117 protein-coding genes, 4 tRNA genes and 1 other RNA gene (2 of these 122 cut by a window edge) are annotated in these 115343 nt (G+C 28.2%); 59 read left to right on the top strand and 63 right to left on the bottom strand.

The window, feature by feature from the left end:
- From recA to F754_RS0101180, 5 genes are all read right to left on the bottom strand, one after another.
- Positions 1-830 carry the 5' portion of a recombinase RecA gene (gene recA / locus F754_RS0101200; protein WP_023648092.1) on the bottom strand. The gene continues 319 nt to the left of window position 1, outside the view, so only the first 830 of its 1149 coding nucleotides appear in the window; the start codon lies at positions 828-830; the stop codon falls past the left edge of the window.
- 107 nt (positions 831-937) lie between these two features.
- Entirely contained in the window at positions 938-2230 is a 1293-nt protein-coding gene (locus F754_RS0101195; protein WP_023648091.1) for a TolC family outer membrane protein, read from the bottom strand.
- The gene (locus tag F754_RS0101190) at positions 2227-3156 is read right to left on the bottom strand and encodes a uridine kinase (RefSeq protein WP_023648090.1); all 930 of its coding nucleotides are present in this window, start codon (positions 3154-3156) and stop codon (positions 2227-2229) included. Before F754_RS0101190 ends, F754_RS0101195 begins: the two co-directional genes overlap by 4 nt.
- A gap of 5 nt (positions 3157-3161) precedes the next feature.
- Complete coding sequence (locus tag F754_RS0101185; protein WP_023648089.1) at positions 3162-3530, bottom strand: GFA family protein; 369 nt, start codon at positions 3528-3530, stop codon at positions 3162-3164.
- 3 nt (positions 3531-3533) lie between these two features.
- Entirely contained in the window at positions 3534-3884 is a 351-nt protein-coding gene (locus tag F754_RS0101180) for a cupin domain-containing protein (protein ID WP_023648088.1), read from the bottom strand.
- 183 nt (positions 3885-4067) lie between these two features.
- Between F754_RS0101180 and umuD the strand changes: the two genes are divergently transcribed.
- The 5 genes from umuD to F754_RS0101155 all read left to right on the top strand — a co-directional run bounded on the left by umuD (position 4068) and on the right by F754_RS0101155 (position 7863).
- Complete coding sequence (umuD, locus tag F754_RS0101175) at positions 4068-4463, top strand: translesion error-prone DNA polymerase V autoproteolytic subunit (RefSeq protein ID WP_023648087.1); 396 nt, start codon at positions 4068-4070, stop codon at positions 4461-4463.
- Entirely contained in the window at positions 4441-5721 is a 1281-nt protein-coding gene (locus tag F754_RS0101170; RefSeq protein WP_023648086.1) for a Y-family DNA polymerase, read from the top strand. Before umuD ends, F754_RS0101170 begins: the two co-directional genes overlap by 23 nt.
- Positions 5722-5816: 95 nt before the next feature.
- Positions 5817-6662 (top strand): inverse autotransporter beta-barrel domain-containing protein, encoded by an 846-nt coding sequence (locus tag F754_RS07530; RefSeq protein WP_023648085.1) that lies wholly within the window; start codon positions 5817-5819, stop codon positions 6660-6662.
- A 1-nt stretch (position 6663) separates the two neighbouring features.
- Positions 6664-7557: a hypothetical protein gene (locus F754_RS0101160; RefSeq protein WP_023648084.1), complete on the top strand. Its 894-nt coding sequence runs from the start codon at positions 6664-6666 to the stop codon at positions 7555-7557.
- A 108-nt stretch (positions 7558-7665) separates the two neighbouring features.
- Positions 7666-7863, top strand: coding sequence for a hypothetical protein (locus tag F754_RS0101155; protein ID WP_155242589.1), 198 nt, complete (start codon positions 7666-7668; stop codon positions 7861-7863).
- Positions 7864-7927: 64 nt separating this feature from the next.
- Here the strand turns inward: F754_RS0101155 and F754_RS0101150 are convergent, their stop codons facing one another.
- Both F754_RS0101150 and F754_RS0101145 read right to left on the bottom strand, forming a co-directional pair.
- Positions 7928-8800, bottom strand: coding sequence for a glycosyltransferase (locus F754_RS0101150; RefSeq protein WP_023648082.1), 873 nt, complete (start codon positions 8798-8800; stop codon positions 7928-7930).
- Between the two features lie 2 nt (positions 8801-8802).
- Complete coding sequence (locus F754_RS0101145; protein ID WP_023648081.1) at positions 8803-10125, bottom strand: glycosyltransferase family 39 protein; 1323 nt, start codon at positions 10123-10125, stop codon at positions 8803-8805.
- 78 nt (positions 10126-10203) lie between these two features.
- Between F754_RS0101145 and F754_RS0101140 the strand changes: the two genes are divergently transcribed.
- Complete coding sequence (locus tag F754_RS0101140) at positions 10204-10725, top strand: TraR/DksA C4-type zinc finger protein (RefSeq protein ID WP_023648080.1); 522 nt, start codon at positions 10204-10206, stop codon at positions 10723-10725.
- Positions 10726-10729: 4 nt separating this feature from the next.
- On the opposite strand, the gene F754_RS0101135 is transcribed toward F754_RS0101140, so the two are convergent.
- Positions 10730-11515: an MOSC domain-containing protein gene (locus F754_RS0101135; protein ID WP_023648079.1), complete on the bottom strand. Its 786-nt coding sequence runs from the start codon at positions 11513-11515 to the stop codon at positions 10730-10732.
- Positions 11516-11568: 53 nt separating this feature from the next.
- Here F754_RS0101135 and F754_RS0101130 point away from each other — a divergent pair, with 53 nt between their 5' ends.
- Complete coding sequence (locus F754_RS0101130) at positions 11569-12582, top strand: Gfo/Idh/MocA family oxidoreductase (protein ID WP_023648078.1); 1014 nt, start codon at positions 11569-11571, stop codon at positions 12580-12582.
- Positions 12575-13648: a Gfo/Idh/MocA family oxidoreductase gene (locus tag F754_RS0101125; RefSeq protein WP_023648077.1), complete on the top strand. Its 1074-nt coding sequence runs from the start codon at positions 12575-12577 to the stop codon at positions 13646-13648. The genes F754_RS0101130 and F754_RS0101125 overlap by 8 nt, the downstream gene beginning before the upstream one ends.
- Here the strand turns inward: F754_RS0101125 and F754_RS0101120 are convergent.
- From F754_RS0101120 to F754_RS0101100, 5 genes are all read right to left on the bottom strand, one after another.
- Positions 13645-14274, bottom strand: a complete 630-nt coding sequence (locus F754_RS0101120) for a glutathione S-transferase family protein (protein ID WP_023648076.1) — start codon at positions 14272-14274, stop codon at positions 13645-13647. The two genes, F754_RS0101125 and F754_RS0101120, sit on opposite strands and share 4 nt — an antisense overlap.
- Positions 14271-15287 carry an NAD(P)/FAD-dependent oxidoreductase gene (locus F754_RS0101115; RefSeq protein ID WP_023648075.1) on the bottom strand — a complete coding sequence of 339 codons (1017 nt, stop codon included), beginning with the start codon at positions 15285-15287 and terminating at the stop codon, positions 14271-14273. The genes F754_RS0101120 and F754_RS0101115 overlap by 4 nt, the downstream gene beginning before the upstream one ends.
- On the bottom strand, positions 15288-15608 hold the full coding sequence (locus F754_RS0101110) for a 2Fe-2S iron-sulfur cluster binding domain-containing protein (protein WP_023648074.1): 321 nt from the start codon (positions 15606-15608) through the stop codon (positions 15288-15290).
- Positions 15609-15669: 61 nt separating this feature from the next.
- Complete coding sequence (locus tag F754_RS0101105; protein WP_023648073.1) at positions 15670-16671, bottom strand: fatty acid desaturase; 1002 nt, start codon at positions 16669-16671, stop codon at positions 15670-15672.
- A 78-nt stretch (positions 16672-16749) separates the two neighbouring features.
- A complete protein-coding gene (locus F754_RS0101100) occupies positions 16750-17517 on the bottom strand; it encodes a bacteriorhodopsin (RefSeq protein ID WP_023648072.1) in 768 nt (255 codons plus the stop codon).
- 215 nt (positions 17518-17732) lie between these two features.
- On the opposite strand from F754_RS0101100, the gene F754_RS0101095 reads away from it, so the two are divergent.
- Together F754_RS0101095 and F754_RS0101090 are read left to right on the top strand one after the other, a co-directional pair.
- Positions 17733-19634 carry a propionyl-CoA synthetase gene (locus F754_RS0101095; protein WP_023648071.1) on the top strand — a complete coding sequence of 634 codons (1902 nt, stop codon included), beginning with the start codon at positions 17733-17735 and terminating at the stop codon, positions 19632-19634.
- A complete protein-coding gene (locus F754_RS0101090) occupies positions 19627-19959 on the top strand; it encodes a multidrug efflux SMR transporter (protein WP_023648070.1) in 333 nt (110 codons plus the stop codon). The genes F754_RS0101095 and F754_RS0101090 overlap by 8 nt, the downstream gene beginning before the upstream one ends.
- On the opposite strand, the gene F754_RS0101085 is transcribed toward F754_RS0101090, so the two are convergent.
- A complete protein-coding gene (locus F754_RS0101085) occupies positions 19952-21259 on the bottom strand; it encodes a dihydroorotase (protein WP_023648069.1) in 1308 nt (435 codons plus the stop codon). The two genes, F754_RS0101090 and F754_RS0101085, sit on opposite strands and share 8 nt — an antisense overlap.
- Positions 21260-21302: 43 nt before the next feature.
- Between F754_RS0101085 and F754_RS0101080 the strand changes: the two genes are divergently transcribed.
- Positions 21303-22193: a folate-binding protein YgfZ gene (locus F754_RS0101080; protein ID WP_023648068.1), complete on the top strand. Its 891-nt coding sequence runs from the start codon at positions 21303-21305 to the stop codon at positions 22191-22193.
- Positions 22194-22385: 192 nt separating this feature from the next.
- Here F754_RS0101080 and F754_RS0101070 read toward each other — a convergent pair.
- Positions 22386-22471 (bottom strand) — tRNA-Leu (locus tag F754_RS0101070).
- Positions 22472-22526: 55 nt separating this feature from the next.
- Here F754_RS0101070 and nadA point away from each other — a divergent pair.
- Positions 22527-23516, top strand: coding sequence for a quinolinate synthase NadA (gene nadA / locus F754_RS0101065; RefSeq protein WP_023648066.1), 990 nt, complete (start codon positions 22527-22529; stop codon positions 23514-23516).
- Positions 23517-23520: 4 nt separating this feature from the next.
- Positions 23521-24354, top strand: a complete 834-nt coding sequence (gene nadC / locus F754_RS0101060; RefSeq protein WP_023648065.1) for a carboxylating nicotinate-nucleotide diphosphorylase — start codon at positions 23521-23523, stop codon at positions 24352-24354.
- Here nadC and F754_RS0101055 read toward each other — a convergent pair.
- Complete coding sequence (locus F754_RS0101055; protein WP_023648064.1) at positions 24351-24722, bottom strand: nucleoside triphosphate pyrophosphohydrolase family protein; 372 nt, start codon at positions 24720-24722, stop codon at positions 24351-24353. The two genes, nadC and F754_RS0101055, sit on opposite strands and share 4 nt — an antisense overlap.
- A 66-nt stretch (positions 24723-24788) precedes the next feature.
- On the opposite strand from F754_RS0101055, the gene fumC reads away from it, so the two are divergent.
- Complete coding sequence (fumC, locus tag F754_RS0101050) at positions 24789-26177, top strand: class II fumarate hydratase (protein ID WP_023648063.1); 1389 nt, start codon at positions 24789-24791, stop codon at positions 26175-26177.
- On the opposite strand, the gene F754_RS0101045 is transcribed toward fumC, so the two are convergent.
- A complete protein-coding gene (locus tag F754_RS0101045; protein ID WP_023648062.1) occupies positions 26165-27658 on the bottom strand; it encodes a hypothetical protein in 1494 nt (497 codons plus the stop codon). The genes fumC and F754_RS0101045 overlap by 13 nt on opposite strands.
- A gap of 32 nt (positions 27659-27690) precedes the next feature.
- Here F754_RS0101045 and F754_RS0101040 point away from each other — a divergent pair, with 32 nt between their 5' ends.
- Both F754_RS0101040 and F754_RS0101035 read left to right on the top strand, forming a co-directional pair.
- Positions 27691-29727, top strand: a complete 2037-nt coding sequence (locus F754_RS0101040; RefSeq protein WP_023648061.1) for a UvrD-helicase domain-containing protein — start codon at positions 27691-27693, stop codon at positions 29725-29727.
- Complete coding sequence (locus tag F754_RS0101035) at positions 29724-31418, top strand: M24 family metallopeptidase (RefSeq protein WP_023648060.1); 1695 nt, start codon at positions 29724-29726, stop codon at positions 31416-31418. The genes F754_RS0101040 and F754_RS0101035 overlap by 4 nt, the downstream gene beginning before the upstream one ends.
- Here the strand turns inward: F754_RS0101035 and ligA are convergent.
- From ligA to F754_RS0100940, 20 genes are all read right to left on the bottom strand, one after another.
- Positions 31401-33431, bottom strand: coding sequence for an NAD-dependent DNA ligase LigA (gene ligA, locus F754_RS0101030; protein ID WP_023648059.1), 2031 nt, complete (start codon positions 33429-33431; stop codon positions 31401-31403). The genes F754_RS0101035 and ligA overlap by 18 nt on opposite strands.
- A gap of 1 nt (position 33432) precedes the next feature.
- A complete protein-coding gene (locus F754_RS0101025) occupies positions 33433-34278 on the bottom strand; it encodes an outer membrane protein assembly factor BamD (protein ID WP_023648058.1) in 846 nt (281 codons plus the stop codon).
- 49 nt (positions 34279-34327) lie between these two features.
- Complete coding sequence (gene lpxC / locus F754_RS0101020) at positions 34328-35248, bottom strand: UDP-3-O-acyl-N-acetylglucosamine deacetylase (RefSeq protein WP_023648057.1); 921 nt, start codon at positions 35246-35248, stop codon at positions 34328-34330.
- 64 nt (positions 35249-35312) lie between these two features.
- Positions 35313-36011: a hypothetical protein gene (locus tag F754_RS0101015; RefSeq protein WP_023648056.1), complete on the bottom strand. Its 699-nt coding sequence runs from the start codon at positions 36009-36011 to the stop codon at positions 35313-35315.
- Positions 35995-36624 (bottom strand): cell division protein FtsQ/DivIB, encoded by a 630-nt coding sequence (locus tag F754_RS0101010; RefSeq protein WP_196228281.1) that lies wholly within the window; start codon positions 36622-36624, stop codon positions 35995-35997. The genes F754_RS0101015 and F754_RS0101010 overlap by 17 nt, the downstream gene beginning before the upstream one ends.
- 31 nt (positions 36625-36655) lie before the next feature.
- Complete coding sequence (locus F754_RS0101005) at positions 36656-37570, bottom strand: D-alanine--D-alanine ligase (RefSeq protein ID WP_023648054.1); 915 nt, start codon at positions 37568-37570, stop codon at positions 36656-36658.
- A gap of 1 nt (position 37571) precedes the next feature.
- A complete protein-coding gene (gene murB / locus F754_RS0101000; protein WP_023648053.1) occupies positions 37572-38477 on the bottom strand; it encodes a UDP-N-acetylmuramate dehydrogenase in 906 nt (301 codons plus the stop codon).
- Complete coding sequence (locus F754_RS0100995; RefSeq protein WP_023648052.1) at positions 38477-39871, bottom strand: UDP-N-acetylmuramate--L-alanine ligase; 1395 nt, start codon at positions 39869-39871, stop codon at positions 38477-38479. Before F754_RS0100995 ends, murB begins: the two co-directional genes overlap by 1 nt.
- Positions 39861-40928, bottom strand: coding sequence for a UDP-N-acetylglucosamine--N-acetylmuramyl-(pentapeptide) pyrophosphoryl-undecaprenol N-acetylglucosamine transferase (locus F754_RS0100990; RefSeq protein ID WP_023648051.1), 1068 nt, complete (start codon positions 40926-40928; stop codon positions 39861-39863). Before F754_RS0100990 ends, F754_RS0100995 begins: the two co-directional genes overlap by 11 nt.
- Positions 40929-42056: an FtsW/RodA/SpoVE family cell cycle protein gene (locus F754_RS0100985; protein WP_023648050.1), complete on the bottom strand. Its 1128-nt coding sequence runs from the start codon at positions 42054-42056 to the stop codon at positions 40929-40931. It lies immediately after the preceding gene.
- The gene (gene murD, locus F754_RS0100980; RefSeq protein ID WP_023648049.1) at positions 42031-43347 is read right to left on the bottom strand and encodes a UDP-N-acetylmuramoyl-L-alanine--D-glutamate ligase; all 1317 of its coding nucleotides are present in this window, start codon (positions 43345-43347) and stop codon (positions 42031-42033) included. Before murD ends, F754_RS0100985 begins: the two co-directional genes overlap by 26 nt.
- Positions 43347-44432, bottom strand: coding sequence for a phospho-N-acetylmuramoyl-pentapeptide-transferase (locus F754_RS0100975; protein WP_023648048.1), 1086 nt, complete (start codon positions 44430-44432; stop codon positions 43347-43349). Before F754_RS0100975 ends, murD begins: the two co-directional genes overlap by 1 nt.
- Positions 44432-47275, bottom strand: a complete 2844-nt coding sequence (locus F754_RS0100970) for a UDP-N-acetylmuramoyl-L-alanyl-D-glutamate--2,6-diaminopimelate ligase (protein WP_023648047.1) — start codon at positions 47273-47275, stop codon at positions 44432-44434. Before F754_RS0100970 ends, F754_RS0100975 begins: the two co-directional genes overlap by 1 nt.
- Positions 47276-47277: 2 nt before the next feature.
- On the bottom strand, positions 47278-48966 hold the full coding sequence (locus F754_RS0100965; RefSeq protein WP_023648046.1) for a penicillin-binding protein 2: 1689 nt from the start codon (positions 48964-48966) through the stop codon (positions 47278-47280).
- Entirely contained in the window at positions 48966-49271 is a 306-nt protein-coding gene (locus tag F754_RS0100960; protein WP_023648045.1) for a hypothetical protein, read from the bottom strand. Before F754_RS0100960 ends, F754_RS0100965 begins: the two co-directional genes overlap by 1 nt.
- A complete protein-coding gene (gene rsmH / locus F754_RS0100955; protein WP_023648044.1) occupies positions 49268-50278 on the bottom strand; it encodes a 16S rRNA (cytosine(1402)-N(4))-methyltransferase RsmH in 1011 nt (336 codons plus the stop codon). Before rsmH ends, F754_RS0100960 begins: the two co-directional genes overlap by 4 nt.
- Before the next feature lie 18 nt (positions 50279-50296).
- Positions 50297-51781: a cell division protein FtsZ gene (ftsZ, locus tag F754_RS0100950; protein WP_023648043.1), complete on the bottom strand. Its 1485-nt coding sequence runs from the start codon at positions 51779-51781 to the stop codon at positions 50297-50299.
- 3 nt (positions 51782-51784) lie between these two features.
- Positions 51785-52252, bottom strand: a complete 468-nt coding sequence (gene mraZ / locus F754_RS0100945) for a division/cell wall cluster transcriptional repressor MraZ (protein WP_023648042.1) — start codon at positions 52250-52252, stop codon at positions 51785-51787.
- A 261-nt stretch (positions 52253-52513) separates the two neighbouring features.
- An RNA gene (gene rnpB / locus F754_RS07700) (RNase P RNA component class A) lies at positions 52514-52868 on the bottom strand.
- A 48-nt stretch (positions 52869-52916) separates the two neighbouring features.
- On the bottom strand, positions 52917-53660 hold the full coding sequence (locus F754_RS0100940; protein WP_023648041.1) for an N-acetylmuramoyl-L-alanine amidase: 744 nt from the start codon (positions 53658-53660) through the stop codon (positions 52917-52919).
- A gap of 67 nt (positions 53661-53727) precedes the next feature.
- On the opposite strand from F754_RS0100940, the gene F754_RS0100935 reads away from it, so the two are divergent.
- The 3 genes from F754_RS0100935 to F754_RS0100925 are packed head-to-tail and all read left to right on the top strand — an operon-like array spanning position 53728 to position 55643.
- Positions 53728-54507 carry a VacJ family lipoprotein gene (locus F754_RS0100935; protein ID WP_023648040.1) on the top strand — a complete coding sequence of 260 codons (780 nt, stop codon included), beginning with the start codon at positions 53728-53730 and terminating at the stop codon, positions 54505-54507.
- Positions 54508-54525: 18 nt separating this feature from the next.
- On the top strand, positions 54526-55119 hold the full coding sequence (locus F754_RS0100930; RefSeq protein WP_023648039.1) for an ABC transporter substrate-binding protein: 594 nt from the start codon (positions 54526-54528) through the stop codon (positions 55117-55119).
- Positions 55120-55151: 32 nt separating this feature from the next.
- Positions 55152-55643: a hypothetical protein gene (locus tag F754_RS0100925; RefSeq protein ID WP_023648038.1), complete on the top strand. Its 492-nt coding sequence runs from the start codon at positions 55152-55154 to the stop codon at positions 55641-55643.
- A gap of 7 nt (positions 55644-55650) precedes the next feature.
- On the opposite strand, the gene F754_RS0100920 is transcribed toward F754_RS0100925, so the two are convergent.
- The 5 genes from F754_RS0100920 to F754_RS0100900 form a co-directional block, all read right to left on the bottom strand.
- A tRNA-Ile gene (locus tag F754_RS0100920) sits at positions 55651-55727 on the bottom strand.
- A 58-nt stretch (positions 55728-55785) separates the two neighbouring features.
- Positions 55786-55860 (bottom strand) — tRNA-Val (locus F754_RS0100915).
- A 7-nt stretch (positions 55861-55867) separates the two neighbouring features.
- Positions 55868-57694 (bottom strand): RNA polymerase sigma factor RpoD, encoded by a 1827-nt coding sequence (rpoD, locus tag F754_RS0100910; protein WP_023648037.1) that lies wholly within the window; start codon positions 57692-57694, stop codon positions 55868-55870.
- A gap of 67 nt (positions 57695-57761) precedes the next feature.
- Positions 57762-59537 (bottom strand): DNA primase, encoded by a 1776-nt coding sequence (dnaG, locus tag F754_RS0100905; protein WP_023648036.1) that lies wholly within the window; start codon positions 59535-59537, stop codon positions 57762-57764.
- Positions 59537-59998, bottom strand: a complete 462-nt coding sequence (locus tag F754_RS0100900; RefSeq protein WP_023648035.1) for a GatB/YqeY domain-containing protein — start codon at positions 59996-59998, stop codon at positions 59537-59539. The genes dnaG and F754_RS0100900 overlap by 1 nt, the downstream gene beginning before the upstream one ends.
- Positions 59999-60126: 128 nt before the next feature.
- On the opposite strand from F754_RS0100900, the gene carA reads away from it, so the two are divergent.
- Both carA and carB read left to right on the top strand, forming a co-directional pair.
- Positions 60127-61320 (top strand): glutamine-hydrolyzing carbamoyl-phosphate synthase small subunit, encoded by a 1194-nt coding sequence (gene carA, locus F754_RS0100895; RefSeq protein WP_023648034.1) that lies wholly within the window; start codon positions 60127-60129, stop codon positions 61318-61320.
- Positions 61298-64522: a carbamoyl-phosphate synthase large subunit gene (carB, locus tag F754_RS0100890; RefSeq protein ID WP_023648033.1), complete on the top strand. Its 3225-nt coding sequence runs from the start codon at positions 61298-61300 to the stop codon at positions 64520-64522. Before carA ends, carB begins: the two co-directional genes overlap by 23 nt.
- Here carB and F754_RS0100885 read toward each other — a convergent pair.
- Together F754_RS0100885 and F754_RS0100880 are read right to left on the bottom strand one after the other, a co-directional pair.
- On the bottom strand, positions 64519-65184 hold the full coding sequence (locus F754_RS0100885) for a hypothetical protein (RefSeq protein WP_023648032.1): 666 nt from the start codon (positions 65182-65184) through the stop codon (positions 64519-64521). The genes carB and F754_RS0100885 overlap by 4 nt on opposite strands.
- Positions 65184-66128: a mitochondrial fission ELM1 family protein gene (locus F754_RS0100880; protein ID WP_023648031.1), complete on the bottom strand. Its 945-nt coding sequence runs from the start codon at positions 66126-66128 to the stop codon at positions 65184-65186. The genes F754_RS0100885 and F754_RS0100880 overlap by 1 nt, the downstream gene beginning before the upstream one ends.
- Before the next feature lie 21 nt (positions 66129-66149).
- Here F754_RS0100880 and trxB point away from each other — a divergent pair, with 21 nt between their 5' ends.
- The gene (gene trxB, locus F754_RS0100875) at positions 66150-67094 is read left to right on the top strand and encodes a thioredoxin-disulfide reductase (protein ID WP_023648030.1); all 945 of its coding nucleotides are present in this window, start codon (positions 66150-66152) and stop codon (positions 67092-67094) included.
- 41 nt (positions 67095-67135) lie between these two features.
- On the top strand, positions 67136-68158 hold the full coding sequence (locus F754_RS0100870; protein WP_023648029.1) for an NAD-dependent epimerase/dehydratase family protein: 1023 nt from the start codon (positions 67136-67138) through the stop codon (positions 68156-68158).
- Here the strand turns inward: F754_RS0100870 and F754_RS0100865 are convergent.
- Positions 68150-68806 carry an NAD(P)H-binding protein gene (locus F754_RS0100865; protein WP_023648028.1) on the bottom strand — a complete coding sequence of 219 codons (657 nt, stop codon included), beginning with the start codon at positions 68804-68806 and terminating at the stop codon, positions 68150-68152. The two genes, F754_RS0100870 and F754_RS0100865, sit on opposite strands and share 9 nt — an antisense overlap.
- A complete protein-coding gene (locus F754_RS0100860; protein ID WP_023648027.1) occupies positions 68806-70005 on the bottom strand; it encodes a pyridoxal phosphate-dependent aminotransferase in 1200 nt (399 codons plus the stop codon). The genes F754_RS0100865 and F754_RS0100860 overlap by 1 nt, the downstream gene beginning before the upstream one ends.
- A gap of 35 nt (positions 70006-70040) precedes the next feature.
- Between F754_RS0100860 and uvrB the strand changes: the two genes are divergently transcribed.
- From uvrB to pgsA, 5 genes are read left to right on the top strand one after another with little or no spacing between them, the layout of a single operon-like run.
- Complete coding sequence (uvrB, locus tag F754_RS0100855; protein WP_023648026.1) at positions 70041-72212, top strand: excinuclease ABC subunit UvrB; 2172 nt, start codon at positions 70041-70043, stop codon at positions 72210-72212.
- A complete protein-coding gene (locus F754_RS0100850; RefSeq protein WP_023648025.1) occupies positions 72194-72946 on the top strand; it encodes an SDR family oxidoreductase in 753 nt (250 codons plus the stop codon). Before uvrB ends, F754_RS0100850 begins: the two co-directional genes overlap by 19 nt.
- Positions 72943-73368 carry a dihydroneopterin aldolase gene (locus F754_RS0100845; protein WP_023648024.1) on the top strand — a complete coding sequence of 142 codons (426 nt, stop codon included), beginning with the start codon at positions 72943-72945 and terminating at the stop codon, positions 73366-73368. The genes F754_RS0100850 and F754_RS0100845 overlap by 4 nt, the downstream gene beginning before the upstream one ends.
- Positions 73355-75190, top strand: a complete 1836-nt coding sequence (gene uvrC, locus F754_RS0100840) for an excinuclease ABC subunit UvrC (protein ID WP_023648023.1) — start codon at positions 73355-73357, stop codon at positions 75188-75190. Before F754_RS0100845 ends, uvrC begins: the two co-directional genes overlap by 14 nt.
- Before the next feature lie 2 nt (positions 75191-75192).
- A complete protein-coding gene (gene pgsA / locus F754_RS0100835) occupies positions 75193-75777 on the top strand; it encodes a CDP-diacylglycerol--glycerol-3-phosphate 3-phosphatidyltransferase (protein ID WP_023648022.1) in 585 nt (194 codons plus the stop codon).
- Here pgsA and F754_RS0100830 read toward each other — a convergent pair.
- Positions 75774-76655 carry a branched-chain amino acid aminotransferase gene (locus tag F754_RS0100830; protein ID WP_023648021.1) on the bottom strand — a complete coding sequence of 294 codons (882 nt, stop codon included), beginning with the start codon at positions 76653-76655 and terminating at the stop codon, positions 75774-75776. The genes pgsA and F754_RS0100830 overlap by 4 nt on opposite strands.
- A 71-nt stretch (positions 76656-76726) precedes the next feature.
- On the opposite strand from F754_RS0100830, the gene F754_RS0100825 reads away from it, so the two are divergent.
- From F754_RS0100825 to F754_RS0100815, 3 genes are read left to right on the top strand one after another with little or no spacing between them, the layout of a single operon-like run.
- On the top strand, positions 76727-77164 hold the full coding sequence (locus tag F754_RS0100825; protein WP_023648020.1) for a MarR family transcriptional regulator: 438 nt from the start codon (positions 76727-76729) through the stop codon (positions 77162-77164).
- On the top strand, positions 77157-77834 hold the full coding sequence (locus F754_RS0100820) for a response regulator transcription factor (protein ID WP_023648019.1): 678 nt from the start codon (positions 77157-77159) through the stop codon (positions 77832-77834). Before F754_RS0100825 ends, F754_RS0100820 begins: the two co-directional genes overlap by 8 nt.
- The gene (locus tag F754_RS0100815) at positions 77815-79134 is read left to right on the top strand and encodes an ATP-binding protein (protein ID WP_023648018.1); all 1320 of its coding nucleotides are present in this window, start codon (positions 77815-77817) and stop codon (positions 79132-79134) included. Before F754_RS0100820 ends, F754_RS0100815 begins: the two co-directional genes overlap by 20 nt.
- Here the strand turns inward: F754_RS0100815 and F754_RS0100810 are convergent.
- The gene (locus tag F754_RS0100810; RefSeq protein WP_023648017.1) at positions 79112-79357 is read right to left on the bottom strand and encodes a hypothetical protein; all 246 of its coding nucleotides are present in this window, start codon (positions 79355-79357) and stop codon (positions 79112-79114) included. The genes F754_RS0100815 and F754_RS0100810 overlap by 23 nt on opposite strands.
- Positions 79358-79389: 32 nt before the next feature.
- On the opposite strand from F754_RS0100810, the gene F754_RS0100805 reads away from it, so the two are divergent.
- From F754_RS0100805 to ychF, 7 genes are all read left to right on the top strand, one after another.
- Complete coding sequence (locus tag F754_RS0100805) at positions 79390-80163, top strand: prolipoprotein diacylglyceryl transferase (protein ID WP_023648016.1); 774 nt, start codon at positions 79390-79392, stop codon at positions 80161-80163.
- Positions 80164-80227: 64 nt separating this feature from the next.
- Positions 80228-81202 (top strand): SAM-dependent methyltransferase, encoded by a 975-nt coding sequence (locus F754_RS0100800; protein ID WP_023648015.1) that lies wholly within the window; start codon positions 80228-80230, stop codon positions 81200-81202.
- Entirely contained in the window at positions 81195-81953 is a 759-nt protein-coding gene (pgeF, locus tag F754_RS07705; RefSeq protein WP_023648014.1) for a peptidoglycan editing factor PgeF, read from the top strand. The genes F754_RS0100800 and pgeF overlap by 8 nt, the downstream gene beginning before the upstream one ends.
- A 7-nt stretch (positions 81954-81960) precedes the next feature.
- Positions 81961-82893 carry a ribose-phosphate pyrophosphokinase gene (locus tag F754_RS0100790; protein WP_023648013.1) on the top strand — a complete coding sequence of 311 codons (933 nt, stop codon included), beginning with the start codon at positions 81961-81963 and terminating at the stop codon, positions 82891-82893.
- 45 nt (positions 82894-82938) lie between these two features.
- On the top strand, positions 82939-83646 hold the full coding sequence (locus F754_RS0100785) for a 50S ribosomal protein L25/general stress protein Ctc (protein WP_023648012.1): 708 nt from the start codon (positions 82939-82941) through the stop codon (positions 83644-83646).
- A 36-nt stretch (positions 83647-83682) separates the two neighbouring features.
- On the top strand, positions 83683-84246 hold the full coding sequence (locus F754_RS0100780) for an aminoacyl-tRNA hydrolase (protein WP_023648011.1): 564 nt from the start codon (positions 83683-83685) through the stop codon (positions 84244-84246).
- A complete protein-coding gene (ychF, locus tag F754_RS0100775) occupies positions 84246-85319 on the top strand; it encodes a redox-regulated ATPase YchF (protein ID WP_023648010.1) in 1074 nt (357 codons plus the stop codon). Before F754_RS0100780 ends, ychF begins: the two co-directional genes overlap by 1 nt.
- Here ychF and F754_RS0100770 read toward each other — a convergent pair.
- From F754_RS0100770 to petA, 3 genes are read right to left on the bottom strand one after another with little or no spacing between them, the layout of a single operon-like run.
- Complete coding sequence (locus tag F754_RS0100770) at positions 85296-86075, bottom strand: cytochrome c1 (RefSeq protein WP_023648009.1); 780 nt, start codon at positions 86073-86075, stop codon at positions 85296-85298. The genes ychF and F754_RS0100770 overlap by 24 nt on opposite strands.
- A 1-nt stretch (position 86076) precedes the next feature.
- Entirely contained in the window at positions 86077-87339 is a 1263-nt protein-coding gene (locus F754_RS0100765) for a cytochrome b N-terminal domain-containing protein (protein ID WP_023648008.1), read from the bottom strand.
- An 8-nt stretch (positions 87340-87347) separates the two neighbouring features.
- On the bottom strand, positions 87348-87857 hold the full coding sequence (petA, locus tag F754_RS0100760) for a ubiquinol-cytochrome c reductase iron-sulfur subunit (RefSeq protein WP_023648007.1): 510 nt from the start codon (positions 87855-87857) through the stop codon (positions 87348-87350).
- A 93-nt stretch (positions 87858-87950) separates the two neighbouring features.
- On the opposite strand from petA, the gene F754_RS0100755 reads away from it, so the two are divergent.
- Genes F754_RS0100755 through greA form a run of 3 tightly spaced genes read left to right on the top strand, consistent with a single transcriptional unit; the run spans position 87951 to position 89733 of the window.
- Positions 87951-88424 (top strand): tRNA (cytidine(34)-2'-O)-methyltransferase, encoded by a 474-nt coding sequence (locus tag F754_RS0100755; protein WP_027303409.1) that lies wholly within the window; start codon positions 87951-87953, stop codon positions 88422-88424.
- A gap of 1 nt (position 88425) precedes the next feature.
- A complete protein-coding gene (gene hemF, locus F754_RS0100750; RefSeq protein ID WP_023648005.1) occupies positions 88426-89253 on the top strand; it encodes an oxygen-dependent coproporphyrinogen oxidase in 828 nt (275 codons plus the stop codon).
- 3 nt (positions 89254-89256) lie between these two features.
- Positions 89257-89733, top strand: a complete 477-nt coding sequence (greA, locus tag F754_RS0100745; RefSeq protein WP_023648004.1) for a transcription elongation factor GreA — start codon at positions 89257-89259, stop codon at positions 89731-89733.
- On the opposite strand, the gene F754_RS0100740 is transcribed toward greA, so the two are convergent.
- The 4 genes from F754_RS0100740 to F754_RS0100725 all read right to left on the bottom strand — a co-directional run bounded on the left by F754_RS0100740 (position 89730) and on the right by F754_RS0100725 (position 93644).
- Positions 89730-91004 carry a CCA tRNA nucleotidyltransferase gene (locus tag F754_RS0100740; protein WP_023648003.1) on the bottom strand — a complete coding sequence of 425 codons (1275 nt, stop codon included), beginning with the start codon at positions 91002-91004 and terminating at the stop codon, positions 89730-89732. The two genes, greA and F754_RS0100740, sit on opposite strands and share 4 nt — an antisense overlap.
- A 3-nt stretch (positions 91005-91007) precedes the next feature.
- Positions 91008-91081 (bottom strand) — tRNA-Gln (locus F754_RS0100735).
- A gap of 32 nt (positions 91082-91113) precedes the next feature.
- Positions 91114-91959: a 4-diphosphocytidyl-2C-methyl-D-erythritol kinase gene (locus F754_RS0100730; protein ID WP_023648002.1), complete on the bottom strand. Its 846-nt coding sequence runs from the start codon at positions 91957-91959 to the stop codon at positions 91114-91116.
- Positions 91959-93644 carry a tetratricopeptide repeat protein gene (locus F754_RS0100725; RefSeq protein ID WP_023648001.1) on the bottom strand — a complete coding sequence of 562 codons (1686 nt, stop codon included), beginning with the start codon at positions 93642-93644 and terminating at the stop codon, positions 91959-91961. Before F754_RS0100725 ends, F754_RS0100730 begins: the two co-directional genes overlap by 1 nt.
- Positions 93645-93655: 11 nt before the next feature.
- Between F754_RS0100725 and F754_RS0100720 the strand changes: the two genes are divergently transcribed.
- The 3 genes from F754_RS0100720 (at position 93656) to F754_RS0100705 (ending at position 96252) form a co-directional block, all read left to right on the top strand.
- A complete protein-coding gene (locus F754_RS0100720; protein ID WP_027303408.1) occupies positions 93656-94375 on the top strand; it encodes a uracil-DNA glycosylase in 720 nt (239 codons plus the stop codon).
- A 141-nt stretch (positions 94376-94516) separates the two neighbouring features.
- Entirely contained in the window at positions 94517-95089 is a 573-nt protein-coding gene (locus tag F754_RS0100710) for a ribonuclease HII (RefSeq protein WP_023648000.1), read from the top strand.
- A gap of 92 nt (positions 95090-95181) precedes the next feature.
- Positions 95182-96252, top strand: a complete 1071-nt coding sequence (locus tag F754_RS0100705; RefSeq protein ID WP_023647999.1) for a site-specific DNA-methyltransferase — start codon at positions 95182-95184, stop codon at positions 96250-96252.
- Here the strand turns inward: F754_RS0100705 and F754_RS0100700 are convergent.
- Both F754_RS0100700 and F754_RS0100695 read right to left on the bottom strand, forming a co-directional pair.
- Positions 96249-97391: an FAD-dependent monooxygenase gene (locus tag F754_RS0100700; RefSeq protein WP_023647998.1), complete on the bottom strand. Its 1143-nt coding sequence runs from the start codon at positions 97389-97391 to the stop codon at positions 96249-96251. The genes F754_RS0100705 and F754_RS0100700 overlap by 4 nt on opposite strands.
- Positions 97388-98371, bottom strand: coding sequence for an A/G-specific adenine glycosylase (locus F754_RS0100695; protein ID WP_023647997.1), 984 nt, complete (start codon positions 98369-98371; stop codon positions 97388-97390). The genes F754_RS0100700 and F754_RS0100695 overlap by 4 nt, the downstream gene beginning before the upstream one ends.
- Here F754_RS0100695 and F754_RS0100690 point away from each other — a divergent pair, their 5' ends adjacent.
- Genes F754_RS0100690 through rnhA form a run of 15 tightly spaced genes read left to right on the top strand, consistent with a single transcriptional unit; the run spans position 98372 to position 111043 of the window.
- Positions 98372-98860, top strand: a complete 489-nt coding sequence (locus tag F754_RS0100690) for a DUF721 domain-containing protein (RefSeq protein WP_023647996.1) — start codon at positions 98372-98374, stop codon at positions 98858-98860.
- Complete coding sequence (locus F754_RS0100685; protein WP_023647995.1) at positions 98857-99435, top strand: thioredoxin domain-containing protein; 579 nt, start codon at positions 98857-98859, stop codon at positions 99433-99435. Before F754_RS0100690 ends, F754_RS0100685 begins: the two co-directional genes overlap by 4 nt.
- Positions 99436-99443: 8 nt before the next feature.
- The gene (locus tag F754_RS0100680; RefSeq protein WP_023647994.1) at positions 99444-102017 is read left to right on the top strand and encodes an AAA family ATPase; all 2574 of its coding nucleotides are present in this window, start codon (positions 99444-99446) and stop codon (positions 102015-102017) included.
- A gap of 9 nt (positions 102018-102026) precedes the next feature.
- Entirely contained in the window at positions 102027-102302 is a 276-nt protein-coding gene (locus F754_RS0100675) for an AtpZ/AtpI family protein (RefSeq protein WP_023647993.1), read from the top strand.
- Positions 102303-102312: 10 nt separating this feature from the next.
- Complete coding sequence (locus F754_RS0100670; RefSeq protein WP_023647992.1) at positions 102313-103047, top strand: F0F1 ATP synthase subunit A; 735 nt, start codon at positions 102313-102315, stop codon at positions 103045-103047.
- An 18-nt stretch (positions 103048-103065) separates the two neighbouring features.
- On the top strand, positions 103066-103293 hold the full coding sequence (locus F754_RS0100665; protein WP_006997791.1) for a F0F1 ATP synthase subunit C: 228 nt from the start codon (positions 103066-103068) through the stop codon (positions 103291-103293).
- Positions 103294-103349: 56 nt separating this feature from the next.
- Positions 103350-103889, top strand: coding sequence for an ATP synthase subunit B (locus tag F754_RS0100660; RefSeq protein WP_023647991.1), 540 nt, complete (start codon positions 103350-103352; stop codon positions 103887-103889).
- Positions 103879-104376 (top strand): ATPase, encoded by a 498-nt coding sequence (locus F754_RS0100655; RefSeq protein ID WP_023647990.1) that lies wholly within the window; start codon positions 103879-103881, stop codon positions 104374-104376. The genes F754_RS0100660 and F754_RS0100655 overlap by 11 nt, the downstream gene beginning before the upstream one ends.
- A 39-nt stretch (positions 104377-104415) precedes the next feature.
- Positions 104416-105876 (top strand): phytoene desaturase, encoded by a 1461-nt coding sequence (crtI, locus tag F754_RS0100650; RefSeq protein WP_023647989.1) that lies wholly within the window; start codon positions 104416-104418, stop codon positions 105874-105876.
- Entirely contained in the window at positions 105876-106727 is an 852-nt protein-coding gene (locus F754_RS0100645; protein ID WP_023647988.1) for a squalene/phytoene synthase family protein, read from the top strand. The genes crtI and F754_RS0100645 overlap by 1 nt, the downstream gene beginning before the upstream one ends.
- Complete coding sequence (locus F754_RS0100640; RefSeq protein ID WP_023647987.1) at positions 106714-107778, top strand: lycopene cyclase; 1065 nt, start codon at positions 106714-106716, stop codon at positions 107776-107778. The genes F754_RS0100645 and F754_RS0100640 overlap by 14 nt, the downstream gene beginning before the upstream one ends.
- A 1-nt stretch (position 107779) precedes the next feature.
- Positions 107780-108718, top strand: coding sequence for a Brp/Blh family beta-carotene 15,15'-dioxygenase (locus F754_RS0100635; RefSeq protein WP_023647986.1), 939 nt, complete (start codon positions 107780-107782; stop codon positions 108716-108718).
- Positions 108708-109652: a 4-hydroxy-3-methylbut-2-enyl diphosphate reductase gene (gene ispH / locus F754_RS0100630; RefSeq protein WP_023647985.1), complete on the top strand. Its 945-nt coding sequence runs from the start codon at positions 108708-108710 to the stop codon at positions 109650-109652. The genes F754_RS0100635 and ispH overlap by 11 nt, the downstream gene beginning before the upstream one ends.
- The gene (locus F754_RS0100625; RefSeq protein ID WP_023647984.1) at positions 109653-110618 is read left to right on the top strand and encodes a homoserine kinase; all 966 of its coding nucleotides are present in this window, start codon (positions 109653-109655) and stop codon (positions 110616-110618) included. It begins immediately after the preceding gene.
- Positions 110618-111043: a ribonuclease HI gene (gene rnhA, locus F754_RS0100620; protein WP_023647983.1), complete on the top strand. Its 426-nt coding sequence runs from the start codon at positions 110618-110620 to the stop codon at positions 111041-111043. Before F754_RS0100625 ends, rnhA begins: the two co-directional genes overlap by 1 nt.
- Here the strand turns inward: rnhA and F754_RS0100615 are convergent.
- From F754_RS0100615 to F754_RS0100585, 6 genes are all read right to left on the bottom strand, one after another.
- Complete coding sequence (locus F754_RS0100615) at positions 111035-111520, bottom strand: peroxiredoxin (protein ID WP_023647982.1); 486 nt, start codon at positions 111518-111520, stop codon at positions 111035-111037. The genes rnhA and F754_RS0100615 overlap by 9 nt on opposite strands.
- A complete protein-coding gene (locus F754_RS0100610) occupies positions 111517-112890 on the bottom strand; it encodes a threonine synthase (RefSeq protein ID WP_023647981.1) in 1374 nt (457 codons plus the stop codon). Before F754_RS0100610 ends, F754_RS0100615 begins: the two co-directional genes overlap by 4 nt.
- The gene (locus F754_RS0100605; RefSeq protein WP_023647980.1) at positions 112891-113544 is read right to left on the bottom strand and encodes an SURF1 family protein; all 654 of its coding nucleotides are present in this window, start codon (positions 113542-113544) and stop codon (positions 112891-112893) included.
- Between the two features lie 10 nt (positions 113545-113554).
- A complete protein-coding gene (locus tag F754_RS0100600; protein WP_023647979.1) occupies positions 113555-114343 on the bottom strand; it encodes a cytochrome c oxidase subunit 3 in 789 nt (262 codons plus the stop codon).
- Positions 114344-114351: 8 nt separating this feature from the next.
- Entirely contained in the window at positions 114352-114882 is a 531-nt protein-coding gene (locus tag F754_RS0100595; protein ID WP_027303407.1) for a cytochrome c oxidase assembly protein, read from the bottom strand.
- Positions 114883-115003: 121 nt separating this feature from the next.
- Positions 115004-115343, bottom strand: the 3' end of a protein-coding gene (locus F754_RS0100585) for a heme o synthase (protein WP_023647976.1). The gene runs 572 nt beyond the window's last position; only the last 340 of its 912 coding nucleotides appear in the window; its start codon lies off the right edge, out of view; its stop codon occupies positions 115004-115006.

The following is a 115343-nucleotide window of genomic DNA, read 5'->3' as shown; positions in this document are numbered from 1 at the left end:
TCAAACTCAACCACTTTAAATGGCGGGGCTACTTTGTTTTTGACTACTTTAACTCTTGTTGAGTTACCTATAATCTCATCACCATTTTTGATTGCACCGATTCTTCTAATATCCATTCTTACAGATGAATAAAATTTTAATGCATTTCCACCTGAAGTAGTTTCTGGACTTCCAAACATTACTCCAATTTTCATTCTAATTTGATTGATAAAAATCATCATAGTGTTTGTGCTTGAAATCGATCCTGTCAATTTTCTCAATGCTTGACTCATTAATCTTGATTGAAGACCAACATGATGATCTCCCATTTCTCCTTCGATTTCAGCTCTTGGAGTTAGCGCAGCAACTGAGTCCACTACAATTACAGAAACTGACCCTGATTTAACTAATGTATCAGCTATTTCTAAAGCTTGTTCACCTGTATCTGGTTGTGAAATTAATAATTCTTCTGTATCTACACCGAGTTTTTTTGCATAAACAGGATCTAATGCATGCTCCGCATCAACAAACGCACATATTCCACCAGCTTTTTGAGCTTCTGCAACAACCTGTAATGCTAATGTTGTTTTTCCTGACGACTCTGGTCCATAAACTTCAACAACTCTTCCTTTTGGTAAGCCACCTATTCCAAGTGCTAAGTCTAAGCTTAAAGATCCTGTTGATACCGATTCAACATCCATTGCTTTTCTTTGGCCAAGCTTCATTACAGAGCCTTTTCCAAAATTGTCGGTAATTTGTGCTATTGCAGCATCTAACGCTTTATTTTTTTCGTTACCTTCTGCTTGTTGTGCTTTTGTAGTTTTAACTACTTTTAAGTTGTTTTTAGTCATTTTTAGCCTTTTTTATTAATATTTTTAACTCTCGAATCATGCTCTAAATGTACACATTTTGTTCTTATTGGCAATATATTAATTTTTAAGGCTAAAAAAACAAATAATTACTTAAGTTTTAGATACTTGCTATTTAAAAGCCCAACTGCTTTAAGCAGATTATATTGAGCCATAAGGTAATTTCTCTCAGAACTAGCTAGAGATATTTGTGCTGAAAGTAATAAAGTATTTGATTGAATGACATCTAGAGTAGTTCTTGAGCCTCTTTCATACTCTGCAGCAATTCCATCATTTGCTATTTTAGCTGCTCTAACTTGAGCTTTTACAGAATTTAAAAAACTTTCTGAAGATTCTAAACTTGACCATGCGGTTGCAACATTAGTTTCATTAGTTTTAACAGCATCATTTAATAATAATCTTTTTCTATTAGTTAAATTAGAATTTTTATTAATTGTTGATCTTTTTTTGCCTCCTGAATAAAAAGGCCAACTTACTGTTGCTTTTAAAATATCTTTTTCTCTTTCATCAATTGTTGATGTAAGCTCATCAGCATACGATCTTTCTAAGGATAATGATGCTGTGGGTTTTAAATCTGATTGAGATATTGCTAAATCTTTTTCTGATTGTTCTAAATCAAATTTTGCGATTTTAATATCTGGATTATTTTGTTTAGATAAGTCAATTGCTTCATTTAGAGAATTTGGAATACTTACAATTGATCTTGAATTTTTCTTTAATTGATTTGGGTCAGCTATCTTTCCAATTATATTTTCGTAATTTAATTTAGCAATTAACAGATCACTTTTTGCTTGAGTAAATTGAGCTTGAGCACCTGCTAATGAAGACTCAGATTGTGCTAGATCAGTTATTGTAATTTGTCCACGATCTAATCTAATTTTATCATTTTCAACCTGTCTTCTTAAAAGATTTAAATTTTTTCTATTTATATTTAGTTTTTCTCTTGCTAAGATTAAATTTGAATAAATGTCTATTGCACTATGAAGAACATCTTGTTCTTTTTTGATTAGTTTTGCCTTAGCCAAATCTAGTGCTGAAATATTTTTTTCGTGAGTTAAATCTCTTCCAAAATCCAAGATTGTCTGCTCTAGTTTTATTGAAGTGGTAAATGGATTTACATCGTTTATTGAAGTATCGCCTCCACTTTGACTTGTAAGATTATTAGTTTCTTCAATACTTTTGGATCCACTTAAAGTTAATGATGGTCTATATCCCGCTTTTGAAATATTAATATCTTCTTCTGAGGCTTTTATATTTTCTCTTTCAGCATTTAGTTGAATATTATTTTGATAAGTTTGGTTTAAGGCATCATATAAAGTAACTGCAAAAGCGTTACTAAAAATAAATATTGTTAAACTAATAGATATTAATAAATTTTTCATTTTGACTTATATACAACAGATTTAATTTGATGGTTACTATTTAAATTAAATATTATAGACGCATATCTAGGCATTTTTTTGAACATGTTTTCTGTAATTCTTTGATAAGTTTGCATAAAGTTTATCACATCCCCTTTGTTCATTAACTTGTGACTAGATGATTTTTTAGTTTTAAGCCATAATTTATGCTCTTGTTTTAGTCTCCATTTTTGAAGCAAACTAAAATTTTTAGCTTTTAAATAAATCATACAATTAAGTTGAGAGTATAATGTTTTATATTTTGTCTTTAATTGTTGGTTAACATGTTTTCTCCAAATAAGTTTTTGGTCATTTATTTTTTCAAGTGAATTAATAGATTTTTTAAGAGTTTTATTTACTTCTGCTTTTGCACCTACACACCAACCTTCAAATATAATTACATCTGGTTTTTCTCTAATTTTGTACCAATTTTTTTTGGGAAATCTATCATCAACAGCTTTATTAAAGTTTGGTATATCAATCTTTTTAAAATTCTTACTTTTCACCTTTTTAAAAAAATCTAACATCATTTTTAAATCATGAGTTCCTGGTACTCCTCTTGTGGCTAACATTGGATGAATTTTTTTTGATAAATTTATTCTTTCTTTTCGAGTTTTATAAAAGTCATCTATTGAAATTTTAAATACTTTTAATTTGAAATACTTTTCTAATATAATCTTTATAATTGAACTGATGGTTGTTTTGCCAGTTCCTTGTCCACCTGCCAAACCTACAAAGTAAGGTTTTTTATTATCAGATTTGTTTGCTATCCAAAAACACAATGGAATTAAAAAAGATTTCAGCATTCCATCTTTGTTTCTAAATTTTTCAGTAGATGTTTCTTGTGATTTAATAAATTTAAAACAATTTTTTTTAACTTTATTAAAACACTCTTCTGTAGCTTTCATTGAACTTATTTTTTCTGATCTAGTGGATGGTTTTGACCATCTATCAAAGTTATATCTTTTAAGTTTGCTGCATCAACTTCATCAACACAACCTAAATTAAATCCAGTCATAGCAGGATTACTTCTAGGATGATGATGAGTGTATATTCCACATTCAGAACAAAAATAATGTTTAGCTACTTTTGTATGAAATTGATAAAGCTTTAATTTATCCTCTCCTTTAGTAATTTTAAACTCTTCATTTTTAACCATACCCATTGTTGCATTTTTTCTTTTGCAAATAGAACAATTGCATTTTACAATTTTTGCTAATTGATTAATTGGAACACTAATTTCAGCTTCAATACATCCACAATGGCATGTTAGTTTCGGCACTTATTATTCTCCCCATTTTCCATGAAACTCATAAACTACTGCTGGCTCATCACCTACTACCCATCCATCATGACCTGGTTCTATTGAATATGCATCTCCTGCTTTATAAGTTAATTCTGTACCATCATCATGCTTAGCACAAACTGCTCCAGAAACTATTACTCCAAGATGTTTTGCTTTACAGCTATCGGTACCTACGGTTGGTTTAATATCTTGTGACCATTTCCAACCAGGTTGTAAAACTAATCTCATTACTCTTTGATCTCCTATTTTTACAATATCCATTTTAGCATTGTTAAAGCTGGTGTTGCTTTCATCTGGATTATCAAAAGTTTTAACTTCAATTGAGCTCATAGTTTTCTCCTTTTATAATTAAATTATAATTACAGACTACTAATGGTTTAAGTTATCCACAAGCATACAAAATGTAGTTTTGATGTTCACGTTTTGATTCACTTTTGATTCACTTACAGACTCAAAATACAACTTCTTGCGTGTATTGTGTAACTAGGCTATAAAATAGAACAAAACAAGAACATGAAACTAACAATCCCTTATTATCTACATAAAGCAGGCGCTGGCTTTCCCTCTCCTGCAACCGATTATATCGAAGAAGATATCGATTTAAATATGCATTTAATAAAAAATGTTCCAGCTACTTTCATTATTAGAGTGCAAGGTAAGTCTATGGTGGATGTTGGAATTAACGATGGAGATTTATTGGTAGTCGACAAAAGTTTGAAACCAAAAAATTTTTCAACAGTGATTGCAAACGTTCATGATGAACTTGTCGTTAAATCTTTAGTTCAAGAAAGAGATAAAAAATTTCTAACTTCAGGATCTAAAGAGTTTACTGACAGAATTTTAATTAATGAAGAACAGGATATATTTATCTGGGGAGTTGTAACTTATGTCATCCATTCTACGTACTAAAAAAATAGCATTAGTTGATTGTAATTCTTTTTACGTTTCTTGTGAAAGGTTATTCAATCCTAAAATAAGAAGAAAACCTGTTGTAGTTTTATCTAATAATGACGGTTGTATCATCTCAAGATCTACTGAAGCAAAAGCTTTAGGAATTAAAATGGGTGAGCCTTATTTTAAAGCAAAAGATATTATCATTAAAAACAAAGTAGAAGTTTTCTCGTCTAATTATTCTTTGTATGGAGATTTATCTAGACGAGTAATGAGAACTCTTAAAAGATTTAATTCAGATATGGAAATTTATTCTATTGATGAAGCATTTTTAGATTTATCTAATTTTCCAGATCAAGATGTGGAAAAAGTTGGAAAAGAGATTAGGGAAACAGTTTTGCAATGGACTGGTATTCCAACTAGTATTGGGATTGCTAAAACAAAAACCTTGAGTAAAATTGCAAATCAAATTGCAAAGAAAAAGCAATCAGGAGTTACTAGTTTAATTGGAATAGAAAATTTAGATCCTGTTCTTGAAAAAATTCAAATTAATGATGTCTGGGGTGTTGGCAAACAATTAACAAAATTTTATCAAAAACATGGTGTCTATAATGCGAAGCAACTTAAAAATAAATCTAACAGCTGGATTAAGAAATCTTCTAATGTTTTAAGTTCAAGAACTGCAATGGAGCTTAAAGGTATCCCTTGTATTAATCTAGAAACCACCACCACAAAAAGGAAAAGTTGTGTTGTCTCAAGATCGTTTGGAAAAAGAGTTGAAAGATTTCAGGAATTAAAAGAAGCTGTTGCAAATTATTGTTTAAATGCATCTGAGAAAATTAGATCAGAGTCGTTAGTTGCAAAAGCAATCACAGTATTTGTTAGAACTAGTCCCTTTCAAAGAAACTATGGTTACTATTCAAATACAAAGACAATTGATTTTCCAATTGCAACAAATAATAGTATCGAAGTAGTTAAAACTGCAGTTACAATACTTGAGAGTATATTCAAAAATGGTTATCAGTATCAAAAAGCAGGTGTGATGCTTACAGGGCTTTCTAATGCTAATGATAAAACTAATCTGTTTTCATCTGAAAAAGATGAAAAAATAAACAGTTTAATGAGATCTATTGATAACACTAATCATCGATATGGAAGATCTACTTTAAGTATTGCAAGTGCTGGTGTTCAAAAGAGATGGAACATGAAAAGAGAATACTCTTCCAAGATAGATACAGCTGATTTTTATTGTCTACCAACGATTATAGCGAGTTAACAAAGCAAGAGCTATAAGAAATATCCAGAATTTTAAATCACATTTGTTATTAAGATTTAAAGATAGTAGAGTTATCGAGTAATATTCAATTTATAATGAAAGCTTTAATTATTTTAACTATAATAATTTTCTCAACACCTTTTTCTTTTGCTGATACTATAAAAATTAAAGATAAATTTCTTAATTCAATTGAAAATTTATTAAATGATAATTTTAAAGGTACTGATTTTACAATAAAATCTAAAGAAAACACTAAGCCAGAGATTGGAATTTTAACCTTAAAGCCAATAATTGATAATGATGACGGTTTATTATTTTTTCAAGGCTCACTTTTTACACACGATGGGGATAGAGAAACTTTAAATTTGGGTTTAGGTAATAGAATATTTTTAAATGATGATAAATTCATGTTTGGAGTTAATGGATTTTATGATTATGAATTAGATTATAATCATCGAAGACTAGGTATTGGTACAGAAATAAAATCATCTATACTTGAACTAAATACTAATCGCTATCTAGGATTATCGGAAACTAGAGTTGGAAAGAATAATGATAAAGAAGTTGCTGTAGATGGTTATGATATAGAATTAGGTGCTCATGTTCCTTTTATACCCAGTGCTAAAATTTATACTAAAATTTTTGAATATGAAATTCCTGGTGGTTCTGATTTTGAAGGAATGAAATATTCTTCAAAAATTGGTGTACCCAACTTTGGTATTGATGTTGAATTTGGTTTTACAGATTATACTGGTAGTGAAGATGAATGGTTTTTTGATTTAGTTTATAGTTTTGGTAAAAAGACCTCTGATAAAAGTTTTATAACTAATGAAGCTTATGAAAAAATTTCAATGAAAGATAATAAATACAATAAAGTAAGAAGAGAAAACTTAATTGTTAAGTCAAAAGAAAGTTTCTCAATTAAAGCAGCTGGATTTTAATATGAAAAAATTTAAAAATTTATTTTTATCTTTAATAGTAATTTTTTTATTTGAATTAACATTTGCTAAAATAGCTAATACTGCTGCATGTACTGCAACAAATGGTGTTTATTCTAAATCTGAAATTCAAACTGGAGGAGGATGTGGAATACTTCCAGAACATTATGAGGTAACTATTTATAAGATATATTTTTGTAGAAGTGAGCCAACAACTCCAACAACTTCAGCTGGCGTAGATTTAGCTGACTGTTTTCAAATATTTAATAATGATAGTGGTTCAATAGCAGTAGTTTTTCAAAACCAAAGTATTGATTTAACTGGGGAAATCACCAAACCTCCCAATGGGACATATACTCATGGTTACGCAATGATGAATAACACATTTAAAATAAAAGCATCACTTAAAATTGATGGTTCAATGGATGGACAAGCTAGTGGATCTGGTGTTTTTTGTAGAACAGCAGAAGCTAGTGGTGATTATACATTCTCATCAGGGACTACTGATAACCGCTCAATATGTTCGGATACTGAAGAAGTAGCTGGTACGTATACTGAAACTTTTACACATTTAGGAGTAAATTCGGAAACATGGGATCCTACTAGTATAGTTAATAATATTAATGGAACATCATCATCTATAAAAGCTATATTGGTTGATGAAAATGGCCATTTAGCTGCAAATGAAGCTGAAGTAGATAAACAAGAGGGATTCACTGCTTTTGGAAATCCATTAATTATAACAAATAATACTATTGATATAACTTTGAATTTTAACGTAAGTACAGCTGCTGCCTTAGCCACAGGAGGAGGAGACAGTATATATATGGGTGCCGGTGCTTTCTCTGCAATGTTTACAACAACAGAAAGAAAAAGAAGAAGAGGTGCTTGGAGATAATAAAACTTTTTTGCTACAAAAAAATAAAAGAAATATCCAGAATTTTAAATTATATTTATTACAAAAATTATTAATAAATAGAATATGCAAAATCAGGAAATAGTCAAAATGATAGAAAACCTCAAGGGGCGAAAAAACTATGAAGAAAAAAAAGCATCTAAATTAGGTTTTGCATCTCTTTATGCTTATTTTGAAGATAAAATTTCAAAGAAACAGAAGGCTATTGAAGATAAACAAAGAGGATTAGAAGATGCAAAGATTAATGACAAACCAAAAGAAAATAAAAAAAGTTGTGGCTGTTGTTAAATAAATAAGTTTTTATAATCCAGAAAAGTTACCTAATTTAAAAGAATATTTTTAATTTTTTTCATTATTTAATTTTTTCTATATCATGAATATTTTCTAAAGATTTGTCAAACTCATCAATATTCTCCCTTAAAGATAAAGTAGAGATAGAATAGATCATAACTAATAGTAAAGCTAAAGGTATTGAGGTGATAATTGAAGCATTACTTTTAATTAAAAGAATATAAAAAACTATAAATAAAGCCGAACGAATTAAGACTGTTTTTCTAAAAACACTAATAATTGAAAGTGAATGTTTTAATAAATTAAAAAAACTCATTTTAGAGGGGCCAAAATATCTAGTGCCTCTAGTAGAAGGAATAGATAGTAAATTTTTTTCAGTTTTTTTTAATGACCCTGAAAAACTATTCCAAGTAGATTTTTCTTTGAGTATTTTTTCTATGGTTGATCTTGATAAACATGTAAAATTTCCAAATTTAATAGACTGACCAGTAAATGCTAAAGTTAAAAATTTATGGAATAGGTAACAAAATTTGAAAAATAAATTTTCAGATCTTTTAACTCTCTCACCTACTATAGATTGACCACTTGATTGTTCTGCAAGCTGAATAAAATTTTTAACCTCTTCTGGCCGATCCTCTCCATCACCGTCCATTGGTATAATATAATCGAATTCTTTTTTTTCATAAATATACTTAAGTCCAGACGCTATACATCTTGCATGCCCTCTATTTTCTTTCATATTTACAATTTCAATAGAATTAATATTTTTAATATCTTGATATTCATCAATTATCTGTTGAGAAGATGCATCATTGATAACAACCACTGAAATCACAGAATTAATACCCTCTATTTCAGAATTAATATTTGTAATTAATTTAGTTAAGCTCTCTCTATCATTATAAATTGGAATTAAAATTGTATATTTTTTCATGGTTATTTTGAACCAACACAGACATTATCAAGACACATATAATCTTTCAATTGGTCAAGCTTTTCTCTTTCAACAAACCCTTGCCACACTGGTCTTGATTTTAGATGATATGATAAATTGCCGGCATTCCACTCATTTCCGTAAACAACATTTATTTTTGATTTAAACTGTTGATCCCAAGCATATTGAGTTTTAATAGCAATTTCTTTACCTGGATAATCTGTTCTTTTGAAATCCTTTGATAATGAGATGTACACATACAATATAGGTGATAAAAAAAATAAAAAGATAAATCCAACCATAAAGGGTTTTAACTTTTTGATATTAATTTGAGCTTGAAATAAGTAGACGAACAAAACTCCAAAAAATAAATAAAACGGCGTCATCCACATTGTTCTAATCTTAGAGCCTGTAACTACAGAAGTTAAAAACATTAATAAGATTGGTAAAATATTAATTGCTAATAAAAAAAGTAATCTTTTGTCTTTAAAATTAAATTTAAATTTAACTTTTTTTGCCAATAACCAGACTAAAACTAAGAATGGAATTAATAATCCAACTTGCTTTATTAAAAAAATAAGTGGAAATTTAATATGATCGATCAAACTAGATTGCTCTAATCCAGTTCTAGCTAGTCCATAAGTGATGGTAATGAATTCATTGTTATTTAGCCAAATTAAATGAGGAACTAAAATAATTAAAAATACCTCAAGAGTTATTAGATATTTAAAATCAAATTTTCTTTCTCTCTTAACAAGTATTAAATAAATAAACAAAAGATCTATTGAAGCTAAAAGATAGACAAATAAATATTTCGATAAAAATCCAAATGCTGCAAATAATCCAACTAAAAAACAGTCAGTAAATTTTATTTCTTTACTAGTATAAATTTTCCACGAAAAATAAACTGTTAATGACCAAAATGGTAGTTGACAAACATTTACGTTAAATTCAGGAGTGGTAAAATTATAAAAATAAATTGCCTCTATTAGTAAAACTGAAATTAATCCCAGTAAATCATTGTTAAAAAATTCTTTCGAAAATTTAAATACATAATAAAAAGAAATAAGTATAAAAATTTGACTAAGAAAATAATATGCCCAATCTTGAGAACCAAAAATTTGAAAAAAAATTTCTGGAAAAAAAGCACTCATTGGAGGATGTTTATTAAATCCCCAATCTAAATTACTTCCCCAAGCTAAAGCCTCTATAGTATCTAGTGGTAAATTATGATTGGTTATTGATGGAATTAAAGTCCAAAATATAAGATGTGCTGTTACGAAAATATAAAAAATATTATTTATATTTCTGCTATTATTAGTCATTTATAAATATTTATCTCAATTCAGCTTGCTTGACACCCCTAATTTGCTGAATATACTCCGAAAATTCAAATTTAAACTATGCCAAAGACTACTAAAGTTAAAAAAAAAGTTTCAAAACCAAAAGCTAAAGTTGTAAAAAAAAAGACAAAAACAATAGCTAAACCAAAAGTTGCTGCAAAAGCTTCTATAAAAATTTCAAAAACATATGTTCCAAAAGATACTGAAAAATATATGTGTGAAAAACATAAAGTTTTTTTTAGAATGAGATTAACAGAATGGAAAAAAGATTTAGTTAAAGCAAATAATGAGGCACTTTACTTCGGAAGCATGGACGACAATAGTATTTCAGCAGATGTAGTTGATCAAGCAAGTTCATACACAGATAAAAATGTAGAGATGAAAGCCATTAACAGACAAATAAAATTAATCTCTGAAATTGATAAAGCCTTAGCAAGAATTAGAGAAGATATTTACGGATACTGTTTAGATACAGCAGAACCCATTGGATTAAAAAGATTAATAGCAAGACCTGTTGCAAAATACACTATTGCAGCTCAAGAAAAACATGAAAAAAATGAAAAAGTTCATGCAGATGATTAAATTTTTAAAATTTAATTGAGTTTCCAATACTTACCTCACCATCTTCTAAAGCTGTCAAAAAAATACCCATATCAAAATGATTGTAAGTTTTTTTTAGTAACTGTAGCAAATCTACAGAATTATCATCTGTTTTTGGTTTAAGATTAATCGCTACACATCTTGGAATATTTTGTTCAACTTTAAAATTAATATTATTAATTGTAACTACTTTACCTAACCATTCTCTTTCAGCCCAAGGTTTAACACCATCGATATAAATATTTCCTCTAAAAATAGACGGTTCAACTATATTATTACTTTTTTTTTCAAAATCTTTGATGCTTTGAATATTTAAAAGTGAAATTGAGTTTGTAAATCCAATTTTTTTTGAAAGGGATGTGTCAAAAAAAGGGAAGTTTTCATTTTTCATTAAAAATAATGGTGCTTTTAAAGATTTTTCAAGTTTTACAATTAAACCCGAAAGCTCTTGATATTCAGTGTGCTGATTTACTTCAATACTTATTAATTCTTTATTTTTAAGGAATAATGTCAATTTATCATTATTTAATATAAAGTTATATTTATTAAGTGCTGGTGAATTTTTAAGTGTTAAAATATTGTTCCACTTTCCTTTTCTTTCATCGGGACTTTTTTCAAATAACTTTACCTGGTCTTGATCCAAATCTTTAGCAAATGCAAAAATTCTATCTCCAATAATTCCAATATTTTTTTTGATTTTACAATTTTGAACACTTTGAAATGAAATAGATTTAACTGGACAATAATTAATTGAAGAAATAGTAGCGCTCATATAATGTTTAAAATATTATGACTAATCTTTTGTTAAATCAACTTATTAACTAAATGAATAAAAATTTAAACTTAGGAGTTATTGGAATTGATCATGGTCATATCTTTGACATGCTAGATGAAATGTTAAAAGAGGGATGTACCTGTTATTATTTTTGGACAGAAGGTAATCCGTTAACCCTTCAAGATTTTAATAAAAAGTATCCAAACATTAAAAGAGTAGATAACAAAAGCAAAATTCTTGAAAATGATGAGATTGATATGATTTTAATCTCCTCTATTCCTAAAGATAGAGCTAGCCTTTCAATTGAAGTATTAAAATCGGGTAAAGATGTAATGGTAGATAAACCAGGGTGCACAACTTTAGATCAACTAGAGGATTTAAAGCGAACAGTAAAAGAAACAGGTAAAATTTGGTCAGTAAATTTTTCTGAAAGATTTCATGTAGCAGCAGTTGCAAAAGCTGAACAATTAGTTTCAGAAGGTAAAATCGGAAAAGTAAAACAAACAATGGGCACTGGTCCTCATAGACAAGGAAATTATGAAAGACCAGATTGGTTTTATAATCGTGAAAGCTACGGTGGAATAATTACAGATATAGGTTCACATCAAATCCATCAATTTTTAGTATTCACAAATTCTAATGAAGCTAAAATTACTCATGCAATAGTAGAAAATACAACTCAAAAAAAATTTCCAGGTTTTCAAGACTTTGGTGAAGTTAATCTTTCAGGAAATGAAGGTCATGGATACATTCGATTAGATTGGTTCACTCCAGATGCACTTCCAGCTTGGGGAGATGGAAGATTATTTATTTTAGGAGATAAAGGTTTTATTGAAATTAGAAAGTATACAGATCTAGCCAAATCTAATTTTGGTAATCATTTATATTATGCAAACAATACAGAAGTGAAATATATAGATTGCACAGATGTTAAACTCCCATATTTTAGAAATTTAATTAATGATGTAATAAATAGAACTGAAACAGCATGCTCTCAAGAGCTTACCTATTTAACAATGGAACTTGCAATTAAAGCTCAAGAAATAGCAGAAAAAAATGAATAAATATCAAGTGGCTATAATAGGAACCAATATTGGTGCCAAACACTATGAGGATTTTAATAAAGTTTCAGAAAGATTTAACGTTCATACAATTTGTGGATTAACAAAAGAGTCTATCAATAAAATAATACCGCCAAACTCTGATATTAAAGTTTCACTTAATTTTGAAGATGTATTAAAAATAAAAGAAATTGATATCATTGATATTTGTCTTCCACCTCATTTGCATTTTTCAGCGTGTAAAAAATCATTAGAAGCAGGCAAACATGTTATTTGTGAAAAACCATTGGTATCAAGTCTTGAGGAACTGGACAAACTAAATCAGATAAGTAAAGAGACCGGCAAAACTGTATTTCCTGTTTTTCAATATAGATATGGCCCTGGATTTTCAAAATTAAAAGCACTAATTAAATCTGGACTAACAGGTAAGCCTTTAGTTGCTTCGTTAGAAACTCACTGGAATAGAGGAAAAGAATATTATTCTAAAGCTTGGAGAGGAACATGGGAAGGTGAGCAAGGAGGTGCAATCTTAAGTCATTCAATTCATATTCATGATCTTATAAGCATGATTTTTGGACCAGTTTCAAATGTATTTGCAAAATTAACAACTAGAGTAAACAATATTGAGGTAGAGGATTGTGCAGCTCTTTCAATAGAAATGAATAATGGTGCATTAGTTACAAGTTCTATTACACTAGGTGCCGCAGAAGATGTCAGTAGAATTAAAATTTGTTTTAACAATCTGACTGTAGAATCGGGTGGCTCACCAGATAAACCTTATAATCCAGCTGATGACGAGTGGAAATTTCTAGCTAGAAAACCCACAACACAAAATCAAATTAATGAAATTTTATCTAAAGTAGAATTAACAAAATCTTGGTATGCAGGAATGTTTGATGAAATAGGAAAAAAATTAGATGGTGACACTAGTGATGAAGTTACATTATTAAATGCAAGAGAGTCTTTAGAGTTTGTTACAGCTGTTTATAATTCTTCAAGAGAAGGAAAAAATATCTTCCTTCCAATTAAAAAAGATAATCCTCTATATAATTCCTGGCTACCTAACTAAATAATGCCTGGAATTTTAGAGTTTTTATTCATAAAACTATATCCTTTAATCACAGCATCTCGCTTAGCAATTTCCAAATACCATCTTGATAAATTTTGATAATTTTTTAAACCGATATCATGCCATTCATGCCTTGCAAGCCATGGCCATGTTGCAATATCCGCAATAGAGTATTTTTCACCAGCAAGAAATTTAGAGTCTTTTAATCTATTATCTAATTCTTGATATATTCTTTTTGTGATTTTAAAATATCTCTCTTCACCGAATTCACTTTTACCAGGATTGTAGTGATGAAATTGATGATGTTGACCAATCATTGGTCCAATGGTTCCCATTTGAGCCATTAACCATTGATTAATTTTTAATCTATCCGGTTGATCATAAAACTTTCCACTTTTTTCCCCTAAATACATAAGGATTGCACCAGACTCAAAAATACTTTCATTGTTATCATGATCAGTAATTAATGGAATTTTACTAAAAGGACTTAATTTTACAAACTCTGGTTTAAATTGTTCGTCATTACTTATGTCTACTTTAGTTACTTTATAATCGTAACCAATCTCTTCAAGCATGATAGAAATTTTTTTACCATTTGGGGTGTCAGCTGTAAAAAGCTCAATCACTCTTTAATACCAAGTCGATTTTTTATAGTTTTAGATGAAGTGGTAAATTCAAATCTATATTTTTCATCAGGTCGCGCTAATTTAAAACAAGCTCTTGCAGCTAATGCCCCTTCATGAAAACCAGATAAAATCAGTTTTAACTTACCAGGATAATTACATATGTCTCCAACCGCATAAATACCTTTTTGATTGGTTTCAAATTTTTCGGTATCAACTTCAATAGTTTTTTTATCGATATTAAGTCCCCAATTTGCGATAGGTCCTAATTGCATTATTAAGCCAAAAAAACCTAGAGCGAAATCAGTCTTAAAGTTTTTAATTTTTCCATCGTCATGTTTGATATCAATGCTCTCTAAATTATTATCACCATTAACACTGGCTAATTGATACTTTGTATAGAGATTAATTGTGCCTAATTTAGCAAGTTCATGTACTTTATCTACTGTTGATTGCGCACCTCTAAAATCATCTCTTCTATGTATCAAATTCACTTTAGAATTTTTTGATAATTCGACGGCCCAATCTAAAGCGCTGTCTCCACCACCAAAAATAGATACTGTTTTACCTTCAAATATTTTTTTATCCTTAATTGAGTATAAAATAGATTGGTTTTCAAATTTTTCACATTCTTTTGGTGCAAATTTTCTTGGTTCAAAAGATCCAACTCCACCTGCAATAATTACATTAGGAGTTGAAAAAGTTTTTCCAGCATTTGTTTTTACTAACCAAATATCATTTTCTTTTTTAACCTCATCAACTCTTTCACTAAGATGTATTGGTATATTAAAAGCTTTGATTTGGTTTATTAAATTATTTGTTAATTCCTCACCAGTGCATTCAGGAACTGCCGGAATATCATATATAGGTTTATCAGGATAAAGCTCAATACATTGTCCGCCAATTTTATCTAGGTTATCGACAATCTCACAACTTAGACCAATTAATTTTAATTGATGAGCTGTAAAAAGACCTGTTGGTCCTGCTCCAATAATTAAGGCATCTGTTTTAATCATTTAAGCCTGCTTTGATGGAATGTTTACTATTAGACCATCTAATTCGTCAGATACAGTTAACTGACAACTTAATCTACTATTTTGTTTTGGTTCAAAAGCCATATCCAGCATATCTTCTTCGCCATCTTCTTTAGCTGGAAGTTTATCTTTCCACTCTTCATTTACATACACATGACATGTTGCACAGGCCATTCCACCTCCACAATCAGCATCAATTCCTGGAATATCGTTTTGAACTGCACCCTCCATAACGGTAAGTCCATTTTGAACATCAATTGTATGGGTTTTACTATCGTGAGTGTTGTAGGTAATTTTTGCCATGGGCTATATATAGTTTTTTATTTAGATAGAACAAGTATGTAAAATCATACTTAGTCTATTTTTAGACATTTTGTAATTGAGGTATATCTTTTTTTATAAAATAATTCTCATCTTCTCTTTGTTTAATTAACGCAGGGATAATTTCTTTATATGCGTCTATTAATCCATTATTTGGTTTTGGTAACTGATTTTTTATATGAAGATGAAGTTTGTCTAAATTATAAGACGGAACTGTTGGAAACATGTGATGAGTTAAATGATATTCCATTTTCCAATATAAAAAACTTAGTATTGGGTTTAAGCACATTTCTCTTGTTGAAAACCTATGGTCTTTAATATTTCTTGCGAGTCCAGCATGTTGAGTAAATGCAACAAGTTTATGTAAAGTTTTTCCATAAAATTGAGGTAGCACAAAATAGAGCATTGGCATCCAAGATGAAATAATTATTGACCAAAAGATAACTAATGCCCAGATTATAACAAAAGCTCTTGAATTAAATATTACTTTCGATTGTGCATTTTCAGGAATATTATCTTGCATAACTTTTGTTTTAATTCCAAAAGCATGCTGGATTATTTCAAAAGAAATATGTTTTTTTAAAAATAATAAATCTAGAAATGGAATTATATTTATAATTAACATCTTTGGTGTTTCTTTTAAATCATTTCCATATTCAATTTCATAATCAAATGGATCATTAGTTGAATAAGTATTACCATGATGTACAAAATGAGTGTACCTCCATCTTGTTGGTTCAAAATTCGCCATGAAAGATGAAATATAATAAAAGATTTCATTTAAAAGTTTAGATTGAAAAGCAGTTTTATGACCAGTCTCATGCCACAATGCATTTGAGAATGAATAAATATTTCCATAAACTAAAAACCAAAATGCTGACCACCAAGTTCCCCAGGTTAAATATGCTAATGTTCCAGTTATAATTAATAAACCAAAAAAAAGACAAACGTGTTGTAACCCTTTAATGTCAGATTTTTTTGAAAGCTCTTTAAGGACTTCTATATCTACTTTACACTTGTGCCATTTATCAAGTTTAACATCCATGGCTTAAATTATTGTAGATAAAAAAAAAGGGCAAGTACTAAAATTGTACCTGCCCTTTAATTTAAATTTTAAGTAAAACTACTTAGCTCTACCAGGTTGTTGCATTGCTGCTGCCCAAATGATCAGACCAAAAGCGATCTTGTTCAAGAAGTCAGCTGCGTTGTAAATCACGTTAAGTGAGTTAGCATCTACTCCACCTGTTAGGTAACCAAAAATGTAACCTAATGGGTAAATAGCCCAACCTACTGTAACGATCATTCTCATTGCACCAAAAGCAGTTACAAGTGACTTGTTACCACTTTTCGCTGCTCTCTTACCTGCTTCACCTGAGAATACTTCATAAAGAATGTATACCCAACCAGCCATACCGATAATGAAACCAAGTGTAGCGTTGATGTATCCTGCTTCTCCTAAGTATCCACCTACTAGCATTACTAATGTACCAAGCATCAATCTCCAGAAAATTCCTGAGTCTGCTTTGTTTACTGCTGATAGAACAAAATAGAATTCTAACATCAGTAATGGCACTGTAATTAACCAGTCAATGTATCTGTAAACAGTTGGTGAATCACCAGTCATGATCCATACATCTCTCATGTACATGTAGTGTACGAATGCAATACCAGTTACTAGACCAGCAACTGTCATTGAAACTCTCCAACCAGCTGGAACTGAACTTCTTTCTAAGAAAAAGAATACAGTAGCAGCTAAACAAGCCATTGATACTAACCAAAATGAAATACCAACGAAATCATCTTGAGCTAACATCACTGTCTCTGCGTTTGCAACACCTGTAACACCCATTAGGGCTACAGCTGTAAGAGCAAACAATTTAAGTTTTTTCATAAAAAACTCCCTCTTTAGTTAGTTTTTATTTATTTAGTTTATATAAACTAGGCTAAGGTTTCCCCTAACCAAGATAGAGCGTTAAATAACAAATAAATTAAGATTAATGAAGAGTTAATTGTCACTAATAAACATTGATTTTACTTATTTTTTAAAATTAAATACAATTTTAAAGCTAAAAACCAACTTATTTTACTAAATCGAATCAAAATATAATGTCAGAACAATTTAAAAAAATTTACGACCAATCTATAAATAATCCTGAAAAATTTTGGCAAGAAGCATCAAATGATATCTTTTGGTTTAAAAAACCAACTAAAATTTTAAATAAATCTAATCCTCCATTTTATAAATGGTTCGAAGATGGGGTAACTAATACATGTTATAATGCATTAGATATTCATATTGATCAAGGTAGAGGAAAAAAAACTGCATTAATTTACGATAGCCCTATTACAGGTAACAAAAGTCAGTTTAGTTTTGAAGAACTTAGATCAAAGGTTTCAAAATTTGCAGGAGCTCTTAAAGATCAAGGTATTACTAAAGGAGATAGAGTAATCATCTATATGCCGATGATCCCTGAAGCAGTAGTTGCAATGCTAGCTTGTGCAAGAATTGGAGCAATACACTCTGTTGTCTTTGGTGGTTTTGCATCAAGCGAACTTGCAAGCAGAATAGATGACAGTAAAGCAAAATTATTAGTTACAGCTTCTTGTGGTTTTGAACCTGGAAGAACAGTTGAATACAAGCCACTTGTTGATGAAGCGATTAATCAAGCCAAACATAAAATAGATAAAATGATTTTGTTTCAACGATCAGGTCATGAGGTAAAATTAAATGCTCCAATGGAGGTTAGTTGGGATGAAGTTGTCTCAAATGCATCTGATACTGATTGTGTTGAGATGAACTCAAATGAACTTGCTTATATTTTGTATACATCTGGAACAACAGGTACTCCTAAAGGGATAGTTAGAGATATCGGTGGACATATAGTTGCTCTAAAATGGACTATGAAAAATATCTACAATATTGATACAGATGATATTTGGTGGTCAGCTAGTGACATTGGCTGGATCGTTGGACACTCTTACATTGTATATGCTCCATTATTTAAAGGATGCACAACTATGCTATTTGAAGGTAAACCCGTAGGTACTCCAGATGCTGGAGCTTTCTGGAAAATCATATCAGACTATAAAGTTAAATCATTATTTACCGCTCCAACTGCTTTTAGAGCTATTAAGAAAGAGGATCCTGAAGGTAAGTTCTTCTCAAAATATGATTTGAGTAGTTTTGAAAGCTTATTCCTTGCAGGCGAAAGAGCAGATCCAGATACAATTAAATGGGCAGAGAATTTACTTAAAGTTCCAGTCATAGATCATTGGTGGCAAACAGAGACAAGTTGGGCAATTAGCTCAAATTGCACTGGAATTGAAATGATGGAGACTAAGTATGGATCTGCTTGTAAAGCTGTACCTGGTTATGACGTTAAAATTATTAAAGCTGATCAAACTTTAGCAAAACCAAATGAAATGGGTGATATTGTGGTCAAGCTTCCACTACCTCCTGGAACTTTTCCAACATTATGGAATGCAGATCAAAGATATAAAGAAAATTATATGACTAATTACCAAGGTTATTACCAAACATATGATGCAGGGCACATTGATGAGGATGGTTATATTTGGATTATGTCTAGAACAGATGACATTATCAATGTTGCAGGTCATAGATTATCAACTGGCGCTATCGAAGAAGTGTTATCAGAACACCAATCAGTAGCTGAATGCGCAGTTCTTGGTATTGCTGATAAACTAAAAGGACAGCTACCTATTGGACTTGTTGTATTAAAATCTGGAGTAGACAAAGATAATGAAACAATTTCTAAAGAATGTGTACAAATGGTTAGAGATAAAATTGGACCTGTTGCAGCATTTAAAGTGGTTATTGTTATCAAAAGACTTCCAAAAACAAGATCAGGAAAAATTTTAAGAGGAACAATTAGAAAAATTGCTGACAATGTTGAATATAAAATTCCACCAACAATAGATGATCCAGCAATTTTATCTGAGATTAAGGAAGATTTAATTAAACATAAAATTTTAAACAATGATTAAAACATATTTGTTTCTTGCAGGTGCAGTATTTTTTGAAGTTGCAGGGACAATGTTATTGCCTGTAACTCAAAATTTTACAAAACTTGTTCCAACCGCTGCTCTTGCATTCTTTTATCTTTGTGCTTTCTATTTATTAACTTTTGTAGCAAATAAGATTCCTATCGCTATTATGTATGCAACATGGAGTGGTTTAGGAATATTTACTATTGCAATTATGGGTTATATTTTCTTTAAACAAACTCTAGCTTGGCAAGCAGTTTTAGGGTTATTCTTGATTGTTATAGGAGTAATCTTAGTGAACAGTTTTTCAGTAAAACTTAGCTAAATTTTAAAGGCATTCCATCAGGATCACCCAATATTTTACCATCTTGCATTTTAATATTTCCAGCAATAATTGTGTGGGTTGGTGTTCCCTTAAATTTGTCTCCATTAAATGGACTCCATCCACATTTGCTTTCAATATTTTCATTTTTAATTTCAATTATCTTATTCATGTCAACAATTGTAAAGTCTGCATCAAAACCTTCTTTAATAAATCCTTTGTGTTGAATTCCAAAAATTTTAACTGGGTTTTCACATACAAGATTCATTAATTGGTTGAGTGTGAGTTTTCCATCGTTAATGTGATTTAACATTACTGGCATTAAAGTTTGAACGCCTGGCATACCTGATGGTGAATTAGGATAATTTTTTTCCTTATTTTCTTTTAAATGCGGAGCGTGATCTGATCCTATTGTATCATTCAAATTATTTCTTACCCCATACCATAATCTATCATAATGAGATTTATCTCTTAGAGGAGGATTCATCTGAGCATAAGTTCCAAGTTTATCATAGCAGTCTGGTGCATAAATTGTTAAGTGCTGTGGAGTTATTTCAAATGTAATATTTCCTTTATGTTGAGATAAAAAATCAATTTCTTCTTTTGTTGTTATATGAAGAACGTGAGCTTTCTTGTTATATTTATTAGCAATTCTAACTATTCTTCTAGTAGAAGAAATTGCACACTCAGCACTTCTCCATACTGGATGGGTATGAACATCACCCTCTTTAATTAATTTTTTATTAACATTTAAGATTGCCTCATCTTCAGAGTGAACAGCAACGACTTTTGATGCATTTTGAAAAACTTTATCTATATCGTCTTCTTCAGCAACTAATAAATTTCCAGTAGACGATCCTGCGAAAAGTTTGATACCACAACACCCCTCCAAACCTTCCAAACTTGCGAGATCATTTGCGTTATCAGCTGTTGCTCCAAAATAAAAAGCATAATTGCAATACATTCTATTTTTAGCGAGATCTAATTTTCTTTGAAACTCCTTCATATTAGAAGTTGGTGGATTAGTATTAGGCATTTCAAACACACTGGTAATTCCTCCAGCAATTGCAGCCCTACTTCCAGAATGTAGATCCTCTGTATCTGTTGATCCTGGTTCTCTGAAATGAGTTTGTGTGTCTATGCACCCAGGTAAAACTGTTTGGCCTTCAACGTTTATAACCTCCTTAGCTTCTTCAGATATTTCACCAATTTTTTGAATTTTGCCATTTTTAACAGCAACATCAGCATCTTTTAATTCACCATCGATGTAACATTGTCCGTTTTTAATTATAAGATCTAACATTTTAAGAAAATGTTATTATATTACATTTTATAATTAATCAATTATGAATATTAAAAATGTTTACATTTTAGATGATAGAGCAATTCTTTATATTAATGGAGAAGATGCAAAAGAATTTCTTCAAAATCTTATCAGTAATGACATAAATAAAGTAAGCAATGAAAATAGTTGTTTTACGTCATTGTTAACTCCTCAGGGTAAATTTTTATTTGAGTTTATAATAATTAAACATAAATCTGGTTATTTGATTGATTGTGAAAAGTCTCAAGCTGACGGGTTATATAAACAATTAAGTATTTACAAATTAAGATCTAAAGTAGAAATTCTTAATCTTAGTAATGAATTTGTTGTAGCCGCATTTAGTCATGAAAAATTCCTTACCTTTGAAAAAGCTCAAGATATTTCTGGTTTTACCTTGAAGTATAGAGAAGATCCTATTTTTCTTGATCCAAGGAACAAACAATTAGGAGCAAGATTAATTATTAATTTAGAAAAACTTTATTTATCACTAAAAAAATTAGACTTACATGATGCAAATCTTAATGAATATTATTCATTAAGTCATAAGCTTGGGATAGTTCCAAAAGATTTAAATAAATTACAAAATAAATTATTTGGTATTGAGTGTAATTATGAGGAATTAAATGGAATAGATTTTAAAAAAGGTTGCTATGTTGGGCAAGAAAATACAGCTAGAATTAAACTTAAAAATAAGCTTTCTAAAAGATTATTACCAATAAATATAGTTAAAGGTAAATTAACTGAAGGTGAAAGTATTTTTTATAACAACAACGAAATAGGCAAAGTATTAATAGATAAAGAATATCCGTTTGCTTTAATTAAATACCTGGATGAAAATTTTAATGAAAAATCTGATTTTAATACAAAAGAAGCTTCAATAAAAATTGAAAAACCTGATTGGATAAAAAACTAATATATTATTTAAATAAATAAATAATCAAAAGAATTATAAGAATTACAATAATCCAAATAGTTAAATTTTTGAAAAATTGTTTAATTTGGGAATTAGATTTAAGAAAACCTGGAAGAACTAAAAGTAAAACTCCAATCATAAATATGACAGAAAGTAATTTATCCATTAAAAACTCCTATAAAATTTTTACTTTGGTGCGGTCGGAGAGACTCGAACTCTCATGGACTAAGTCCACACGGCCCTCAACCGTGCCTGTCTACCAATTTCAGCACGACCGCATGATGTGTCATAATAAATGAATGACAATCATCTTGCAAATTGGTAAAAAACCTCATGGAATTTACACAAGAAGTAAAAAAAGCAACAGATCCTATTTATCAAAAGATTTCTAAGATAATGCCAGAGATAGAGTGGTCTGTTCACGCTCCATACATTCACAAGATTAACCAGCTAAAAAAAGAAAAGAATGCAATCATTCTTGCACATAATTATCAAACTCCTGAGATTTATCATGGTATATCAGATGTCGCTGCAGACTCTTTAGCTCTTGCTATTGAGGCATCAAAAACAAGTGCGGACATAATAGTTATGGCTGGTGTTCACTTCATGGCAGAAACCTCAAAATTGATGAGTCCAGAGAAGAAAGTTTTACTTCCTGATATGGAAGCAGGTTGTTCATTATCATCATCTGTAACAGGGAAAGATGTAAGACTTCTTAAAGAAAAATATCCAGGTGTCCCCGTAGTTTCATACGTAAACACTTCAGCAGATGTTAAGGCAGAAACAGATATTTGTTGTACATCAGCAAACGCAGTTAAAATTGTAGAATCCTTGGGTGTTAATAAAGTTATATTTTTACCAGATGATTACCTTGCAAAATATGTTGCCTCTCAAACAAATGTAGAAATTATTGCCTGGAAAGGGATTTGCATGGTGCATGATCAATTTAATGAAAAAGAAATACATGATATTAGAAAAAATAATCCAGGTATTAAAATTATAGCACATCCAGAATGTCCTCCAGAAGTAATTGAAGCAAGTGACTTTGCTGGATCAACTGGTGGTATGATTGATTATGTTAAAAACAATCAACCCAAAAAAGTTATGATGGTTACTGAATGTTCAATGAGTGATAATATTCAAGTTGAAAATCCTAATGTAGAATTCATTAGACCATGCAATCTCTGTCCTCATATGAAAAAAATTACACTTCCGAAAATACTAGATTGTCTAGAAAATGAGACTGGTGAAATAATTATGGATAAAGAAACAATTGAAAAAGCTAGAATTCCAGTTGAAAGAATGGCTGCCATCGGCAGATAAATAAGTGTCAAAAATAAAACTTAGCAAAGATTTTATTCGTAATACAGTTAAACGAGCATTGAATGAAGATCTCTATCCATCTGGAGATATCACATCAAATTTAGTCAAAAATAATAAAGTCATTAAAGTTAAACTTCTTTCAAATCAAGATGCAATTATTGGTGGATTGTTATTTGCAAAACAAGCATTTGATTTAATTGATAGCAAAATAAAATTTATAATTAAAAAAAAAGATGGATCTACTGTTAAGAAAGGATCTTTAATTGCAACAATAGAAGGTAAAGCAAAGAATATATTAATAGCAGAGAGAGTTGCACTTAATTTTTTATCTCATATCTCAGGTATTGCAACTAAAACAAATAAGTTTGTTAAATTGGCTGGCAAAAAATGTAAAATCTGCTGTACACGTAAAACAATTCCGAATATGAGAGTTATTCAAAAATATGCGGTAAAATTAGGTGGTGGTACAAACCATCGATTTAATCTAAGTGATGAATTTTTAATCAAAGATAATCATATAGCTTCATCAGATATAAAAGATTTAGTTTCTACTGCTATAAAAAATAAACAAGGAAGAAAAATCACAGTTGAAGTAGATAATTTAAAACAATTAAAAACTATTTTGGGTCTAAAATTTAATACAGTTCTATTTGACAATATGTCTATTAAAAATTTAAAAAATGGAGTTAAAATTGCTAAAAAATATTACGAAACTGAAGCATCTGGTAATATCAATTTAAAAACTGTGAAATCCGTTGCAACTACTGGTGTAGATAGAATGTCAGTTGGTAGTATTACTCATAGTACTTCAGCTATTGATTTTAAAATAGAAATTTAAGATACAAATTTTGATAAATCAGGTTTAAAATAATTTGGGCCTTTCATCACTTTTCCAGACTCATTATAAATTGGCTCACCATTTTCACCTAATTTACTCATGTTAGAATTTTGGACTTCGTCAAAACATTTATCTAAATTAATACCAAAAGCATGGCCTGCCCCGTAGGTTACATACAAAATATCTGTAAGTGCGTCAGCTACTTCTAATAAATCATTGTTTTTCATTGCTTCTTGAAGTTCATCTAATTCTTCTTTTATTAGATCTATTCTTAATTTATTGATTTTATCACTGCTAAATGATGGATTAGTTTTGACCTCTTGGCCAAAAGTTTTCATAAAAGTTCCAACTTTATTAAAATTCGACATTTTGCTCCTGTAAGTTTTTTTAAAATTATTGTATGTTATAAATATTTATTACTTACAAATTAATCAATGAAATTTAGAAAAGAATTCGACAGTATTGGAAGTGTAAACGTTCCTGATGATAAATATTGGGGAGCATCTACAGAACGATCAAATAAATTTTTTAATATTGGCAAAATATTAGTAAATATTTCAATAATTAAATCTATAGCTATTATTAAAAGATCAGCTGCGATTGTTCATTCTAATGATAAGTTAATTTCAAACAAAATTTCTAAGGCGATTATCAAAGCCTCAGATGAAGTTATAAAAGGAAAATTAGATGAAAATTTTCCTCTTAAAGTTTGGCAAACAGGCTCTGGAACACAGACAAATATGAATGTTAATGAGGTAATTGCTAACCGTGCAATAGAAACTTTGGGTGGCAAAAAAGGGACTAAAAAACCAGTTCACCCAAATGATCATGTAAATAAATCACAATCAACTAATGATGTTTTTCCAACTGCAATGCATATCTCTGTTGCAGAAGAAACTTTAAAAAAATTACTACCCAACTTAAAAATTTTAGAAAAAGAACTAAAAAAAAAATCATCAGAGTTTAAAAATATAGTAAAAATTGGAAGAACTCATTTACAAGATGCGACACCTCTGTCACTTGGTCAAGAATTTTCTGGTTATCATACACAAGTTAAAAAAAGTATTGAAAGAATAGAGCATGCATTAAAAGAAATTTTATTTCTTGCACAAGGGGGAACAGCAGTAGGCACTGGGATAAATTCTCAAAAGAATTTTGATAAAAAAATAGTAAAAGAAATTGCTAAATTCACAAAAATTCCATTTAAACCAGCTACAAATAAATTTGCTGAACTTGCGGCCCACGACTCAATTGTAAATTTTTCAGGCACATTAAATACATGTGCTGTAGCTTTAATGAAAATTTCAAATGATATTAGATTTTTAGGATCTGGACCCAGAGCTGGATATGGAGAACTGATATTGCCAGAGAATGAACCTGGCTCTTCAATTATGCCAGGAAAAGTTAACCCTACTCAATGTGAAGCTGTCACCATGGTATGTGTAAAGGTAATTGGTAATCACAATGGCATAACTATTGCAGGATCTCATGGACATTTCGAATTGAATGTGTTCAAACCTCTGATTGCACATAATATTCTACAATCAATTGATTTAATAGCCGACAGCACTAAAAATTTTGCTCTTTATTGTGTAAAAGGAATTAAAGCTAACAAGAAAAAAATCCAAGAGCATTTAGATAATTCTTTAATGCTAGTAACAGCTTTGGCTCCTAAAATTGGGTATGACAACGCAGCAAGAATTGCAAAAACAGCACTTAAAAATGACACAACACTTAAATTTGAAACATTAAAAACAGGTCTTATAAGTGAAAAAGACTATGATCAAATAGTAGATCCTAAAAAAATGATTTACCCTGAATAATTTTTAATTGCTTTGTTTGCTAAATTTTTTATATAAATTCTATTTTGAAGTTGGTTATCTTTGAAAATAAGTTGCTTTAAAGTTTCATTTACATCCTTATTAATTACATCATTTACTTTAATTGTATTCAAATTTGCAGTCTGCTGATCAAAGTTATAACTTAAATTAAACTCAATTTTTTTAATTTCTTTTCTATTTTTAAGAGGAGTTTGAAAAATTTTATAAACTTCATTAAAATCTTTGATATTTATAGAGATTAAAGCATCTAAAATTAAATTATTATTATCTGTGTAGATCAAACTGTCAGTTATTCTAAGATCAGCATATTTTTTTAATTCAAACTTAGTTTGATTGATATCAACCAAGCCTTCGTTAATTTTTACATTTAATGATAAATTAATTAAATCTCTAAAAGAAGAAATTTGTTTTGCATTAATTTTTGAACTTACATTTAGATTTTTATTATTAAGTATCCCAGTCTTTAATAGTTGGACCATAAATGAGTTTGAATTTAATAATATATCCGAATCTAGTTCACCTAAATCACCTGAAAATTCAGAAAAAAATGGCTTTAAACTTATAAAACCATTAAATTTGTAATTTTGATCTTGGGATTTATCTAAATAATTAAAATTAAAAAAATTTTTTTCAAATTTATAATTACCTTCACTCTTATTTTGATTATGAATTAATTTTATCAATCCATCTTTTTTATAAGAAGAATAGTTAAAACTATTTTCAATCTGAAGTTTAATAAGATCTAAATTTATTTTACTTATAATTTTCTCATTTATTGAGTCATCTGTAACTTTAACTTCATAAGGTAGATTGAAAATCTCATTCTCAGATAATAAAACATTTTCTAAATTTTTAGAATCAAAAAAATATTTTAATTTATTAATTTTATTTATAAACAAAACATCATTTTCAATATTTTTATAAAAAATATTACTATTCTTAATTTTAAGGCTAAAATTAGAAAAGTTACTATTTAAAAGTTTTATAAAAAAATTATAGTTTTCTTTATTTAAATTAAAATTTATTTTGTTGAGCACAATATCCTGTATTTCAATTTTATTTGGAAACAATAAATGTTTTGGTGAGATATAGACTTTAATCTCTCCCAAACCTTCAACTTGATTTAGAAATGAGACAGCTTTAAATTCAAAATTAGGTTTTGGAAATAATTTATATTTATAATTATTTGATAAATTAAAATCTAAATTTAAATTTTCTGACAATTGATTCTTAATATTGGCAACTAATTTCTTGTTATTATATAAATGTGGTGCAGACAAATATGAAAAAAGCGAGACAAATAAGACCAGAATAAAGATAAAAATTCTTTTAAAGCTTAAAAAAGCTAACAATTTATCTTTTTCAAAAATAAAATTTAATTTGTTTAAATTTTTTTTTAATTGACTATTTATTAAGTTGTTTAACTTAGCTAAGATTTTAACAAAAAAATTATGATTATTCATAAAACTATGAAACTTATAATGAAATATTTTAAATGATAAACTCTGATTATTTAAAAAATCTAAATAATGCTCAAAAAGAAGCTGTATTATATTTGGATGGGCCTTTATTAATAGTTGCTGGAGCAGGATCTGGAAAAACAAAAGTTTTAACTTCAAGAATTGCTCATATAATTAAAGAAAAGAAGGCATTTCCTAATCAAATTTTGTCAGTGACATTTACTAATAAAGCCGCAAAAGAAATGCAAACAAGAGTGAGTAAGATGCTAGGTTCGGCTGCAACTGGTCTCTCTTGGCTTGGAACATTTCACTCAATATGTGCAAAAATATTAAGAAAGCATGCAACAGCAGCAAATCTGAATTCTAATTTTACTATTATAGATACTGATGACCAGACAAGACTTATCAAAAATATCTGCAAAAGTGAAAATATTGATATCAAACAATTAGCACCTAGATTTATATTAGCAATAATTGATAGATGGAAAAATAAAGGATATTACCCATCTGAAGTTATAGTAAATAATAAAGATGTTTATGAAAAAACTATACTTCCTTTATATAAAATCTATCAACAAAAACTTATAGACTTAAATTCATGTGATTTTGGAGATTTAATTTTACATACTGTGAAAATTTTAGAAAATTATCCTGACATTAGACAGATCTATTCAACTAACTTTAAATATATTTTAGTTGATGAGTATCAAGATACTAATTTTATTCAAAGTAAATGGTTAAATTTATTATCTGAAAAAACTAAAAATTTATGTTGCGTAGGAGATGATGATCAATCTATTTACAGTTGGAGAGGTGCAGAAATTAAGAATTTTTTAGAATTTGATCAAGTATATGAAAATACGAAAGTAATAAGGCTTGAACAGAATTATAGATCTTCCCAGAATATTTTGTCAGTTGCGTCAAATTTAATTTCAAATAATCAAAATAGAGTTGGTAAAACACTTACAACTACTATGGACGAAGGAGATTTAGTTAAACTTAATTGTTTTAAAAATGGAAAAGATGAAGCAGTTGGAATTTCAGATGAAATAGAAAAAAAATTAAAAAAGAAATTTTCATTTAATGAAATGGCTATTTTAGTTAGAGCTATATTTCAAACAAGAGAATTTGAAGAACGATTTCTAAAAATTGGTATGCCTTATAGAATTTTAGGTGGAACTAAATTTTATGAAAGGGCTGAAATAAAAGATTGTGTTGCATACTTAAGATTAATTCATCAAGAAAAAGATGATCTTGCCTTTGAACGGATTGTAAACAACCCTAAAAGGTCAATTGGAGATACAACATTAAAAACTGTTCATGAGTTTGGGAAACAAAATAATTTAAGTCTAGAGTCTGCTGCAAATAAAATGCTTGAACAAAATTTAATTAAACCAAAAACAAAAATTGGACTTAGTTTTTTTCTTAACGCATTATATAAATGGAGAAATGATCTTAATATTAAAAAAATTAATCATGTAAAATTACTACAAATTGTTTTAGACGAGTCCGGCTACTCAGCAATGCTTAAGAATAAAAAAGACTTAGATAATGAAAATAGATTAGAAAACATAAAAGAATTGTTAAGCGCAATGAAAGATTTTGATAATCTAGAAAGCTTTCTAGAACATGTATCTCTAGCTACTTCAATTGATCAAGAATGGGATGGTGAAAAAATTAATATGATGACTATGCATGCAGCAAAAGGCCTTGAATTTGATGTAGTTTTTCTTCCTGGCTGGGAAGAAGGTTTATTTCCTCATCAAAAATCAATTGAAGAAAAAGGACAAAGCGGCTTGGAAGAAGAACGTCGTTTAGCTTATGTGGGGATTACTAGGGCCAAAAAAAAAGCTATAATTTCATTTTCAATGAACAGGTTTTATCAAGGTGATTGGATTGATAGTATGGCCTCAAGATTCATAGAAGAATTACCAGAAAAAAATATAGAAAAAAATTCATTTTTTGAGGAAGAAATTGACGATGATCAAAATTTTGATTTTAATCAAGACTTTGAAATTGAAGAAGGAACAAGAAGTCCTGGGTGGATACGATATCAAAAGAGGATTAAATGAAAAAAGAAGTAAAAGAGTTAAGAAAAAAATTTAAAAAATACGGTATCGATGGCTACGTTGTACCTAAAAATGATGATTATTTTACAGAATATTCAAAAATAAATAGATTGAAAATTATTTCAAATTTTAGTGGCTCTGCTGGTTTGGCTATTGTTTTAAAAAATAAGAACTATTTATTTACAGATGGTAGATACACTATTCAAAGTGAAATGGAGAGTGGAAAATATTTTAAAATTGTTAGTTATGAAAAAATAATTAACTGTAGTTTATTCAAAAACCTAAAATTAGGGCTAGACCCAAAGCTATTCACACATAAACAAATAAAAAATTATTTCTTAAAAAATAATAAAATTAAATTTTTATCAAACAACTTAATTGATGAAATCAAAACTAAAAAAATTATAGATAATATCCCTTTTTTTTCACTCAAAAATGAAATTATTGGAGAAAATAGTAAATCAAAAATTAATAAAATTATAAATTACTTAAAAAAAAATAAAGCTGACAATTTATTTGTGACAGCTCCAGAAAATGTAGCTTGGATTTTAAACATTAGAGGTGGTGATGGACCAAATAGTCCCATGCCAAATTCTAGATTAATCATCAATAAGTCAAAAAAAATATTTTTAATTACAGAACCTCAAAAAGCAAAAAAATTGATAAAAGAAAAAATAATTAAAAAAAGTCAATTAATTATCACAAGCAATCTACCAAAAAAAATTTTGGGTTTAAGTGGTAAAAATTTTATAATAGATAATAAATCTTGTTCAATTTTTTATGAGAATATTATCAAATCTAAATTTAAGATTATAAAAAAAGAAGATCCAACTTATCTACTAAAAGCTATAAAAAATAATACTGAAATTGATAATATGATTAAATCCCATATTATAGATGGTGTTGCACTAACAAAATTTATTTATTGGATTAAAAAAGTTAATAAAAAAAAGATTACTGAAGTTGATGCTCAGATAAAATTAGAAAAATTTAGAAAAAAAAATAACAAATACCTATATCCAAGTTTTGAAACAATTGCAGGTACTGGCGCTAATGGAGCTATTGTTCATTATAGAGCACGAAGGGAAAGTTGTAGAATAATAAGAAAAAATGATATTTTTTTATGTGACTCAGGTGGTCAATATAAATATGGTACTACAGATGTTACTAGAACTATCTGTTTTACAAAACCAAATCAGAATATCAAAAATATTTACACTAAAGTATTAAAAGGACACATAGCTGTAGCGAATACAGATTTAAGATTGGATAATACGGGCATAAAAATAGATAAAAGAGCAAGAAAATATTTGAATGAAAGTAAATTAGATTATGCACATGGTACAGGGCATGGCGTTGGTTTTTTTTTAAATGTTCACGAAGGGCCTCAATCAATTTCCAAACTAAATAAAGTCAAGATTCAAGAAGGTATGATTTTGAGTAATGAACCAGGTTACTACAAAAAAGGTTCTTTTGGTATCAGAATAGAGAATCTTGTTTTTGTCAAAAAAATTAAAAAAAAGGTTTATTTCAAAAATTTAACACTTGCTCCAATAGAAAAGGATTTAATTAATTATAATCTTTTAACTAAATTAGAAAAAAATTATCTGTTTAAATATCATTTAGATGTGTATTCAAAACTATCAAGGTATCTTTCTCTTAATGAGAGAAAATGGCTAGCTAGTTATATTTAACATTTTCAAAAACTGGCTTTGACTCAATATAGTAACTTTAAATTCTTTAGCCTTATCAACCTTCTTTTTTGTTGGTTTTTCACCCATGATTAAATAATTTAATTTTTTAGTTACAGTACTCACTGTGGTGCCAGAATTTTCTTCTATTAAGGATTTTACTTCTGCTCTGCTGATACCAATTAACTTACCAGTTACCATAAATGTTTTTTCATTCAATAATCCATTTTTATCTTTGGTTGCAGCATCTTTTACAACTAAAATTTTTTGTAATTTTTTGAGAATATTTAGATTAACTTTATTTTCAAAAAAATTTTTTACTGACTTTAGTTGAGTTTCTCCTATTCCATCGATATTTAATATATCCTCTGAAATAGTCTCATTTGAAAAACTAATGAAATTTGAAAATGACTCAAAATATTTCGATAAAATTTTTGCATTTTCCAAACCAATATGTCTAATACCTAGTGAAAAGATCAATCTTTCTAAAGAAATATTTTTTTTTTGATTAATTGAATATTTTAAATTTTCCATTGATTGTTTGCCCCAACCTTCAAGATTTTCGATTTTATTAAAATCTAAATCAAATATATCTTGGGGTAATTTTATTAAATTTAGGTTCCAAAAGTTTTCTACTATTTTTTTACCAAATCCTTCAATATTAAATGCATCTTTAGAAACAAAGTGTTTTAATTTTTCAATTGCAATTTTTTCACACTCATATCCTTCACTAGAACATCTTCTTACAGCATCTTCTTTTTTGGTAATATTATTAAATTCTTTAATTGTTTTTGAACCACATGATGGACATTTTAATGGAAAAATAAATTTTGGTGATTTTTTATCTCTTTTATTTTTATCAACTGAAAGAATATGAGGTATTACATCCCCTGCTCTTTCTATAGTTGCGAAATCACCAATTCTAATATCTTTTCGATCAATTTCATCTTCATTATGTAAAGTTGCATTAGATACAATTACTCCTCCAATATTAATTGGTTTGATTTTTGCAACTGGAGTTAAAGCTCCAGTTCTTCCAATTTGAATTTCAATATTAAGAATTTTAGATATAGCTTTGTTTGAGGCAAATTTATGGGCAATAGCCCACCTTGGTGAATTTGCTACATTTCCTAGTCTTTTCTGTAGTTCAAAGTCATTAATTTTATATACTATACCGTCAATATCAAAATCGATCTTTGATCTGTCATTTTCTATCTTTGAATAATTTATTAATAAATTATCAACACCTGCAACTAATTTATTTAATGGATTAGTTTTAAAACCCCAATCATCTAAATTTTTTAAAAAATCTGTTTGATTTTTTGATTTAAGACCTTTCTCATAACCAAAAGTATAGGCAATAAATTTCAAGGGAATTTTCCTTGTCTCATCTGGATTCTTTTGTCTCAATGATCCTGAGGCTGCATTTCTCGGATTTGCAAATTTATCTTTTAATTTTTCAAAATCACTATTTTGTATAAATACCTCTCCTCTTATATCAATTTCTTCAGGAAAATTTTTTGATTTAATTTTTTTTGGAATATCTTGTATTGTTGCAAGGTTAGTTGTTATATCTTCTCCTTCTTTACCATCTCCTCTAGATAAACCAATTTTAAATTCACTATTTTTATAAATCAATGATGCTGATATTCCGTCAATCTTTGGCTCAGCACTATAAGTTAAATTGAAATCTAAATCTTTAGATAAAAAATTTAATATTCTTTTTTCAAAATTAATTAAATCATCTTTCCCAAAAGCATTTGCCAAAGATAACATAGGAGTCTTATGTGGCCTTTTCTTAAAATTTTTTGATGGTTTAAATCCTATAGTTTTTGATGGTGAATTTTTTGAATTTAAAAAAAAATATTTTTTTTCTAAAGATAAAATACTTTTTTTTAAATTATCATACACTTCATCTGTTACTAGTGGCTTGCTAGCATCATAGTAATTTTTATTATAATTATTTATTAACTTGATTTTTTTATTATATTCTTTTTCTATTTTTTTTTTGTTCATCTCAATTAAAAAGAGAGCTAAATTTTTTCAAAATAGATTTATTTTTTACTTTATTTTTTTTAACTTTTTTTCTCTTTTTTTTATACTTCTTATTAAACACTGAGTATGATTGTTCATACCATTTTGATGATTGATAATTGTAACTTAAGAGTTTTGCATACTTTTCTGCCTCATTTTCTAATCCTATAATATAATAAACCTCCACCAATCTGTGTAATGCTTCTTCTGTATAAATTGTAGTATCATATTCATCTATTATCGCTCTAAATCTGTTGATTGCTGGAATCCATTTTTTTTTTTGAAGGTAATATCTGCCTAAATACATTTCTTTTGATGCAAGAATATCATTGATAAGATCCAATTTAAACTCAGCATCAAGTGCATATTCAGTATTTGGATAATCTTTAACCAATAAAGAAAAATTTATTTTTGCATTAACAATGGATTGGAGATCCTTTTTCTCATCAACAATTTGTTCATAATGAGAGATAGCCATTAAATAATATGCATAATCTAAATCTTTATAATATGGATATATTCTAATAAATCTCTCCAACTCTGCTACAGCATCTTTGTAATAATCTTGAGTATAATATGAATAGGCCGCCATTAAAGCTGACTTTGGTGCCCATTCAGATTGTGGAAAAAGTATTTCTGCTTCATTAAATTTTTTTGCTGCAAATAAAACATCACCTGTTTCTAAAGAATCCATACCTTTTTGATAAGCTTCAAAAACTTGTGCATCTAAATTTTTTTCATTTATAACTGATTTTTTTACTTTGTCCTTAGAACAAGAAACTGTAATTAAAAAAATTATTAATAAGATAAAATATTTAAAAAAATTCATATTAAATTTATAATGATTAAATTTATAATTTTAAAGTTATCTTTAAATATTAAGCTATAGATTTTAATATATTTCTGTTTATTAGCGTATGTGGAAGATTTTTTTCTTTTATTTCTATGATTGAGAAATTTTCTTTATTGTTAAAAACTTTTCTTAATAGCTGATTTGTTAAATAATGTCCTCCCTGAGAACATTTAACACTCGCAATAATTCTATAACCGGATGTAAAAAGATCACCAATACAATCTAAAATTTTATGGTTAACAAATTCTTTTTTATTTCTTAGACCATCTGGATTAAGTATTTCATCATCTTTAACAACTATAGCGTTATCTAAACTGCCACCTTTTGCTAAACCATTTTTTTTAATTAACTCAATATCTTCAAATAAACAAAATGTTCTTGAATTGTAAATATCTGATAAATCATCCTCGTAAACCTTTATTTTATTTTTTTGGTCGCCAATAAGCTCATTTTTATATTTAATTTCGAACTCTATATCTAAGCTAAGTGTTGAGGGTTCAATTGAAATAAATCTTTTACCCTCTCTGTACTCTATTTTTTTATTTATTTTTATAATCTTTATTGGTGATTCACTCACTTTAATTCCTGAACTAATAATTTTTTCAATAAATTCTTTTGCTGATCCATCCAAGATTGGCACTTCCTCATTATCAATTTCAATTAGTGCATTATCAATTCCCAGTCCAAACAATGCTCCCATTAAATGCTCAATGGTAGAAACCTTTACTCCAAATTCATTTTCAATAGTTGTATTTAAAGAAGTATTGGATACATTACTAAAATTTGGATGAACTAAATTATTTACATTGATATCAATTCTTTTAAAAACAATTCCATGATTGGGTTCAGCTGGTTTAATGCAAATATTGACATTTAGGCCGCTATGAAGAGCTACACCGCTAAATAAAACATTATTCTTTATTGTTTTTTGGGTTAAATAGGACACATAGATCTTCTATTTCCCTTTTAATGAATTTTAAAAACAACAAATATTACTGAAAAAAACAATTTTAACTAAATAGTTGAAAAAATTTTTCAAAAAGACCTTTATTTACTATATTTTTTGAAACTATTATTACTTCATTTTGGTTATAACCACTGCTTAATTTGTTCGCCATTACTGAGAATTCGCTAGTTTCTTTATTTAGAAAACTTTTAATATATTTTGCTGACATATATTTGCTAACTTTAATTTGGTGATTTTCGAACAACTTATCAAAAAAGATGGTTATATTATTTGAGAGAGATATGAAACTTACTTCTAAAAATAGTTGGTCTTGATCAATATCTATATTTTTAGATAGATATTCCTTTTTATCTTTATCAACCAAAATCATATGCATAATAATTTGATCTTGATAATTTTCGTAAAATAAATCTTTTATTTCTATTAAATTACTTTCTAAATGTTTTTGATTTATTTTTTTATCATAATTTTTTTTTTTAAGTGAAATACTTGTACTTAAAATATTATCATTTTCTATTATTAAGATAACACTTTTTATAAAATTATTTACTATTTTTTCTATTTTATAAATATTTTCATCAACAAAGTTTGAAAGTCTATCCAAGTCGGAGAGTTCAACTACATCATTAATCAGTAATTCTTTATCATATAAATTATTATAATTACTTTTATCATAAACAAATATTTGATATTTGTTATTAGAGACATAAACAAAAGTTTCAAAATTAGTTTTTTCTATCATCTAAAATAATTTGATTTTTAATTCTTGCATCTATCATTTTAACGTCTTTAAATTCTTCTTTGTACAAAAATTCTAATGCTAAATTAAGTGCAAGATTGGTATTATCTTTTGGTAATTTTATTACGATATTATTTCTTAATTCTAAATCCCATCTTCTAGATGGGTAAAAATATAAATTTTTTATCTCTTTGTAAGTAATTTTAGATTTATCAATGACTTCTTTAATATCAAAAAATTCAATTACCTCAGGACTTCCAAAAATATAAGGTAATTGATTATTTGAAAAATCATTTTTTATAAATTTACCATTAGAGCCTAAATAGAAAGCTTGGCCATTTTTATTAATTTTGGCTAGAAATTTGGTTTTCTCAATATTAATATCTATTGAAGAGGGATATCTTTTAAAAATAAAATATTTTTCTACTAAAGAATTTGACTCAATTTCGTTAATTAAATCACTCTTACTTATAAAAAAAATATTTTTTAAATTAAAATTGTTAATTTTTTTTAGTAAAATTAATTTATCCTCAATATCTAATCCAACAATATTAATATTATTAACATTTTGTAATTTTAAATTGTTAAAATTAATATTATTAATTGAGCCAACCACTAGAAGTAAAAAAAAATATATTAAAATTTTTTTACTTTTCCGTTGTTGCATCTTTTAAAATCCACTCAATTAGTTTTATAAAGGATATTCCTTTGTATTTTGCTATTTCTGGAACAAGAGATAGTTTTGTCATACCTGGTTGAGTATTAATTTCTAGTAAATAAAACTTATTTCTATAAAATTTAAAATCTGATCTAGTAACTCCTTTGCAACCAATAATTTTGTGTGCTTTAAGAGATAAGTCCATTGCCTCATTTAATTTATTTTTTGGAAGATCCACTGGAATTATATGCTCTGTTTTTGCATTTTTACTATACTTGGCCTTGTAATCATAAAATTTTCTTTTTGGTATTAATTCTATTGCTCCTAATTTTGTACTACCCATAATTGCAACTTGAATTTCTCTTCCACCGATAAATTCTTCTATTAAAATTTCTTTATAAATTTTCATTGAATTTAAAATTTTTGAAATATTTTTTTTTGTACAAATAAAGACATTTACACTTGAGCCCTCATTAATTGGCTTAACTACAACGGGGAATTTTAACTTTTTTTCAATATCTTTTATTAATTCAAAATAATTTTTTTTATAAGAGTGGTGAATATATTTTGGTGTATTAATTTTATTTTTTGTAAAAATTTTTTTTGATATTATTTTATTCATTGCTAATGAGGAGGCAATTACTCCTGAATGTGTATATGGTATTTTAAATCTTTCTAAAATTGTCTGAATATAGCCATCTTCACCAAACTGGCCATGTAACGCATTGAATATAATACTTGGTTTAAATATTTTAATATTTTTTGACAAGTTCACATCTGGTTCAGAAATTTTTACTTTATAACCATTTTTTTTAAGCTCTTTTGCAACTTGAAAACCTGTATCAAGACTTATTAATCTTTCTTTTGAAATTCCACCAGCGAGTATAAGTATATTTTTTGTCAATTTATTCTAAAATTTTTATTTCTGTTTGTAATTTTACACCTGTTTTTTTTAAAACACTTTCAGATACAAATTCTATTAATTTTTTCATATCATCAAACTTAGCATTACCTTTGTTAACAAAAAAATTACAATGTTTGTCTGATATACAAGCGTCTCCGAATGATTTTTCTAATGAGACTGACTCTTTTATTAGTTGCCAAACTTTTTTATCTGATTGACCTAATGGATTTTTAAAAGTACTTCCACTGGTTTTAATTCTTGTGGGTTGTGCCTTTTCTTTTTTTTCTTTTAATTTTATCATTTCATCCTTTATTAAATTTGAATTTTTTTTAAAACCCCTAAATGATGCACTTAAAAAGATTAAATCATTGGGTAATCCACTGTCTCTGTATTTAAAATTAATTTCTTTTGCTGGAATAGTAATAACCTTACCTGATTTATTGATAGCTTGTACCGAAATTAAAATATCTTTGAATTCCCTCTCAAAACACCCTGCGTTCATTTTTATTCCTCCTCCAACTGTACCAGGTATGCAAGATAAAAATTCAAATCCACCCAAACTATTATCCATTGCAAATTTTGAAAGTGATCTATCGCTAACAGCACTTCCAGCAATAATTATATCTTCTGACAAAAGAGAAATATTATTAAAATTATTTGATAACTTAATTACAACACCATCATAAGTTTTGTCAGTAATTAAGGTATTTGATCCCCCACCTAAAACAAATAATTCCTCTTTATTTCCAATTATTTTTAAAAATCTAATTAATTCTTTTAAATTTACTGCTTTATAATAAATCTTAGTATTGCCACCTATATTAAACCAATTCTTTTTTTTTAAATTATGATCAAATTTTATATTTTCATTAAATTCCATTAATAGATCGTTTTGGTTCATACTCATTATAAATATCTAGGCATTTCTCTCATCCATGTCGAGATAGTTCCAGCACCCATTCCAATAACTATTTTTTTTCCATAAATATTATTTTTAATATATTTTGCTAATTGAAATCTATCATCTACTAAAAATAATTTTACTTTTGAATTTTTAATTATTTCTTTTGCAAAATTTTCATATTTAAAACCTAATGATATTTTTTCACCTGCAGTATAAATAGGCAATAAAATTACTATATCTGCATCTTTAAATGCATAAGTAAATTCTTTTTTTAAATCTTTTAATCTAGATATTCTGTGTGGTTGGAAAATGCAAACTTTTTCATAACCTTTGTAAACATTATTTACTCCATCTAATACAACTTTTATTTCTGTTGGATGATGAGCATAGTCATCAAAAAAGTCGACTTTATTAAACGTAAAAATTTTATTAAATCTTCTTTGAACTCCCTTAAAATTTTTTAAACCTTTTTTTATGCTTGAAATTGTTAATCCAACTGTAATTGCTAAGGCTGATGCTGCAACTGAATTTCTAATATTATGCATTCCTAGCAATGGAATGTTAATTTTTTTAATTAATCTATTCTTTTTATTTGGTAAAATAATCTTTAAATCAAACTCAGAATAATTTTTTGCTTGTTTAATATTCTTAATGCAAAAATTTGATTTTGTATTAATACCATAAGTATAAAAATTTTTATTACTTAGTTTCTTAATTAATTCTTTATTATTCTTATCATCTATACAAATAAAAGATTTTCCAAAAGATGGAACTTTATTCACAAACTTAGTAAAATATTTTATCAACTCATCCATAGAACTATAAAAATCCATATGCTCTCTATCTATGTTGGTTATTATTGAGTATGTAGGGGGAATATAAACAAAACTACCGTCAGACTCATCAGCTTCTAGAATCGACCAGTCACTTTTGCCTAATTTAGCAGAATTGTCGATAGAATTTATTACCCCTCCATTAATAATAGTTGGATCTATTTTGGTTTCCTGAAAAATTGAAGCTATTAATGATGTCGTAGTTGTTTTTCCATGAGAGCCAACAACTACTATATTTTTTGTAAGAGAAACAATATTTGCTAGCATTTCTCCTCTTTTATAAATAGGTAATTGTTTTTTTTTTGCCTCTACTAGTTCTGGATTATTTTTTTTTATTGCAGAAGAAACTACAACGATAGTGGCTTTATTTATATTTTGTTTTTTATGTCCAATTGTAATTTTTATTTTTTCTTTTTTTAATCTTTCAATATTCTTATTGGTAGCAATATCACTACCCTGAACCCTGAACCCTTTACCCTTCATTATAAGGGATAATCCACTCATACCTATCCCACCAATACCTATAAAGTGAATTATCTCAGATTTTGCTAATTTAATTTTCATTAATAATATTTAATAAATTTTGATTAACATTATTCCATGTGTTTTGATAATTTAATTTTTCTAAATTATTTTTTTTCACAAGTATCTCATCCTTATTACTTAATATGTTTAACAACAAATTTTCAAAATTTTTTTTATCAAAATTGATTTGATCAATAACCCAACAACAACCTTTATTTTTATAATAATTTGCATTTTCTAATTGATGATTATCTTTAGAACTTGGTAATGGAATAGCGATAAATGGTTTTTTAGATAAAGAAATTTCAGCCAAACTAGAGGCACCTGATCTTGTTATGCATAAATCTGCCTGGTCTATTAATAAATTAAGGTTTTGATCAAAACTGAAAACAGTATTGTCAATGTTATTTTCTAAATATAGATTTTTGAGGTTACCTATATTTTTTTGATTTGTTTGATGAATTACCTTTAGTGGTTTTATCTTTGAAACTTTTATAATTGACTGATGTAAAATCTTATCAAATATTTGCGCACCTTGGCTTCCACCAATTATTATTAAAGTAAATTTTTCATTATTACTTTTTTTTAATTTTTTGTCATAATATTTCTTCCTTATAAGGGGATTTATAATTTTTAACTTATATTTATGCTCTTTGGGAAAACCAATAATATTTTCTGAATAACATAAAATTTTTTTACAAAATTTGAGAAAAAATTTATTTGCTCTACCGATTACCATATTTGGTTCTAGCAAATAAATTTTAATGTTTAATATTCTTGCAGCCATACATAAAGGTAGTGACATATATCCACCTGTAGAAATAAGAGTTTGTATTTTTTCTTTTTTTAATAATATCAATGATCTTAAAGTTAAAAAAAATACTTTTAAAATTGATAAAGGCAATAAAATAAAATTATTTAACTTAGGTGTATCAATAATTAGAGTATTATAAAATTTATCATCAAGATATTTAAGACCTCTTACATCACTTGAAATTAATATATCATAATTTTCTTTTAAATGATCATGAATTGTAATTGCTGGAATTACATGTCCGCCAGATCCTCCTGTGGAAATTAAAATCTTACTTTTCATTTAATTTTCTATTTTTCTTTTAGTTAAATTTAGAATTATTCCTGAGAGTATCGAAATACTTATTATTGAAGAACCTCCATAACTTAAAAATGGTAGGGTCATACCTGTTGTAGGAAATAGTCTAATATTTACACCTACATGAATAGTTGCTTGCATTAAGATTAAGCTTACACATCCAATTAAAATAAGTTTAGTTTTATCATCTTTTTCATAATTTATTTTTTTAAAGACCATGTAAATAAACATTAAAAATAATAATAATATTATTATTATGGCAACAACACCGAACTCTTCAGAAATCACAGATATAATATAATCAGTATGTGCCTCAGGTACTCGATTTTTCAAAGTTCCTTCACCAATTCCTTTGCCAAAATAACCACCACTTGTAATGGACTCTATGGCCTTATCTGATTGAAAATTATGTGTTCCTGTATCTCTGTTAAAAAAAGAAAAAATCCTACTTTGAATATAATCAAACTTAGGGACGTACATAATCAAATAAGCTAATGACGTAAAAGCAAATATAGAAAAACCAAAAAGAATAAGGATATTGATGCCAGAGATAAAAATTAAAACTGCCCAAGAGAAAACAATAAGAAGAGTTTGGCCAATATCTGGTTGCAATACGAGAAGTAAAGAGATTATTGATACTAAGACAATTGATAATAAATATTTTAAAAAGAGGTTTGAACTTCTGACGCTAGAAAGAATACTTGAAATTACAATAATTAAAAAAGGTTTTAATAATTCAATTGGTTGAAATCTTGGTAAAAAAAATAAATCTATCCATCTTTTTGATCCTTTTACTTCAACACCTATAATTGGTACCAAAAATAAAGAAACTAAAGTAATAAAAAAAAGAAAATATGAATAATAAAATAATTGATTGGTTTTTAAAGAAGAAAAAATATAAATAATAATTATTCCAATAAAAATATAAATCAAATGCTTAAAAAAGAAGAAATAGCTATTTGTATCTAGTTTGTCTGAAGCAATTAGTGATGTTGAAACTAATGAAAAAAAAAGTCCAATTGCAAATAACGAACTTATAATTAAAAAGATTGATTTATCTATACTCTTCCACCATTGATAGTAAAATCTATATAAAAAGTTGTTGTTTTGCATTAAGAAATTTTTTTATTAATTGATTAAAATATTCTCCTCTTTCTTCAAAATTTTTAAAGCTATCGAATGATGCTCCAGCTGGACTAAATAAAATAATAATTTTTTTTAGATTCTTATCTTTTAAATCAAAAAATATTTCATTTAATATATCTTTCAAATATTTAGAATGTTTTAAAGTTATTTTATTTTTTATATTTTTTTTAAATTCTTTATGATTGTTACCGAAAATAAATGTTTTAAAATTCTTACAATATTTTTTAGGTAGATTTAATTGATCACCTTTTTTAGGAATGCCCCCTAAAATCCAATAAACATTTTTTAAATTTTTTAATAGATTTTCTGATGAAGCAAAACTTGTAGACTTAGAGTCATTAATTATTGTTAAATTCTTATTTTCATAGATAATTTGTTGTCGATATTTTAAACCTTTAAATCTATTTAAAGTTTTTATAAGTTTTTTACCATTTAAATTTAATGTTTCAGAAATCTTTAAAACGAATGATAAATTTTCTAGATTTCCTGAAGATAAAAAGTATTTATTCTTTAATTGTTTAATTATTTTATTTGCTTTTTTTAAATCAACTCTAATAATTTTTGGATTATATTTTTTACTTTTTAGCTTTTTATTTATTAATACATCATTTTTTTTAACAAAGGCAATAGACTCTTTTGACTGAAAATTTAATAATTTAAATTTAGCATTGATATAATTTTTTAAGTTTCTGTGTCTCTCTATATGATCAGGACTTATATTAAGTATTACTGAATATTTTGAAGTAAATAATTGACTATATTCTAATTGATATGATGAAGCTTCAATCACAAAAATAGTATTTTTTGTAAATTTTTTTTCAGATAATGCTGGATTTCCAATATTTCCGATCAGCCTACAATCATAGTTTTGATCTGATAAAATATCATACAATATTTTAGCTGTAGTTGATTTACCATTAGTTCCAGTGATGGTGATACTTTTGTTTTTGTAAAACGAGTAGAATACATCTAAATCTGTAAAAATTTTGGACTCATTTTTTTTAAGAAATTCAGATAATTTACAATTTAGAATATCTATTCCAGGACTAATAATAATTATATCAAACTTATTTTTAGATATTTTTTTAATATTACTTATCCATTGCTTAGGTTGATATTTAAATTTTTTTTTTGCGTCATCATCAAACAAATAAACCTTGGCTTTATTCTTTAAAAATTTATATGATGAAATTCCACTTTTACCTAAACCATAAATTAATATTTTTTTTTTCAAAAAAATATTTTTATTATTAATCATTATCTTAATTTCAAAGTAGCAAGACCTATCATTGCTAAAATAATTGAAATAATCCAGAATCTAATTACAACTGTTGACTCGGGCCATCCTTTCTTTTCAAAATGATGGTGTATTGGTGCCATTCTAAAAATTCTTTTTCCAGTTAATTTAAAAGAAATTACTTGTACCATCACAGATACAGCCTCAAGAACAAATAACCCACCTGTAATTGCTAATACTATTTCATGTTTTGTAATTATTCCAACAGCTCCCAAAGAGCCCCCGAGTGCTAAAGAGCCTGTATCACCCATAAAAATTTTAGCTGGTGGTGCATTAAACCACAAGAATCCTAAACATGATCCTATTATAGCTCCACAGAAAATTGAAACTTCACCTGTACCTTCAATATATGGAATTTGTAAATAATCAGAAAATACAATATTTCCAGTTACATAACTTATAAAAGCAAAACAACCTGCAACTAAAATTACAGGAACTGTAGCCAATCCATCAAGTCCATCAGTTAAATTGACTGCATTTGATGAACCAACAATTACAAATACAGAAAAAGGAATAAAAAACCATCCAAGATTAATTATTAAATTTTTAAAAAAAGGAAAATATAAATTTGTAATTTCTTGATAATCAACAAAATAAATAAATAAACTAATTCCTAATATTGCTAAAAAAATTTGTGATAGTATTTTTAATTTTGATGAAATACCTGAAGAATTATTATATTTTATTTTTTTAAAATCATCAAAAGCACCTAATAAACCAAATGAAATAGCAATATAAATACAAAATAAAATACTTATATTTGATAGATCTCCCCAACATAAAACAGATAACAGTAATCCAAACAAAATTATAACTCCTCCCATTGTTGGAGTTCCAATTTTTTTTACTATATGGTCTTGAGGCCCATCATCGCGTATGGGATTTACAATTTTTCTATTTGAAAAAAACCTTATAAAAGGTCCTCCAACTAACAAAACTATAATTAATGAAGTAAATAAGGATAATCCTGTTCTAAATGTAATGTATTTAAAAACGTTTAAAAATCCAAAGATATCGACGAAATTTAGTAAAAATTGATAAAGCATTATTTAGAGCCTTTTATGTCACTAATTATCTTATTGAATCCTGTCGCATTTGAGGCCTTAACCATAAGATAATCATTATTATTTAAATCGTTTTTAATCAAATCAATAATTTGTGAGTTGTTGTTTAATATTCTACCTTTTTTCTTTTTTAAAATAGAATTGTATGTATTCAAAACTTTACTTCCTTTAACAAAAATTTTATCAATCTTTGTATTATTTATTATTTTTCCAATAGATTGATGAAGCTTTTTTGAATGTTTTCCAAGTTCTAGCATATCACCTAATAACAAATATTTTTTTTCTTTATCAATTTTAATTTTATCAAAATTTAAAATTGCAGATTTAAGAGACAATGGATTTGAATTATAACTTTCATCTATTAAATTTAGGTTCTTTTTATTAATCTTAATTTTAGTAATATCTCCTCTACCATTTGGTATTTTAAAACTCATAAAAATATTTTTATTTAATCTAGATATGTCAAAAAAAATACTCATCACAGCTATTGTAGCCAAAATATTTAAGATATTATTTTGAAAATCATTAGAAATAAAAAAATAGGTTTTTAAATTATTTATCCTAATTATTACTTTAAACTTATTGGAAATTTTTTTAATACTTATCAACTTTATATTTGCATCATGATTATCAATACCAAATGATAAAATTTTTAGATTTCTTTTATTAGCTATATTTTTATGTAATGTAAAAAAATTATCATCAGAATTAAGAACAATAAACCCATTAACTTTTGTATTATTAATTATTTCTGATTTAGCTAAAGCAATTTGTCTAAGACTCTTAAAATTCTTAGCATGAGCGTAATTAATGTTAGTAATTACACTAACATCTGGTTTAACAATTTTAGAAAGATAATCAATTTCTCCTTTTTTATCCATTCCTATTTCCAAAACTCCATAATTATTTTTTTGATCTAAATTAAGAAGACTCAGTGGTACTCCATATTTATTATTATAGGATTTAGGAGAAATTCCTACTTTAGATAATTGGTTTAATGAGCTGCCTAATAATTCTTTTAATGTGGTTTTTCCACAACTACCTGTAATAGCAATAATTTTTGTTTTTATATTTTCTCTATATATCTTAGAACTTTTTGTTAAAAATTTAAGTGTATCTTTAACTTTAATTTGACGAGAAATATTTATTTTTTTTTCAATTTTATTAACTACTGCTATTGATGCTTTTTTTTTGAAAGCTTCACTTATAAATTTATTACCATCATTTTTTATGCCTTTAATTGCAAAAAAAATATCACCTTTTATTATTTCTCTAGAATTTATTTTAGCCTTTTTGAAAGAAATTTTGCTTGATATTTTTTGTTTTCCATTTAGCTCATTAATTATATTGACCTTCAAATTATTTGATAAATCCAAATTTTTAATTTTGATTGCATCAAGAATAATTTTTTTATCTGAGAAAAAAAATTTTTTTACACCAATTTCCTGAACTTTTTCATGACCTTTTCCAGCTACAAGTAAAATATCTCCTGTCTTTAAATGTTTTATTGCTTCTGATATTGCATTTTCTCTATTTGGAAATTCAAAAATTTTTTGATTTTTTATTCCTTTTTTTATATCTTTTCTTATTTTACTAGGTTGTTCTAGTCTTGGATTGTCATCAGTTAAATAAATTTTATCTGAAAAAAGATCAGCAATTTTACCCATTTTAGCTCTTTTATTTTGATCTCTATTGCCTCCACAACCAAACACTAAAGTTATTTTCTGGCCTGGAAATTGCTCTTTTAAATTTTTAAGACAAGTTTTTAAAGCATCTGGTGTATGCGCATAGTCTAAAATTACTTTTGAATTATTTTTTATCCTTCCAACAATTTCAAACCTTCCTTCCACAGATTTTATTTTTGGTATTACATTAAGTATGTTTTTAATATTGATATTACTTTTTATTGAAGCAATGACTGCCATTAATATATTCTTTAACTGAATTTTTCCTATCAAATTAAGCTTAATTTTGTGTATTGAATTATTGTATTTAATCTCCAACAATTGAGACTCGCCTTCATACTTGTGAGAGAGAAATTGAAAATTATTTTTTTTATCTAATAATGAAAAAAGCTTTAAATTTTTATTGGAGGCTATACTTTTTATTTTCCTGAATTGAGGTATTTTTTCATCAGTAATAATATTTCCATTTTTTTTAATCAATTTCTCAAATAAATAAAGTTTAGCTTTTAAATAATCTTTAATATTTTTATGATAGTCCAGGTGATCTTGGGATAAATTTGTAAATATTCCAGTATTAAAAAATAGTCCATCCAATCTGTTTTGACTTAAGCCGTGGCTTGATGCTTCCATAATAACATTGTTAATATTTATTTTTTTTAAATGTCTTAAAACTTTACTTAATTGAATTGGATCTATTGTAGTGTTTGGTAAATTCTTTTTAAATTTTTTTGACTTAATTCCCAATGTGCCGATTGATGCAGCTTTTTTATTATTTAATTCTAATATTTGATAGTAAAAATCTGCAATAGATGATTTTCCATTTGTACCTGTAACTGCAATAATATTATTCGGGATTTTGTTATTAATTTTAAATGATATTTCAGCTAATAATTTTCTAATACTATTTGATTGAATAAATAGAATGCCATTTTTTAGTCCATTAATTTTTTTTTCAGTAACAACAATTTTTGCACCATTTGAGATTGCAGATAATATAAAGTTATTTCCATCTATTTCATTTCCTTTAATTGCAAAAAAAATGTTATGTTTTTTTACTTGGTTACTATTGAATGAAATTCCTGAAAAAAAAATTTTTTTATATTTTTTCTGAATATTTTTGAAGTAATCTCCTAGAAGCATGATTATTTAATTTCTAGATATTTTGTGGCTAAAATAGGCCCAATTTTATCTATTATTTTTCCAACTACCTCGACAGAAGTCCATCCAGCACTATTGTTTAATGTTCCTTTCCAACCACCCTTTCGATGTCTGTATTTATAATAATAATCTTTAGATTTTATTGGTGCATCTAGCATCACTATGAATACAAATTGAGGATTTGAAGTTGGAAATATTGAAGCAAAGGTGTTCACTTTTGCATCATCAGAATAAATTCCATTTAAAACTTTATCTGCAGTTCCTGTTTTACCTCCGATTTCATAATTTGGAACATTTGCAAATTTTGCAGTACCTTCTTCTGTATTAACAATTTTTCTTAAAACTGTAACGACTTGATCAGATACTCCTTTTTTTAAAAGCCTTGTGCCCTGAGATTTATTATTTTCCTTTAAAATTAAAGTCGGTTTAACATCATAACCACCATTAGATAATATTGCATATCCTTTTGACAATTGAAGAATTGTAGTTGCAATACCATGACCATATGAGGCTGTGGCTAATTTACATTTACCAAAATTATAGTTTTTTTGTGGAGCCACCTCATCAATATCAAAATCAATTGGACTTAAAATCCCAATTCTTTCTAAGAAGGATTTATACTTCTCAGGTCCAATTTGTTGTCCAATTCTAACTGAACCAATATTTCCAGATCTAATTATAATCTGTTCGGCTGTTAAATCTGTTGGGATTTTATCATCATATTCTCCTATTCTATTTTTACCACAGCGAATAGATTTTGGTAAATCTAGGAATTCTGTTTCCGGTTTTATCAAATTTTCGTTTAAGGCACTCGCAAATGTGAATGATTTGAAAACTGAACCAAGTTCATAAGTTCCTTTGGTTACTCGATTAATAAAATTTACATCAGTTATGTTTTGTCTTTCATTTGGATTAAAATCAGGCAATGAAATTAGTGAAAGAATATTTCCATTGTTTACATTCATTAGTATAGCAGCACTACCTTTGCTTTTAAAAATTTCTTGATATTTAATTAGTTCTTTTCGTATTAAAAACTGTACATCTTTATCAACTGTGAGTTTTATTGGTTTTTTTGACTTTCTGAGAATCTCATCAAATGATTTTTCTAAGCCAGAAATACCATTGTTATCATCATCTATTTGACCAATGATATGACTAAAAAGATTTTTTTGAGGATAAATCCGCAAAACTTTTTCTTCAGGTTTTATAGAATTATCTCCAAGTTTCATTAATTTTTCATAGTCTTCTTCTGAAACTTTTTTTTCTAACCAAAAGAACTTTTTTGTATCAAGTTGTTTTTTAATTTTTTTAAAATCTTTTTTTGGAAATATAATATTTAAACTTAATAAAAGTTTTTTCTGATCTATTATATCTGAAGTCTTTATACCTATATCAATTGATTTAACTGTCTTAGCTAAATAGTTATCATCTATATCAATTATATCCGCTCTATAAAGTTTATTAGCAAACGCAGGCTTATCAGATATTTCTATATTGGGTTTACGTGATCCAAGATGAATTAAATGTATAGTGTAAATTAGATAAATGATGAAAAAGAAAAAAAATATAAACGCAACTCTATTAAATCGAATTTTTAAATTAGTATCACTTTTTTTATAATCAAAATTATTTTTATGATCTTCAATAATAATTCTCGTTGTTAATTTTTTCATTAATCTTTAATTATTTTTAAATTTTTAATCTTTTTATCCTCATTTGTTATTTTAAAGACTTTTATATTTTCAATTTTTTTTTGTACTAAATTATTTTCAAAATATAATGATTGAAACTCTAATAGTTTGTCTGAGGAACTAAGATAATCAAATTCTAATTTAATTTTCTCGAGTTCTGAATTTAAAATTCTAATATTCTCTTTTACAGTAAAAATTTTATCTTCATTTTTTTTTGCAGAATTTTTAATTATAGCGGTTGATAAAATTAGTGAAAAAATAACCAATACTAATGCAGTTTTTTTCATAACTTATTCCCAAAATTTTCTATCTCAATCAAGTTACTGAATTGATCTAAAATGTCAGTTTTAAAGTCATAAAAGTCATTTTTTTTTATCGCATATCTAAGCTTTGCTGATCTTGATGGTAAATTTTCACTTACTTCTTTATCAGAGGGTTTAATTACTTTTTTTTCATTTAATTTTAATAATGTTTCAGGCTGCTCAGAAACAGGAGCATATCTTGATATACTTTTTTTTTCAGAGAGACTTTTCAAAAAATATTTAACAATTTTATCTTCAAGTGAATGAAATGTAACTACTGCTAAAACACCATCTTTTTTTAAAACTTTAGTTGCGTTAATTAATCCAAAAATTAATTCACTTATTTCTTTATTAACTAAAATTCTTAATGCTTGAAAAACTTTCGTAGCACTATTTTTTTTAAAATTTTTTTTTCTCTTAGTATTATCTATTATCTCAACAAGTGTTTGGGTATCTATTTTTTTTTTTACTCTTTCTTTAACAATATTTCTTGCTATGAATTTACTTTCTTTCTCTTCTCCAAAAAATTTAAATATCTTATCTAGTTCTCTTTCATCTAATTTATTAATTGCATCTTCAGCAGAATAATCATTTAAACCCATCTGCATATTTAAATTTCCCTCTGAATCAAATGATAGACCTTTTTTAGGATCTTTAATTTGAACATAAGAATAACCAAGATCAAATATGATCCCTTTGACATTCTCATTTTTAAGTTTTAAATTATTTAGCTGACTAAATTTAATATTTTTAAATAAAAACCTATCTTCAAATTTATTTTTTAACTTACTAGCTATTACTTCACTTTCAATATCTCGATCTAAAGCTATTACTTTAGTATCTTTAAACTCTAATATTTTTTTTGAATAGCCACCTTGACCAAATGTACAGTCAATAAATGTGCCACCATATTGAGGGGAAATAATGCTAATAATTTCTTTTAGCAGTACTGGATAATGCTTTTGCACTTCCGGTACTATGGTGGCGTCCATTTATCTCTTTGAAGACCATTAATTCTTTTGTCTTCTTAAGAATGCTGGTATCTCTAGATCGTCATCCTCTTCATTATCACTTGAAGACAATAAATCTTCTGAGCTTAAATTTTCAATTTCTGAACTAAATAAATCTGGTGCATCTGAGTCAACACCAAATTCTTTTAGATCATTGGAAACATCTTCTTCTACTTTCTCATCAACTAGTTGTTCATTTGATGCTTCTACTGCTTCTTGAGTAAAAGATTTTTCCATCTCATTTACAGAAGTATCTTCAACAACACTCGTTGTTTCAATGTTATTGCTCTGCATTACTTCTTCATTTGTTACATTAGTGTTTAGCTGTTCTTGTGGTTGTTCTTGAACAATTTCATTATCTAACTTCAATGCATTAGCGCCATGTGTAATTGGATTGCTTGTTGATGTGCTAGAGAAATTAAACGAGTTTGATGTACCCATATTTGCAAAATCAGAGTAACCAGGATTACGATTTTGAATTCGGTGAACATTATTTATAACTGATTTTGACTCTGGTTGTTGGCCATCCAAAGAAGTTGCAACAATTGAAACTCTCATTTTTCCGTCAAGTTCAGAGTCTGTAATTGCTCCTATAATCAATTCTGCCTCTGGATCTACTTCAGCTCTAACTTTGTTTACAGCTTCATCGACTTCAAAAAGTTTAAGATCTTTTCCACCAGTGATGTTTACCAATAATCCTTTTGCACCTTTTAAAGTATAATCATCAATCAATGGATTGCTTATAGCCATCTCAGCAGCTTGAATAGCTCTACCTTCACCTTCAGCTTCTCCTGTCCCCATCATGGCTTTACCCATAGATGCCATTACTGTTTCGACATCAGCAAAATCTAGATTTATTAAACCAGGTCTTACCATCAAATCTGTAATACTTTGTACTCCATGCATCAAAACATTATTTGAAAGATTAAAAGAGTCTTCAAATGTTGTTTGCTCATTTGCTATTTTAAAAAGATTTTGGTTTGGAATAACAATAATTGTATCAACATGTTTTCTTAATTCTTCCAAACCTTGTTGTGCTCTTCTCATTCTAGAGGGGCCTTCATATAAGAAAGGAAGAGTCACAACACCTACTGTTAAAATATTCAATTCTTTTGCAGCTCTAGCGATGACATGAGCAGCACCAGTGCCTGTTCCACCACCCATACCAGCTGCAATAAAAACCATATTTGCACCTTGTAAAGTATTTACAATTTCATTTAATGACTCGTCTGCTGCTGCTTGACCAATATCAAGTTTTGCACCCGCACCTAAACCTTTAGTTAAATTTAATCCTATTTGAATTCTTGTTTTACATTTGCTTAACTTTAAATCTTGTGCGTCAGTATTGACTGCAATAAATTCTACTCCTTGTAGATTATTTTCAATCATTTCATTGATTGCATTACCGCCTGCTCCACCAACTCCCATTACTAATAGTCGTGGCTGTAGTTCTTTAATTTCTGGTGCTTTAAAGTTAATTGTCATCTTTTATTTCCCCTCGTTGTAGTTTAAGTGTTTTTCCCATTTAAGACTTGCTCTATTTAAATTTGCTTTTTTTCTTGCAGATGTCTTAAATTTTTCAAAAGCTGTTGGTTCCCATATTTGAAAGGTTTGACCTTGACCAACAAACAAAATGCTATTTTTTATTTTTGCATGTTTTAATAATTTTGATGAAAGTGAAATTCTACCTTCACTATCAAACTGTAAATTTGTACTATCTGATAATATTGATGTTGCAAAATAATCCCGTTTTTCTTCAAAAGGATTTAATGAGTCTATTGCAGAAGAAATTTTTTCAATTCTATCTTGAGAACATGCTTCTATTGAAGAATTATTAAAAGATGGATAACAAATAACACCGTTATAACCTAAATTCGACAAATGTGATCTGAAACTAGCAGGCACAGATACTCTCCCTTTTTTGTCCAATTTGTTTTCGTAAGTAGATAAAAACATATAATTTTAAATTTATAAATTCCATAATTGGGAATATATGGGAATATATGGGTATTTAAAATAATAGTCAAACGTTGATTCGATCTATAATTTTACTGAATTTATAAAGTAAAATTTAGTATTATTATCGTTAATGGGATGAGTTCTTGCTTTATGTAGTTGCTTAAATAATGAGTATGCTTATCCATGCTCCTTTATAATTTATGCTTCTAACTACAACAATAATTGAGTTGTTAATTTATTTTTTGTTTTTAATAGTTAAGTGCCAGATAAACTATAAGCCGGGTTCTGTCATTTAAACCTATCATTTGTCTAGGCTTAAGATCACTCTTAAGCTCAAGCAACTAACCCTGATGACTAGCCAAGGATGGCTTTTAGTTTTTCAACAATGTCATCTCTACTTAGTCTTGCTCCCAGTGGGGTTTTCCAGCGTTCATTGTTACCAATAGAACCGGTGTGCTCTTACCACACCTTTTCACCCTTGCCATGTTATGGCGGTTTATTTTCTGTGGCACTATCCCTAGGGTTACCCCCGCCAGGTGTTATCTGGCACTGTATCCTTGTGGAGCCCGGACTTTCCTCTTAAATAAATTTAAGCGATAAATTATTTATCTGGCGAATTTAATTTAATATTTATTACGTAAACTTCAAGTTAAATAAATAGTCATTTTGATATTAAATTGTTGCTAATAATCAAGCATTCTTTATCTGGTTTACCATTTATCAAATCCTGCCTAAATCTTCGTTGAAATGATTTTATAATAACCTTGAAATATTTTTTTTTATCATAATTTAATTCTTTTAAAACTTTACTTGAGTAACCAATTTTTTCTAAATTTTCGATAAAAGTATTTTTTTCATTAAAATTAATTCCAACATTTCTATTCTCAATTAATATTTTATGATTTAATTTATACCAAATACTAATTTTTTTTTTATACATTAATTTCCAGGGAAATTTTTCTCCAGGATCTTTTTTTCTATAAGGAGCAATATCTGAATGGCCTAAAATGTTGTTAGGTTTAATATTGTATTTTCTTATTAAAAATTTACATAATTTAACTAAAGACTCTATTTGTGCTTTACTAAATTTTTCATATTTAATGTTATGGCCAGGATTAGTAATTTCAATTCCAAGTGAGTTTTTATTAAGATTAGTATATTTTTTCCAATATGATTTTCCTGCATGCCAAGCAATATATAAATCAGGAACTAATGTGATAATTTCACCATTTTTTTTTATATAATAATGTGCGCTTACTTTTGATTTTGGGTCAGTAAGTCTTGCTAAAGCAGCTGACTCTGTTTTCATACCAGTATAGTGTAGGATAACAAATTTAATTTTATTTTTAACTCTTTTTTTTATATCAAAATTTGGAGAGTAATTTAATGTTGTTTTTACTGACATTTTATTTGTTTATAAGTGTCGAATGTAGATTTACATTATTATTATATACTTTATAAAATGAATTATAATGAAAAGTTTTGTTTCAATTTTTTTAATTACTGTATTACTTTCAGCGAACGCAATTGCTGGTTCAGATGGTGAGAATGAGTTATCAAAAAAAAATAAAGTTGTAAAAGATTGTTTTGAACCTTTAAACAGAGCTACGTTTGCTTTAAATATGGGTATAGATAAAGTAATATTTAAACCTGTCGCAAAAGCTTATAGAGTTTTACCATCACCAATAAGAACTGGTACAAGCAACGCCTTAGACAATATTTCAAATTTAATAACTATTCCAAATAATGTTCTTCAAGCAGAATTTAAAATGGCTGGAGTAAACACTGGAAGATTTGCTATAAACACTACGATTGGAATTTTAGGAATTTTTGATGTCGCCGAAAAAATGGGTTTTCCAGAGTATGAAAAAGAAGATTACGGACAAACACTAGGGGTAATGGGAGTTGGTGCAGGTTGCTATCTTGTTCTTCCAGTTTTAGGTCCGTCTACTGTAAGAGATACTGTTGGTTCATTTTTAAATGTTATGGGTGGTGACCCTTGGTACAATGCTTCAGTAAATGGTAATAATGAGTATTTAAACAAAGATGTCTACATAGCAACAAGAGTAATGACTGGAATAGATTTTCGAGCAAAAAATATTGACTCATTAGATAATTTAGAAAAAAATTCTATGGATTTTTATGCGTCTGTAAGAAGCTTATACCTTCAAGACAGACAAAGAAAGATTTCAAATTCAGACGCAATCACTGAAACAATGGACGATGGTGATTGGGAAGAAATTGAAAATTAACAAATTGAAAAATAGATAATGAGAAAATTTTTTGTTTATTTATCATTTATTTTCCTAACTTTTTTAATCACCAACAAAACCTTTGCAATTGAACCTGATGTTTTTGTTCAATCTACAGTTAATAGAGCGGCTGAAGCATTAGGTGGCAACGCTTCTATAGAAGAAAAAGTTCAAACTTTAAAAGATATAGCAAAAGAAACAGTTGATGTAAGAGGAATAGGGTTTTACTCTCTAGGATCTCATAGAAAGGGTCTAAGTAAAGATCAATTAAATGAATATGAAAAAGTATTTAGAGAATATTTTTTAAAAAGTTTTTCTAGTAGACTATCTGAATACTCAAATCCTATGATCGAAGTAAACTCAAAGAAAAAAATTAATGATAATTACACGATTGTATCTAGTACACTAGTTGCTACAGATACAAGGCCTCAAGTTAAAATAGACTGGAGAATATATACAAAAAACCCCGAAAATCTTTTAATTAGAGATTTAATTATTGAAGGTTTAAGTCTTGCAAGGACTCAAAAGGAGGAATTTTCGTCTATAATAAACTCTAATGATGGAAAAATTGAAGCATTAATAAATAATTTATCAGATTTTGTAATTAAATAATTTGCTCAAAAAGTTATAATATTTTTTCAATAATGAAAAAAATAAAAATTTCTTCAAAAATATCTTTTTTAATTTCATCTATAACATCAATTATTTTTGTATCATTTTTTAGCTACAAAGGTTTTATGGTTTATTTTGTTCAAAAAGCAATGGATGATACATTTGTGGGAGGTAGTACATCAGATATTACTGTTACATTGTGGTTTGCCATAGCAGGCACGATGGCTCTTTCAATGTTGTTATTCTTTCAGTTTATGAAAATAAAAGACTTAAAAAGCCAAAGAACAATTCAAAAAGGAATTTTTATTGGATGGACTATTATAGCACTTGCAATGATTATATTTGTTCCAGATTACATTTATTTCATTATTTTAACTATAATTGCATCTTTGGTAAGTTTTTTATCGTTTATCACTCTTAAAGAAAAAATCGCTGAGGAAATAAAAAATAAAAAAGAGAATCTTTCAGAAAAAGAAATATATTTACTGCAAAAACTTGCAGGAGTAAAAAATCCAAAAAAATAAATAAATTTGGTGGGCCCGCCAGGACTCGAACCTGGGACCAATACATTATGAGTGTACTGCTCTAACCAACTGAGCTACAGGCCCAAACTAAAGTTTAGTTATATCATTTTCTTAAAGTTAGCAAAGAAAGATATTAAATGAGTGGTGGGCCGTGTTGGTTACGCTCCAACTACCCCTGCAATGTCAATGCAGTACTCTACTATTGAGCTAACGGCCCAGTAAAATTAACTTTCCAAAAAACTCTTTAATTGTTTTGATCTACTTGGATGCTTTAGCTTTCTTAGAGCTTTAGCCTCAATTTGTCTAATCCTCTCTCTAGTAACAGAGAATTGTAAACCAACCTCTTCTAAAGTATGGTCTGTGTTCATACCAACACCAAATCTCATTCTTAAAACTCTCTCTTCTCTTGGAGTTAATGTAGACAAAATTTTTGTTGTTGCTTCACCAAGATTTGATTTAATTGCTTGCTCTAGCGGAGCTAAAGCTTTTGTATCTTCTATAAAATCTCCTAAACTACTATCCTCTTCATCTCCAACTGGTTTCTCTAAAGATACTGGTTCCTTAGAAATTTTTAATACTTTTCTAACTTTATCCAATGGCATTCTAAGTTTTTGAGCTAGTTCCTCTGGAGTAGCTTCTCTTCCAAATTCACTTAGAATTAATCTTTGCGTTCTAACAATTTTATTAATTGTTTCAATCATATGAACTGGAATTCTTATTGTTCTTGCTTGGTCAGCAATTGATCTTGTAATTGCTTGCCTTATCCACCATGTCGCATAAGTCGAAAATTTATATCCTCTTCTATACTCAAATTTATCTACTGCTTTCATTAAACCAATATTTCCCTCTTGAATTAAATCTAAAAACTGTAAACCTCGATTTGTATATTTTTTAGCAATTGAGATTACTAATCTCAAATTCGCCTCAACCATCTCTTTTTTAGCAATCCTAGACTCTTTTTCACCTTTTTGAACTCTGCTAACTAATTTTTTAAAATCTGTAACTGAAATTCCAAGTTTGTGACTTATTTCAATTAATCTTTCTCTTATATTTTTAAATTCTTCTTTATTTTTAGAAAAAAACTGTTTCCAAATAGCGTTTGTATCTAAAAATTTTTTAAGGTTAGGATTTATTTCATTGCCAATATAAAACTTGATAAATTCGTTTCTAGGTATTTTATGATCCATAGCTAATCTTAAAAGATTTCCCTCTAAAGAAATAATCTTTTTATTTTCTACATAATGTTTTTGTACAAGCTCTTCTAAAACTGAGGGTGATAATTGAAGAGATTTAATATTTTCTAAAATATCATCTACAATCTTTTGATAACCTTTTTCTTTTGCTGGAGAAAAATTTTTTGAATTTAAAACACAATCTAGTTTTTCTTTTTGATATTTTATTAATTTTGTATATTCTTTTGTTAAAGTATTTACTGTTTTTAAAACCTTTGGTTTAATTTCTGTTTCCATTGCAGCAAGAGTAGGATTAAAATCGTCATCATCTCCATCTCCAGATCCTTCGTCTTTATTTGTTTCACCTGCATTTTTTTGTTTTGCACTAGGTCCTGTGGACTCATCTTCCATATAATTTGTATCAATATCAATAATTTCTCTAACTAAAATTTCATCTTTTTGTAATTGATCATTCCACTCATAGAACTGCTGAGCTGTCATTGGACTTTGGGATAACGCAATTAACATTACATCTTTTCCAGCTTCAATTCTTTTTGCGATTGCAATCTCACCTTCCCTTGAAAGTAACTCTACACCACCCATTTCTCGTAAATACATTCTGATAGGATCATCACTTTTCTCCATTGTCTTACCTTCTTCTTTGGAAGATCCTTCTTTTTTTCTTAAAACTTTGAAATCAGATTTTTTTTCTACTAAAGCTACAGTTTCATCTAAAATATGAATGAATGCTTGTGATAAATTTTCATCAGATAGATTCCTTTTTCCGAGAGATTTACTTAACTCTTCATAAGTAATGAAACCTCTATGAGTTCCTCGACCCATTAATCTAGCAAATGATTTAGTAATTATTCTTTCCACAGCAATTTAAGTTTGAAGGTCTTATATAATATCAAAATAACAAAAATCCATTGCTAATTTATTCAGATTAGTTGATTTTTCTTTCGTTTTTAAGCTCTTTTAGCTCATTAAATGTCGTTTCGCTCATATCCTTAGATAGCCTCGATTCTAATTCTTGGATTCTAAACTCTAGATCGTAATTAAATAGATCTTTCGAGATATCTTCTAGTAATTCAATCACTTGATCATCATTATTAATTCTATTTTTAAGAATATGCTTTATTGAGGCAAACTTATTTATTTTATCTAGCAATTGTTTATCCAAATTTAGTTCTTCGACACTCATTTGCTCACCAGACTTTGATTTCTCTATAATTGAATATAATATTTGCTTATTTATTTCTGTGAATAATTTAATATTTTCAACTAAGTGAATATTTGCTTGAAAAAAAGATAAATTATTTAAAAGTAGATATAGCAAAGAAAACTCTTTTAACTCTACACCTGTTATAGATTGACTTTCATTGAAATATTTTTTGGTTGAATCAAGTGATTTTGTTTTTTTCATATAAAACTTTTTTTTATTTTGATTAGAATGAGGTGTTAACTCTGCAATTTTCTCTAAAAAGTATTCAAGCACATATTTTTTAATAAAATCATCTTTAATAGTATTCGCCACAGATCTAAGTTTTTTCTCAAATATTGCCATTGAAGAGGGATTGTTTTCAGTTTGTTTTTTATAATGACTAAAAATAAATTGATGAATGGATAGCTTGCTTTGCTTTGTAAAATCAACAAAATAGTTTTTACCATATTTATTAACGTAACTATCAGGATCTTCTTTATCTGGTAAAAATAAAAATGATATTTGTTTTTCAGGTCTTAATTCTCTTATAGAGTTTTCAGCAGCTCTAAGGGCAGCTTTATACCCACTTTCATCACCATCAAAACAAATTATAATATCATCAAAAAATTGATTTAAAGTTAAGATTTGTTTATCCGTTAATGAAGTTCCAAGATTTGCAACCACATTTTCAATTTCATTTTTACTCAAACCAATAACATCCATATAACCCTCTACTAAATAAATATGATCTAATTTATTAGATAATTTTCTTGCTAAATCTAAATTATATAAGTTTGAACCTTTTTTAAAAAAAGTTGTTTCAGGTGAATTAATATATTTTGCTAAGTAATCTAAATTTTCTATTATCCTTCCACCCAAAGCTATGGGTTGTCCTGAAATATTATTGATTGGAAAAATTAATCTTCCTCTAAATCTTTCAATATATATTTTTTTCTTTTCATCCAAATAAAACAATCCACTCTCTACTAAAGCTTGTTCACTGAATTCATTTTTAAGTTTTTCAAAAAAACTTGGATTTTTTTCAATGTAACCAATTTTAAATTTTTTAACTTCTTCTTTACCTAACGATCTATTCTTTAAATAATCTCTAGCATTTGAATATTTTTCATTTTTTAATAATTCACTGTGATAAAAATCAACATATTGGCTATAAATTGACAAATATTCTTTCCATTTTTTTTCTCTTTCTTCATCTTGTTTTGAAAACATATAAGGTTGCATACCTGCTAATTGTGCTAAGTGTTTTACTACTTCACCAAACTTTAAATTTTGAGTTTTCATTACAAAATCAAAAATATTTCCATGTTCTGATGTTGCAAAACAATGATAAAATTCTTTTTCATCATTAACTGTAAATGATGGAGTTTTTTCAGTTTTAAATGGGGATAAACCTACGTATTCTTTTCCCCTTTTCTTTAAAGCTACCGACTTTGATACAACTGTTGAGACTTTAAGCCTTGTCTTAATTTCATCAAGATACTCTTTTGGGTATTTCATTAACTACCCAATAGCTCTTTAATTAAAGGTCCTGCTTTTGCAAAATCAATTTCATCGGCGTAGTCTTTTTTAAGTGCTCCCATTACTTTTCCCATATCTTTAACTGTACTTGCTCCAAGTTTTGATATTATATCGGCACAAATTTTCTTAGTTTCCTCTTCACCAAGTTGTTTAGGCAAAAATGCAGTCAGAATTTCATATTCATTTTGCTCAATTTCTAAAAGATCTGTCCTATTATTTTTCTTATAAATATCAATCGATTCGGCTCTTTGTTTTACCATTTTTTTAAGAAGCTTCTTAATATCTTCATCATCGGTATCTTTTTTATTAGGACCAGACCTGTTGATAATATCCAAATCTTTGATCGATGATAAAATTAACCTATAGGTTGATATTTTAGTTTTATCTTTAGCTTTTAAAGCGTTTTTGTATTCTGTCTCGATAGTTTCTTTTAATGCCATCATTTTTTGTAATCTACTTCAAAGAAAAAATTCTTCAAAAGAAAAATTGTTTTTTTACAATTTTATAATACATCTCTGTTGCGATAATAATGCAATTATTGTATTAACCCCTAACTCATGAGTTGTAATTGATCAAAAAAGCAAAAAAATCTAACTCAAAAAATTCACAAATCAGTACAGGCGTTTTAGTTCTTGAAAACAAGAAGATTTTTAAAGGAATTGGAATTGGTTACCAAGGAGAAGCTACTGGTGAAGTTTGCTTCAACACATCATTAACTGGCTACCAAGAAATTATATCTGACCCATCATACGCAGGTCAAATTATTAACTTTACGTTCCCTCACATTGGAAATGTTGGGACCAATAAAGAAGATTACGAGTCGGATAAGATTTGGACAAAAGGAGTAATATTTAATTCTGAAATAACATCTCCATCGAATTATAGATCTTTTCTTCACTTAGATGCTTGGCTTAAAAAGAATAAAATAGTTGGTATTACGGGTTTAGATACTAGAAGTTTAACAAATTTCATAAGAGATAATGGTGCTCCAAAAGGAACTATTGCATATTCTAAAACTGGTAAATTTAATATTAGCAAACTAACTAACTCAACAATTAAATGGAGTGGATTAAAAAATCTTGATCTTGCAGAAAAAGTAACCACATCAAAAAGCTATATCTGGAAAGGTCTTAAAACTTGGAAAAAAGAAACTGGCTATAAAAAAAACAATAAGAGCTCATTTCATGTAGTTGCTATTGATTATGGAATAAAAAAGAATATTTTAAGATATTTTTCAGACTTTAATTGTAAAATAACTGTTGTTTCTTGCAAAACATTAGCTACTAAAATTTTAGCACTTAAGCCAAATGGAATATTTTTATCTAATGGTCCAGGAGATCCAGCAGCAACTGGAAAATATGCTATAAAAATAGTAAGGGATTTAATTAATCAAAACTTACCAGTGTTTGGTATTTGTCTAGGTCATCAAATACTTGCTTTAACATTAGGTGGTAAAACAAAAAAAATGAAACTTGGTCATAGAGGTGCCAACCATCCGGTTAAAAATTTAATTCATGATAATGTAGAAATCACAAGTCAAAATCATGGTTTTGTAGTGGTTGAAGAAACTTTACCAAAAAAAATTGAAGTAACTCATAAATCACTTTTTGATGACACCATTGAAGGAATAAGATTAAAAAATAAACCTGTATTCTCAGTTCAGTATCATCCAGAATCTAACCCAGGTCCACAAGACAGTGTTTATTTGTTTCAAGAATTTATTAACAACATGAAAAAAAATGCCAAAAAGAAAAGATCTTAAAAAAATATTAGTTGTTGGAGCTGGACCAATTATCATAGGTCAAGCCTGTGAATTTGATTATTCAGGAACGCAAGCCTGCAAAGCTTTAAGAGATGAGGGTTATAAAGTTGTGCTTATCAACTCAAATCCAGCAACAATAATGACTGATCCTGATGTTGCTGATAAAACTTATATTGAACCTATTACTTTAGGAGTTCTAGAAAAAATTCTTAAAAAAGAAAAACCAGATGCAATTCTTCCAACAATGGGTGGTCAAACTGCACTTAACCTTGCAATGGAAGCTGAGAAAAAAGGAATTCTTAAAAAATATAAAATTGAGCTGATTGGGGCTAACTCTAAAGCAATTTCAAATGCTGAAGATAGAAAAAAATTTAGAAAAAATATGATCGATATCGGTTTAGATTTACCTAAATCTGAAATCGTAAATAATATCAATCAATCATCAAAAGTTTTAAAGAAAATTGGATTGCCTGCAATCATAAGACCTGCATTTACGCTTGGTGGTCTTGGAGGAGGTATTGCTAAAAATGAAAAAGAATATCTAAAAATTATTAAAAGTGGATTGCATGAATCCCCTGTTAGCCAAGTATTAGTTGAAGAATGTTTAGAGGGCTGGAAAGAATTTGAAATGGAGGTTGTAAGAGATAAAAAAGATAATTGTATCATTATCTGTTCAATTGAAAATATTGATCCAATGGGAATTCATACTGGAGACTCAGTGACTGTCGCCCCTGCTCTCACCTTAACTGATAAAGAATATCAAGTGATGAGAAATGCATCGATTGCATGCCTTAGAAAAATTGGGGTTGAAACAGGTGGATCAAATGTTCAGTTTGCAATTAATCCTAAAAATGGTCGCATGGTAGTAATTGAGATGAACCCACGGGTTTCACGTTCATCAGCACTTGCATCAAAAGCAACTGGTTTTCCAATTGCTAAAGTCGCCGCTAAACTTGCTGTTGGCTACACTTTAGATGAGTTAAAAAATGAAATCACAAAAGTAACTCCTGCATCATTTGAGCCTAGTATTGATTATGTAGTAACTAAAATTCCAAGATTTACATTTGAAAAATTTTCAACGTCTCCTGCAACATTGGGTACTTCCATGAAGTCAGTTGGTGAGGCTATGGCAATTGGTAGAAATTTTAAAGAGTCACTTCAAAAAGCACTAGTTTCACTTGAAACAGGGTTTTCAGGATTAGATAGAATATTTGATCTAAATAAGAAACAAATTGAAAAGAAACTTAAAGAAAGTATTCCTAATAAAATTCTACTAGTTGCTGAAGCTATTAGAAAAAAAATTAATTTAAAAAAAATTTTTGCTTTATCTAAGATTGATCCGTGGTTCCTAGAACAAATTAAAGAAATTGTAGATAATGAAACTAAAATTAAGAATAAAGGATTGCCTAAAGAATTTAATGAGTTTAACCGAATAAAATCAATTGGTTTTTCTGACAAAAAACTATCTGAACTAACAAAAACTTCTGAAGATACTGTAAGACGAAAAAGAACTGCACTTAAAATATTACCTGTATTTAAGAAGGTTGATACTTGTGCAGCTGAATTTAGGTCGTTTACTCCTTATATGTATTCAACATATCAAAGAAATTTCTCATTTAATTCAGAATGTGAGGCTGATCCATCAGCTAAGAAAAAAATTATAATATTAGGTGGTGGACCTAATAGAATAGGACAAGGAATAGAGTTTGATTATTGTTGTTGTCAGGCTAGTTTTGCATTGAAAGATGCTGGTTTTGAGACAATTATGATTAATTGTAACCCTGAAACAGTTTCAACCGATTATGATACCAGTGACCGGTTATATTTTGAGCCGTTAAAAGAAGAGTATGTCTTTAATATAATTAAAAAGGAAAAAGAAAAAGGAAACCTAATTGGGATTATTGCTCAATTTGGTGGCCAAACTCCAATTAAACTTGCTAAATTTTTACATGATAACAAACTTCCAATTTTAGGAACACAGTACACATCAATTGATTTAGCAGAAGATAGGGATTTATTTAGAAATCTTCTTAATAAATTAAAATTAAAACAAGCTGAAAGTGGAATTGCTAAAACGTTTAAGCAAGCTATCCAAATAGCAGAGAGAATTGGTTTACCCTTAATGGTTAGACCTTCTTATGTATTAGGTGGAAGAGCAATGGAAATTGTTCATGAAAAAAGTCAGCTTAAAAACTTTGTAGAAGAAGCATTTAAAGCAGCTGAAGAAAACCCAATTCTAATTGATAAGTTTATTGATCATGCAATGGAAGTTGATGTTGATGCAATATCAGATGGTAAACAAGTTCATGTAGCAGGCATAATGCAACATATCGAAGAAGCTGGAATTCACTCAGGAGACTCAGCATGTAGTTTGCCTCCAATATCAATTAAACCATATTTGATTAAAGAAATAGAAAATCAAACTAAGAAATTAGCTCTAGCTTTAAAAGTTAAAGGTTTCATGAACATCCAATTTGCAATTAAAAAAGATGAAATCTATGTAATTGAAGTAAACCCTAGAGCAAGTAGAACTGTACCATTTGTATCTAAAGCAAAAGGTCTTCCACTTGCTAAAATTGCATCGCGGGTAATGGCTGGTGAAAAATTATCTAAGTTTAATTTAAGAGATAAATCTAAAGGAATGTATGCTGTTAAAGAAGCGGTGTTTCCTTTTAATAAATTTCCAAACAGTGATTTACTTCTTGGGCCTGAAATGAAATCAACTGGTGAAGTGATGGGATTTGATAAAAACTTTGGAATGGCGTTTGCTAAAAGTCAAATTGGTGCTGCTAACTCATTACCAAAACAGGGATTAGCGTTTGTATCATTAAAAGACTCTCATAAAGATGAAGGAATAGATTTAGCTAAAGAATTAATTAAATTAAACTTCACACTTTGTGCAACGAAAGGAACTGCAGAATATTTTAGAAAACATAAAATTAAATGCAGAATTATCAATAAAGTAAGTAGTGGATCTCCTCATATTGTAGATGTTTTGGACTCTAAAAAAATTGCTTTAGTTATTAATACGGGTGGAGGAAATACTGAACACAGATTAAATGATGCAATTGCACTTAGAAGAGCAACACTAAAAAACAAAGTGCCATATTGTACAAACATGTCTACTGCTCAAGCTTGTTTAGAGGCAATTAAATCACTTAAAACTAAAAAATTAGAAGTAACTGCTCTTCAAGATATTTAAGAATTAACTTTCCAGTCAGTTTCAAAAGTAACATAATTTACCTGAATACAACGTCTTTCTTTGACTATTGTTTTCTTTTCCATACCGTGCCAAGTATTTGGTCCACTAGTAAACATGTATCCATAATTGTTTTTGTAAGGAACTGTTTTAACTTTTTCTAGTTTTTCATTATAAAAATCTGTTCCTAAATCCTCAGATTCGTTAGCATTATTTACAAATATTAAGCCTGACATTAATTTTTCTTTAATATCACAATGAGGCTTTAGCCAAAAACCCTCTCGATCACAGATAACTTCAACTCTTACATATGAGTTTGATAAATCTTTGTTAATCATTTTTGAGATAGTTTGAAGTACTTCTTTGGATTGTAATTCATTAATAAATTTAACTAAGTGTGGGAATTGTTTTTCATTTTCTTTAGTAACAAAACACCTAAATTTAATTGCCTCACCCCCTGAGGCTATCCCCTCTCTAAATTCAGCTGCACCACCGTCGATTGCTCTCGTTCCATCATAATTAAGATTATGCTTACTAACATCAGGAATATCTGCTTTAATAATTTCTTCTATAGAGCCATCACTCAAAGCATTATTATATTCCCAATGATCAAATGGAAATTCATGTTTTTTGGATTGATTTTTAATTGAATTTAAAAATGACATTAAGAATTAATTTTTTGTTTGATAATACTTGCCACTCTATTTGTTTCATCTAGCTTTTCATAGGTCCAATTTTCTACTTCTTCACCTAAATTTCTTGTTATATTTAATTCCCTAAATAAATTTCTAAAACTCTGAAATCTTTTATCATTTTTTTTAGGCAAAATGCTGGCAATATAAATTGGCTTACCAGTTAAGGCTGCTTCAGAAATCATTGAGCTAGAATCGCATGTAACAATAATATTTTCAGATAATGCTAAAGCTGATAAATAGGCTTTTTTATCAACATCCATTATAATTGTGTGATTATCTCCAAAAAATTCTCTAGCATAATGGATAGTATTCAGTGGAGTTCTCATTGATGGAATTACCACAAGCTGAAAATCATGTTTTTTTAATAATTTGTATAGAGATGTAAAAATATGTTTCATATTTTTAGTTGAATAATCATAGTACTTTGTTGGACCACCTAATATTAAAGTCCAGATCTTTCTTTCATCCTTCTTAATAAATGAATTCAAATAATCTTTATTTTCACTAATCTCGTTTTCAGTAAGATAATGAATAGCACCCTTTGTGCTAATAACATTTTGACCTTGTATTGCATCATGTTCTGGGGCGACAATAAAATCGAAATTATTTAAATCTACTTTTGGATCTTGAATATGAATATTAAATACTTTTTTATTAGCTGTATTTTTTAAATGAATAGAAGGAATAACACTTTTACGCCCACATGAGATAATCACATCAAAATCATCATGATCAATTTTTTTAAATACATTTTGTGAAACTGGACTAAAATTTGGTGGAATGAATTTCCATAAATGGTTTGGTTCAACCTTGTGGTGTGTAAAATCTATATCTAAGGCTTTAGCCAAACCTTCCACTTGGCTAATCATGCCATGCATACCTTCGGTCAATAATATCCCTTTTAATTTTGCCATTTATCCTTATATAACTTTTGTATGAGTGATAATCCAACAAAACACACAAAAGTGTTAATAATTGGATCCGGTCCAGCCGGATACACTGCAGCTGTTTATGCGGCTCGAGCAATGTTAAATCCTGTTTTAGTTTATGGTTCTGCACCTGGTGGACAATTAACAACAACTACTGATGTTGAAAATTATCCAGGCTTTTCAGATGTAATTCAGGGTCCATGGTTAATGGATCAAATGAGAGATCAGGCTAAAGCTGTTGGAACAGAAATGATTGAGGATCATATCTCATCGGTAAATTTAAAATCTACACCCTTTGAAGCAGTTGGTGATAGTGGTCAAAAATATACTGCAGATAGCATAATCATTTCAACTGGTGCCCAAGCAAGATGGTTGAATTTAGAATCTGAGCAAAAATTTAGAGGTTTTGGTGTTTCTGCTTGTGCTACATGTGATGGTTTTTTCTTTAAAGAAAAAGTTGTAGCAGTTGTTGGTGGTGGTAATGCTGCTGTCGAAGAAGCAATGTTTCTTACAAAATTTGCATCAAAGGTAAAACTTATCCATAGAAGAGATGAATTAAGAGCTGAAAAGATGCTTCAAAAGAAATTAATGGAAAATAAAAAAATTGAAATTATTTGGGATAGTGCTGTCGATGAAGTTATTGGTGACGGTGAACCTAAAAATGTTACAGGTATCAAAGTTAAAAATCTAAAAACTAATAATGTAGAAGAAATGAAAATTGATGGTCTATTTATTGCAATTGGTCATGACCCAGCAACAGCATTATTTAAAGAACAGTTAGATATGGATAAAGAAGGTTATTTATTAACTAAACCAGATTCTACAGAAACTAATGTCCCTGGAGTTTATGCTGCGGGCGATGTTAAAGACAAAACTTTTAGACAAGCCGTTACAGCTGCAGGAATGGGTTGTATGGCAGCATTAGAAGCCGAAAAATTCCTATCTCACTAATTCAAGATTAAAACTAAACATAAACAGAAAGAAATAATTAAATGACTGATAAAGTATTATTAACTGGTGTAAGTGGATGGATAGCAAAACATACTGCAATAGAATTATTAAATGAAGGATATGAAGTTTTGGGAACAGTTAGAAATAAGAATCTTATTGATCAAACAAAAGAAACTATAAGCAAATATGCATCAACTGATAAATTGTCATTTGTTGAATTGGACCTTTTAAATGATGATGGATGGAATGAAGCTGCTCAAGGTTGCAAATATATAATGCACATTGCTTCACCTTTTCCTTACAAAGTTTCAAATAATAGAGATAGTTTATTAGCACCTGCTGTAAATGGAACGTTAAGAGTTTTAAAAGCTGGTCTTAATGCAAATGTAGAACAGATAATTAAAACTTCTTCGATTGTTGCAATGTTTAGAAAACCAAACAGAAGTAACCCTTATACATTTGGAGAAAATGATTGGACAGATGAAAATTGGACAGAGGGGGTAACTGACTACTTTTTATCAAAAACAAAAGCTGAAAGACTTGCTTGGGAATTTATGAATAGCAAGGGATTGAAGAATAAATTTACTACTATTTGTCCTGGGGGAGTTTTTGGTGATGCACTAGATAAAAAAGGAGGAACTTCAATTGAATATGTTAGACAGTTTCTAAAAGGCAAATTCCCTGCAGCACCTAAGTGGGGAGTTTTAATTTCTGATGTAAAGGATATAGCAAAAGCACACGTTGCTTGTATTGGCAATGATAATGTTGGTGGACGAAGATTAATTGTAGGTAAAGAAGTAAAAACACTAATTGAGCTATCTCAAATAATGGCCGAAGCAATGCCTGAATATGCAAAAAAACTTCCAAAAAAACATCTTCCAAATTTTATGGTTAAATTATTTAGCTACTTGGACTCGAGTGCAAAAACAATGATTCCAGACCTTGAAATCACAATGCAAACTGACACCAGCTATGCTGAAGATTTGTTAGGATTAAAATTTAATCCTGCAAAAGGTTGTATTTCTGAGACTGCTAAATCTATTGTGAGATTAGGTTTAGTTTAAAACTAATTCAACAATTTCATTCGACTCGAAGACATTTTTTTCTAAGTTTCTATTTGCAGAACTAATCATGGCTTTTGCAACAGTTTCTGAGTGAATGGGTTTCATTTTCTTTAAAGGCCCTAAGAGCAGAGGTGATAATAATTTAAATACAAATATTCCTATTTTCTCACCCACTCTTTTTTCTTTTCTATCTCCCAACAAAAATGATGGCCTCATAATTCCAAGTTTTGGAAAATCAAGTCTTTTCAATTCTTCTTCAACTTCACCTTTAAACTTTAAATAATCTCCTGAACTTTTTGGATCAGCATATCCAGATGAGACAAAAACAAAAGAGTTTACTGAGTTTGATTTTGCAATTTGAGCAATTTGTTTTGGAACCTCAAGCTCAACCCTTCGATACTCACTTTTATCAGGTGAATTTTGCTTTGTAGTTCCAATACAAAAGAAGCAATCATCACCTCTGATGACTTCTTTGTGATTTTCTAAATTATTAAAATCAGTTTTAATTATTTCAACTTTTGGATCATTAATTTCAGGCTCTGAACGAACAAATATCTTTATTTTGTTATAATTATCATTTTCAATTAATTGATTAAGAAGATTTCCACCAACCAAACCGGATGAACCAAAAACTAAGGCAGTCTTCATTAACTTAAGCTTTTACAAAAAGAAGAAATTTTCTCTAAAGCTTTTTTAAGATTATCCATTGAAGTGGCATAAGAAATTCTAAAAAAACCTTCTAAGCCAAATGCAGAACCTTGCACAACTGCTATACCACTGTTCTCCAATAAAGATTGAACAAAATCAGTATCTGTTTTTAATTCATTTCCATTAGAGTCTTTTTTACCCATCAAACCTTTGCAGCTTGGAAAAACATAAAACGCACCATCAGGATTTAAACATTCAATTCCATCAATTTCATTTAACGCTTTAACAACAAAGTCTCTTCTTTCTTGAAAAGAAGTTGCTCTTTCTTTTATGAAATCTTGTGTTCCGCTCAATGCTTCAACTGCTGCTGCTTGACTAATTGAAGATGGGTTAGTTGTTGATTGTGATTGAATTTTTGCAATTGCTTTAATGATATCTTTTGGACCAGCTGCATACCCTATTCTCCAACCTGTCATTGAATAAGCTTTACTTACACCATTCATGGTAAGCACTCTATCTTTCAAACTATCAATTTGAGCAATGGTGAAAAATTTAAAACCTTCATAAGTTACATGCTCATAAATATCGTCACTTAGAATTTGAACATTAGGATGTTTTTCTAAAATTTTTGCAATCTCTCTAATATCTTCTTCTGTATAACAAGCACCTGTTGGATTCGAAGGTGAATTTAATATAATCCATTTAGTTTTTGGAGTTATAGATTTTTCTAATTCAGTTGGATTAATTTTAAATCCTTGTTTTTCATTACATTCTAAAATAATTGGAGTTCCACCTGCTAACAAAACCATATCAGGATAAGAAACCCAATAAGGAGCTGGAACAATAACCTCATCTCCTTCATTAAGAGTTGCCATCATTGCATTATAGATTACATGCTTTCCTCCTGCTCCAACTGTAACTTGATCAGTTGTGTAATCTAAATTATTTTCTTTTTTAAATTTTTCTACGATTGCCTGTTTTAAAGCTGGTGTTCCATCAACTGCAGTATATTTAGTGTCTCCGTCATTAATGGCTTTAATTGCAGCTTGTTTGATATTATCTGGTGTATCAAAATCAGGCTCTCCTGCACCAAGTCCTATTACATCTTTACCAGCAGCCTTTAATTCTCTTGCTTTTTGAGTTACAGCAATCGTTGGTGATGGTTTAATCTTTTTTAAACTGTCTGATATTATGCTCATTGAAATATAATTTTAATCTAATAGTTTTATAAATAATGCAGAACACTTATCAAGATTTAATTACAGCTGTGCAGAATAAAAATCCTGCAATAAGCCCTAAACTAGAGGGTGGAAAAAAGTTTCAGATGAAAACTGATTTTAAGCCCGCAGGTGATCAACCTGAGGCTATAAAACAGTTGGTAAATGGTGCTAACAAGGATCAACTTAGCCAAGTTTTACTTGGTGTAACTGGATCTGGAAAAACTTTTACAATGGCTCAAGTTATTGAAAAAACAAATAGACCAGCGCTTATTCTTGCACCCAACAAAACATTAGCAGCTCAACTTTATGGAGAAATGAAATCTTTCTTTCCTGATAATGCTGTTGAATATTTCGTATCCTACTATGACTATTATACTCCTGAAGCGTACGTTCCACGATCAGACACTTATATTGAAAAAGAAGCGTCAATTAATGAGCAAATTGATCGAATGCGTCACTCAGCAACAAGATCACTTTTAGAACGTGATGATGTTATTATTGTTTCAAGTGTTTCTTGTATATATGGTTTAGGTTCTGTTGAAGCTTACAGTAAGATGACTTTAAGCCTAAAAACTAATTATGATTATAACAGAGAAGAATTAATTAAATCTTTAGTCGCACTTCAGTACAAGAGAAATGATCAAAATTTTTATCGAGGAACTTTTAGAGCTAGAGGTGAATACCTTGAAATTTTTCCATCTCACTTAGAAGACCGTGCTTGGAGATTAAGTTTATTTGGAGATAAATTAGAAAAGATAGAAGAGTTTGATCCATTAACAGGAGACTTAGTTAGTGAACTTAATGTAATAAAAGTTTATGCAAATAGTCATTACATCACGCCAAAACCAACTATTGAGCAAGCAATAATTAAAATCAAAAGAGAGTTAGAGGCAACATTAAAAAAATTTAAAGAACAAAATAAATTACTTGAGGCACAAAGATTAGAGGAAAGAACTAAATTTGATTTAGAAATGATTGAAGCAACTGGATCTTGTGCTGGTATTGAAAACTACTCTAGATTTTTATCAGGCAGAAAACCAGGGGAACCACCTCCTACCTTATTTGAATACTTTCCAGATAATACTTTAATTTTTGTTGATGAATGCCATGTAACAGTTCCTCAATTAAATGGAATGTACAAAGGTGATAGATCTAGAAAAAGTAATTTAGCAGAATATGGTTTTAGACTACCTTCTTGTATGGACAATAGACCTCTTAAATTTGAAGAATGGGATGCAATGAGAACACAAACAGTTTTTGTATCAGCAACACCTGGACCTTGGGAACTAAAACAAACAAAAAATAAATTTGTAGAGCAAATCATCAGACCAACAGGATTAATTGATCCACCAGTTGAGATTAGACCAGCTAAAAACCAAGTAGATGATTTAATGCACGAGTGTGTAAAAGTAATTAACAATAACTTTAGAGTATTAGTAACTACTTTAACAAAAAAGATGGCTGAAGATCTAACTGAATATCTTCATGAAAATGGCATCAAAGTTAGATATATGCACTCTGATATTGATACTTTAGAACGAATTGAGATCATGAGAGATCTAAGGCTTGGAGTGTTTGATGTTCTAGTTGGAATTAACTTGCTTAGAGAAGGACTTGATATTCCAGAATGTGCTTTGGTTGGTATTTTGGATGCTGATAAAGAAGGTTTTTTAAGATCTGAAACTTCTTTAGTTCAAACTATTGGAAGAGCTGCAAGAAATCTTGAGGGTAAAGTTATTCTTTATGCTGATAAAGAAACAAAAAGTATCAAAAATGCAATCAAAGAAACAGATAGACGGAGAACTATTCAAGTAGCTTACAATAAAAAACATAACATAACTGCAAAAAGTGTCCAAAAAGGAATTGGGGATGTTCTTGAGAGTGTTTATGAAAAAGACTATGTAAAAGTTGGAACCGATGAGAATATTGGTGGCAATCTTAAGAAGCATCTAAAAGCCCTTAATAAAAGAATGAAAGAATCTGCAACTAACCTTGAATTTGAAGAAGCAGCTAAAATTAGAGATGAAATAAGAAAACTTGAAGCCTCTGAACTAGAAATTACTTTAAATCCTAAGGTAAAAAAATATAGTTCAAAAAATAAAATGTATCCTAAAGGTAGATCAACAATGGGTCTTCCAGGTACAAGAGCACAAAAGGGTAAGAAAAAATGGAAGCAAACAAAATAATTATTACTGGTGGAGCAACCAGAATTGGTGCTGCTATTGCAAGAAAATTATCTGGTCCAAAAAAAGAAATATTAATCCATTACAATAAATCCAAATCAAAAGCAGAAGCTTTAAAAAAAGAATTAGAGAAAAGTGGTACTAAAATTTATTTGGTTAAAGGAGATTTAAGTAAAGAAATGGATGTAAATAAAATAGTTAAATTTGCAAAATCTAAATTAAAATATTTTGATTGCCTGATTAATAATGCATCTCTTTTTGAAAACGATAGATTGGATGACTTTACCACTGATAGCTGGGGAAGGCACCTAAGAACAAATTTAAGAACACCTGCTCTATTGTCTAAAGAGTTTTCTAAAAACATTAAAGGTAAAAATAACAATATTATAAACATTATAGATCAAAGAGTATTCAAACTTACTCCTTATTTCTTTTCTTATACAATAAGTAAAACTGGTCTTTATACTCTAACCAAAACAAGTGCCATGAACTTTGCTCCAAAAATTAGAGTTAATGGAATTGCTCCAGGTCCAACAATTAAGAATAAAAGACAAAGTGATAAACACTTTAAAAAACAGTACTTAGCGACACCTTTAAAGAAACAGGTAGATGTAAATGAAATTTGTAATGCAGTTGACTTTTTCATTAAAAACAGCTCTATTACAGGACAAGTTTTAGCAATTGACAGTGGTCAAAACCTTAATTGGCAAACACCAGATGTAATAGGTAAAGAATGAAAAAAAATAATTTAAAAATTGTTAAAATAGATAAAAATAAAAGTTTATTTAACTATGAAAAAAAAATTCTAATCAAAGAATTAACTTTAGATTTAAAACTTGGATATTATGATTTTGAAAAAGAAAAACCTCAAAAAGTTAAATTTAGCTTAGAGATTGATTACGAAGATAAAAAACCAACAAGTGATAAAGATATCAAATCCATTGTAAATTATGGACAAGTTGTAAAATTAATCAAAAAACTTACTAAAAATAAGCATTACAATTTTTTAGAGACACTTGCAGAAGATGTTTTTGATGTCTTATTTAGAGATAAACGTATTGGCAAAATAATGTTGCAGATTGAAAAACTTGAAATTTTAAAAGAATGCACCTCTGTTGGTATTCAAATTACCAAAAAAAGAAGTCATGAAAAGCTCTGAACTTGGAAAAGAAGTAATTAAAAAAGAACTTCCTCTAATTCCTAAAAGCCCTGGTGTTTATAGAATGCTAAATCATAAAGATGATATTCTTTATGTTGGTAAAGCTAAAAATCTTCCTAATAGATTAAAAAGTTATGTAGCTGAAAAAAATCACATCATTCGAACAGAAAGAATGTTATCTCAAACCTTTAAATTAGAGATCACAACTACAGCAAATGAAAGTGAAGCTTTACTTTTAGAGGCTAATTTAATCAAAAAACATAAACCAAAGTTTAATATTTTACTTAAAGACGATAAGTCATTTCCTTTCATATTTATTGGTGAAAAAGAACAATGGCCTAGGGTCATGAAGCATAGGGGTAAAAAAGAAAAAGAAGGGTTTTACTTTGGTCCTTTTGCATCTGCAGGAACTGCTAATTGGACTATTAAAATGCTCCAAAAAATATTTCAATTGAGAGTATGTGATGATGGAGCTTTTAAAAATAGAAAAAGACCTTGTATACTTTATCAAATAAAGAGATGCTCAGGTCCTTGTGTGGGTTACATAGATAAATTTGATTATAAAAAAACTGTAGACCAAGCAATTCTGTTCGTATCGGGCAAATCAAGAGATATACAAAAAAATCTTTCTAAAGAAATGGAAGTAGCAAGTGATGAACTTGATTTTGAAAAAGCTTCAATTTTTAGAGATAGAATAAAATCTCTTAATATAATTCAATCGTCACAAAGAATTAATGAAGCAAACCTAGTTGATGCTGATGTAATTGCTGGATACAAAGAGTCTGGTAAAGCTTGTATTCAAGTATTTTTTTATAGATCAAAACAAAACTGGGGAAACCAGGCTTACTTTCCAAAACATGATCCAGATCAAGAAATTTCAGAAATCATGACGTCTTTTTTAATGCAATTTTATGAGAATAAAACTGTTCCTAAATTAGTTATTATCAATAGTGATATTAAAGATAAGAAACTAATAGAAGAAACTTTAAGTAAAAAAGAAGGAAATACTATTTCCATCAATACCGCTAAAAAAGGTACTAAAGCAAAAGTTGTGGCAATGGCTGAAAAAAATGCAAAAGAGTCATTAAATAGAAAACTTTATGAAACAAATAATAATAAAAATTTATTTGACGGTGTTGCTAAAAAATTTGATCTAAAAAATGTCATCAATCTTGTTGAAGTTTATGACAACAGCCATATTTCAGGAACTAATAGTGTTGGTGCTATGGTTACTTTTGGTAATGAAGGATTTGTAAAAAAAAGATATCGAAAATTTGATATTAAGACTAAAGGTGCAGAACAAGATGACTTTGCTATGCTTAAAGAAGTGTTATCTAGAAGATTTAAAAGAGCAATTTTAGAAAAAGGAAATTACTTAACATTACCAGATTTAATACTAATTGACGGTGGTAAAGGCCAATATTCCTCAGCAAAAGAAGTACTAGATGAATTGGGCCTTCATGATCTTCCAATGATTGCTATTGCAAAAGGTAAAATGAGAAATAGTGGAGATGAAACATTTTTCTACAATGGTAAAAGCTATAAATTTGAAAAAAATGATCCAACTTTATTCTTCATGCAAAGACTTAGAGACGAAGCACATAGATTTGCAATTACCTCTCATAGAGCGAAAAGGGCTAAAGGATTATCAAAATCATTATTGGATCAGATCGAGGGTATAGGAGCTATCAGAAAAAGGGCTTTATTAAACCATTTTGGATCTGCAAGATCTGTTGAGTCTGCTAGTTTTGATGAAATAAAGTCTGTAGAAGGTGTTGAGGAAAAAGTTGCAAAAAAGATATATAACTTTTTTCACGAATAATTATGCTTAAAAAAATTCCAAACATATTAACAATTGGAAGGATAATAATTGTCCCCTTCTTTGTTTTAGCCTTTTATCTTCCTGGTTTTTATGGAGATTTAACAGCACTAATATTATTTATAGTAGCCTCATTTACTGATTTTTTAGATGGAATGTTAGCACGTATGCTTGGAGAAGAGTCTAAATTGGGAGAGTTATTAGACCCAATTGCAGATAAAATTATTGTGGCTACCGCATTAATCTTATTAGTAATGGATGGTACCATTAGACACTATGAAGTTATTGCTGCAATAATTATTCTTACACGAGAAATATTAATTTCTGGTTTAAGAGAATTTTTGGCTAAAGGACAAATAAAACTTCCAGTATCAAATCTTGCAAAATTAAAAACTATTTTACAAATGGTATCAATTGCTTTTTTGCTTTCAGGAGATACAGGAAATAAAATTATTAACTTTCAAGATTATAATGCTCAAACAATTGGCATTATACTTCTTTGGCTTTCTGCATTTTTAACTCTTTTTACTGGTTACGATTATATGCGCAAAGGAATAGATCACGCAATATCAGAGGACAACAAAGATTAAGCGGCTTTTTTCTTTCTTACCAAAGCTTGATAACTTTCATTCAAATCAATTATAGTTTCACATACCTTAAATTGATTTTCTGCAATACAAGATACGGGCGTTACCTCTGCAGCTGTACCAGTTAAAAAACATCCTACAAAACTAGAGAGTTCAGATGGGCTTATTTTTCTTTCATGGACTTTAATATTTTTAGATTTTGCAATTTCGATAACAGTTCTTCTTGTTATACCATCTAAAAAAGAGTCTGGAATAGGAGTATGAATTTCTCCATTTTTATCTTTGAAAAAAATATTCGCTCCAGTCGCTTCAGCAACATTTCCCTCATGATCTAACATTAACGAATCTGTGTATCCTTCTTTTTCTGCTTCATGTTTTGATAATGTGCAGATCATATAAAGACCTGAGGCTTTTGTGTCCCACGGTATTGTATTTGGAGCAGGTCTTCGCCAATTTGAAATATTCAGTTTTATCCCCTCCACTTTAAGTTTCGGATCAAAATAAGAGCCCCATTCCCAAGTAGCAATAGCAACATGAATTTTTGTTTGTTGTGCAGAAATTGCCATCATTTCACTTCCTCTCCAAATCGTAGGTCTCACATAACCATTTTTTACATTTTGAACTGAAATAATTTTATTACAGGCATCGTTAATTTCCTTTTCAGAGTAAGGAATCGTCATTCCCATTATTTCTGCTGAATAAAAAAGTCTTGAAGTGTGTTCCTCTAATTTAAATATCGAACCATCATAAACTCGTTCGCCTTCAAAAACACAGCTAGCATAGTGAAGCCCATGATTTAAAACATGTATCTTAGCATCAGCCCAGTCCACTAGCTCACTATTATACCAAATTTTTCCAGTTCTTTTATCGTAGGGTACCATGTATGAAAATTTTTTAATTATATATGAAAATTATCTTTGTATCTTTAATATGTCAATATAACTTACCTATAATGAAAGAACTTTTATATTTAAAGGACGAACAACTAAAAGATTTAATTGAAAAGTTATTTGTTAGCTATAGAGAAACATTTTCAGATGCAAAAAAGATATTAGATAGACATTCTATAGGTTTAGCTCACCATAAAGTTATTCATCTTTTATCAATGTACCAAGGAATTTCTATTTCTGAGCTTTTAAAACGATTAAAAGTAACAAAACAAAGCCTAAACAGAGTGCTTAAAGATTTAATCAAATTAGAAATTGTAACTTTTAAAAAGGATGATCAGGATACAAGAGTGAAACATGTGTTTTTGAATGAAAAAGGAAAAAAAATATTTAATGAAATTTTCGATTTACAAAAAAAAAGGATTTATAACGCATTACTTAATTCAAGTTCTGAGGAAGTGATTAATTTTGATAATGTATTAAGTAAAATTATTAATGGATAAATTTATTGCTCATATCTTGGTTGTTGATGATGATGATGGAATAAGGTCTTTAGTAAAAAAATACTTAAATGAAAATAATTTTTTGGTCACAACTGCTGATAGTTCTGAAGATGCATCAGAAAAAATTAGTATTATTAAATTTGATTTAATAATTTTAGATATAATGATGCCAGGAAAGAGTGGATTAGAATTTATTAAAGATCATAAAAAAAAGTTAGGCACTCCTATTATCCTTTTGACTGCTAAAGGAGAAGCAAATGAAAGGGTTGAGGGTTTAGAGACTGGAGCTGATGATTATTTGCCAAAACCATTTGAACCAAAAGAGTTAATTTTAAGAATTAAAAATATTTTAGATAAAACTTTAAAAACTGAACAAGTCAGAATTATCAAATTTGCAAATATTAAAATAGATTTAAATAAACTTTTAATCTTAAAAAATGAAAATGAATTTAAGATTAACAATACTGAAAAAATAATTTTAGAGAAAATGATTAACAATCCTGGTAAAACATTTTCAAGAGAAGATATAGGTCAATTAATTCAGCTTGATAAAGAGAGATCTATAGACGTAATTATCACAAGATTACGAAAAAAAATAGAAATTGATCCTAAGAATCCAAAATTTTTACAAACAATAAGAGGTGCTGGGTATGTTCTCTGGATTGAGTAACTTTTTAAAAAATATACTTCCTAAAAGATTATTTTATAGAGCTCTTCTAATTGTTGCTGTACCTGTGTTGGTTCTTCAATTAGTTATAACAATAGTATTTTTTGACAGTCTTTGGATTAAGACAAATAAAGGAATGACCAGATCATTAATTAATGAAATAAATTTATTTGTTGAAGTTTACGATAAAAAAAAAATAGATAAAGAAGAATTAAAAAATCTATTTTCTCTTTTTATGGATCTAAACATAGAACACGTTGTTAACAAAGATTTTAACAGCGAGTATAATGAGAGAAAATTTAGTCCAATTGATCGAACTTTGAGAAGAGAATTAAAATCAAACTTTAATCATGGTAAATTTTGGTTTGACACTACTAACTACAAAGAATTAATTGATATAAGAATTCAATATGAAGATGGATACTTTAAATTTTTAGTACCCAGAGATAGAGTAACAAGTTCATCAGCTAGAATATTTGCACTCTGGATTACTGTTCCAGCAATAATAATGATAATAATTTCACTAATATTTTTAAAAAATCAAACTAGACCAATTACTAACCTTGCGCGAGCAGCAGAACGATTTGGCAAAGGTGAGGAAATAGAAGAGTTCAAACCCTCTGGAGCACTAGAAATAAGACAGGCAGGTCATGAGTTTGACAAAATGAGAAAAAGAATACTTCGACATTTAAATCAAAGAACTGAGATGCTTTCTGGCATAAGTCATGATTTAAGAACTCCACTTACAAGGATGAAACTACAAACTGCTTTCATCAAAGATAAAGATTTAGCTAACAAATTAACAGAAGATATTAATGAAATGGAAAAAATGCTTAATGAATATCTTCAATTTACAAGTTTATCTTACGTTGAAAAAGATGAAATGTTTAACTTATCAGAATTAATAGCGGATGTTATTGGTAAATATAATAATGAAAATATTCAAAAAGATTTGTCACCAAGAGCTTATATAAATGGTAGAAAAAATTTAATTAATCGATGTTTAAATAATCTAATTGATAACGCGCTAAAATACTCAAATAAAGTTGAGGTAAAACTGTTAAAAGAAAATACTAATTTATTAATTTCGATCGAAGATGATGGCTCTGGTATCCCAGAAAAAGAATATGATAATGTTTTTAAACCTTTCTATAAAATTGATAAAGGAAGAACAGAGTCGAAGTCAAGTGTGGGTCTTGGACTATCTATAGCATCAGATATTGTTAGATCTCATGGTGGAAATATTATGCTAGGAAAATCTAAAATGAATGGATTAAGCGTTAAGATTTATTTGCCCGTTTAGTTTTTTTCTTTGTCTCAAATTTTTTTATTTTATTTTCCAAATTTTCTACACGTTTAGATAATACATCAAATTCATCTTTGCTAACAAGCTTCATTTTAAAAACAATTTCGTCTCTTTTAGATTTTAAAATATTGAATAGCTCTGAACTAAGATCTTTTGAGGAAATAATACCTTGTTCAAAAAGTTTGCCAAGTTTATTAATTATAAATTTAGAATTATTCATATTTAAGATATATATTATAAGTATTATTTAAAATGTTCATCAATAATTTTGACCCAGTTGCTTTTCAAATTATGTCATTTGAAATTAGATGGTATTCTTTAGCTTACATTTTAGGGATTGTTATTGGTTGGGTTTTATGCAAAAAAATATTTATCAAAAACTCAGATATAAGTGAAAAATTTGATGACTATATCACTTACCTAATTATTGGAATTATTTTAGGTGGCAGAATAGGCTACATAATATTTTATAACTTTTCTTATTACTTAGATAATATTTTCGATATTTTTAAAATTTGGCAAGGTGGAATGTCATTTCATGGTGGGTTACTTGGTGTAATTGCTTCAAGCTATATTTTTGCAAAAAAAAATAATCAAAATCCATTCTTTTATTTAGACCAAGTGTCATTAGTAGCGCCAGTTGGAATATTCTTTGGAAGATTAGCTAATTTTATAAATTCAGAACTATATGGTACGGTTTCTAGTGCACCTTGGTCAGTTATTTTTATTAAAATAGACAATTTATCAAGACACCCCTCACAACTATATGAAGCAATTTTAGAAGGGGTAATTTTATTTTTAATATTAATTTATTTTATAAATAAAGATTATTTAAAAAAACCTGGTTTAATTTCAGGATTATTTTTAATTTTTTATTCTCTGTTTAGATTCTTTGTCGAATTTTTTAGAGTACCAGATGAGCAAATAGGCTATTTATTTTTAAATTTAACAATGGGTCAGATAATTAGTTTGGTGTTTGCTTTGACTGGTATAACTCTTTTTTACCTTAAAAATGAAATCAAATAAAAAAGATTTACCCTTAGATCAATTTATAGAATTTGCTCTCTACGACAAAGATAACGGATATTACATGAAAAAAAATCCTTTTGGCAAAGAAGGTGACTTTATCACTGCCCCTAATATTACAAGACTCTTTTCGGAGATAATAGCAATATGGGTGTTGACCTTTTGGAAAAGTATTGGATCACCAAAAAAATTTAACTTATTGGAGCTCGGCGCCGGAAATGGGGAGATGATGAAAGTTATTATTGAAACATTAAAAAATTTCCCAGAAAGTTTTAATAATTGTAATTTTCAAATACATGAAAAAAGTGAGCTTATGAAAAAAAAACAACAATTAAATTTAAAATCTGAAAAAATAGCTTGGATAGATGATATAAAAATGAATAATTCATATCCAACAGTGTTTTTAGCAAATGAATTTTTTGATGCACTACCAATTAAACAATTTTTTAAAAGAGAAGGAGAATGGGTTGAAAGATTTGTTAATCTTAAAACAGAAAAAAAAGCTGAATTTAAAGAACAGCCAATAAATATCAAAAATATCGAGCAAGACTTAAGCTTTGACATTTCAAAAGATCAAGAAATTATTGAATATTCACCAAGTTCGTTTGAATATTTAAAAGATATTTCTAGTTTAATAAAAAAAAATGACGGTGGTATATTAATAATTGATTATGGCTATTTAAATTTAAAGATGGAAGAAACTCTGCAAGCTATCAAAAATCATAAATATTCGAATATACTAGAAAATATTGGGGACTCTGACATAACATATAATATTAACTTCAATTTATTTAAAAGATTTATTGACCAATTTGATGATTTAAATTCTATAATTAGTAATCAAAAAAAATTTTTAACAAGCATGGGGATTATACAAAGAGCAGAAATAATAAGTGAAAATATACCTTTCTCAAAAAAATCAGACTTATTTTACAGAATTAGACGTCTTATAGATGAAAAACAAATGGGTGAACTATTTAAAGTAATGTTAATAAAAAAGAGTAATAATAATTTTAAAACAGGTTTTGAAATTGATTAGATCAAAGAAGTTAACAAGAGATAAAAATGTTAAACATGGTTTTTTTAATAGCATTGGGGGTCAATCTAAAAATATTTATAAGAGTTTGAACTGTGGGCCTGGCTCATTAGATAATAAAATAAATGTTAAAAAAAACCTTCAGATAGTAAGAAAAAAAATTAGCAATAAAGCAAAAAATATCTTTTTGCTTCATCAAGTTCACAGCAATAATTTCATATTTATTGATAAAAAATATAATAATAAAAACAAACCAAAAGCCGATGCTATAATTACAAATCAAAGAAATCTCCCTATCGCTGTTTTGACTGCTGATTGCGCTCCAATATTAATTTATGATGATAAAATCAAGATGATAGCCGCAATACATGCTGGTTGGAAAGGTGCTTTTAAAGGCATAATAAATAAAGTAATTAAATTTATGATAAAAAAAGGTTGTGAACTGGAAAATATTACTGCCGTTGTAGGTCCCTCTATTTCTTTACAAAATTATGAAATTAAACAAGACTTTAAGAGAAAATTTATTAAAAAAGATAAAGAAAATTATAAATTTTTTAAGAAAAAAAAAAGTAAATTATATTTTGATTTAACTAATTACATATATAGTTCTCTAAAAAAAATTAAGATTAAAAATATAGATATTTTAAATATTGATACATTTGATATAAAAAATAAATTTTTCAGTGCAAGAAGAGCTTTAAAATTAAAACATAATGATTATGGTAGAAATATATCAATAATTATGCTTAATTAGGTTTTTAATGAAATTATTATCCGGTAATAGCAACAAGCCTCTTAGTAAAAATATTGCAAAATATTTAAAGTCTAAATTGGTGAACTCCAGTATTAGAAACTTTTCTGACGGAGAAATTTATGTTGAGATTAATGAAAATATTAGAGGGAATAGTATTTTTATTATTCAATCAGTTTCATCACCTGCTAATGATAATCTTATGGAACTTTTACTTTGTATAGATGCATTAAAAAGATCATCTGCAAAAAATATTACAGCCGTTATTCCTTACTTTGGATATGCAAGACAAGACAGAAAAGTTGTCCCAAGAACCTCTATCTCTGCAAAACTTGTATCAAATCTAATTACCAAAGCTGGTGCAGATAGAGTTGTGACAGTCGATTTACATGCTGGTCAAATTCAAGGTTTTTTTGATATTCCAGTTGATAACTTATTTGCAACACCGATATTTGCAAGACATGCAAAGAAAAAAATAAAAAATAAAAACATCATTTGTGTTGCACCTGATGTTGGTGGCACTGAAAGAGCTAGAGCTCTAGGAAAACTTTTAAATGTGGGGCTTGCAATAGTTGATAAAAGAAGACCAAAACCAGGTCAATCACAGGTTATGAATGTGATAGGAGATGTTAAAGGTAAAACTTGTGTAATTGTAGATGATATTATTGACTCAGGTGGAACAATAGTAAACGCAGCAAAAGCACTTAAAGATAGAGGCGCAAAAGAAGTTTACGTTTATATAACGCATGGGGTACTAAGTGGTGAGGCTGTGAAAAAAATTAAAAATTCTGTAATCAAAAATTTGGTAATTACCGATACAATTGATAACAGTAATAAAATTAAAGGTGCTAAAAACATTGAGGTTCTGCCAATTTCAGCCTTAATGGGTGAAGCAATCAAAAGGATATCAAATTCAACATCTGTTTCAGATTTATTTAAATAATTACCTTGAGTTATTAAAGAACTTGGGCTAAAAACCCATGATTTTATGATTTCATTAGACGCAAACATTAGGAATACAAAAACCAAAGGAGAGTTAAGCTCACTTAGAAAAAATGGAAATGTGCCAGCAGTAATTTATGGTGGTGAAGCACAAAATGAAACTATATCTATTTCTAAAAAGTTGTTAAAGTCTTTAATTGATAAAGAAAATTTTCTATCCAATATAGTTACTTTAAATGTTGATGGTAAACCTCAAAATGTTCTTCCAAGAGAAATTAAATACCATATTATTTCTGATGAACCAATCCATGTAGATTTTTTAAGAGTTGTTTCAGGTGTAAAAATAAGAATTGAAGTGCCTGTCAAATTTATTAATCATGAGAAATCTCCAGGTTTAAAGAGAGGTGGAGTTTTAAATATAGTAAGAAGAAAAGTAGAATTAAGATGCCCAAGTGAAAAAATTCCTGAAAGTCTAGTTATAGATCTGGATGGAGTTGACATTGGTGAAAGTTTTAAAATATCATCAATCAATTTAGAGACTGATGTAGCTCCAACAATTAGAGGAAGAGATTTTGTTATTGCAACATTGGCTGCTCCAACAGTAATGAAAGAGCCTGAAAAACCTGCTGAAGCAGAAGCTGCAGAAGGAGAAGCAGGAGCAGAAGCAGCAGCAGATGGTGAAAAACCAGCAGCAGAGGGTGAAAAACCAGCAGCAGAGGGTGAAGATAAGAAAGCTGCTGAAGAAAAAAAATAAACTGCCAAAGTTAGAAATACTATCCATTAAAAAAATATGCTTTTATTCGTAGGCTTAGGCAACCCAACTCCTGATAGCGAAAATAATAGACATAATGTAGGTTTTAAAATTATAGACTCAATCAATAAAAAATTTGGCTTATCAAAACAAAAACCAAAATTTAAAGGACTACTTACAACTGGCAATGTTAGCGATCAAAAAATCTACGCTATCAAACCTCTAACGTTTATGAATAATTCAGGAATCTGTATTAGAGAGCTTATTGAATATTTCAAAATTGATGCGGAAGATGTGATTGTTTTTCATGATGATTTGGATGTAGAATTTGGAAAAATTAAAGCAAAATTTGGTGGATCAAGTGCAGGACATAATGGGATTGCATCAATTGATAAATTTATAGGTAAAGATTATTCTCGAGTAAGAATTGGCATCGGTAAACCAAAAGAAAATATAGATATAGGAGATTTTGTTCTGCAAAATTTTGAAGAGGAAGAATTAGCTGGTATAGAAAAAATCTCAAATCATATCAATGACTCAATTTCATTATTAGTTGAAAAAAAATTAGATCTATTTTCAAGCACAGTAAATAACAACAAATAATGAGCTTTAAATGTGGTATTGTTGGTTTGCCCAATGTTGGTAAATCTACACTATTCAATGCTTTAACAAATTCAAGTAAGGCTCAAGCAGCAAATTTCCCTTTCTGCACGATTGACCCAAATGTTGGGGTTGTTCCAGTACCTGATGAAAGATTAGATAATTTATCTAGAGTTTCAAAATCAAAAAAAATTATTAACACCACTATTTCATTTGTAGATATTGCTGGATTAGTAAAGGGAGCATCAAAAGGTGAAGGATTAGGTAATAAGTTTTTGTCACATATTAGGGAAGTGGATGCAATTATTCATATGATAAGATGTTTTGACTCTGATGATATTCAAAATGTCAATCCAACAGTAGATCCGATCAGAGATTTAGAAATTATTGAGACTGAAATGATGCTAGCTGACTTAGAGTCAATTCAAAAAAGATTGGAAAAAAACAATAAAAAAAATGTTGATGAAGATCAATTGAAGATATTAGAAGTGGCACTAGATTGTATTAATAATGATAAGGATATTTCAATTCTAAAATCTCAATTTGAGAGCAAACAACTTAATCAAAGTGGTTTATTATCAATAAAACCAAAAATATTTGTATGTAATGTAGATGAACAAAGTGTTCGGGAAGGCAATCAATATACAAAATATTTTATGGAAAAATTTGGTGAGAAAAATACTCTAATTGTATCTGCTGATATAGAAAATCAAATTAATGAATTGGAGTCGTCAGAGAGAAAGAATTATATGGAAATGATTGGTTTGAAAGAAACTGGATTAAATATGCTAATCCAGAAAGGATATAAAATTTTAGAATTAGATACCTATTTTACATCTGGTCCAGAAGAAACAAGAGCATGGACTATTCAAAAAAACTGTACAGCTCCTAAAGCTGCTGGTGAAATTCATACTGATTTTGAAAAGGGTTTTATAAGAGCAGAAACAGTTTCCTATGAAGATTTTGTAGAAAATGATGGATGGGTCAATTCAAAGACTAATGGGAAAATGAGATTAGAAGGTAAAGATTATATAGTTAAAGATGGTGATGTATTAAACTTCAGATTCAACACGTGACCATATTTTTTTCATACTGAAATAAACTAAGACGGTTAAAATAATTAAATAAACAATTGCTTTAAAGCCCATTTGATGTCTAGCCTCTAAATGTGGCTCTGCTGCCCACATCAAAAATGTCGTCACATCTTTTGACATTTGTTCAACTGTTGCTTTTGTGCCATCTCCATATTCTATCAGATCATCTGAAAGTGGAGCTGACATCTTGATTTTGTTTCCATACATATATTTATTATAATGAACACCTTCATCTAAAGTCATTCCACTTGGTGCATCTTCATAACCTTGAAGCAAAGAATAAATATAATCTACTCCACCACCTCTAGCTTTAACTAGAACTGACATATCAGGTGGATAAGCACCGCCGTTCGCAGCTTGAGCTGCTTTGACATTTTCATATGGCATTACAAATTTATCAGACAATTTTGCAGGTCTTTCAAACATTTCACCATCAGCATTTGGCCCATCTATTACTTCAAATGAAGCTGCTATAGCTTTGACTTCAGCTTCTGAGAACTCTGGTCCACCCTTTTCTCGTAAATTTCTATAACTTAGATATTTCATTGAGTGACAAGAAGCGCAGACTTCAGTATAAACTTGATAACCTCTTTGAAGCGAGCCTCTATCAAATTTACCAAAAAGTCCCTTAAAGCTCCAATCAGTTTTTAAATAATCAACTTTTTCAGCTGATTGTGATTGAGTAACTGTAAAAAAAAATAAGACTAGAATTGAAAATAATTTAATTAAATTCTTCACTTTATTTATCTATTCTTTCTTTATTTTTAGCCATTGCCAAATTAGGGGAGCCTCCAAGAACAGGTTCGGTTATACTTAATGGAATAGGCAATGTTTTCTCTTTAAATCCTAATACTGGTAAAATTAGTAAGAAATGAAGAAAATAATATGCAGTTGCAACTCTGGCAATTAATAAATAAAGCCCTTCAGCAGGCATAGCTCCCATGTATCCTAAAATCAAAACGTCAGCTACAAGTATCCAGTAAAACTGTTTATATAATGGTCTAAATACTGCAGATCTTATTTTTGAAGTATCTAACCAAGGTAGAACTGCTAAAATTAAAATAGCTGAAAGCATTGCAACAACTCCGAGTAATTTGTCAGGCACAGATCTTAATATCGCGTAAAAAGGTAAAAGATACCATTCTGGAACAATATGAGCTGGGGTTACCATTGGATTAGCTTCAATATAATTATCAGCATGACCTAAAATATTTGGTGAATAAAAAACAAAAAAAGCAAAAACGATCATAAACATCAGTAATGCAAATCCATCTTTAATAACAATGTATGGATGGAACGGTACTGTATCCTTTGAAGGTTTCTTTATATCAATTCCAACTGGGTTGTTATTTCCAGGAACATGTAGAGCCCAAATATGCAAAACTACTAATCCCAAAATTAAAAAAGGAATTAAATAATGAAGTGTAAAAAATCTAGTTAAAGTAGGATTGTCTACAGAATAACCACCCCATAACCAAGTAACAATTCCCTCACCCACTAATGGGATTGCACTAAATAAATTTGTGATAACTGTCGCTCCCCAGAAACTCATTTGACCCCACGGTAACACGTAGCCCATGAATGCGGCTGCCATCATCAACAAATAAATAATAATTCCAATTATCCAAATAATTTCTCGTGGAGATTTGTAAGATCCATAAAATAAAGATCTAAATATATGAATATAGACTGCTAAAAAAAACATTGAAGCACCATTTGCATGAATATATCTGATTAGCCAACCATAGTTCACGTCTCTCATGATATGCTCAACACTTTCAAAGGCCATATCAGCATGAGCTATGTAATGCATTGCAAGTGTTAAACCAGTTACAATCTGAGTTATTAAACAAAAAGTTAAAATCCCACCAAACGTCCACCAGTAGTTCAAATTTTTGGGGGTAGGATAATCCGTTAAGTGATTTGCTAAAGTTAAAAGTGGAAGTCTATCATTAAACCATTTTCCAACTTTTGATGTAGGTGTATATTCGTGATCACTCATAATATTAATTATCCAATTTTAATTGTATTAGCATTAACAAATTCGTATTTTGGAACTTCCATGTTCAAAGGTGCGGGGCCTTTTCTAATTCTACCCGATGTATCATAATGTGAACCATGACACGGGCAAAACCAACCATCGTAATCACCTTTATCATTTAATGGTACACAGCCTAAATGGGTACAAACACCAAGCATTACTAACCATTCAGGATCTTTAGCTCTATCCTCATCTTTTTCTGGATGTTTCAGATCTTCCATTTTGACTGATTTTGCTTCTGAAATTTCTTCATTAGTTCTTCTTCTGATAAAAACTGGTTTTCCTCTCCAAAGTACAGTAATTGTATTTCCAGGTTTAACAGAGCTTACATCAACTTCTGTGCTTGCTAGTGCCTTAACTGAAGCATCAGGATTCATTTGGTCAACTAATGGCCAAACAACTGCAGCCACACCTACTGCTCCTACGGCATATGAGGCAGTAAATAAAAAATCTCTTCTTTCTGGTTTTTTATCTGACATCTGATTTAGTTGTTTATATTGTCTATTATTGATTTAAAAATACTTAATATACGAATTCATATAATATAAAATAATATTTTTACTACTGAAAGAATGACACAGAATTCAACAATTCTAAGACCCAAAATTGCACTATATGAGCCAGATATTCCTCAAAATACAGCAGCAATAATTAGAACATGTGCTTGTTTAGGAGCCAAACTTGAAATTATCGAGCCATGTGGTTTTCATCTAAGTGATAAAAGGTTTAAAAGAGTGGTAATGGATTACATGGATTTAGACAAAATTAAGATACATCAAAGTGCAGATAAATTTTTTGAGGCAAAAAAGAATCATAGAATAATACTAATGACAACAAAAGCTTCTATATCATATTTAAAGTTTAAATTTGAAAAAAATGACACAATACTATTTGGTAGAGAAAGTGCCGGCGTACCAGAAAGAATTCACCAATCAATTAATGACCGTCTTCAAATACCCATGTACGAAAATGCTAGATCACTAAATATTGCAACCTCTGTAGCAATTGTGTTAGCAGAAAGCTTAAGACAAACTGAATTATTATAAAATGGATATTGAAATTAAAAAAGACCTGGCAAGTAATTGGTTTAAGCTAATTCAAGATGCAATCTGCGATGACATTAGCAGACTAGAAAAAAATAAAACAAAATTTAAATCTACCTCTTGGCGAAGAAGCAAAAAAAAAGATGAGGGTGGTGGTGAATATAGGATTATTACAAATGGAAAAATTTTTGAAAAAGTAGGAGTAAATTTTTCAAAAGTTTATGGAAAATTTCCAAAAAAATTTCAAAAAAATATTCCTGGAGCTAGCAAAGATCCAAGATTTTGGGCTTCTGGAGTTTCTGTAGTGATGCACATGCAAAATCCTCATATTCCTGCAATGCATTTTAATACCAGATATATTTGTACAACTCAAAATTGGTTTGGTGGTGGAATGGATGTAACACCTTCAATTAAAGATAAAAAAGAAGAAAACAATTTTCATCTATCATTAAAAAAAATGTGTGATCGTCATAATAAGACTTATTATAAAAGATATAAAGAATGGTGTGATAAATATTTCTATCTACCACATAGAAATGAAGCAAGAGGAATTGGCGGAATTTTTTTTGATTACAAGAAAGATAATTTTGAAAGAGACTTCAAATTTGTAAGAGATGTTGGGGTAACATTTCAAATGATATTCAATAATATTATTAAAAAAAATATTAACAAAAAATGGGCTTTAAAAGATAAAGAGATGCAGTATATTAAAAGAGGAAGATACGCTGAGTTTAATTTATTATATGATAGAGGTACAAAATTTGGCTTACAAACAGGTGGAAACGTAGAAGGTATATTGATGTCATTACCTCCAATAGCTAAGTGGAAATAAAAAATGGATAAAGAACCAATAACATTGAGCGGTTTGGAAAAGCTGAAAGAAGAATTGGTTTTTTTAAAAGAAAAAAAGAGGCCAGAAATTGTAGCTGCAATTGCAGAGGCGAGATCACATGGAGATCTCAAAGAAAATGCAGAATATCATGCCGCTAAAGAGGAACAATCTCATAGCGAAGGAAGAATAACAGAAATCAATGATATTATTGCAAGAGCTAATGTCATAGATGTTACAAAATTAAATAATGAGGGCAAAATAATTTTTGGCTCTACTGTATTTTTAGAAAATTTGGATAATGGAGAAAAAATTAGCTACAAAATAGTTGGAAAAGATGAGGCTGATTTAAAACAAAAATTAATCTTCTTCCAGTCCCCAATAGGTAAAGGACTAATAGGTAAAAACAAAAACGATTTAGTAGAAATTAAAACTCCTGCTGGAGTTAAAAATTTTGAAATAAAAGATGTTAAATATATCTAACTTTTAGCAATTTTTTCGACTTGTTTATCAGAGATATTAAAATTATTACTTACCCAAATTTCTTCAATCATTTTTAGTTTACTGCCTAATATTTTGCCTTCAGGAATATTATATTTATTCATAAGTAGATTAGCTTCTACAGGTATAGTTGGAATTACTTTATCTTGATAAGTTTTCATTAATTTAATCAGTTTTTTTTCTACTTTACTTGATGTAAATAACTTAAAATTAATAATATCACATACAGCCTGTTTGCCGTTAAAATAAAAAATCTTATTTAAATTTTTTTCTGTAAAATTCTTGATAGTAATTTTTTCTTTATAAAAGAGATTAATTAATTTTAATCTCTTTTGATCTTTTTTAGAAATATTAAATTTATAAAAAAAATAGTCAGTATTGTCAGTTTCATCAATAATCATAAGTGATAATAAAAAAATAAAATCAATTTTTAATAAATTATCATTTGCGTAAGAGTTTAATTTTTTAAATCTTTCTAAATTTTTTAATTGTGGAAATATAATTTCTATAAGCTCTAAACTTTCTTTATCTTTAAATAACTTTATAAAACCATTAGATTTTGTTAATTTTTTGAATTCATCTAACAATCTTTCACTTGATAGTTTCGATATTCCATCAATATTTCTTTTTATAATTTTAATTGTTTCTGGTCTGTGCTTGTTGTCTGAATAATTTATAAAAAAACGAATGTATCTAAGTATTCTTAAGTAATCTTCTTTAATTCTATCTTCAGTATCTCCAATAAAATTAATTGAACCTTCATCTAAGTCTTTTTTTCCATTATTTGGATCAAATAAATTTCCTTCTCCATCTGAATAAATTGAATTAATTGAAAAATCTCTTCTTGCAGCATCCTCTTTCCAGTCTAAAGAAAATTGAACTTTTGCATGTCTTCCGTCTGTTTTAATATCTTTTCTTAATGAGGTAATTTCGTATCTATATTTATCAATTATTGCGGTTACTGTTCCATGATCAATGCCAGTTTCATAAAAATTGATATCTTTATTTTTTAAAGCCTCACAAACTTCATCAGGTTTTAAATTTGTTGCCAGATCAATATCATCAACAGTTTCTTTTTTTATAACCTTCCTAATACAGCCACCAACATATCTAACCTCACTACTTTTTGAATAGTTATTAATAGCTTCAAAGATTTTATTGGCAGGCGTCTGATTGGTTATATCTTTTAGATTTTGACTTATATAATCAAGGTTTTTTGATCTAAAAAAAATTCTATCTAATAAGTTATTCATATATGGCTGGCCCACAAGGATTCGAACCTCGGATCTCTGTACCAAAAACAGATGTGATACCACTTCACCATGGGCCAATATTTATTTCATATATCACAAAAAAAAAAAATTATATAGTTTTTGATGTATTGCACCAATAATTTTTATATTTCCTTTTAAATTGAACTTTTGCCATTTCACTATCTTTTTTTGACTGGTAATACGCAATTATTACTGAGCCCGAACCTGTCATTCTTACAAATAATGGATTTTTTAAATTTTCTAAAAAAGATTTAATCTTTTTAAGTTTTGGGTATCTAAAAAATGCGGCTCCTTCCAAGGCATTTTCTTGTCTCGACAAGTACTCAGCATTAAACATTAATTTTTTTGGATTATTAAATTTAGAATTCGTAATTTTTTTTACTCTTGAATAAATCTCTTTTGTAGAACAACCAAAATTTGGACGCACTAATAAAGTATAAAAACTAGAAGTCTTTAAAAATCTTTTTACAGCTCCATTTGATGACAAGATAGTAGTTGTTGGATTTATACCCAAAATTACATCAGAACCAATTAAATTTGTAATTTGTAAAATTTTTTTTTGAGCAATTTTAATAAAGTTTTTTTTAATTAGATAATTTAAAATTGTAGCGGCATTCATTGATCCACCTCCAAGACCTGCTTCTTGTGGAATATTTTTTTTAATCTTAACTTGAAATTTTTGATTATTTAATATTTTGTTTTTTTCTAAAATTTTAAATAATTTATTAACCGTATTATCTTTTTTTATATTCTTAGAAAAATTGCCATTAAAAGAAACCTTGTGTTTATCGCTATTAATTTTTTTTATAGAGATTAAGTCATGTAACTCTATAAACTTCACAATACTCTCAATTTTATGAAGTTTTTTTAACTTACCAGTAACATGTAAAGCTAAGTTAATTTTAGCAAATGATTTTAATTCATTTGTTTTCATTAAGAATTATTGAGACCTTCTATAATTTTTATATTTATCTTTTTTTTAATTTCTTCATCTGAATCATCTAATCTCAAGACATAGTTCCAAAAATATCTTGCCTGAATATTTCTGTTTAATTTCCATAAAATATCACCATAATGATCATTAACCGTTGGATCTTCAGGCATTAGTTCAACTGCTTTTTTAATGTATTTTTCTGCTTCAGTATAATTTCCAATTAAATAATATGCCCATCCTATTGAGTCTGTAATATAAGGATCATTACTTCTTAAAGCATATGCTTTTTTTAACATTTCCATTGCTTCATCAACTTTATAATCACGTTCCAACCATGAATATGCCAAATAATTTAAAACATAAGCATCATCTGGGTAAATTTTTAATGAATATTTTAAATCTTCATCTGCTTTTTGATAATCACCTAACCGTTCGTAACTACCACCTCTTCTATATAATAAATCTGATTTAATCTCTGAGCTATCATCCAAAGTTGAGATAATTTTGGTATAATAATCGATTGCTTTTTCATAATTTTTTGAATTTTTGTAAAAATTAGCAACATCAAAAATTATTCTCTTATTTGGATTTTTTATTTTACTGAATTTTAAACTTAAATACTCTATTCCTTCATCATAGCCCTTATCTTTAATAATTATTTGAGCTTCTTTTTTAACTCTAAACCAGTAATAAAATTCATATTTTTTATCAAAATTTTTTAATATTTTTTTAACCTTTTCATATTCCTCATTGAGGTAAAAGTTTTCAGCTATAAGTGTTGAATTTAAAACAAATTTTGGATTTAAATAATTTGAAAGATTTAAATAGAAATTAGATTTTTCAATATCTTCTTGGGATGAGTGCAGATTAGAGATTAAAAATAAAAACTCACTAATAATATCGTTATGATTATTGCATGAAAAAATTTTTCCAAATTCTTTTAAATTTCTATTTTCCACCCAGCTTTTAGTTTGAGACAAAAGAAGTGTAGAATTTATATACTCAAGCTGATCGGTTACTGCTTTAGCTTCGTCAATTTGATTATTTTCAATCAAATAATTGATATAAAAAAATATGTATCTTGAATAATCACCATCAGGATTATTTATTAAGTTCAAAAAAGATGATCTAGTATTCTCATTTTTTAAATAACACCTTTGAAATGCTTGATTGATAATTGAGATATTACCAAAATTTTTTTTGTTAAATAAAGTTTTTTTATTTTTAAAAGTGTAAAGATATCGTCTTAATGACTCTGATATTACAAAATTAAGTCTATTTTCATTTTGAAATTGTAAACTTAGATTTAAATATTTTTCTGCTTGATTAAAATTACTCTTTTTTAAACTATCTGCTATTAAAAGTAGATAAGCTTCAAAAAAATCTAAATTTTTATCATTACTACTATTTTTGATTGCATTAATTGCCTGAGCAACTTTATTTTCTAAAACTAAAGAGTAAGTATACCGTTTTAAATATGTATTATGCTTGTTAAGAAGCACCTTGGATGCATTAAAAAATTTTAACGCATCAGAATTATTTTTATTTTCAAACGCAATAATTCCTGAAAAATAATTTGATAAATCTCTTGAATTAAATTCATTAAAACTAGCGCTTTTAGAATATAAAGGGGTCTGATAGAATAATCCTAAAATAACTATTATTTTTATTAGTTTGTTAAACATTAAATCATTGTATGATTAAAAAAGTGATAAATCAAAAAGGCAAATTAGACGAACAATTATTAGATACTATAGAGCCAAATTTTGTATTTAAAAATAAGCCGATAAACAGATTTAATTATATTGAAAATAGTAATGATAATGATCAAACTAATAAAGCTGAACTTCTAGAAAATTTAAAAAAGCAAATTAATTCAATCGAAAATTGTAATTTAAAAGCAAATTCGGAAAATCTTATTCTCGGAGATGGAAACATAAATAGTCCAATAATGTTGATTGGAGAAGCTCCAGGAGCTGAAGAAGATAAAACCAGCACTACATTTAAAGGTGAGGTAGGAGAATTATTAAATAAAATGCTACTTGCAATTGAAATTAAAAGACAAAGTATTTATTGCTGTTATGCAATAAATTTTAGACCTCCTGAAGATCGAAAGCCTACTGCCCAAGAAATTAGAAGATACTCTATTTTCTTAAAAGAACATATCTCAATTATTGATCCTAAAATTATTATTTTAATGGGTAGCTCAGCTATGGAAGCTGTAACAGGTATTAATAGCAAGATATCATCTGAAAGAGGAAAATGGAAAGAAACAATATTAAAGAATAAATCCTATCCCTTAATGATATCTTATAATCCGTCTTATCTAATTAGATTTCCAGAAAATAAAAAATATTCTTGGGAAGATTTAAAAAAAATTAAACAAAAAATTGATGAAATGAAGATTATCATTTAATTTTATATGATTGAAAAACATAAAAACTTAATTTCAGGATATAAAAAGATATTTAATATTTCAAATTATGGTTTGCTTTGGATATCTTTTATAAAAGGAGTTTTAGTTGGGTTATTAATTTATCACTTTATAATAATTTAGATGAAAATTGTAGCTGGTGTAGATGAAGTTGGAAGAGGAAGTTTAATTGGTCCAGTATATGCAGCAGCAGTAATATTAAATAAAAAAATTGATAAAAAATTATTAAAAGACTCTAAGGCTATTTCTAAAGATAAAAGAAAATTATTATCAAAATATATCAAAAAAAATTCTATCTGGGTTATTAGTAAAGCATCAGTTAAAGAAATAGATAAAATCAATATCCTACAAGCAAGTTTACTTGCTATGAAAAGAGCAATTAAAAAACTTAAAAAAAAACCAACACAAGTTTTGATAGATGGAAACAAAGTTCCTAATTTAAAAAATTATAATTTAAAAGCTGTAATTAAAGGAGATCAAAAAATTGCTTCTATTTCTGCGGCATCCATCATAGCTAAGGTGGCTAGAGATAAATTTATAACTACATTGGCAATCAAAAATAAGGGATATGGTTGGGAGCAAAATTTTGGATATGGGACTAAGCAACATTTAAAGGCAATTAAAAAACTAGGAGTAAATAAACATCATAGAAAAACCTTTTCTCCAATATCTAGGTTTAATTTACACAACATATAGCTAACTCCTACTCATCAAACACATATCGAATCCAAATAATTCAATCCTAGGTTGACTGAAGAATCCATCTAGAGTCTAATTAATTTTTACAAATGAAAAGTGAATTTAGAAATAAAATTATTAACGGAGATAGTCTCGAAGAATTAAAAAAAATTCCAAGTGAAACTTTTAATTTAATTTTTGCAGACCCTCCATACAACTTACAATTAAAAGGTGAATTGACTAGACCAGATCGTTCTAAAGTTAGCGCTGTAAATGATAAGTGGGATCAATTTGAAAATTTTAAAAAGTATGATGACTTTACATATCAATGGTTATCAGAATGTAAAAGAATTCTAAATAAAGATGGAGCTATTTGGGTTATTGGTAGTTATCACAATATATTCAGAGTTGGGACAGCAATACAAGACTTAGGTTTTTGGATTTTAAATGATGTTATTTGGAACAAAAATAATCCTATGCCTAATTTTAGGGGAACACGATTTACTAATGCACATGAAACTTTAATTTGGGCTTCAAAAAGTGAAAAATCAAAATATACTTTCAATTATCAGTCATTAAAATGTTTAAACGATGATCTTCAAATGAGATCTAATTGGGATTTACCAATTTGTAATGGAGCTGAGAGACTTAAAAAAAACGGTAAAAAGGTACATTCAACACAAAAACCAGAGTCTCTTCTTCACAGAGTATTACTAGCATCATCTAATAAAGATGACATGATCTTAGATCCATTTTTAGGATCTGGAACCACTGCAACTGTCGCAAAGAAATTGGGTAGAAGTTATTTTGGTATTGAAAAAGAAAAGAGTTATTTTAAGGCAGCAGAACAAAGGTTAAAAAATACAAAACCTATTGAAGATGATTTGTTAGACACACTCAAAAATAATAGATCAAAACCAAGAATACCTTTTGGGTCTCTTGTTGAGCTTGGAATAATCAAACCTGGTACTAACATTTTTGATAATAAAAAGAAAATAACTGCAAGAATTATGGCCGACGGTAGCATTAAACATAATCTGGCTGAAGGCTCTATACATAAAGTTGCAGCTACTATTTTGGGCGCTGAAAGTTGTAACGGTTGGACTTATTGGCATTGTGACATCAATGGAAGAATACTTCCAATTGATTATCTAAGACAAAGATTAATCGCAAAAAATTAATTATTATAAATTTTGCCTAAATAATTTTCTAAAAATTTCTTATTTTTTGCTAATACTCTTAAGCTAATATTTCTAAAAAAAACTATCAATGGATGGGATACGTGAAAAGTAAATTGATTTAATTTTGATCTGTTATTGATCATTTTTACTTTTGCAACTCTTTCCTCATAAAAATTTTTTTTATTATTTATAATATTGTCAAATAACTCTGATGCTCCTTCAATCGATTGTGATGCACCTTGGGCAAATGAAGGCGTGAAAGCAAAAAATGCATCCCCTAGTAAAAAGATATTTTTACCTGGTTTGAGATAACCTTTACTAACAAAAACTGGGAAGCATTTGATATCATCGAGAATACTTATTGAAATTTTATTTTTTAGCCTGTCTTTAATGCCTTGAATGAAAGATTCTTCTTTAAAAAGACTATAATTTTCCAATTCTTTTGCAGTTAATTGATATTTCAAAATTCCAATAAAATTGTAATTTTCTTTGTCTTTATTTACTGGATAAATCACATAATGAAAATTATCCCCCATGAATAAAGAAATATTATTTTCATTTAAATTTTGAAGGTTATTTCTTAAAATAGTTCCTCTAATAGCAATAGAATTATTATATGAAGACTTTATCTCATTATTAGAAATTAATGATTTTCCTTTTGAAAAAACACCGTCAGAAATAATCAAATAGTCACAAATTGTTTTATTATTTCTATTAAAAGTTAAATATATTTGATCATCATTTTTTTCAATTTTTTCAATACTGTAATCAAACTTAATTATATTATCATTTAATCGATCTGTTAAAAATTTAACTAATTTAGATCTTTTAAGTGTTGTGTACTTACAATCTGCAGAATTAAAATCAGAAATATTTAGGTCACATATTTTCTTTTCTGGCTTGATAGTATAAAAATCAATTTTATCAGGATGAAATCTATCTTCATTTTCTAAAGTATTAAATCCAATTTTATTAAGCAGTTTGATGCTGTTAGTTGATAATTGTATTCCATATCCTTCATCTAAATCAATTGAGGTATTTTTTTCATAAATAGTTACCTGATAATCTTGATTATCTCTTAACAAGTTTGCAACGAATAAACCTGAAATACCTGCTCCAATTATTGCAATCTTTTTCATGAGTGATTTTCCAAATATGAAACAATTTTTTTTGTAAAAGTTGGTAGTGTATATTTTTTTAATTTTTTAGGGTCAATCCAATAAGAAAAAGGCAAAGGTTTATTTGCCTTATCAGTTTGAATTTTAATGTTCATATTCATGTTAGACATTTTAAAATTTAGATTATGATCAAATTTTTTTGGTTTAATAATTTCTTGCATTGGAAAAATATCTAAATTTTTTAAAAAATTAAAATTTTTGTTTTTAACTAATAAATATTTTTTATTTTTTTTATAAACTTTAAGTAAATAATATTTTTCTTTTTTATTTTTTTTAAATTTAGTTAAAACAAAATCTTTTTTTTTAAAAGATTTACATTTTCCTGAAACAGGACATCTTTCACAATAAGGATTTATTGGTTTGCATATTAATGCTCCTAATTCCATCAAGGCTTGAGCATAATCGCTAGCTCTTAAAGAGGTTCCAAATACTTTTTTCTGTTTAATTAAATAATCTTTATAAATTTCATTTTCATTCTTTAAGTAGAGGTATCTTTTTAAAACTCTTTCAATATTACCATCTAAAGGAATAATGGGTTCATTAAATGCAATAGCCATAATAGCGCTTGCTGTATAATCTCCAATTCCAGGCAGTGACTTAAGGTCTAAAAGATTATTAGGTAAATTTTTATTGAAATCTTTAATAACAATTTGAGCAGTTTTTTTTAAATTTTTAACTCTTGAATAATAGCCAAGACCTTCCCAAAGCTTGATTAATTTCTGATCATCATATCTAGCAAGAGCCTCTAGTTTTGGAATATGTTTTATAAATCTGTTAAAATAAGGAATCACAGTAGCAACTTGTGTTTGTTGCAACATAAATTCACTAACCAGCGTATAATATTGCTTTTTTTTTAAAGAAGTCTTTTTTCTCCAAGGTAATGTTCTCTTATGAATATCATACCAATTGAGAATTTTATTTGTTATTATTAATTCTTTCATATGCAATTTAAAGATAATACTAAGCAGAGAAGTAAAACCATTCAAGGTTTAAGATCATTCAAAGACACTTTGCCAAAGAATGTAAAAAAAATTATAAATAAAAAGGGTCATATTTATTCTGAAACTTTAAGTAACTGGAAATATATAGTTGGTGAGGAATTATTTAAAGTTTGTTATCCAAAAACATTTAAAAACTCTAATAAGTTTGGAGTTAGTGCTTTATTGATAATGGTTAAAAGAGGCCATGAGGTTGACATGGAATATTCAAAAAAAGACATAATGGACAAGATGAATAGCTTTTTTGGTTATACAGTAGTTGAGAAACTTAAATTTATAAGTTTCGATGACGAGCAAAAAATTTTTATTAAAACTGAAACTAAACAAGAAAATGTCGCAATTGATAAATACCAAGATAAAATTAATAATATTAAAAATGATAAAATAAAAAAATCACTTATAGAATTAACCAAGGTCTTTAAAAAAAAATGAAAAAAATTTTAGCTTTTACCCTTATATTTTTTTGTACTATCTCAAACATAAATGCAGAAGAAATAAAAAGAATATTTGTTGGTAATGAAGATGCAAAAATAACTATAATAGCATTTGAGTCTTTAACCTGTAGCCACTGCGCAAATTTTCACAAAGATGTATATCCTCAATTAAAAGAAGAATATCTTGATACAGGTTTGGCTAAAATAGAATTTAGACACTTTCCATTAGATGTTGCGGCATTCAATGCTTCAAAAGTTTCACAATGTAAGAATGATGGTGATTCGGCAATTTTAAATAGTTTATTTGCAAACCAGCAGAAATGGGTTAAGGGCAGTTCCGTAGAAGAAGCTAATAAAAATCTTCAAAAATTTCTAACCAGTATTGGCTTTGATCTAAATTTTGATAAATGTATAAACAATAAAGAAATAGAAGATTTTGTTTTAAATGACCGAATAGATGGTGTAAAAAACTTTAAGGTAAATTCTACTCCTACGATAGTCATAAATGACAAAAAATTTGAAAAAACCCTAACTTATAAAAATTTAAAAAAAGCTCTAGAAAAACTGATATAAGTTAACGCATGGAGTTTAAAAAAATCCAATTAAATGGATTTAAATCTTTTGCAGATAAAACTAATTTTCTAATTGAAGATGGACTTACTGGAATAGTAGGTCCTAACGGGTGTGGAAAATCTAATATTGTTGAGTCGTTAAGATGGGCAATGGGAGAAACGTCTGCAAAAAGTATGCGTGGTTCTGGAATGGAAGATGTAATATTTAATGGTACTTCCAATAAAGCTTCAAAGAATATCGCAGAAGTTTCTATTGATGTAGAAAATAAAAATAATGAAGGACCTGTCCAATACCGCGATCAAGATCAAATGAGCGTTAGAAGAAAAATAGAAAAAGATAAAGGTTCTAAATTTTATATAAATGACAAAGAGGTAAGAGCAAGAGATGTTCAAATGTTTTTTGCAGATCTATCAACTGGTGCCCACTCACCTTCTATGATTAGTCAGGGACGTATTGGAGCTTTAGTAACAGCAAAGCCAACTGATCGAAGAGCTATCTTAGAAGAGGCTGCGGGAATTTCTGGTTTACATGTTAGAAGACATGAGGCTGAATTAAGATTGGGAGCTGCAGAAAATAATCTTAAAAGAGCAGATGAATTGCGAAGACAACAAGAAAAACAATTGGCCAACCTTCAAAAACAAGCAGAGGAAGCTACAAAGTATAAATTGATTTCTGAAGAAATTAAAAAGATTGAAGCTGGGCTATATTACCTAAAATTACTAGATATTGATAAAGAAATAAAAATTGAAAATGAGATTAATAATGAAGCAGGAGTAGAAGTAGAAGAATTTAACAATAAAATTGCTGAGCTTGAAAATTTAATTAAAACAGCGACTGAAAAAGTATCTCCACTTAGAGAAAAAAATATTGAAAACTTATCTAGAATACAAAGACTTAATCTTGAACTGCAAAGTTTGGATGAAGAAAATACTAGAATACAAGATGAGATAGAGTCTATTAATAAATCAATAATAACTCTTGATGAAGATATAAATAGAGAAAGAGGAATAATAATAGACGCAAATTCAAACGAAAAACGACTTAAAGAGGAAAAAGCAGATCTAATAGAAGTAGACTCTAAATATTTTGAAACTGAAAAACTATCTAATGAAGACTTAGAAAATGCCAAGAAAGAACTTAAAAAAGAACAAGAAGCTGTAGATGAAGTTGTAAATAATATTGCTGAAGGAACTATTAATACCAGTTTAGGCCCGATTAAAAATGTTAAAAACTCAATAAATAGAGTTAAAGAATTAATTGATCTAAATGAAATCAATCAAGCAGTTACATTGCTAGACAGATGTAACATTGAACTTGATAACTTTTTAAATGACTTAAAAAATGAGAAAAGTAGACATGAGCTATTAAGTGTAAATGAGAAATCAAAAAATATAAAACAACTTCAAGAAAAATATGCTGATGCTTATAGTAAAAATCAATCTATCAAAAATGAGTCTATTAAACGTAATGAAAGAATAAAAACTATTGAAACTGAAATTGAAAGTTGGAAAAACTTATTATCAAATTCAGAAAAAATGGTTGCTGAATTAATTGAACGAAAAAATAAGCTTTCAGCTCAATTTAAAGAACTGGATAATCAACCTAGAATTCAAGCAGAAAGAAAAGGTCAGATTTCTGAAAATTTGAGAATCTCTGATAAAGAAAAAATTGATAATGATGCAATTATTGAAGAGACAGATAGTAAAATAGAAACATTGAGAAATGAATTAAATGAAATTCAAGAACAATCTATTCAAATTAGAGAAAGAAAAGCAAGTTCAGGAGCTACAATAGAAGGTCTTCAAAAAAGAAAAGGTGACTTATTAGAAAGAATTAATTCTGAGCTTAACTTAACTGAAGATGATATTTTAGAAAATTCTAACTTAAATGGTGTTGAGGAATTACCAGATGCTGTTGATCAAGAAGATGCTCTAGATAAAAAAAAACAAGAAAGAGAAAGTTTAGGATCTGTTAATTTAAAAGCTGATGAAGAAACTAGTAAATATGAAGATGAAATTAAAAAAATGGAACAAGATCGTTCAGACCTAGTGACTGCAATAGTAAAATTAAAAGATAGTATCAATGAACTAAATCAAAAAGGAAGAGAAAGATTAATTGAGGCTTTTGAAAAAGTTAATAGAAAATTTAACGAAGTATATACAAAACTTTTTAATGGTGGAAACGCTAGATTAGAATTAGTTGATTCAGACGACCCATTAGAAGCAGGGTTAGAAATGTTAGTCAGTCCTCCTGGTAAAAGACTTCAATCAATAACATTGCTTTCTGGTGGTGAACAAGCACTAACTGCTCTGTCCCTAATTTTTGCAGTTTTTTTAACTAACCCATCTCCTATTTGTGTATTAGACGAAGTTGATGCCCCTCTTGATGATGCTAACGTTACAAGGTTTTGTAATTTACTTGAGGAACTAATTAAAATTACTAATACAAAATTTATTATTGTAACTCACCACGCCTTAACAATGTCCAAAATGAATAGACTTTATGGGGTAACTATGCCGGAAAAAGGGATAAGTCAGCTAGTAGCTGTTGATTTACAAAAGGCAGAGAGTATGGTCGCCTAAACTTTATAAATGTCAAAAGATCCGTTTAAAACTCGCTTAGAGATTGCAAAAAGCAAGATTTCAAAGAAAAATCTGTATAATAAAAAGGATAATCCATCAGCTATTGGAACAGCCTTCAAATTGAGCACAGAATTAGTTGCTGCTGTGGCTGTAGGGACAATTATTGGGTTTATTTTTGACAAGACCTTTGGTACTAAACCCTGGTTTATATTAATATTTTTTTTTGTGGGTGTGGTTGCTGGAATAACCAATGTAATTAGGTCTGCAAAAAATATGCAAAAATAGATAAGATTTTATGGCATCAAATCCAATGACCCAATTCAATGTTCACAGAATTGGACCAGAAATTAAAATAGGTACATTCGATATCTCATTTACAAATGCAAGTTTGTTTATGATTATTAGTTCAGTTGCAATTCTAATAATTTTTAATCTTGGATCAAAAAAAAATTCATTAATACCAAATAAAATTCAACTTCTAGCAGAACTTAGTTATACTTTTGTCTCAAAAATGATTAGCGATACTGCTGGTCTTAAAGCGAAGCCATATTTTGCATTTATATTTTCTCTTTTCATGTTTGTACTCTTCTGCAATATGTTTGGAATGATACCTTATACTTTTACAGTAACTAGTCATATCATTGTAACGTTTGTTTTAGCTGCATTTATTTTTATTGGTGTAACAATTATTGGATTTATGAAACATGGTTTTGGATATTTAAAATTATTTGTACCAAGCGGAGTTCCTGCAGTACTACTTCCGCTGATTGTAGTTATTGAAATAATTTCTTACTTAAGTAGACCAATTAGTTTATCAGTTAGATTATTTGCTAACATGATGGCAGGTCACACTATGATGAAAGTTTTCGGAGGCTTTGTAATAAGTCTTGGAATAGTTGGTGGATGGCTTCCACTGAGTTTTTCAGTTGCATTAACAGGCTTAGAGATCTTAGTTGCTTTTCTTCAAGCTTATGTTTTTGCAATTTTAACCTGCATCTATTTAAATGATGCATTAAATTTACACCATTAATTAACATAGGAGGATATAATGGAATTAGAAGCAGCAAAAATGATCGGAGCAGGCTTGGCAGCAATAGCTTTAGCTGGTGCCGGTGTTGGTATTGGAATAATTTTTGGAAATTATTTATCTGGTGCAATGAGAAATCCATCAGCAGCGCAAAAACAATTTCCTAATTTGCTTTTAGGTTTTGCACTTGCAGAAGCAACAGGATTATTTGGATTAGTAGTTGCATTAATCATTTTATTTGCATTTTAAATTTGATGATTAAAAAAATATATTTTCAGTCTATATTTTTTAGCTTCCTTTTTTCTTTGGAAGCTTTTGCGGCTGAAAGCGGAGGTATGCCTCAATTAAATCCAGAATTTTGGATTTCACAGATCTTTTGGTTAACTCTTACTTTTGGAATTCTGTATATAATTTTATCAAAATTAATACTTCCAAAGATTAGTGACAACTTAGAGTCTAGAAAATCACAAATTTTAGAAAATGTTGAGGCAGCAGATAAACAAAGGCAAAATAGTGAAGAAAAGCTTAGAGAATACGAAGAAATTGTTTTAAAAAGCAAGATGGAAGCAAAAAGTATTTTCAATCAAGCAAGAGAAAAAGCATTAAAAGACATTAGTGCAAAAAAAGAAGTTCTGGATAAGCAAATTGATGATGAAATTGGCAAAGCAGAGCAAGAAATAAAAGAGCTGCAAAATGGTGCAGCTGTGAAAATCAATAAGATAGCTATAGAAACTTCGTCAGAATTAATCCAAAAACTTATCGGTGCTGAAGTTAACAATAGTAGCATTTCTGCAATTGTGGATGATTTATCAAAAAGAAGTGGAGATAAATATTATGGCAATTGATGCAACATTTTGGGTGGCAGTTTCATTTGTTATTTTTTTTGGAGCACTAATTTATCTAAAAATTCCTCAAAAAGTTACTGAGATGTTAGATAAAATGATCTCTGATATCAAAAATGAAATTGATGAAAGCGAAAAATTAAGAACTGAAGGAAAGACATTACTTGATAATGCTCAAAACAAATTAGATACAGCACAAACAGTTAGTAATGAAATTTTGGATGAGGCCAAAAAAGACTCAGATAAGTTAATTATAGAACTTAATGATAAATTTCATAAATCGTCAGAAATTAAGAAAAATTTGGCTGAAAATAAAATAAGTCAAATGAAAGAGGCTGCAATCAAAGAAATTAAAGATGCGTCAATTAAAATTGCAGTGGACTCAGTTAAAAAGATTATCTCAACTTCTGTTGATAAATCTAAACTAGACGCAGTATTTCAAAAAAACCTAGATGAAACTAAAGAAGAGTTAAAAAAGATTAACTCATAATATTCTTACAATTTTTATAAAAAACTATAAATTATTAAAATGAATTCTATAGTTATTGGATCTGGATTTGGTGGAATTGCGGCTGCTCTTAGACTTAGAGCTAAAGGTCATGAAGTAACAATAATAGAAAAACACCCTGACCTAGGTGGAAGAGCAAGAGTATTTAAAAAAAATGGTTTTACGTTTGATGGCGGACCAACTGTTATAACGGCTCCCTATTTGATTAATGAATTATTTGATTTATTTAAAAAAGATCCCAAGAATTATATTAAACTTACTCCACTTAAAATTTGGTACCAATTCATTTTTGAGGATAAAACAAAATTTAATTACTCTGGAAATGAGCTAGAAATGAAAAATCAAATTCAAAAAATAAAAATGGAAGATGTAAAAGGCTATGAAAGATTAGTAAATTTTACAAAAAAAATTTTTGATAAAGGTTTTACTGAACTTGCGGATGTCCCTTTTGATAAACCATTTGTAATGGTGCAACAATTGCCTTCACTATTAAAACTAAAAAGTTATAAATCGGTCTATTCACTGGTTTCCTCATATATCAAGAGTGAAAAATTGAGGAGAATGCTGAGCATGCACCCTCTTTTAGTTGGAGGAAACCCTTTTTCAACAACCTCTATTTATGGACTAATTTTGTACTTAGAAAAAAAATGGGGAATACATTACTCGATGGGTGGTACTGGGAATATAATAAAAGGTTACGAAAAACTAATGAATGAAGTTGGAATAAAGATATTAAAAAAAAGTGAAGTTACTGAAATAATCTCAAGTAATAATAAAATTTCTGGTGTTCAAATAAATAATCATACAGTTATAGATGCTGATAATGTGATTTGTAATGCAGATCCACCCGCTGTTTATGAAAAATTGTTAAGTCAAAATGATAATAACTCTCTACTATTTAATTGGAAAAAAAAACGTATGGAATATTCTATGGGTTTGTTTGTGTATTATTTTGGAACAAAGAAAATTTATGAGAATGTTGAGCATCACACAATAAAATTTGGTAATAAATATAAAGAACATCTAAATGATATATTTGATAAAAAAAAATTAAATGAAGATATTAGTTATTATCTCCATAGGCCAACAGCGACCGACAAATCAATGGCTCCTGAAGGAAATGACTGTTTTTATGTGTTAGTACCAGTTCCTAACAATCAATCAAAAATTGATTGGGATATTGAGGGTGAAAAAATGAAAAAATTAGTCGTAAAAAAAATGGAAAAAGATTTGATGCCCAATCTTAAGGAAAATATTGTAGAAGATTTTTACCTTACACCAGATTATTTTGAAAAAGATTTGAATACTAAGTATGGTTCTGGTTTTTCTATCCAACCAAAATTTACACAATCAGCATACTTTAGATTTCACAATAAATCAGAGATATATGATGGTCTTTACTTTGTTGGAGCAGGAACCCACCCCGGAGCTGGAGTACCGGGTGTGTTGTCTTCTGCAAAAGTATTAGATAAAATCATTTAATGGGTGATCAAAGTTACTTATCGATATACGCAAAATCATTTAATTGGGCAGGTTTTTTCTTACCAAAACAAACTTATTTAAAATGTTCTGCTTTATATGATTTTTGCAGAGTTGCTGACGATATTGCTGATAGCGATGAAGCAATTGAAATAAAAAAAAGAAAATTTTTAGATTTTATGAGTAGTTTTAACAATCAAAACTTTAATAATCCTATTATTAAAAATATGTGGCAACTCATAAATGAATTTAATATTCCCCTAAAAATTGTTCATGACTTATTAGATGGAATAAATTCTGATATTCAGAAAAATATAAAATTGAGTCAAAAAAAGGATTTATTACTTTACTCCTATAGAGTAGCGGGAACTGTTGGTTTAATGATGGCTAAAATTTTAAGAGTAAATAAGAAAAGCTCATTAAAATCAGCTATTGATCTTGGTATTGCCATGCAACTAACAAATATATCTAGGGATGTTGTAGAAGATCTTAATTTTGGAAGATCTTATATAAATCTTAATTTTGAAGAAATAAAATCTACTATAAAACTTTCTGAAAGTTATTATGAAAATTCATTCTATTCAATAAAACAAATCCCTTTAACTTTTCGTTTTGCAATTTTAGTTGCTAGAAGAGTTTATAGAAAAATTGGCTACAAAATTCTAAAAAAAAAAAATTTAGAAAATTATAAAGAATCTGGAAAAATTTATGTTTCAAATATTGAAAAAATAATTGAAACTTTGTTATCTATTTTTGACTTAATAAAGTTATCACTTATAAGTAAAAACGATGATAATATTGAACATGATCATGATTTAATTAATGAAGAAATAAATTTAAATGAAAGAATTTGATTATATAATTAATGGTGGGGGCTGTGCGGGTCTCTCATTGGCATATGAACTGGAAATTTATGACAAATTAAAAAATAATACTTTAGCAATCATTGAACCAAGAGGAGAATATAAAAGAGATAAAACTTGGTCTTTTTGGAAGGTTTTTTCACATAACTTCGATGACTGTGTTAAAAAAAGTTGGAATAATTTTACAATAAATACTCAAGATGAAACAAAATATGTAGATTGCCAATCTACCCCTTATCAGACAATTGATAGTGGCATGTTTTATGAAAAAATACTTTCAAAACTTAAACTTAATAAAAACATTCACTTTTTTAAAAATATTGATGATTTAGATAAATCAAATTCAATTGTATTTAATAGTGTACCAAATTTTGAAAACAAAAAGAGTAGTTTGTGGCAGCATTTTTGTGGAGTTGAAATAGAGACTGAAAAAGACTTTTTTGATGATGAGATATTTAATTTGATGGACTTTGCTTGTGATCAAAGAAACAAGGTTCATTTTTTTTATACGCTTCCATTTACAAAAAGAAATGCGTTAGTTGAAACTACATGGATATCTGAATTAAATGATGAAAAACTTAAAGATTATGATGAACAAATTAATGATTACTTGAGCAAACACCTAAATATCAGAAACTGTAAAATTAATTTCAAAGAAACTGGTGCAATCCCACTTTTTAGACAAAAAAATGTAAATAAATTAAATGAAATTTACATAGGATCAGCAGGAGGCATGACTAGACTAAGTACGGGTTATACTTTTCTGAATATTCAAGAGCAGAGCAAATATATAAGGGAAAACATAGAAAATATTAAGAATATAAATCTTTTTAAAATTAATTCAAAATATGATTTTTTAGATCAAATCTTATTAAGAGTTCTTAAAAATAATTCTACTGAAATGAGCAATATATTTTTAAAGGTTTTTAATTCAAAACCCAAAACAGCTATTAATTTTTTATCAAATAAAAGTAATTTTTTTGAAGATTTAGAAGTGATTCTAAAAATGCCTAAATGGAAATTTTTAAAAGAATTAATTTAACATGAGCAATAAAATAAAAAAGATTAATCTTAATCATTCATTTATTTTTTTCTTTGTGGTAAATATTTTTTGTGTTTTATTTTTTAAGTATAGCAATTTAAATATTTCACCAATTTTGTGTTTACTTTTAATTTTAATCATAGGTGTTTCCCACGGTTCATTAGACCACATTAAGGGAAAAAAACTTCTTGAGTTATTTAATATAAAATCAAATTATATATTCTATATTACGTATATTTTAATTTCAGCAGCAGTCATAGCAACTTGGATGTTATTGCCTTCAATAACTTTAATTATTTTTCTAATAATTGCCTCATACCACTTTGGTAAAGAGGATACAGAATTCTTGATTAATGATAGATCTTATTTTACTCAAATGCTTTATTTTTTTAAAGGATTTTTAATTATACTTACTCCTTTATATTTTCATTTTCAGGAAACTATATCAATTTTCAAATTATTATTAATTGATAATGAGATGTTTTATTTAAGTTTAAATTTTATTGAGACAAATAAATTAATTCAAATAGGAATAGTCTGCAGTACCTTATCTAGTATTTTTCTTTTTTTAAAGAATTTTGAAATTAAAAAATTTGCAATTTTTTTAGATTATTTTTCAATTTTGATATTAAATTACTATTTATCTCCACTGCTAGCTTTTACTACTTATTTCTGTTTTTTACATTCGATTAGACATTCAATTTCACTAGCTATAGAGCTTGATTCTAATAGTGTAGTTAGTGGATTTAGATTGTTTGTCAAAAAAGCTTTGCCATTAACAATTTTGACAGGTATTTTTTCATTTATTACACTTTATCTACTGAGCAATTTTTATAATTTAGATAGTGCAATTTTAAAAATAATATTTATAGGTTTGGCGTCTTTAACCTTTCCACATATATTGCTGGAATATTTTCTAGAAAAAAAAAATGAAAAATAAAGAATTAAAAATATTATTATCTGCACCTCGTGGTTTTTGTGCTGGTGTTGAAAGAGCTATAGAAATTGTAGAAAAATCAATTCAAAAATACGGAGCACCAGTTTATGTTCGTCACGAAATAGTTCACAATAAATTTGTTGTTGATGATTTAAGAAAAAAAGGAGCTATATTTGTAGAAGAGCTTGATGAAATAAAAGATAAATCAAGACCAGTTATTTTTTCAGCCCATGGAGTACCAAAAACAGTACCGGATGATGCTAGGAATTATAACATGACATATGTGGACGCAACATGTCCGTTGGTTTCTAAAGTACATAGAGAAGCTGAAAATTTGAATAAAGCTGGTTATCATATAATTTTAATTGGTCATAAAAATCACCCTGAAGTTATAGGCACTATGGGTCAATTACCTGAAGGTTCAATTGATCTTATACAAAGTGAAGAAGAAGCCAAAAATTATTACAATAAAGACGATAAAAAAATTGCTTTTGTTACACAGACAACTCTGTCCGTAGACGATACAAAAGAAATTATTAAAATTTTAAAAAGTAGATTTGAAAATATACGAGAACCTCAAAAAGAAGATATTTGTTATGCAACAACCAATAGACAAATGGCTGTTAAAAATATAGCTAAAAATTGTGATATGTTTTTTATAATAGGTAGTAGAAATTCTTCAAACTCAGTTAGACTTGTGGAAGTTGCCAAAAAATCTGGCTGTGAAAATTCAATGCTAATCCATTCAGAAAGTGAAATACCCTATAATAAAATTCAACAAGTAAATACGATTGGTATTTCATCCGGAGCTTCAGCTCCTGAAATATTGGTAGATAATTTTATTAATGGTTTAAAAAATAGATTTACTATTAAAATAGATGAAGTAGAAATAATTAAAGAAAATGTAGTATTTAAAATCCCAAAAAAATTAAACTAAATGGCCGTTTACACAAAGATCAATAAGAAAGACATTGACTTAATCAATGATCAATTTGAAATGGAAAGAATTACTCATTTCGAAGGTATAAAAAAGGGAATTGAAAATACAAATTACTTATTAAGGACTAAAAAAGATAAGTTTATTTTAACAATTTTTGAAAAGAGAGTTTCAAATAAAGAAATTCCATTCTTTATGAAACTAATGGAAATACTGAATAACTCTAATATTAAATGTCCAAAACCCCTAAAAAGTAAAAAAGGCACACACTTAATAAACTTAAAAAATAAAAAAGCATGCATTGTTTCTTTTATAAATGGAAGAGATAAGATTAAGTTAAATCTAAAAAATTGTTATGAAGTAGGTAAAGTAATAGCAAATATTCATCAAATTACAAAAAAAATTAAAATCTCTAGAAAAAATTCAATGGGGATTAAACAGCTAGGACCATTATTAAAAAGTTTAAAATTCAAATCAAAAAAATTTGATAACTTGCAACAAATTTTAACAAATAATTTAAAAGAAATTAAAAAAAATTGGCCATCAAAACTTCCTCAAGGAATAATACATGGTGATTTATTTATAGATAATATTTTTTTTAATAAAAATAAATTATCAGGAGTAATAGACTTTTATTTTGCGGCAAATGATATCTTTATGTATGAAATTGCTATTTGTATAAATGCTTTATGCTTTGATTATAAAAACTCAAAATTTGAGATCAATAAACAAAAGATAAAAAAACTAATAAATGGTTACGAAAGTGTCAAAAAAATTTCAATAAAGGAAAAAAAATCACTAAAAATCTTATGTAGGGGGGCTGCAATGAGATATCTTTTAACAAGACTGTATGACTATTCAAATACTCCTAAAACTGCATTGATAAAAATTAAAGATCCCAATGAATATTATCAAAAACTTATTATTCATAATAAGTTAAGGTCTTACAAAGATTATTTAAATTAATGATTGAAATCTATACTGATGGTTCTTGTCTAACTAACCCTGGGAATGGTGGTTGGGCAGCAATAATTAATGATGGTGGAAAAATAAAAAAGATTAGTGGTAATGAAAAAAAAACTACTAATAATAGAATGGAATTATTAGCACCTATTAATGCATTAAGAGAGATGAATAATGATTCAGAAATTAATATTTATACAGACTCTCAATATGTTAAGCTTGGAATAACAAATTGGATCAAAAAGTGGTTAAATAATAATTGGCAAACATCTAAACAAGAAGATGTTAAAAACAAAGATTTATGGGTTGAATTATATAATTTAGATAAATCTTTAAATGTTAAATGGAATTGGGTGAAAGCTCATGCTGGCAATCCTATTAATGAAGAAGTAGATCTAATGGCAAAAAAAGCTGCAAATTTAGATTAATTTAATAAAATTTTCTGCTGCTGAAACTTCACAAGATCCGGTATCAGCCTCTTCTTGTATTCTAACAATTTTTAAATCATCAACTAACATCGTATATCTGTTAGACCTAATGCCAAGCCCTCTTGCACTTTTATCTACATCAGCTCCAATTGCTTTAGTAAAATTTAAAAATGGATCTCCAATCATTAATATCTTATCACCGACATTATGTTCCTTACCCCACGCATTCATTACAAATGGATCATTAACTGAAATACAAATAATATAATCAATTCCTTTTTTCTTATATTGATCAAACAAATTCACATATCCAGGAAGATGTTTTGCAGAACAAACAGAGGTATAGGCTCCTGGAAGACCAAAAATAACAGCTTTTTTATCTTTAAGAAGCACTTGGGTATTTTTTTTGACGGGTTCTCCATTTTCCATAGCAAAAATATCTATATTGGGAATTTGATCATTTTCTTTTATATTCATTGAATTCTTTCTTTTATGTGTTGCTTAACTTTTTCTACATCATTTTCAATAGTATCATAATTTTCTTTTTCATTCATAACAAACATCAATTCTTTAGGTAGGTCAGTTTTTATATCTATAGCTTTTTTAATTGCATCAGGGAATTTACATGGATGAGCTGTTGCTAAAACTATATTATTTCCATCTAGATTTATTTTATCAAAAGCACCATAGCCAATCGCACTATGTGGGTCTAAAACGATATTAAATTTTTTGTAAACTTCATTAATCGTTTTTAAAACTTCCTCTTCACTCATTCTAGAAGATAAAAAATTAGCATTTATTTTATCTAATTTTTCTTGATTAATAATATATTTTCCTTTTTCTTTAATATTTTTCATTGCATCTATTGTTTGTAAATCATCACCTTCATTTAAATCATAAAGTAATCTTTCAAAATTACTTGCAACTTGTATATCCATACTAGGAGATATCGTTTCAAACACATTCTCCACTTCATAGCTACCTCTTGAGATGGCTCTATGAAGAATGTCATTCTGATTAGTTGCAACTATCAATTTATTAATTGGAAGCCCCATCTTTTTAGCTAAATATCCTGCATATACGTCACCAAAATTTCCTGTCGGTACGGAAAAATTGATCGGACGATTGTCATCTTCTATTAAAAAATAACTATAAAAATAATATACACTTTGAGCAATAATACGTGCCCAATTGATTGAATTTACACCTGACATTTTGATATCATTTGAAAAGTCTTTATCCGCAAACATTGTTTTAACTAAATTTTGACAATCATCAAAATTTCCATTCACAGCAATATTAAAAACATTTTTATCTTTACCTGTTGTCATTAATTTTCTTTGAACAGATGACACTCTATTATGAGGATGTAGAACAAAAATATTAATATTATTTTTACCTTTTATTGCATCAATAGCTGCTGCCCCGGTATCTCCTGAAGTTGCAACAACAATATTAAGCTTTTCATTTTGATTATTTAAGTAATATTCATAAAAATTACCTAAAAGTTGCATTGCTACATCTTTAAAAGCTAAAGTTGGGCCATGAAATAATTCAAGTACAGATCGATCGCCAACTTTGATTAGATCAATAACATTTTTTTTTCTAAAAACTGAATAAGATTGATCAATAATTTTATCTAGATCCATTTCAGTCATAAAGTCACCTATAAACGGATAAATAACTTTCTTTGCTAAATCGTTGTACTCAAGACCTTTAAGCTCATTAATATCTACTTTGTGAGGAGATTTAGGTATGAATAGGCCGCCATCATCTGCAAGGCCTTTTATAAAAACATCCCTAAATTTAAAGGTTTTTTTATTATTTCTTGTACTTATGTATTCCATCTAATAATTTTTTTTTCTAAAATATAGATATATTAAAAGGATTGAAATCGCCATTGAAAACCAAGTAATTGCATATTTTTTATGGTTGTTTGAAATTTTAGCAGTTACGATTTTAGGTTTTGGCAAATTATAATCTCCATTTAAGTAGATTATATATTTTGAAAACTTTTTACCCGTATATTTAAAAATATCATCTCTATTTAATGTGAACCAGTAATTTTTATTAATTTCATTTTTAGGCTTAAAAGAGTTTGCTTTAGACTGAGCTTTTAAAGTTCCAATTATATTGTTTTGATTGATTAAATTAATTTCAGATTTATTTTTTTTATCAAATGGTATCCATCCTCTATTAATTAGATAATTTTTATCATTTATTAAGATCGGATTTATAACTTCAAACCCAGGTTTGCCATTTTCATTTAAATTATATAAATAAATTTGTTTCTGAAAATTAATTTTTCCTGAAGTTTTAATTCTTAAAAAATTTTTTTCTTCTATATTGGCTAATTCAACTGGCTCATTTTTTAACGAATCTTCAATCTGTTTTATTAGATCTAGTTTCCAACTTAATCTATATAGTTGCCATGATCCTAGAGATAGCAAAACTAAAATAATAAAATAGACAAAAACTGAAAATAGAAACTTATTCTTCAAGAGTTAATTATTAACTTCCCCATACATATATTGCAGCAAATAAAAATAACCAAACTACATCTACAAAATGCCAGTACCATGCAGCTGCTTCAAATCCAAAATGATGCTCTTTTGTAAAGTGCCCTTTTTTAGCTCTAGCTAGACAAACAGCTAAAAATATTGTTCCAATTATAACATGGAATCCATGGAAACCCGTTGCCATATAAAATACTGCTCCATAGATGTGACCTGAGTAGTTAAATGTAGCATGATGATATTCGTATGCCTGAAGTAAAGTAAAAAAGAAGCCTAAAACAACTGTAAAAGTTAAACCTTGTATAAAACCTTTTCTGTCACCCTCTATTAGGGAGTGATGAGCCCAAGTTACTGTTGTTCCTGAAAGCAGTAAAACAAGTGTGTTAATTAATGGAATATCCCATGGATCAAATGTTTCGATATCTTTTGGTGGCCAAACGTTTCCAACAAACTCATTTGGAAATAAACTTATATCAAAATAAGCCCAAAACCATGCAACAAAGAACATAACTTCTGATGCAATAAATAAAGTCATTCCATATCTATGATGAATTTGAACCACAGGTGTGTGATGACCTTGATGTTCTGCTTCTATTACAACATCTCTAAACCACATATAAGCACCATATATAACTAATGCTAAGCCAAGATACATACCCCATGAAACATCATTATGCATATAAAATATTGTTCCGATTGCTAACACTAAGCAAGAGAATGAAACGTAGATAGGCCAAGGGCTTGGATCTACTAAGTGGTAATCATGTTTTTTTTCAGCTGACATTTTTGTGATTATGATTGTTTATAGTAATCTGTCGAGAAAAAAGTATATGACATAGTTACATCATGTAAATTTTTTGTACTTGGATCGTTAACTAGCTCTGGGTCTAAATAAAAAGTCATAACATAAGTGGCTTTTTCACCTGCTTTTAATTCTTGTTTTTCAAAACAAAAACAACCTAACTTACTATAATATTTACCAAAGGTTGATGGTGAAACGTTGAAGCTAGCAACGCCATAAGTTGTTTCATCCCCATAATTTTCAACTTCAAACTCAATTCTATTTACCTGGCCGACTTTTACATCAATTACATTTGATTTAGCTTTAAAATCCCATGTAAGATTATTTACGTTTGTATCAAACCTAACGCTCACTACTTTATCTAATACTATATTTGGTGCTTCTTTTGAAACCTGAGTAGTTCCTCCAAATCCTGTTATTCGACAAAACATGTCGTAAAGGGGAACTGCTGCAAAAGAAAGTCCAAGCATTAGGAAAAAAATTCCTCCTAATAAAACTGGTGTTAAGGTTTTTTTTTTCATCATAACTGTCTATCAAAAACTCCAACATTATATAAAGTAAACACAAATAGAAAAACCATAAATGCTAGAATTGCTACAGCGGTTAAAATGTTTTTCCTCTTAGTTTTTTTGTCAGGTGTCATCATAAAATTTTATCTATTAAAAAAAGAACAAATATCAGAAATAAATATAAAATTGAATATCCAAATATGGTTTTTGCTTTTTTTGCATTAAATTTATTTTTCTTAAAGTTATAAAGTTCAAAACATAAATAATTATAATATAGGGTTAAAATTAAAGATGGAATTAAAAATACTAAACTAACAAAATCAATTGCATATGGCATTACTATTACAGGGATCATTATCAAAGAATATATAAAAATATTCAACTTAGTGCTTTCAACGCCATTTGTTAATGGGAGCATTGGGATCTTAGCTTTTTTGTAGTCATCTGATTTATAAAGACTTAATGCCCAAAAA

Origin of the sequence: Candidatus Pelagibacter ubique HTCC8051 (genome assembly GCF_000472605.1) — a bacterium.
GTDB lineage: Bacteria > Pseudomonadota > Alphaproteobacteria > Pelagibacterales > Pelagibacteraceae > Pelagibacter > Pelagibacter communis_B.
Note: the sequence above shows the minus strand (reverse complement) of the source record. Positions and strands in the feature narration are given on the sequence as shown.

Bases quoted from the DNA above. Each gene is read 5' to 3' on its own strand.
- F754_RS0100800 (WP_023648015.1), top strand. From the start codon at position 80,228: ATGAAAAAAAATCCTTTTGGCAAAGAAGGTGACTTTATCACTGCCCCT.
- F754_RS0101015 (WP_023648056.1), bottom strand. From the start codon at position 36,011: ATGATAGAAAAAACTAATTTTGAAACTTTTGTTTATGTCTCTAATAAC.
- F754_RS0100885 (WP_023648032.1), bottom strand. From the start codon at position 65,184: ATGTCATTTTTAAATTCAATTAAAAATCAATCCAAAAAACATGAATTT.
- F754_RS0100930 (WP_023648039.1), top strand. From the start codon at position 54,526: ATGAGAAAATTTTTTGTTTATTTATCATTTATTTTCCTAACTTTTTTA.
- umuD (WP_023648087.1), top strand. From the start codon at position 4,068: ATGAAACTAACAATCCCTTATTATCTACATAAAGCAGGCGCTGGCTTT.
- F754_RS0100595 (WP_027303407.1), bottom strand. From the start codon at position 114,882: ATGAAAAAAAAAACCTTAACACCAGTTTTATTAGGAGGAATTTTTTTC.
- F754_RS0101100 (WP_023648072.1), bottom strand. From the start codon at position 17,517: ATGAAAAAACTTAAATTGTTTGCTCTTACAGCTGTAGCCCTAATGGGT.
- F754_RS0100810 (WP_023648017.1), bottom strand. From the start codon at position 79,357: ATGAATAATTCTAAATTTATAATTAATAAACTTGGCAAACTTTTTGAA.
- rnhA (WP_023647983.1), top strand. From the start codon at position 110,618: ATGATTGAAATCTATACTGATGGTTCTTGTCTAACTAACCCTGGGAAT.
- F754_RS0101180 (WP_023648088.1), bottom strand. From the start codon at position 3,884: ATGAGCTCAATTGAAGTTAAAACTTTTGATAATCCAGATGAAAGCAAC.
- murB (WP_023648053.1), bottom strand. From the start codon at position 38,477: ATGAGTATGAACCAAAACGATCTATTAATGGAATTTAATGAAAATATA.
- F754_RS0100815 (WP_023648018.1), top strand. From the start codon at position 77,815: ATGTTCTCTGGATTGAGTAACTTTTTAAAAAATATACTTCCTAAAAGA.
- F754_RS0101170 (WP_023648086.1), top strand. From the start codon at position 4,441: ATGTCATCCATTCTACGTACTAAAAAAATAGCATTAGTTGATTGTAAT.
- petA (WP_023648007.1), bottom strand. From the start codon at position 87,857: ATGTCAGATAAAAAACCAGAAAGAAGAGATTTTTTATTTACTGCCTCA.
- F754_RS0100680 (WP_023647994.1), top strand. From the start codon at position 99,444: ATGGAGTTTAAAAAAATCCAATTAAATGGATTTAAATCTTTTGCAGAT.
- carB (WP_023648033.1), top strand. From the start codon at position 61,298: ATGCCAAAAAGAAAAGATCTTAAAAAAATATTAGTTGTTGGAGCTGGA.
- F754_RS0100975 (WP_023648048.1), bottom strand. From the start codon at position 44,432: ATGCTTTATCAATTTTTACTAAATTTCGTCGATATCTTTGGATTTTTA.
- F754_RS0100870 (WP_023648029.1), top strand. From the start codon at position 67,136: ATGACTGATAAAGTATTATTAACTGGTGTAAGTGGATGGATAGCAAAA.
- hemF (WP_023648005.1), top strand. From the start codon at position 88,426: ATGGATATTGAAATTAAAAAAGACCTGGCAAGTAATTGGTTTAAGCTA.
- trxB (WP_023648030.1), top strand. From the start codon at position 66,150: ATGAGTGATAATCCAACAAAACACACAAAAGTGTTAATAATTGGATCC.
- ispH (WP_023647985.1), top strand. From the start codon at position 108,708: ATGAAAAATAAAGAATTAAAAATATTATTATCTGCACCTCGTGGTTTT.
- F754_RS0101110 (WP_023648074.1), bottom strand. From the start codon at position 15,608: ATGGCAAAAATTACCTACAACACTCACGATAGTAAAACCCATACAATT.
- F754_RS0100700 (WP_023647998.1), bottom strand. From the start codon at position 97,391: ATGAAAAAGATTGCAATAATTGGAGCAGGTATTTCAGGTTTATTCGTT.
- F754_RS0101145 (WP_023648081.1), bottom strand. From the start codon at position 10,125: ATGACTAATAATAGCAGAAATATAAATAATATTTTTTATATTTTCGTA.
- rsmH (WP_023648044.1), bottom strand. From the start codon at position 50,278: ATGGACGCCACCATAGTACCGGAAGTGCAAAAGCATTATCCAGTACTG.
- F754_RS0101105 (WP_023648073.1), bottom strand. From the start codon at position 16,671: ATGGATGTTAAACTTGATAAATGGCACAAGTGTAAAGTAGATATAGAA.
- uvrC (WP_023648023.1), top strand. From the start codon at position 73,355: ATGAAAAGCTCTGAACTTGGAAAAGAAGTAATTAAAAAAGAACTTCCT.
- F754_RS0100730 (WP_023648002.1), bottom strand. From the start codon at position 91,959: ATGAAAACAAATGAATTAAAATCATTTGCTAAAATTAACTTAGCTTTA.
- F754_RS0100805 (WP_023648016.1), top strand. From the start codon at position 79,390: ATGTTCATCAATAATTTTGACCCAGTTGCTTTTCAAATTATGTCATTT.
- F754_RS0100685 (WP_023647995.1), top strand. From the start codon at position 98,857: ATGAAAAAAATTTTAGCTTTTACCCTTATATTTTTTTGTACTATCTCA.
- F754_RS0101155 (WP_155242589.1), top strand. From the start codon at position 7,666: ATGATAGAAAACCTCAAGGGGCGAAAAAACTATGAAGAAAAAAAAGCA.
- F754_RS0101115 (WP_023648075.1), bottom strand. From the start codon at position 15,287: ATGATTAAAACAGATGCCTTAATTATTGGAGCAGGACCAACAGGTCTT.
- F754_RS0101035 (WP_023648060.1), top strand. From the start codon at position 29,724: ATGAAAAAAGAAGTAAAAGAGTTAAGAAAAAAATTTAAAAAATACGGT.
- F754_RS0100995 (WP_023648052.1), bottom strand. From the start codon at position 39,871: ATGAAAATTAAATTAGCAAAATCTGAGATAATTCACTTTATAGGTATT.
- F754_RS0100645 (WP_023647988.1), top strand. From the start codon at position 105,876: ATGGGTGATCAAAGTTACTTATCGATATACGCAAAATCATTTAATTGG.
- F754_RS0100705 (WP_023647999.1), top strand. From the start codon at position 95,182: ATGAAAAGTGAATTTAGAAATAAAATTATTAACGGAGATAGTCTCGAA.
- F754_RS0100695 (WP_023647997.1), bottom strand. From the start codon at position 98,371: ATGAAAGAATTAATAATAACAAATAAAATTCTCAATTGGTATGATATT.
- F754_RS0100720 (WP_027303408.1), top strand. From the start codon at position 93,656: ATGATTAAAAAAGTGATAAATCAAAAAGGCAAATTAGACGAACAATTA.
- F754_RS0100725 (WP_023648001.1), bottom strand. From the start codon at position 93,644: ATGTTTAACAAACTAATAAAAATAATAGTTATTTTAGGATTATTCTAT.
- F754_RS0101190 (WP_023648090.1), bottom strand. From the start codon at position 3,156: ATGAAAGCTACAGAAGAGTGTTTTAATAAAGTTAAAAAAAATTGTTTT.
- F754_RS0100675 (WP_023647993.1), top strand. From the start codon at position 102,027: ATGTCAAAAGATCCGTTTAAAACTCGCTTAGAGATTGCAAAAAGCAAG.
- F754_RS0101095 (WP_023648071.1), top strand. From the start codon at position 17,733: ATGTCAGAACAATTTAAAAAAATTTACGACCAATCTATAAATAATCCT.
- F754_RS0101040 (WP_023648061.1), top strand. From the start codon at position 27,691: ATGATAAACTCTGATTATTTAAAAAATCTAAATAATGCTCAAAAAGAA.
- F754_RS0100600 (WP_023647979.1), bottom strand. From the start codon at position 114,343: ATGTCAGCTGAAAAAAAACATGATTACCACTTAGTAGATCCAAGCCCT.
- F754_RS0100960 (WP_023648045.1), bottom strand. From the start codon at position 49,271: ATGAAAAAAACTGCATTAGTATTGGTTATTTTTTCACTAATTTTATCA.
- F754_RS0101195 (WP_023648091.1), bottom strand. From the start codon at position 2,230: ATGAAAAATTTATTAATATCTATTAGTTTAACAATATTTATTTTTAGT.
- fumC (WP_023648063.1), top strand. From the start codon at position 24,789: ATGAAATTTAGAAAAGAATTCGACAGTATTGGAAGTGTAAACGTTCCT.
- pgsA (WP_023648022.1), top strand. From the start codon at position 75,193: ATGCTTAAAAAAATTCCAAACATATTAACAATTGGAAGGATAATAATT.
- F754_RS07530 (WP_023648085.1), top strand. From the start codon at position 5,817: ATGAAAGCTTTAATTATTTTAACTATAATAATTTTCTCAACACCTTTT.
- F754_RS0100640 (WP_023647987.1), top strand. From the start codon at position 106,714: ATGAAAGAATTTGATTATATAATTAATGGTGGGGGCTGTGCGGGTCTC.
- F754_RS0100935 (WP_023648040.1), top strand. From the start codon at position 53,728: ATGAAAAGTTTTGTTTCAATTTTTTTAATTACTGTATTACTTTCAGCG.
- F754_RS0100710 (WP_023648000.1), top strand. From the start codon at position 94,517: ATGAAAATTGTAGCTGGTGTAGATGAAGTTGGAAGAGGAAGTTTAATT.
- F754_RS0101055 (WP_023648064.1), bottom strand. From the start codon at position 24,722: ATGTCGAATTTTAATAAAGTTGGAACTTTTATGAAAACTTTTGGCCAA.
- ftsZ (WP_023648043.1), bottom strand. From the start codon at position 51,781: ATGACAATTAACTTTAAAGCACCAGAAATTAAAGAACTACAGCCACGA.
- murD (WP_023648049.1), bottom strand. From the start codon at position 43,347: ATGATTAATAATAAAAATATTTTTTTGAAAAAAAAAATATTAATTTAT.
- F754_RS0101130 (WP_023648078.1), top strand. From the start codon at position 11,569: ATGAATAAAAATTTAAACTTAGGAGTTATTGGAATTGATCATGGTCAT.
- F754_RS0100825 (WP_023648020.1), top strand. From the start codon at position 76,727: ATGAAAGAACTTTTATATTTAAAGGACGAACAACTAAAAGATTTAATT.
- F754_RS0100610 (WP_023647981.1), bottom strand. From the start codon at position 112,890: ATGGAATACATAAGTACAAGAAATAATAAAAAAACCTTTAAATTTAGG.
- F754_RS0100765 (WP_023648008.1), bottom strand. From the start codon at position 87,339: ATGAGTGATCACGAATATACACCTACATCAAAAGTTGGAAAATGGTTT.
- F754_RS0100925 (WP_023648038.1), top strand. From the start codon at position 55,152: ATGAAAAAAATAAAAATTTCTTCAAAAATATCTTTTTTAATTTCATCT.
- ychF (WP_023648010.1), top strand. From the start codon at position 84,246: ATGAGCTTTAAATGTGGTATTGTTGGTTTGCCCAATGTTGGTAAATCT.
- F754_RS0100970 (WP_023648047.1), bottom strand. From the start codon at position 47,275: ATGCTTCTAGGAGATTACTTCAAAAATATTCAGAAAAAATATAAAAAA.
- F754_RS0101025 (WP_023648058.1), bottom strand. From the start codon at position 34,278: ATGAATTTTTTTAAATATTTTATCTTATTAATAATTTTTTTAATTACA.
- ligA (WP_023648059.1), bottom strand. From the start codon at position 33,431: ATGAACAAAAAAAAAATAGAAAAAGAATATAATAAAAAAATCAAGTTA.
- F754_RS0100860 (WP_023648027.1), bottom strand. From the start codon at position 70,005: ATGAGCATAATATCAGACAGTTTAAAAAAGATTAAACCATCACCAACG.
- F754_RS0100635 (WP_023647986.1), top strand. From the start codon at position 107,780: ATGAGCAATAAAATAAAAAAGATTAATCTTAATCATTCATTTATTTTT.
- F754_RS0100615 (WP_023647982.1), bottom strand. From the start codon at position 111,520: ATGAATATAAAAGAAAATGATCAAATTCCCAATATAGATATTTTTGCT.
- uvrB (WP_023648026.1), top strand. From the start codon at position 70,041: ATGCAGAACACTTATCAAGATTTAATTACAGCTGTGCAGAATAAAAAT.
- F754_RS0101090 (WP_023648070.1), top strand. From the start codon at position 19,627: ATGATTAAAACATATTTGTTTCTTGCAGGTGCAGTATTTTTTGAAGTT.
- F754_RS0100740 (WP_023648003.1), bottom strand. From the start codon at position 91,004: ATGAATAACTTATTAGATAGAATTTTTTTTAGATCAAAAAACCTTGAT.
- F754_RS0100625 (WP_023647984.1), top strand. From the start codon at position 109,653: ATGGCCGTTTACACAAAGATCAATAAGAAAGACATTGACTTAATCAAT.
- crtI (WP_023647989.1), top strand. From the start codon at position 104,416: ATGAATTCTATAGTTATTGGATCTGGATTTGGTGGAATTGCGGCTGCT.
- F754_RS0100900 (WP_023648035.1), bottom strand. From the start codon at position 59,998: ATGGCATTAAAAGAAACTATCGAGACAGAATACAAAAACGCTTTAAAA.
- F754_RS0101140 (WP_023648080.1), top strand. From the start codon at position 10,204: ATGCCAAAGACTACTAAAGTTAAAAAAAAAGTTTCAAAACCAAAAGCT.
- dnaG (WP_023648036.1), bottom strand. From the start codon at position 59,537: ATGAAATACCCAAAAGAGTATCTTGATGAAATTAAGACAAGGCTTAAA.
- F754_RS0101160 (WP_023648084.1), top strand. From the start codon at position 6,664: ATGAAAAAATTTAAAAATTTATTTTTATCTTTAATAGTAATTTTTTTA.
- F754_RS0100940 (WP_023648041.1), bottom strand. From the start codon at position 53,660: ATGTCAGTAAAAACAACATTAAATTACTCTCCAAATTTTGATATAAAA.
- F754_RS0100665 (WP_006997791.1), top strand. From the start codon at position 103,066: ATGGAATTAGAAGCAGCAAAAATGATCGGAGCAGGCTTGGCAGCAATA.
- F754_RS0100785 (WP_023648012.1), top strand. From the start codon at position 82,939: ATGATTTCATTAGACGCAAACATTAGGAATACAAAAACCAAAGGAGAG.
- mraZ (WP_023648042.1), bottom strand. From the start codon at position 52,252: ATGTTTTTATCTACTTACGAAAACAAATTGGACAAAAAAGGGAGAGTA.
- F754_RS0101080 (WP_023648068.1), top strand. From the start codon at position 21,303: ATGAATATTAAAAATGTTTACATTTTAGATGATAGAGCAATTCTTTAT.
- F754_RS0101045 (WP_023648062.1), bottom strand. From the start codon at position 27,658: ATGAATAATCATAATTTTTTTGTTAAAATCTTAGCTAAGTTAAACAAC.
- F754_RS0100820 (WP_023648019.1), top strand. From the start codon at position 77,157: ATGGATAAATTTATTGCTCATATCTTGGTTGTTGATGATGATGATGGA.
- F754_RS0100790 (WP_023648013.1), top strand. From the start codon at position 81,961: ATGAAATTATTATCCGGTAATAGCAACAAGCCTCTTAGTAAAAATATT.
- F754_RS0100865 (WP_023648028.1), bottom strand. From the start codon at position 68,806: ATGAAGACTGCCTTAGTTTTTGGTTCATCCGGTTTGGTTGGTGGAAAT.
- F754_RS0100830 (WP_023648021.1), bottom strand. From the start codon at position 76,655: ATGGTACCCTACGATAAAAGAACTGGAAAAATTTGGTATAATAGTGAG.
- F754_RS0100990 (WP_023648051.1), bottom strand. From the start codon at position 40,928: ATGAAAAGTAAGATTTTAATTTCCACAGGAGGATCTGGCGGACATGTA.
- F754_RS0100690 (WP_023647996.1), top strand. From the start codon at position 98,372: ATGCAATTTAAAGATAATACTAAGCAGAGAAGTAAAACCATTCAAGGT.
- F754_RS0100850 (WP_023648025.1), top strand. From the start codon at position 72,194: ATGGAAGCAAACAAAATAATTATTACTGGTGGAGCAACCAGAATTGGT.
- F754_RS0100655 (WP_023647990.1), top strand. From the start codon at position 103,879: ATGGCAATTGATGCAACATTTTGGGTGGCAGTTTCATTTGTTATTTTT.
- F754_RS0101150 (WP_023648082.1), bottom strand. From the start codon at position 8,800: ATGAAAAAATATACAATTTTAATTCCAATTTATAATGATAGAGAGAGC.
- F754_RS0101085 (WP_023648069.1), bottom strand. From the start codon at position 21,259: ATGTTAGATCTTATAATTAAAAACGGACAATGTTACATCGATGGTGAA.
- F754_RS0100755 (WP_027303409.1), top strand. From the start codon at position 87,951: ATGACACAGAATTCAACAATTCTAAGACCCAAAATTGCACTATATGAG.
- F754_RS0101125 (WP_023648077.1), top strand. From the start codon at position 12,575: ATGAATAAATATCAAGTGGCTATAATAGGAACCAATATTGGTGCCAAA.
- F754_RS0100965 (WP_023648046.1), bottom strand. From the start codon at position 48,966: ATGAAAAAATTAACAACGAGAATTATTATTGAAGATCATAAAAATAAT.
- greA (WP_023648004.1), top strand. From the start codon at position 89,257: ATGGATAAAGAACCAATAACATTGAGCGGTTTGGAAAAGCTGAAAGAA.
- F754_RS0100985 (WP_023648050.1), bottom strand. From the start codon at position 42,056: ATGCAAAACAACAACTTTTTATATAGATTTTACTATCAATGGTGGAAG.
- F754_RS0101135 (WP_023648079.1), bottom strand. From the start codon at position 11,515: ATGAGCGCTACTATTTCTTCAATTAATTATTGTCCAGTTAAATCTATT.
- F754_RS0100670 (WP_023647992.1), top strand. From the start codon at position 102,313: ATGGCATCAAATCCAATGACCCAATTCAATGTTCACAGAATTGGACCA.
- nadA (WP_023648066.1), top strand. From the start codon at position 22,527: ATGGAATTTACACAAGAAGTAAAAAAAGCAACAGATCCTATTTATCAA.
- F754_RS0100780 (WP_023648011.1), top strand. From the start codon at position 83,683: ATGCTTTTATTCGTAGGCTTAGGCAACCCAACTCCTGATAGCGAAAAT.
- F754_RS0100880 (WP_023648031.1), bottom strand. From the start codon at position 66,128: ATGGCAAAATTAAAAGGGATATTATTGACCGAAGGTATGCATGGCATG.
- F754_RS0100845 (WP_023648024.1), top strand. From the start codon at position 72,943: ATGAAAAAAAATAATTTAAAAATTGTTAAAATAGATAAAAATAAAAGT.